Below are 115,343 nucleotides of genomic sequence, written 5' to 3' on the forward strand. Positions count from 1 at the left end.
AAGAGCTGAGCCGCTTCACCGACATTCATGACCGCACCACCGCCTTTTTATTCGCCGATGGTGCCGGCGCGGCCGTGGTCGGACCCAGCGAAATCAATGGGATCGGCCCGGTGGTCTGGGGCTCCGACGGTGGGCAATCGCAGGCGATCAGCCAGACCACCGAGTGGAGCGAGGCCGTCGCCAATGGCCAGACCCCCTACCTCGCAATGGACGGTCGCTCGGTGTTCAAGTGGGCGAGCGGATTCATCACCGACGCCACCAAGCAGGTGCTGGACGCCGCCGGGCTCACCCCCGACGATTTGGACGTGTTCATTCCGCACCAGGCCAACAACCGGATCACCGACGCCATCCTGCGGCACCTGAAGCTGCCCGAGCGCGTGGTGGTGGCTCGCACCATCAAGCAGTTCGGCAACAACTCAGCCGCTTCGGTGCCGATGGCGATGGACCAGTTGCTCACCACCGGCAAGGCGAAATCGGGGCAGACCGCCCTGCTGATCGGATTCGGCGCGGGCCTGGTATACGCCGGCCAGATCGTTACGCTGCCCTGACCCCACAGTTCTTCCGGAATTCCCCGGAAAGAGGCCCTCTACGACAAGGAGAACCCCTATGGCCACCACCGAAGAGATCCGCGCTCAGCTTGCTGAGCTCGTCAACGACGTCGCCGGTGTGCCGGTCGAGGACGTCCAGCTGGATAAGTCCTTCGTCGACGACCTCGACGTCGACTCGCTCGCAATGGTCGAGATCATCGTCGGCTGCGAGGAGAAGTTCGGCGTGACGATTCCCGACGAGGATTCCAAGAACCTCAAGACCGTGGGTGACGCGGTCGCCTACATCGAGGCGCATAGCTGAGCGACAGCTCACCGCCCACCGTGCGGGGCCCTCGTGGCCCCGCACCACACACTTCAACTCCTCGGAGGACTCATGACCGAGATTGTCATCACCGGACTCGGCGCCACCACACCGCTGGGCGGCGACCTGGCCACCACCTGGGCTAGCCTGCTGGCCGGCAAGTCGGGCGTGCGGCGGATCCCCGAGGACTGGGCCGACGAACTGCCGGTCAAGATCGCCGCGTACGTGGCCCAAGACCCGTCCGAGGTGATCGACCGGGTGAAAGCCCGGCGGCTCGACCGGTCGACCCAGCTCGCGCTAATCGCGGCACAGGAGGCCTGGCAAGACGCGGGACTCACCTGGGCCAGGGCCAACGAGGTCGACCCGTACCGGCTGATCGTGTCACTGGCCAGCGGCATCGGAGGCCTGCATTCGCTGCTGAACAACTGGGATGCGCACCGCGACAAGGGCTACCGTCGGGTCAGCCCGTTCACCATCCCGATGTTGATGGCGAATGCCCCCGCGGCCAACGTCGGCCTGGCGATCTCGGCCAAGGCCGGCGTACACACACCGGTGTCGGCCTGTGCGTCGTCGAACGAGGCAATCGCCCTGGCCATCGACCAACTGCGCCTGGGCCGGGCCGACATCGCGGTGGTCGGCGGAACCGAGGCCACGATTCACCCGCTGCCGATCGCCGCCTTCGGCCAGATGCAGGCACTGAGCCGTCGCAACGACGACCCCGAGGCCGCATCGCGACCGTGGGACAAGGGCCGCGACGGCTTCGTCATGGGCGAGGGCTCCGCGGTGATGGTGATCGAGACCCTGGAGCATGCCAAAGCCCGCGGCGCTGCCGTCTACGGCACCCTGGCCGGTGCTGGCATCACCGCCGACAGCCACGACATCGTGCAACCTGACCCGAGCGGCCAGGGCCAGTACAACGCGATGACGAAAGCCATCGCCGACGCCGGGCTGACCCCGTCCGACATCGTTCACGTCAACGCTCACGGCACCTCGACGCCGCAGGGTGACGTGACCGAGGCCGGGTCGATTCGGCACGGCTTGGGCAAGGCGGTCGACAACTGCGTGGTCACTTCAACCAAGTCGATGACCGGACACCTGTTGGGCGGCGCCGGCGCGCTGGAGACCATCGCGACCGTACTGGCGCTGCGCGAGCGCCTGGTGCCGCCGACGATCAACCTGCACGACATCGAGCCCGACCTGGGCATCGACATCGCGGCGAATGTGGCACGTCCGCTGGGTGCTGGCGACCTGGCTGCGGTGAACAACAGCTTCGGCTTCGGCGGCGCCAACGTCGCGGTCGCGGTGACCAACGCAAACGTCTCGCGCTGAAAGGTTGCGCGGGTGCGGCTGTCCATGCGGACACACTGATTTCCGCTGGTCGAGCTTGTCGAGACCCCAGATACACCGCTGTGACGCAAACAGTCGCCGCACCCCCACCCAACCCGATCCGCCCGCGGAGCCGCGGCCCGCGGAAACACTGATTTCCGCTGGTCGAGCCTGTCGAGACCCCAGATACACCGCTGTGACGCAAACAGTCGCCGCACCCCCACCCTCCCGATCCGCCCGCGGAGCCACGGCCCGTTGCCGGTAAGGGTTTTCGACAAGCCCAATCGGCGCTGGTTGCACCGCCAAGAAGATCGACTCCGCTTGTCCGGGCCTGTCGCAGTTCGAACCCGAGGGTCAGACCACCTGGTGCAGCCAGCGAACGTCCGCACCGTCGCCGGCCTGCCGGAACACCTCAAGTTCGTCATCCCAGGCGGTGCCGAGCAGGTCGTCGACCGCCTCGTTCAAGCTCCGCCCGCCGAGAGCCTCCCGCACCACTGCCGCCCGCAGCCGTTGCTCGTTGATCATCACGTCGCCGTGCAGCCCGATGGTGGCATGAAAGACCCCCAGCAGCGGTGTGTAGCTGTAGCGCACACCTTCGGAGTGCTCGGTAGCCTGCTCGGTGACCTCGAACCGCAGCCGCTGCCAGCCCTTGAGCGCGCTGGCCATCTTGGCTGACGACCCGACCGGCCCCGTCCACGCGTATTCGGTGCGGTAGCTCGCCCGCTCGGCCGGCTGCGGAGCCCACGACAGGCGCACGGGTACGCCGAAGACGCCGCCCACGGCCCATTCGACGTGCGGGCACAGCGCGGACGGCGCAGAGTGAATCTGCACCACTCCATGGGTGGTCACCATGGTGAACTCCTTCAGCCGAGTAGTTGCCTTCCCCTGCATCACTCGGCATCCGGAGTGCATCCATTGTGCCCCACCGGCCACCCCCTCACCACCCCACACCCCCGGCCCGGCCCCCGGCCCCCGGCCCCCGGCCCCCGCCACGCTGGACGACGTTGCTCAGGTTTAGCTTCGTTGCACAGGTTTGAACCTGAGCAACCAACCCGAACCTGAGCAACGTCGGCGTGAGCACCGTCGGGGTGAGCACGCGGGCACGGGGGCGGTGACAACACGGGCGCGCCGAGGTTGGATGGGTGGGTGACCGATGAGCGGGTGCTGGTGGAGCAACGGGGACGACTGCTGCTGATCGGGCTGAACCGGCCCGACAAGCGCAATGCGGCCGATCTGGCGATGCTGCATCAGCTCGCCGCTGCCTATGCCCGGCTGCACACCGACTCCGAGCTGAGGGTCGGCGTGCTGTACGCGGTGGGCGACCACTTCACCGGGGGACTCGATCTGGCCGACGTCGGGCCGGCGCTGGTGGCGGGCCGCGTCGACCTGGTTCCGGCGGGAACCATCGACCCGTGGGGGTTGCTCACCGAGCCGGTGGCCAAACCGGTGGTGATGGCCGTGCAGGGCACCTGCCTGACCCTGGGCATTGAGCTCGCCCTGGCCGCAGACGTGGTGGTCGCAGCCGACAGCAGCCGATTCGCCCAACTCGAGGTGGCCCGCGGCATCGTGGCGTTCGGCGGTGCCACCGTGCGGCTGCCCCGGCTGGGCTGGGGCGACGCCATGCGTTGGCTGCTCACCGGCGACCTTTTCGACGCGGTCGAGGCCCTTCGCATCGGGCTGGTGCAAAAGGTGGTGCCCCACGGGAAGCAGATCGACGCGGCGGTCGAGATCGCCGAACGGATCGCGGCCCAGGCCCCGCTGGCCGTTCAGGCCACGCTTGCGAATGCCCGGCTGGCCCTCACCGACCCGAGGGTCGCGGTCGAGAGGCTGCACCCACTGGTTGCCATGTTGGCCCGCACCCACGACGCCCAGCAGGCGATCAGCGGCTACCTCAGCGGCAAACCGGTCCGCTTCGAAGGCAACTGAGCGCCCGCCGACGAGGGGTTTCGACGCAACTCAACCGACCGATGATGCGTCAAGCGAAAATACTGGTTTTTCGTTCGTCGAGCCTGTCGAGACCTCAGACATAGTGCTGCGGCAACGGGTTTCGACAGGCTCAACCAACGAAGGTCGCGTTCAACGGGTTTCGACAGGCTCAACCAACGAGGGTTGCTTTGATCAGCGCGTCCTCAAGAGATTCCACAGATGGGCTGCCGAGTTGGGCGTCGTTCCAGTGCGTGCACGAGTGCCGCCGACGAGCGAAGTCGTGGCGCAGCCACGTCGAGCAACGAGAAGGCACTCAGGCGCGTGCTGGGGCGGCAACCCGTCGACTTCGCCCACCTGCGGAATCTCTCGACAGGGTCCCTCTTCCGAGGTGCAAGCGGCACGGCCGAAAGCTCTTACGGCCAGCGGGCGCCCAGGCTGATCACCGCGATCGCCGCGATCACCGCGAACCCGAGCGCCCAGCCGGCGTAGTACTCGGTGACCTCTTGCTCGACCTTCACGTACCCCACCTGCTGAGCGATGCTCTTGTAGACCTCGGTTAGCTGAGATGCCGAATCTGCAGAGAACTTCTTGCCGCCCGAAAGATCCGCCACGCGCTGAAGTTCTTCATGATTCACCGGGACAGGCTCACGGCGGCCCTGATCGACCACGTATCCGTCTTCAGTTCCGTAGGCGATCGTGTAAATGGGGTACCCGCGCTTCTTTGCCTCCTGCGCCGCAGGTGCCGAGTATCGCCGAATGTTCGTATAGCCATCGCTGAGCAAGACAATGGCGCCGGGCGCTGGATCATCGGGATGGTCTGGATCAACGGGAGCCAGTGCGAGTGCGTCGAGCGACGAATAGATGCCCTCACCAATAGATGTCGACGGTGCCACCTGCAGGTTATCGATGGCCTTCGACACCAGCCCACGGTCGGTGGTGGGCGCGACCACCACCGAGGCCGAGCCGGCGAAGGCCACCAGCGCCACGTTGAACCGGGTCGGCAGCATGCCCAGAAAGTCCTTGGCAGCAGTCTTCGCGGCATCGAGCCGGTTGGGCTTAACGTCTTCGGCGATCATCGAGCGCGACACGTCCATGGCGATCACGATGGTGGCCCGGTCCCGCGGCACGTCCACCTGGTCGGACGGCTTGGCGAACGCCATATTCAAGGCGGCCAGCGACAGCACGGCCGCCCCGACCGCGATGTGCCGCTTCCAGGCCTGCTGCTTCGGCAGCACTTTGTCGAGATTGGTGATGCCCGTGGTGCGCGTGCGGTTGCTCTTGCGAAGCAGCAGCACCACGTAGAGCAGCAGCAGCACCGGGATCAGCAGCAGCCACCACAGCCGCTGCGGCTCTATGAACGAGATCATCGCAATCATCAGGGCCACCTTGCTCCGAGCGAGACGGCCGCGAGAGCCGCGACCACGGCGAAGGCCAGGCCGTAGCCCGCCCAGGTGGCCGTGACCTCTTTGCGCACCTCTTCGTAGCCCACTTCACTACGGATGTTCTTGTACACGGAATCAAGCTGGCCGACGTTCTCGGCCGCATAGGCCTGGCCGTTGGTCATGCTGGCGATGCGCTGCAGCAACTCCTTGTCGGGCGGCACCTTCTCGCGCTTGCCGTCGAGATCGACGTAGCCGTTCTCGGAGCCGTAGGCGATGGTGTAGATCGGCACCGTCGCCTTGGCCGCCGCTGCCGCCTCTTGGGTGGGCGAACGCCCGGCAGTGTTCTGCCCGTCCGACAGCAGCACGATGGCGCCGGGTGGCGTTGAGCCGTCGGTGCCTTTGGGTGCCGACTGCAGGGTGGCCATAGCCACGTTGATGGCGTCTCCGATGGCAGTGGAGTCCTGCAGGGTGAGTGCGTCGATGGCACGGTTCACCTGGCTGCGATCGGTGGTCGGCGGCATGCGGGCGGCCGGGTTTCCCGACAAGCTGACCAGCGCCACGTTGTAGGCGACCGGCAGCGAGGCGACGAACTCCTTGGCCTCGGCCTTGGCGGCATCCAGCCGGTTGGGCTTGACGTCGGTTGCGGCCATCGATTGTGAGATGTCGATCACCAGCACGATGGTGGCCCGCTCCCGCGCTACCCGGTCGACGCCACTGGGCCGCGACCAGGCGATGGTCAGCGCCACCAGGCTGAGCAGCGACAGCGCCACGGCCAGATGCCGGCGCCACTGCGACTGCACCGGCACCACCGCGCCGAGGATCGCGGTGTTGGTGAACCGCATGCCCGACCGGTTCTTGCGCCGGGTCAGATAGATGTAGGCGGCCACCAGCAACGGGACCAGCACCAACCACCACAACCGCTCGGGGTTGAGGAACATCTGTTCCAGGTTCACTTGCTCACCCCCTGCGGCGGTTGGTGCAACATGCCCGCCACCCGCCGGTAGGCGAGCACGAACCGTGCGATGTCTTGCACCCAGTCTGTATCGGTACGCAACTGGATGTGCGCGACCCCGGCCCGGCGCAGCGCGATACGGATGCGTTCACGCTGGGCCGCTGACGCGGCGTCCATGCGTTCGCGGGCACCGGCGTCGCTGGTGTTCACGTAGCGCTGAAAGTCGGTCTCGGGGTCGCGGATCAGAATATCGCCCACGTCGGGAAACTCGATCTCGCGCTTGTCGACGACCTCGACGGCCAGCACCTGGTTGCGCACCGCCAGCCGGCGCATCGGACGCTCCCAGTCGGGTTCGACGTTCGGATCAAGTTCGGAGTCGCCTGCCGACAGGAAGTCGGACACGACAATGCGCATGCCGCGCCGCCGCTGCAGCCGGGTGAGTTGCTCGACGCCGGTGGCCAGTGAATACGGGCCGCTGCTGTGGTCGGGCACGATCGGCTCTTCGAGCATGCGTCGCAACAGCCCGTACAGGGCGGTTCGGCCCGAGCGGGCCGGCAACCGCTTGATGCGTTCCGGCCGCATGATCAGGCCACCGAACCGGTCACCCATCCGTTGCGAAAGAAAGCCGATGGTGGCGATCGCGGCGATACCCAGGTCGCGCTTGGTGACACCGCCGGTGCCCCAGTTCATCGAGGGCGTGACGTCGAGCAGCGCCCACACCTCGAGTTCGCGGTCGGCGATCGTGTCACGGACGTGTGGCGCCTGGGTGCGCGCGGTGACCGCCCAGTCGATCTTGCGCACGTCATCTTGACCCGGCACGTAGAGCCGGGCGTCGTTGGTCTCAGAGCCGGGCCCCGGCAAGAGCCCCCTGTGGTCGCCGTGCAGGAACCCCTCCAGGCGCCGCACGATGGTGAGCTCAAGCCGGCGCAGCGCTGCCTCAGGGGCCAGCTTGTGCAGCGGCAGCGTCGCGTGGGTGGGTTCGCGCAGGACGGATTCGACCGCGCCGAGGTCGTCGGCGGGTGGCTCGAACTGCGGCTGCTGGGTCACCGCGCTCAGTTGGAGTAGCTCGGGTTGTGCCGGTGCTGGGTGTGCGACTGGTCGCGCTGCTGCTGGTTCCACACCGGAGTGGGCGGCGGCACCATGGCGACGATGCGTTCCACCACCTGGCTGGGGGTGATGTTGTCGGCGACAGCGTCGAAGCCCAGCACCAGGCGGTGCGACATGACGTCCTTGGCAACGGCCTGTACGTCGGTGGGCAGCACGTAGTCGCGTCCGTGAATCAGGGCCAGCGCTCGCGAGGCGGCGACCAGGCCCAGCGTGGCGCGCGGCGAGCAGCCGATCTGGATCACCGAGGTGAGGTCGGGCATGGCGAACTCGGCCGGCGTTCGAGTGGCGAGCACCAGCCGCACGATGTACTCGGCGACGAGGTTGTGCACGAACACGTTGGACGCCTGGTCTTGCAGTTCTTTCACCCGGTCGGGGTTGAGAATGTTGGTCGGCTCGGGCGGGCTGACGCTCATTCGGCGCAGAATCTCGAACTCCTCGTTGCCTCGGGGGTACGGCACGTCGACCTTGAGCAGAAAGCGGTCGCGCTGGGCCTCGGGTAGCGGGTAGACGCCCTCGGACTCGATCGGGTTCTGGGTGGCGATCACGATGAACGGCTTCGGCACCGGGTAGGTGGTGCCACCGATCGAGACCTGGCGCTCGGCCATCAACTCGAGCATCGCCGACTGCACCTTGGCGGGTGCGCGGTTGATCTCGTCGGCCAGCACGAAATTCACGAACACGGGGCCTAGCGCAATGTCGAATTTCTCTTGCCGGGCCGAGTAGATCCGGGTGCCGACGATGTCGGACGGCACCAGGTCGGGGGTGAACTGAATGCGCGAGAAGTCGCCGCCCACGACGGTGGCGAAGCTGCGCACGGCCAGCGTCTTGGCGACGCCCGGCACACCTTCGAGCAGCACATGGCCCTTGGCCAGCAGGCCGACCATCAGTTGCTCGACCATGTGCTCCTGCCCGACGATCACCCGCTGCACCTGGGCGATCGCCTCACCCAACACGCGGGCTGCCTCGCGAGTGGCCGGATTGCCCTGCGGCTGCTGCTGGCCCGGGGCCTGGGTCGGATTGGACACGCGTGTCTCCTGCTCGCTGATTCACGATACTTGCGGGCGCAGCCCGCGACTCTGCTGGCAACCTTACCGGGCTCATCTGACGGCACTCGGCGACCCACGCGCCGGTCAACGATCCCCTTCCCGACATCGGGCAGAATGGAACCGCCCTGGAGTTCGGCCAACCGGTTTGGCTCCTGTGATGAGATGGGAGCCGATGTCAGAGCAGCAGAACCCGGCACCCGGCGACCCCAGCGCGCCGGGCGGCGGTGGCGTTCCGCTGACGCCGCTGCTGAGTGACGATCCGCCCAAGATCAGCGACTTCTGGCTTGATGCCCGGCTGGCGGCCACCCCGTCCGGGGTCGCCTACGCGGGTCACGACGACGCCAACACCCCGGTCATGCTGCTGTTGCTGTCGGAAGGGGCCTCGAACGACGCCGCCGCCCGCGACCGGCTGGCCGGGGTGGTGAACCAACTGCACATCGACACCGTGGTGGCCCGCGGCGGCCACGGCCAGGACGAGGGCCGGCTGGGCCACAAATTCCGCGATGAGAACGACGACCCGGTCGACCCCGATGACGCTCCCCTGGCCCCGTGGGTAGCTCTGGCCTATGACGGCTCGCCAGCCGCGGTCGCCGAGGCGAGTCGGATTCTCGACGAGGTCGCGCTGGCCAGGCTGCCGCTGCAGGGCACGCCGGGCGGCCCCGACTACCGTCTGCACTGGATCGACCGGGCCGGGCCGGGCGTGGCCCGGTTGTGGCCGCTGCCCTGGCCGGGTCGGCACGACCGGGCCGGCTGGGTGTCGATTCTGGCCTCGTGGCTGTTGATGCTGCTGTTGGCCGCACTCGCGGTGCTGATCGCGATCCTGATCTTTCAGCAGTCCCCGCAGCAGAGCCCGCCGCCGCCGGTGCCGCCCACCTCGTCACCGCAGTCTGGTGGCGGCTCCCCCTCACCACAGTCCGGGTCACCGTCCCCACAGTCCGGCTCGCCCTCACCGCAGTCCGGGTCACCGTCCCCACAGTCCGGCTCGCCGTCCCCACACTCGGGGTCCCCCTCACCGCAGTCCGGGTCACCGTCCCCACAATCGGGGTCCCCTTCGCCGCAGTCCGGCTCGCCGGGCGCCGGCCAGCCGACCCCCAACTCGCGGCTGTGATACCCGCCCTGATCGTCACCGATCTCGACGGCACGTTCGTGGACGGGGCCGGCGCAGTGTCGGCGGTGAACCGTTCGGCTCTGCAACTGGCGGCAGACCGAGCCGTTCCGGTGGTGGTGGCCACCGGACGTCCGTCGCGCTGGCTGGACGTGCTGCACGACCTTCCTGGCATTCACCCCGAGGTGGTGGTGAGCAACGGTGCCGGGGTGTTCGATTTGGAGCAGCGGCGGCACACGACGGTGCAGGGCCTCGACCCGCTGGTTGCGGTTGAGGTTGCCGACGACCTGCGCGCCGCAATTCCGGGCCTGCGCTTCGCCTTCGAGTGGGGCGAATACTTCGGTTGCGAGCCGGGCATCGAACAGCAAGAGGGTGAATGGCTACTCGTAGCACCCTTGCCCGAACTGGCCCGACGTACCGAGCCCGTGCTCAAGTTGCTCGGCTTTCACGACCAACTGGGCAGCGACGCACTGGCCGAACGCGGCCGCGGCGTGATCGGCGACCGGCTGACCATGACCCACTCGCACCTCGGCGACTACGGTCTGCTCGAGATCAGTGCCCCCGGGGTCACGAAGGCCACCGGGCTGGCACCCCTGTGCCACTCGCTGGGCGTCGACGCGTCACGAGTGGTCGCCTTCGGCGACATGCCGAACGACTTGCCGATGCTCGCCTGGGCCGGCCAAGGGTATGCAATCGCGCAGGGCCACCCGCTGCTGCTGCAGGCGGGGTTCGCCCCCACCGAGGGCCCCCAGCCCGAGGCCGTGGGACGCATGATCGCGCGACTGCTCGGCTGATCGTCCGCCGAGCCATGGCGCGGTGGACGATCAGGGCGAATTGCCACCCACCTGGCCACTATCTATTTGAGGTTGACAAGGGGTTTCGGCAAGGAAACCCCAGGCGTCGGCGTTGATCAGCACGTCGAGTGGGAGTACCTTTGCGGCATGCGGCGTGGGGGGCGGCTGTGGCTGCGCATACTCGGGGGCGTGATCGCCTTGGCCATGATCGCCCTGATCGGCGTCTACTGGTACCTGCGGCCGCTGCTGCGCACCGGCACCGGGTACGCCGCCCACAACGCCTGCGCGCTCGACGTGATCGCGCACCGCAGCCCGTTGACCGCCGACCTTCCACCCAACCCGCTGGTGCCCTACCTGCGGGTGGGCACCGACTCGGGCGGCTACCAGTCCACCGTGCTCGGCGTGCTGGCCGGTCAGCACGCCTGGCCGGTCGAGGGCTTCGGCTGCACGCTGGCGATCAACCGTCCGGCTCTGGGCACGGCCTCGCGCATCGAAGCCGGAAACAACCGCTTCGCCAAGCAACCCACGCCGCAGCCGAAGGCCGCCTTGTCAGCCGCGCTGGCCGGGGCGTTCGGCGACGACCTCGACCAGAGCGGACGCGACACGCTCGGCACCCGGGGCGTCGTGGTGGTCTCGCACGGCGTCATCGTCGCCGAGCGTTACGCGCCGGGCTTCACCGCGAGCACCCCGCAGCTGGGCTGGTCGATGAGCAAAAGCGCGACCAGCCTGATGCTCGGACGGCTGGTGCAGCAGGGCCTGGTGTCGCTGGACGACGACCATCTGCGTCCGGAATGGACCGACGAACGGGCGACGATCACCATCGAAGACCTGTTGCGCATGCGCAGTGGCCTGGCCTGGGACGAGACCTACGACCTGGGAACTCCGATCACCGACATGCTCTACAACCAGGCCGACATGGCCACCTTCGTGGCGGAGCAGAAGTCGGCGTACCCCGTGGGCACGGTTCAGCAGTACTCGTCGGGCTCGACCACGCTGCTGTGCGCGGTACTGAACAGCAAGGTGAACCAGGGCGCCGACCTGCCGCGGCGCCAATTGCTGGCCCCGCTGGGCCTGATCTCTGCGACCTGGGAGGCGGATGCCACGGGCACCCCGGTGTGTAGCTCGTATCTGTGGGCTACCCCTCGGGACTGGGCGGCGATCGGCCAGTTCGCACTGAACGACGGGGTGTGGAACGGCCAGCGACTGCTGCCTGAGGGCTGGATGAAGGCCACCACGACGACGCTGCCGATCGCCAACCGTGAAGACCCCAACTACGCCGCCGGGTGGTGGACGAACCTCACCCCCGAGGGGACGCTGGTGAATGCGTCGCTGCCTCGGGACGCGTACTGGGCCAGCGGTCACGACGGGCAGAAGCTGTACGTGGTGCCGTCGAAGCAGCTGGTGGTGGTGCGACTCGGCTTTTCGCCGTCGACCGACGACATTCGCACCGACGCTCTGGTTGCCGACGTGATCGCGGCGCTGGGCAAGTAGCGGCGGACGGTGGCCGTGGCTCTCGTCGCCACAGGCTCTTCACCTGCACCCCCGTCGCGCCGGGCCCCAGTGCCGTGGGTGCGCCTTGCCCTTGAGTCGATGGCCTTACACCTCTCATCTCTGTTACGGGTGACGAACGCGCGAACGTGTCGGCTGTCGGATCGATGTTCCCGGGGTTACGCTGGGCATGTCTTGGAGTCGAGGGGTTCAGATGAGCACACTCCCACGTGATCGCGTCGAGCGTCCGATGGCCGGTGTGCAGATAGTGACTGCGACCCCGCTACCAGTCGAAGGTGATGGCACCGTCCCGCGCTCATGCGGGGCGGGTTTTTTTTGCGCTCACCTCGCCACACCTGCGAAGGGAGTACCCGCATGGCCGTGCTGATTCTGAACACTGACGACACCGCGCTGCACACCGTGTCGCTGCAGCACGCCATCGGCATGCTGGTGCGCAAGGTCGCGGTGGTCGAGGCTGCTCACCCCGACCTGGTCTTCGGTTCGTTCCCGCAGCCCGAGGTGCTGCGGCTGGTGCGGTATGTGAAAACCAGCTTTCTGTACAGCCGGGTGCCCGGCTGGACCAAGCGCGGCGTGCTCAAGCGCGACCGACGGATCTGCGGCTACTGCGGCGAACGGGCGGCCACGGTCGACCACATTCTGCCGATCAGCCGGGGCGGTCGAAACACCTGGACGAACACCGTCGCCGCTTGCCACACGTGCAACGCCCGCAAGGCCAACCACACCCCGGCCGAGGCCGGCATGCCACTGCGACTCAAGCCGTTCGCGCCCAGCCGCTCGCAGTTGATGCTTCCCGATCGCGCGGTCGAAGATCGCGCCGCCTAGGGAACGCTGATCAATCGCCGGGCGAGCTTGCCGAAATCCCTAGTCAGAGCACTCCAATCGAGGTCTCGACAAGCTCGACCAGCAGGATCGCAGACCAACTCTCGCCGGTCGAGCGAGTCGAAACCTCGCACATGCGCTCCAGCAAAAGGTCTCGACAAGCTCGACCAGCAGGATCGCAGACCAGCACTCCCCTAGCTCCGGCTGAGCACGTACACCGCCGCACCGGCCCGCAGGTTCGCGGCCCGGAAGCCCTTGCCCAGCGGTTCACCGGTCATCGACAGGTTGATCCGTTGGTCGATCACCAGCCCCAGCTTGGTGAATAACTCCTCAAGGTCGACCAGGGTGGTGAACCGCAGGTTGGGGGTGTCGTACCAGCTATAGGGCAGCTCTCGCGACATCGGCATCCGTCCGCGCAGCAACATGATCCGGTGCTGCAATAGCCCGAAGTTGGGCACCGACACAATCAGCCGGCTGCTGATCCGCGCCATCTCGGTGAGCACCAGTTCGGGGTGCCGAATGGTCTGGATCGTGCGCGACAGCACCACGGTGTCGTAGGAGCCGCTAGCGAACAGCGACAGATCGGCGTCCAGGTCGAGTTCCATCACCGGAACACCCGAAAGAATCGCCGCCAGCACCTTGTCGGGGTCGATCTCGACCCCGGTGCCGGTGCAGTCGTGGGCGTTGATCAGGTGGTGCAACAGGGTGCCGTCGCCGCAACCCAGGTCGAGCACCCGTGACGAGCCGGGCACCAGATGTGCGATCAGGTTCAGGTCTGGCCGAAGTGTCATCGCAGACCTTCCTGTAGGGCCCGGGTGAACCAGGCCCGCAAGGTGTCGTGGTAACGCTCGACCGGCAGCAGAAACGAGTCGTGACCCCAACTGGAGGGGATGTTGCGAAACGTCACCGGCTGGGCGGCGTTCGACAGATGCTTCACGATGCGCCGGGAGTGCTCGGTGCTGAACCGCCAGTCGGTATCAAACGACATCACCAGAAAATTGACCGGGCACTGCGCGATCAGGTCGGTGACGCCGGCCCGGCTGAACGGGTCGAAATAGTCCATCACCCGCGAGAGGTACAGGTACGACAGGGCATCGAAACGTTCGAGGAACACCCGGCCCTGGTGGTCGAGGTAGCTCTCGACGGCGAAGTCGATGCCGAAACCGGGCTTGTCGCGTTCGGGGTGCGGAGTGCGGCCGAATTTCTCGCTGAACGCGTCCTCTGACAGATAGGTGATGTGGGCCATCATGCGCGCCGTGCGCAGCCCGAGCCGCGGCACCACTCCGCGTTCGGCGTAGCGGCCCTCGTGAAATTCGGGGTCGTCCATGATCGCCCGCCGGGCCACCGCTGAGAAAGCGATGTTCTGCGCTGTCAGCCGCGAGGACGCCGCCACGATGGCAGCGTTGGTCAACTGCTCGGGGTGGGTCAACGCCCACTGCAGCACCTGCATGCCGCCCAGCGAGCCGCCCAGAGCCGCCAGCAGCCGGTCGATGCCCAGGTGGGCGAGCAGCGCCCGGTGCACCGTCACGAAGTCGGCCATATCGAGCAGCGGAAAGCTCAGCCCGTAGGCACAACCGGTGGCCGGGTCGATACTGGCCGGGCCGGTGGTGCCCTGACAGCCGCCCAACAGGTTGGCGCTGATCACGAAGAATCGGTTCGTGTCGAGCGGTTTGCCCGGGCCGATCAGGTTGTCCCACCAGCCCGGACGTTTGGCGCCCGAGTGCAGGCCGGCGGCATGCGCGTCGCCCGTGAGGGCGTGGCAGATGAAGACCGCGTTGTCTTTGGCCGGCGTGAGGGTGCCGTAGGTCTCGTAGGCGACGTCGACCGGCCCGAGCCACTCACCGCTGGCCAGCCGCAGCGGCTCCTGCTCGGTGAACAGCCGGGCGGTCTGGGTCTGCACCTGACCGATCGAACCGGGGATCGTCATCGTGGTCAGAACTGCGCGAGCGCCTGATCCAGGTCGGCGATCAGGTCGTCCACATTCTCGATCCCCACGCTGAGGCGCACCATCTCGGGCGCCACACCGGCGGCCTCGAGCTCGCTCTCGGTGAGCTGGCTGTGTGTGGTAGTGGCGTTGTGAATCACCAGCGACTTGGCGTCGCCGATGTTGGCCAGGTGGCTGAACAGTTGCAGCGACTCGACCAACTTCGAGCCGCCGTCGCGGCCGGCCTTCAGCCCGAATGACACGATGCCGGACGCCCCGCGGGGCAGAATTCGCTGGGCGATCTCGTGCCACTGCGACGAGTCCAGGCCCGGGTAGTTCACCCAGGACACAGCCGGGTGCTGCTCGAGGTATTGCGCCACCGCCAGGGCGTTGCTGCTGTGCCGTTCCATGCGCAGGTGCAGGGTCTCAAGACCCTGCAGGAACAGCCAGGAGTTCATCGGCGTGACGGCGGCGCCGGTGTTGCGCAGCAGCACCGTGCGGGCACGAATGATGTAGGCCAGGTTGCCGGCCGCCTCGGTCCAGACCACCTCGTGGTAGGCGTGGTCGGGCTGGGTGAGGCCGGGGAACCGGTCGGCGTGTGCCGTCCAGTCGAAGTTACCGGAGTCAACGATCACTCCGCCGATCGAGGTGCCGTGGCCGCCGATGTACTTGGTGGCCGAATGCACCGCGATGTCGACGCCGTGTTCGAACACCCGACACAGGTAGGGGGTTGGCACGGTGTTGTCGACGATGAACGGCAGGCCGAGTGCGTGCGCGGCTGCCGACCAGGCATCGAGATCGACGACGTTGACCAGCGGGTTGCCCACCGTCTCGCCGAAAACCAGTTTGGTCTTGTCGTCGACGTGCCGGGCGAGTTCGTCCGGCTTCTCGGGGTCGACGAAGCGCACCTCGATGCCGAACTGCGGCAGGGTGTGGGCGAACAGCGCATAGGTGCCGCCGTACAAGGTGCTGAGCGCCACGATGTTGTCGCCGGCGTAGGTCAGGTTGAGCACGGCGTAGGTCACCGCAGCCGATCCCGAACTGGTGGCCAGGGCCCCGACGCCGCCCTCGAGGGCCGTCATCCGGGTCTCGAAGACACTCTGGGTCGGATTCATGATCCGGGTGTAGATGTTGCCCGGCACCTTGAGCGCGAACAGGTCCGCGGCGTGCTGGGTGTCGTCGAACACGTACGACGTGGTCTGGTAGATCGGCACCGCGCGGGCGTTGGTCGCCGAGTCGGCGACCTCTTGCCCCGCGTGCACGGCCAGAGTTTCGGGCTGGTAGGTCATGGAATTGCTCGCCTTCGTCGGTACCGCTGGTTCAGCCTAACCGCGGTCTCGGCGCACGGCCGCGGTTCAGTCGGTGCGTGGACGTGCGCCGCCGGCCGGGTGGGCGTGGGGCAGCCCTGGGCCACGTGGACGCGCACCGCCTGTCGGGTGGTTGTGCAGCACCCCTGGCCCAGTCGAGCCAGGCCCCGCAGGGAGGTCGCGGTGAGGTCGGCCCCACGGGAGGTCCTGGGACGCACTGATCAACGCACCCACCGCTGGTTGAGCTAGGTCGAAACCCACAATGAGAGCACCCCGTTCGGGGTCTCGACAGGCTCGAACGGCGAACAGCCAGCGCTTCCCCAGCGGTGGATCGACTTTGATCGGGTTCAGAGGGAAACGCTGTGGATGACCCGGTAGTCGGGCCCGCTGGGGTGCAGATGCGAACTCATCAGCACGAACGAGTCGACGCCGAAGCTGAGCGCGGGGAAGCTGTCCACCACCCGTAGCCAGCGGGTCAGTGGCGCCGGTCGGCGAGTGCGGGCCAGAGTCAGGTGCGGACGATACCGGGCATTGTCGGACGGCACACCGACGCGATCGGCCGCGCTGCGCACCCGGCGGGCCAGGGTCGTGAGCTCGTCAGCGCCGGTGCTGACGGCCTGGTAGAGCACACGTGCCTGGGCGGGGTTGGGGAAGCAGCCGGCGCCGTCCAGGGTGAGCGGGAAGGGCGGCCCGGCCACCCCGCTCAGTGCATGCTGCAGAGGCTCGATGCGGCCGTCCGGCACATCGCCGAAGAAGGCCAGCGTGAGGTGCCAGTGCTCCCGTCCGGCCCAGCGCAGGGCCGGGTCTGCAGCCCGACGTGGCTCGACGAAGGCCTCAAGCGCGTTGAGCGCCGTGGCGGGCGGAATGACGGCGGCGAACAGGCGCATAGACATCGGCGCCGATTCTACGGCGGGCGTTGATGCCACAATGGTGCGGTTACCCGAAAGGACCCACATTTCCATGGCAGCGATCAAGACCCGACTCAAAGCCGACCTGGTGGCCGCGCTCAAGGCCCACGACGAAGCCCGCAAGTCGACGGTGCGCATGGCACTGGCCGCCATCGCCAACGAAGAGGTGGCGGGCAAGGCGGCCCGCGAACTGAGCGACGCCGACGAGCAGCAGGTGCTGGCCCGCGAGGTGAGCAAGCGCAAGGACTCCGCCGACGCCTACACCACCGGCAACCGCCCCGAGTTGGCTCAGAAGGAGCTGGCCGAGGCCGCAATTCTGGCCGAGTACCTGCCCCAGCAATTGAGCGAGGCCGAGATCGCGGCGATCGTCGACGAAGAGGTGGCGGCCGTCACGGCAACCCTCGGCGAGAAGCCGACGATGAAACAGATGGGGCTGGTGATGAAGGCGGTCACGCCGCGCATCGCCGGCCGTGGCGACGGCAAGACCGCCGCCGGCCTGGTGCGCGCCGCCCTGGCCTGATCGCCTTCGCGCGCCGACCGGTGACCCGGGTAGCCGGTGAAGGCGGCCCGACCCGCTCACAGGGTGCGAGAAAGAGCCCGTCACCACGATGCTTCACGCGGCGGTGGCGCGCTGCTGAATCCTCCTTCGTGGGGTATCGCTTGCTCGACCGGTGGCCGTAGGGTCGGCGCATGAAGCGCCTGGTTCCGTTGCTGCTGCTGTTGAGTGCCTGCACGGTTGGGCAACCCGCTGCCTCAACACCGCCGCCGGTGCCTGAGATCTCGCTCTCGGCAGGTGCCACCGAGGCGGCGAGCCCGTCGGCCACCGACTCGCCCAGCGCCACGCCGTCCGGCACCGGCAGCACCAGCCCGAGCCCGACCCCGTCTGAGAGCGGCTCGCCTTCACCGAGCCTGACTCAGAGCGGCTCGGCGGGCAGCTTCCGGGCACCGGGCGAGGTGCTCGACCTGAACGGCGAGGTAACCATCACGGTGCTCGACAGCAAGCGCGCCACGGTGAACGGCCACCGCGGCAATCAGGTGCTGGCGATGGTCAAGACCTGCAACGTGTCTGCGGCGTCCGGCATCGAACTCACCTGGGACAACTGGGTGCTGCTCGGCCCCGACAGCGAAGAGTACCCGGCCAGCACCGTGCACGGCAGCTCCGAACCGACGCCCAGCTACCCCAACGGCGAGGGACGGCTGTACAAGCCCGGCCAGTGCGCCAAGGGCTGGATCGTGTTCGACGTTCCCAGCGGGGCCCAGCTCTCGGGAGTGCGGTACATGAACAGCCTGGGCGACTCGGCCCAGTGGCGGCTCAGTGCCAGCATCTGAAGCGCCCGCTTCGCAGCCGGCCCCTGAGTGGCGCGCGGCCGGTTGAGCTTGTCGAAACCCCTATTCAGGGCACTGTATCCGAGGTCTCGACAAGCTCGACCAACGAAACATCAGCGCTTCCATCGCGCTGCGGTGAGGGGTTTCGACAAGCTCGACCAGCGGCGGTTGGGGTGACCACCGCCCCCTGGAGCAAAGCAGGCGACAGCGATTAGCTGACCTCCTTGGCCGTGGTCAGGTAGCCGACCATGGTGTCCATCGCCTTGGCCTGTGCGGAGTAGTTCATGGCGATGTAGGGGTTTGGGTACACCTGACCGGCGACCAGCGCCGGATGCTTGGCGAAGGTGGCCTGCTTTTTCAGGTCGGCGACCTGAAAGCCTTCGTTCGACAGCAAGATGATGTCGCCGGTCATCATCTTGGCCGCGTTCTCCCAGCTGAAGATGTCCCAGTAGTAAGCGCCACCCGGATTCACCGAGGTGTAGTTGACCCCCAGGCTCTTGAACAACTGGGTCTGCGGTTCGTCGTCGGGCTTGACCAGGTAGATGCCGTCGGCGTCTGCGTACATCGCGGTGACCTCCAGGTCACTGGCCTTGGCGGTTTCACTCAGCTTGGCCGATGCGGTTTCGAACAAGGCCTTATGGGCGTCCACGGTGGCCTGGTCGGCACCCAGCGCCAGCGCCAGATTGACGCCGCTCTCGATCACCTTGATGCCCTCGCCACCGACCTTGATCGCGGCGAAGGGAGCAATAGCCTCCATCTTCTTCTGCTGTTCGACGTCCTTGAGGCCGTACAGCGGCTGGGTGCTGTCGATGGTGCCCTCACGGTCGGAGGGGTATGCACCGGTCACGATCAGGTCGGGCGCCACCTCGGCGAGCGCCTCAAGATCGATCTCGCCGTAGGAGTTGCCAAGAATCTTGATGTTCGACAGGTCGATGCCCTCGAAACGCGGGTCGCTCTTGACATCGACCCGGCCGAAGACCGCGACCGGCTGAACCCCGTAGCTGAGCAGCGTGAGCACCTGGTCGGCGAAGCCGACGACGCGTTGCGGCTTGGCCGGCAAAGTGATGGTCGCGCCGGTGTCGTCGGTGTAACTCCAGGGCCCGGCTGCCGACGGGCTGGACGCGGCTGACGTGGCTGGAGTGCCCGATTGAGCACTGCAGGCGGCCAGTGCCACCAGGCAGATCAGCGCGGCAACGAGCGCGCGAAACTTCGAGGAAAGGTGCATGAAGGTCAGGTTAGCCTAACCTAATCGGCTGCCCTGGTTTCTGATCCGTCATGGACACCGCCCGACCGAGCGGTCGTCGGCCGCAAGACCCGGGCTGCACGGTCGAGCGTTCCGAGATCCTCTGCCGCGGTGCGCCGGTGCGGGGTCGAAGGCAACGTCCGACTTTCACGGGTCGAGCCTGTCGAAACCTGGGTACATCAGACGTCGGCAAGGGGTTTCGCCACGCACAACCAGCGTTGGTCGAGCCTGTCGAGACCTCGGAACACCAGACTCCGACAAGAGTTTTCGACACGCACAACCAGCGCTGATTGCGTTGTTCGGCGATTCCTCGGCCACGCTCAACCAACAGCTCGGGCGTTGCTCAGCCCATCGTTGGGTGATGCTCCCCCGTCCGCCGGGTGATCGTCCTGACCGGGCTCCAGCGGCACCACCAGCGGACGACCCGAGGCCGGGTCGGCGATCACCAGCGCGTTCAGCCCGAACGCGGTGGCCAGCACCTCGCGGGTGATCACCTGCCACGGTTCGCCGTCGGCCAGCACCGCACCGTCGTGCAGCACCACGAGCCGATCGGAATAGCGCGCGGCCAAGCTCAGATCGTGCAGCACCATGACGATCGTGGCACCCTGGCTGGCGTTGATCCGCCGGACCAGCCGCAGCACCTCCAATTGGTGGCTGAGGTCGAGAAAGGTGGTCGGTTCGTCCAGCAGGATCAGCGGCGCGTCCTGGGCCAGCACGAGCGCGATCCAGGCCCGCTGAAGCTGGCCACCCGACAGTGCGGTGACGTCACGGTCGGCCAGTTCGGTCATACCGGTGGCCGCCAGCGCATCGTCGACCAAGCGAGCGTCATCGGGGCTCCAGGGCCGCAACAAGGTCTGGTGCGGGTGACGTCCGCGCATCACGAGGTCGCGCACCGTGGTCGCCGCCGGCGTGAGCGGCCTCTGCGGCAGTATCGCCAGTCGCCGCGCCACCGCCCGTGACGACAACTGCCGCAGCGGAGTGCCGCCCAGCCGAATCTGGCCGGCGCGGGGCGTGAGCAGCCGTCCGAACGCCTTGAGCAGGGTCGACTTGCCGCAGCCGTTGGCGCCGATCAGAGTCGTGACGGTGCCGGGGTCGATGCGCAGGTCGAGCCCAGTGAACACCGTGTGCTGGTCGTAGCCAAGGGTCACGCCCTCGGCTACGAGCGCGGGCTCGGAGGTGGTCATGCACGCTCCTTGAGGTTGGGCTGAGTGATCAGCCAGATCAGGTACGGCGCCCCGATGATCGCCGTGATCACCCCGACGGGTATCTCGGCACCGAGCAGCACCCGGGCAGCGACATCGGCCACCAACACCAGGGCCGCGCCGACCAGGGCCGACGCGATCAGCGGGGGACGCGCCGTGCGGGCCAGGCGGCGGGCCACCTGGGGGGCGACGAAGGCGACGAACTCAACCGGCCCGGCAGCTGAGACCGCGGCACTGGTGAGCACCACGGCGGCGGCGATCACCAACAGACGATGCCGCTGCACCGCGACACCCAGGCCGGTCGAGAACTCGTCGCCCAACTGCCCGATGCCCAGCGGTGCCGATTGGCTGAGCGCGAACGGCACCACGACGGCCAGCACCACCGCCATCGGCCAGACACTGGCCCACGACACACCCGAGAGGCTGCCGACCAGCCACTGGGTGGCGGCGGTCACCTGACTGAGCTGAGCCCGCACCAGCAGGTAGTTCGTCAGCCCTGCGAGAATGGCGGTGACGCCGATGCCCACCAGAATCAATCGGAAGCTGTCGACGCCCTGGCGCCACGAGAGGCCGTAGACCACGGCGGCGGCGAGCAGCCCGCCGACGGTGGCCACCACCGGAATGCCGAAACCGAGCAGGGACGCACCCACCGCGTAGCCTCCACCGCCGACCACGATGGCGATGACCGCCCCGGCCGCCGCGCCCGAGGTGACGCCGAGAATGTCGGGGGTGGCCAGCGGGTTGCGCGAGAAGGTCTGGGTGAGCGCACCGGCCAGGCCGAGGCAGAGCCCGACGCCGATGCCCGCGGCCACCCGAGGCAGCCGCAGTTCAAACACGATGAACTCGAAACTGCGGCTTCCCGCGCCGGCCAGGGTGGCCCAGACGTCGGCGACACCCATGCGCGACGAACCCGCGACGATTCCGAAGGTGAACGCGGCCAGCACCACGATCAGGCAAGCGATTGTGACCCAGAAGACGCGCGCCCGCCAGGGCAGTGCGATCACGCCGAGGTCGACGCCCTGCCGGCGGCTCACAACGCCGCCAATGTGGTGCGTCGGACGATGGCGACAAACGCAACACCGCCCAGGGTGGCCAGCACGACACCGACCGGCACCTCGGCCTGACCGCCGATCAGCCGTCCGACCACGTCGCAGGCCAGCAGGGTGACGGCGCCGATCAGGCCCGAAGCGGGCAGCAACCGGAAATGGTTACCGCCCACCAGCGTCCGGCCCAGGTGGGGTGCGGTGAGCCCGATGAAGCCGATCGGCCCGGCCAGCGCCACCGCACTGGCCGAGGTCAGCGTGATGCCGGCCAGCCCGACCAGCCGGGCCCGCCACAGCGTCTCGCCCAAGCCCTGGGCGAGTTCGGTGCCCAGGGTCAGGCTGTTCAGCGAACGGGCGTTCAGCACGGCCAGCACCAGGCCCACCGACGCCATCAGCAGGGCCGGCAGCAGGCCGTCCAGGCCGCGGCCCGACAGCGAGCCCACCACCCAGACCCGGTACGCCTCGAGCGAGCTCTGGTTGGTCAGCACCAGAAATGAGATCACAGCGCCGAGCAGGGCGCTGACTGCGGTGCCCGCGATGGCCAGCGGCACCGGATTGGCCAGGTCTCGGCTCAGCGTGCCGATCGTGAACACCAGCACGCTGGCGACCAGCGCCCCGGCCATGGCCAGCAGCAGCGACGCGGTCATCGAGTTGTGCCCCAGCAAAAACGCGCCAAGCACCACAGCCAGGCTGGCGCCCGCCGACACGCCGAACAGTCCGGGGTCGGCCAGCGGGTTGCCGGTCTGGCCCTGCATCACCACGCCCGACACCCCCAGGCAGAAGCCCACCACCAGGCCGAGCACCGTGCGCGGCACCCGTGAACCCCAGACCACCGAATCGGGATCGTTCGCCGGGTCGAGCAGGGCCTGCACCACCCGCGCCGGCGAGATCGGGTTGCTGCCCAGCGCCAGGCTGGCCAGCAGCACGACCACCAGCGCAAGACCCATCGCGGCCGTGGCGCTCAGCCGCCGGCGCCGCACGGCGGCGAACGCCCGAGAAGCCATATGGTTAGCCTAACCTAAGAAGACCCTAGTCAATGCGCCTACCGCTGGTTGAGCTTGTCGAAACCCCTAGTCAGAGCACTCCGTTTGAGGTCTCGACAAGCTCGGCCAGCGAAAAATCAGCGCTTCCCTAACCGCCTGAAGGACTCTCGTATGGCCACGTACCCCCCTCTGATGCCCAGCGAACCCCGCATGTTCACTGCCCAGGTCGTGCGCACCCAGCGGGTCTCGCCCTCGTTTCAGCGGGTCACCATTGCCTCCGGCGACCTGTGCGGCTTCGACTGGCGCGGCCTCGACCACTGGTTTCGGCTCTTCTTTCCTGTGCGGCCGGGCGGCGAACTGCGTCTGCCCGAGGTGAAGGGTCGCCAGTGGTGGCAGTCCTACCTGGACATTCCCGAGGCCGATCGCCCGCACTGCAGCAACTACACCGTTGCCGAGTATCGCTGCGCGGGCGAGGTGGCCGAGCTCGACATCGACGTGGTGCTTCACTGGCATGAGGGTGAGCTCTCAGGCGTGGCCCGCTGGGCGGTCCACGCCGAGCCGGACAGCCCTGCGGGGCTGCTCGATCAGGGCGTGCTGTTCGACCCGCCCTCCGATGCCGAGGAGTTCGTTCTGGTCAGCGACGAGAGCGGGCTTCCGGCCGTCCGCGGCATTCTGCGCGACCTGCCCAGCCATGCGGTGGGCACGGCGATCATCGAGGTGCCTGCCGCTGATGACGTGCACCCTGTGACGGCACCCACGGGCATGCGGATTCAGTGGGTAGCGCGCGGGGCGTCCGACCCGGTCGGGCACCGTGCGCTGAGCGTGCTGCGAGACTGCGCCGGCAAGCACCCCGGGGCGTACGCCTTCGTGGTCGGTGAGTCGCGCTTGGCCACACAGGGCCGACGCACGCTGCACCAGGCGGGCGTGCCGAAGAGCCGGATCACCTTCTCGGGATTCTGGCGCGCCTGAGCCCAAGCTGCCCACCATGGCCCACCCTCGGTGAGGACCCGCACGGGACCCTCAGGAGGCGCTGAGTTTTCAATGGTCGAGCCTGTCGAGACCACAGTCAGACCATCCTCACTAGGGGTTTCGACGTAGCTCAACCAACAGTGGACGCATTGAACAGCACTTCCCCGGGAAACGCTGAATCTTCAATGGTCGAGCCTGTCGAGACCACAGTCAGACCATCCTCACTAGGGGTTTCGACGTAGCTCAACCAACAGTGGACGCATTGAACAGCACTTCCCCGGGAAACGCTGAATCTTCAATGGTCGAGCCTGTCGAGACCACAGTCAGACCATCCTCACTAGGGGTTTCGACGTAGCTCAACCAACAGTGGACGCGTTGAACAGCACTTCCCTACGAGACGCTGAATCTTCGCTGGTCGAGCCTGTCGAGCCTGTCGTTGGTAGGCGCGTCCGAACAGCACCAGCGCGCTCACCGGTGCGTTGGGGTAGCTGCGCCGACGCAGGGCGTCCACCACGATTCGCCAGCCGGCGGCCACCATCGCCTGGCGCACCTGATCGGCGCTGCCGCGGAGTGCCAGGTTGACCGGCTCGCCCAGCAGGGCGGTGCGGGTGCGTCCGATGAAGTAGTCGGGCACGTGGACGCGGCTCAGAATGCGGTGCATGCGCGGCAGCACCAGGTAGGGCACCAACACCCAGATAACCACCCCGAGCAGCAACGGCCAGCCGGGCTGAATGCCGTCGCCCGGCGTCTGATAGGCCAACCACACCGAAGCCAGCCCGGCCAGCACGAAGAGCACCGTGTCGAGCATCGCGACCCAGGGCGAGCGCCGGCGAAGTTCGAGAGAGTGCACGGCGAGACCTTTCACGACCGCGTCGCTCTTGGCTATCGGGGCGCCGGACGGCTCCGACGACGGTCGGCACTCGACCAGCCGGACCGTTGCGCGGCGGGCACCTGAGTGACGACGATCGGTCCGTCGGGCAGCCGAGGCGGTGTTTTGGCGGTCTGGGCACTACCGTCGGAGCGTGACCTCCCATGACTCCCCCGGCGACGAGCCCGACTTCGCCGACCTTGGCCTCGACGACCGGCTGCTCGCCACGCTGAGCGACATCGGCTACGAGAACCCGTCCCCGATTCAGGCCGAGACCATTCCGGCGCTTTTGGCCGGACGTGACGTGGTGGGCCTGGCCCAGACCGGAACCGGCAAGACCGCGGCCTTCGCACTGCCCATTCTGCAGCGCCTCGAACCGGGGCAGAAGGCCCCGCAGGGGCTGGTGCTGGCACCCACCCGTGAGCTGGCCCTGCAGGTGTGCGAGGCGTTTCAGACCTACGCGGCCCGGCTGTCGGGCGTGCACGTGCTCCCGGTGTACGGCGGCCAGGGCTACGGAGTGCAGCTCAGCGCCCTGGCCCGCGGCGTGCAGGTCGTGGTGGGTACCCCCGGCCGCATCATGGACCACCTCGAGAAGGGCACCCTCGACCTGTCGCGGCTCCGCTTCCTGGTGCTCGACGAGGCCGACGAGATGCTGAACATGGGGTTCGCAGAAGACGTCGAGACGATCCTGGCCGACACCCCGCGCGATAAGCAGGTGGCCTTGTTCTCGGCCACCATGGCGCCGGCCATCCGCAAGCTGTCGAAGAAATACCTGTCCGACCCGGTCGAGGTGAAGGTGACGGGTCGCACCGCGACGGCGGCCAATGTGCAGCACCGGTACCTGGTGATGCCCTACCCGCAGAAGGTCGATGCTCTGACCCGCATCCTCGAAACCGAGAACTTCGAGGGCATGATCGTGTTCGTCCGCACCAAGAACGAGACCGAGACGCTGGCCGAGAAGCTGCGCGCCCGCGGCTTCTCGGCGGCGGCGATCAACGGCGACGTGGTTCAGGCCCAGCGCGAGCGCACGATCAACCAGCTCAAGTCGGGCGCGCTCGACATTCTGGTGGCCACCGACGTGGCCGCGCGCGGCCTTGACGTCGACCGGATCAGCCACGTGGTCAACTACGATCTGCCGCTGGACACCGAGTCGTACGTGCACCGGATCGGACGCACCGGTCGGGCCGGCCGCAGCGGCGAGGCGATTTCATTTGTCACCCCGCGAGAACGGCGGCTGCTTTCGGCGATCGAACGGGCCACCGGCCAGTCGCTGACCCAGACGCCCGTGCCCACCGCCGACGACGTGAACGCCACCCGGCTGAGCCGGTTCGACGACGCCATCACCCGGGCGCTGGGCTCCGACCGGCTGGATTTCTTCAAGCAGGTGGTGGCGCACTACGTCGACGAGTACGACGTGCCCGAGCTCGATGTGGCGGCTGCCTTGGCCCTGGCCGCTCAGGGCGAGGAGCCACTGCTACTCGAACCCGACCGCGAGCCACAGCCGCGCGAGGGTCGTGCGCACCGTGACGACGAGGGCGCCGAACCTGCCACGCGGCAGCAGCGCCCGCGGGGGGACGTTCCCGCGCTCGCCACGTACCGCATCGCGGTGGGCAAGCGGCATCGCATCACGCCGCGACACATCGTCGGCGCCCTGGCCAACGAGGGCGGGCTGAGGCGCGAAGACTTCGGGCACATCGACATTCGCCTCGACCACTCACTGGTCGAACTGCCGGCCCAGCTGCCGCAGCAAACGTGGGAGGCACTGAAGTCCACGCGCATCTCTGGGAAATTGATCGAACTTACCCCGGCCCGCGGCGAAACTGCCGGCCGAGGCGACAAGCGGCGCAAACCCAACGGCGGGTACGCCAAGGGTGGGCAGGGCCGGTCGCCGAGTCACCGCCCCCACTCCGAGGGCGGTTCTCACAAGGGCAAGCGGCGCAGCTACTGACTCATCGCCGGTCGAGACAAACGCTCATTCTCGGTGGTCGCGCTTGTTGAGCAGTCTGACCTGCCGCCGCGGCAAGGGTTCGAAAAGCTCAACCAGCGGTGGTTGCGTTGATCATCGCGATCGTCGAGAGAAGTCGAGCCAGCCGGCCGCCCAGCCCCGGCAGGGGTTCGACCGGCGCAACCGCGGGCATTTCTGCCGACCTGCCCAGTCTGGTGCTCAGGCCGAGTGTGAATTCTTCGCACGGTTGAGCGAGCTTACGGCGCAACGAGCGAGACCCTTGGGCACTGGTGCGAAGAATTCACACTGATGGTCAGGGATGTTTCGTGACCAACGGCGGCACCAGCAGGCCGCCGGCCGCCGGGTCACCGATCCCGAAGGCGGCGGACGCCACGGCAACGACCTCCTCGGCGGTGCCGGCGTTTGGTGACCAGGAGTCGACGAAATCGTGGGCCCAGTTCAGATCACGGTCGATGTGTGCCACTCCGTAGTAGTCGGACGCTCCCGCGAGCACTGTTCTGCCGAAGGCCTGGGCGGCGTCCTGCCGCACGGCGATGTCGTTGGGGTTCGTGATCAGCACCACCCGCTGCAGCCGGTGCCCCGCCTCGACGCTGTGGTCGAACAGCGCCTCGGACAGGTGCAGGTATGGCATCACGCCCGGTAAAGGAAAGCCAGGGTAGGCGTACGGACTGTGGCCCAGTTCGGCCTTCACTCGCGGATCCCACCACATGTAGAACCTCGGCACGATGCGCGGAAACCTGACGCACAGCCGCACCGCCGGCATCGGAAAGCCCTTGGGCGCCACCAGCGGTGCGGCCAACACAGCCCGGCTCACCTCCGGGCGGGTGGCGGCGGCCCAGGCCGCCATGGTGCCGCCCGCGCTGAGCCCGAACACCCACACCTCGTCGCCAAGACCTGCCGCGACATCGATGCAGGCGTTCACGTGCTCGACGAGTTCGCCCTGGGTGAGCCCGGCCAGTTCACGGTTGAGCAAGTCCGCCAACCCGTGCCGAGGCATCCGCGGCACCAGCACCCGGCAACCCGGCCCGCTGAGCCGCTCGGCGACCGCGGTGAACTGCGAGGGTGCGTTGGTGAAGCCGTGCCACATTACAACGGTGACCGGGGCGGCCCGGTCGGGCTCGAACAACGTGGTGCTGGTGTCGTCCGGAATATCGGCGTCCAGGGCAAGCAGGCGGTCAAGCCGGGCCATGGCGCCCGATCGGTCGGGCGCCGGGTCGCTGCTCGGACGTGGCGGGGTGGCGATGTGCAACCGGCGACGGTACCAAGGTGCTCGCGGCGGGGCCTCAACGGTCATGGTGCGGTGTCCGATCTGCTGGCCAGTGGAAATGACCCTATCGGATAGGCCGGCCCAGACAGTGGGTCGCTGCCGCAATGGTTGTGGGCTATCACTAGGCTCGTTGTCGCACTGGCTCGAGTCAGCGCACCCCGAACCGAAAGGCCCTTCTTGATGCCCGAATTCTGGTCGAATGTGGGCAGCATCTTCTGGTACACCCTCACGATCATCATCTTCGTGTCGTACCTGATGGTGCTGTTCAACATCGTGATCGACGTCTTCCGCGATCGTGAACTGAACGGTGGTGTGCGTGCGGTGTGGGTCATCGCACTGATCTTCTTTCCGGTGATCACCGCACTCATCTACCTGATCGTTCGTGGCCGCGGCATGGGCCAACGCGCGGCGGTCCAGGCCGAACGCAACAAAGCCGCCGCCGACGAATACATCCGCTCGGTGGCCGGCAGCCCGGCCGACGAGATCGCGCGGGCCAAGGCACTGCTCGACGCCGGCACGATCAGCAACGAGGAGTACAGCCGTCTGAAGGCCAAGGCCCTGGCCTGATCGCACCCCAAAAAAATGGCGCTGATTTGTCGCCGGTCGAGCCCGTCGAGAACTCAGATATGCGCAGCGGTAAGGGGTTTCGACAAGCTCAACCGGCGGTGGCGGCCCTGATCAGCACCTCCCTAACGAAGCGCTGATTTTTCGTTGGTCGAGCCCGTCGAGACCCCTTGCCGCAGCGGTGTATGCGTGAGGTCTCGACAGGCTCGACCAACGTTTCGCCAGCTCGAGGGCCAAGGGTCTCGACAGGCTCGACCAACGGGCCGTCTCGACAAGCACCACAGGGTCTCGATCTACGGCCCCGCGAACCCGTACCACCACACGGCATAGCCCGCCGAGACCAGGGCCAGCCCCAGCAGGGCCCAGCGCTGCCAGCCTGCGATGCGCACCCGTCCGAACGGCCAACTGACCACCGCAGCCAGCGGCGGCAGCACCGCCAGCGATGTCCACCACCACCAATCCCCTACCGCGGCGAGCACCAGCAGTGGCGAGAATCCGGCCAGGTAGGCCACCCAGAACCAGATGCCGAGCCCACCGATCGCACTGGCCGGCAGCAGCGCCAGCAGGTAGCCGACGGCACCCACCACGACCATCCAGCCGAAGGTGCAGGTGCCGTCGTCGCTGGGGCACAGGGCGGGCACCACCGCCGCGCCCAGTGCCAGCGCCAGGCCCGCGCCGACCACGGCAGCCAGTGCGGCGAGCATCGACCAAGCGACCCGTTCGGCCAGTTCGGCACCCAAGCCCGGCCGCGCCGCCCCCGAACGCCCAGGACGGGCCGGACGCGGGTGGGCCGCCGGCGCGGAAGGCGCACACCCTGCGGTCTTCGAACGGGCTGCGGTCTTCGAACGGGCCGCGGCCTCACGCTCGCGCCGCGTCCGCTCGGCCCGGCTCAGCCGCTTGGCCAAGTCAGGCCTTCAGCAGCGACCGCAGCACATACTGCATGATGCCACCGTTGCGGTAGTAGTCGGCCTCGCCGGGGGTGTCGATGCGCACGATGGCGTCGAACTCGATGTCGTCGGCTTTCACGTGCACCGTCTTCGGGGTGGTGCCGTCGTTGAGCTGCTCGGCGCCGGTGAAGGTGAACGTCTCTTCGCCGGTCAGCCCCAGCGAGTCGGCATTCTCACCCTCGGGGAATTGCAGTGGCAGCACGCCCATGCCGATCAGGTTCGAGCGGTGAATGCGCTCGTAGCTCTCGGCGATAACCACCTTGACGCCCAGCAACGCCGTGCCCTTGGCCGCCCAGTCACGCGACGACCCCGAGCCGTACTCCTTGCCGGCCAGCACCACCAGCGGGATTCCGGCAGCGGCGTAGCTCTGGGCGGCGTCGTACACGGTGGCGACGGGCCCACCTTCGACGGTGAAGTCGCGAGTGAAGCCGCCCTCGGTGCCGGGCGCGATCTGGTTGCGCAGGCGAATATTGGCGAACGTGCCGCGGATCATCACCTCGTGGTTGCCGCGCCGAGAACCGTAGGAGTTGAAGTCTTTGCGCTCCACCCCGTGCTCGGTCAGGTACTTGCCAGCCGGACTGTCGGCTTTGATCGCACCGGCCGGCGAGATGTGGTCGGTGGTCACCGAATCGGCCAGCTTGAGCAGCACCCGGGCGTTCGAGACGTCTGAGACCGGCTGCGGCTCGGCGGGCATGTTCTCGAAGTACGGCGGCTTGCGCACGTAGGTCGACTCGGCGTCCCACTCGAAGACCTCCCCGATCGGGGTGGGCAGCGAACGCCAGGCATCGTCACCGGCGAACACATCGGCGTAGCGGTCGGTGAACATGTCGGAACTGATCGCACTGTTGACCACCTGCTCGACCTCTTCGGTGCTCGGCCAGATGTCGCGCAGGTAGACGGGCTGCCCATCGGCACCCGCGCCCAGCGGCTCATTGAGCAGGTCGATGTCCATCCGTCCGGCCAGCGCGTAGGCCACCACCAGCGGCGGGCTGGCCAGGTAGTTCATCTTGACGTCGGGGTTGATCCGGCCCTCGAAGTTGCGGTTGCCCGACAGCACCGAAGTGACCGCCAAATCGACCGAGTTAACCGCCGCCGACACTTCGGGAATGAGCGGGCCCGAATTGCCGATGCAGGTGGTGCAGCCGTAGCCGACGAGGTCGAAGTCGAGCTTGGCCAGGTAGGTGTCAAGGCCGGAGCGAGCGTAGTAGTCGGTGACCACCTTCGACCCTGGGGCCAGCGACGTCTTGACCCACGGCTTGCGTGTGAGCCCCTTCTCGACGGCCTTCTTGGCCAGCAGCCCGGCGCCGATCATCACGCTGGGGTTGGACGTGTTGGTGCACGAGGTGATCGCGGCAATGGTAACCGCGCCAGTGGGCAGGTCGAAGTCGGCGCCATCGGCCAGCGTGACATGCACCTGCTTGCTGGCGTCGTCGGTGTAGGTGCCGATGGCCTGCCCGAACGCGTCAGCGGCCTCGGCCAGAACGATCCGGTCCTGCGGCCGCTTCGGGCCGGCGATCGACGGCACGATGGTGCCCAGGTCGAGTTCGAGGTATTCCGAATAGCGCGGCTCGGCGTCGTCGGCGTGCCACAGACCCTGACGCTTGGCGTAGGCCTCGACCAACGCGATCTGCTCCTCGGAGCGCCCGGTCAGCCGCAGGTAGTCGGTGGTCTTGGAGTCGATCGGGAAGATCGCGATGGTGGAGCCGTACTCGGGGCTCATATTGCCGATCGTGGCCCGATTGGCCAGCGGCACCTGCGAGACGCCGGGCCCGAAGAATTCCACGAATTTGCCGACCACCTTGTGCTCGCGCAGCATCTCGGTGATGGTCAGCACCAGGTCGGTGGCGGTGGCACCCTCGGGCAGCTTGCCCGACAGCTTGAAGCCGACCACCCTCGGAATCAGCATCGACACCGGCTGGCCCAGCATGGCCGCCTCGGCCTCGATGCCGCCCACGCCCCAGCCGACCACGCCCAAGCCGTTGACCATCGTGGTGTGCGAGTCGGTGCCGACGCAGGTGTCGGGGTATGCCTGCAGCACACCGTCCACGACGCGCGGGAAGATCACCCGAGCCAGGTGCTCGATGTTGACCTGGTGCACGATGCCGGTGCCCGGCGGCACCACGACGAAGTCGTCGAAAGCACCCTGGCCCCAGCGCAGGAACTGGTAGCGCTCGCGGTTGCGCTGGTACTCCAACTCGACGTTGCGAGCGAAGGCGTCAGAGGTGCCGAACAGGTCGGCGACCACCGAGTGGTCGATCACCATCTCGGCCGGCGACAGCGGGTTCACCTTGGCCGGGTCGCCGCCCAACTCGGCGATCGCCTCACGCATGGTGGCCAGGTCGACCACGCAAGGCACACCGGTGAAGTCCTGCATGATCACCCGGGCCGGGGTGAACTGAATCTCGCGATTGGGCTCGTCCGACGGCTCCCAAGCGCCGAGCGCACGAATGTCGTCGGCGGTGATGTTGGCGCCGTCCTCGGTGCGCAGCAGATTCTCCAACAGAACCTTCAGGCTGAACGGCAGCGTTGCCGAACCCTCCACCTTGTCGAGCGCGAAGATCTCGTAGGTCTCGCCGGCAACCTCGAGGGTGGTCCTGGCGTCGAAGCTGTTGATGCTCATCAAAATCCTCCTGCTGCTCGCACCGGCGAATATATCTCGATGTCGAGATAGTAACCCATAGCCTGTCTGAAACCGAAAGGGGACGCGTCCCGCTTCAGAGTGCAACTTTAGGGCGTCCGGGCACCCAGCAGAACGGGTCTCCACCGGTTCGCTGTCGGTGAGTCGTCAGCCATCGCCGAACCCGGGTGCCCACCCTGGGCGATCCCGACCGGTCAGCGGGTCAGGATCGCCACCGCCTCCAGGTGGTGGGTCATGCCGAACAGGTCGTAGCCCGTGATCGCCTCCGGCTCATAGCCCAGGGCACGGGCAACCCCCAGGTCGCGGGCCAGCGCCGCCGGGTCGCAAGCCACGTAGCCGATCGCTCGCGGTCGCAGCCGCGCCACCGCCGCCATCACGGCCTTGCCCGCCCCAGCACGCGGCGGATCGAGCACCACCAAGTCGGCCCGCTTCGGCAGCCGGCTCAAAGTGCGTTCGACATCACCGGCGAAGAAGATTGCTTCGGGGACGTTGCGCCGGGCGTGGACGATCGCCGCCTTGCTGCCCTCGATGCCCCACACCCGGCAGCCGGCGTCGACCAGGGCCCCGGCGAACACCCCGACGCCGCAGTACAGATCGAAGGCCACCTCGCCGCCAATCGCCCGCAGTCCGCGCAGCACCACGGCGCTGAGCACCTCGGGCGCCGCCAGATGCGATTGCCAGAACCCGTCCACGCCGACCGCGAAGTCACGCTGCCCCACCTGCTGGGTCACAACCTCTCCGGACGCTGCCGAACCGGCCGCGACCAGCCGTCCACCTTCGGCGCTCACGACCCCCAGATACTCAACCGGGTCGCGAAACCGCACCACATTCGCGCCCGCCTGCGCCGCAAACGCCTCACGATGGCCGAAATCAGGTGCACTTTCACGAACGTTCACCGGCATTGAGGCGTGCGCGATCCGGCAACCATCGGCGGGCAGTGGCACCACGCTGTGTGACCGATGTGCGCGCAGCCCCAGGCCACCGTCGTCGGCGCGCACAAACCGCATGCGCACCCGCGAGCCCAACACCGGCTGTACCTGCTCGACCACCCCGTTCCACTCGATGCCGGCCAAACGCTGTAGCTGCTCGGCGAGCACCCGGCGCTTCAACTCGGCCTGAAACGACGGCTCCACATGCTGAAAGTCGCAGCCACCACAGGAACCCGCCGCCGGGCAGGGTGGCTGCACCCGCTCGGGCGCCGCAGTCAGCAGCGCGATCGCGTCCGCTCGGGCGAACCGGCTGGTCACCTCGACCACCCGAACCCGGACGATCTCGCCGGGCAGCGCGTGCCGGACGAACACCACGCGGCCGTCCACCCGGGCCACGCAATGCCCACCGTGGGCGATCGGGCCAACCTCGACGGGCCCGATCAGGTCGCCGGGCCGCACCTCAGCCCGCGTCCAGGTGCTTGCCCGAGAGCACTGCGCCCGACCCACCCCGGCGCCAGGCGGCCGGGTTGCGCGCGGCCCGGGCCACCGCGTGCTTCGACGACGCCAGCAAGTACGGTACCGAGGTGACCATCACCCCGGGCATGAAATTGAGCCGGGCCTTGAGAATGAGCGCCGTCTGGTTGTGCAGCAACTGCTCCCACCAGTGGCCGACCACGTACTCGGGAATGTAGACGCACAACACGTCGCGGGGGCTGTCGGAGCGCAGGCCCTTGACGTAGTCCAGAATCGGCCCGCCCACCTCACGGTAGGGGGAGGCGATCACCCGCAGCGGTACGCCGAGATCTTCGGCGTACCAATCGCTGAGTAGCTTCGTGGTCTCGTCGGGGTCGACCGAGACGGTGACCGCCTCGACCGAACTGGGCCGGGACGCCTTGGCGAAGTTCACCGCGCGCACCGTCGGCTTGTTGATGCCGAGCACCACGATGACCGCGCGCACCCGGCTGGGCAGCAGATTGCGCTCGCCGGGCTCGACGGCGATCTCTGCATCCACCTTGCGGTAGTGGGTGTGGATGCCGCGCATCAGCACGAACAGGGTCGCCATGGCCAAGATTGCGATCCACGCCCCGAGCAGAAATTTGACGGCCAGCACGATGCACAGCACGGTGCCGGTGCAGGTCAGCCCAATCGCGTTGACCACACGCGAGCGCTGCATGCGGCGCCGCTGCAGCGGGTCGGTCTCGGTCTTCAGGTGGCGCGTCCAATGCCGCAACATGCCGGCCTGACTCACCGTGAACGACACGAATACGCCCACCACATACAGGTTGATCAGTGCGGTGACCGACGCATTGAACGCCAGCACCAGCCCGATCGCCGCCGCCGCCAGCAGCAGAATGCCGTTGCTGTAGGCGAGCCGGTCACCCCGGGTGTAGAGGGCCTTGGGCAGAAACCCGTCGCGGGCCAGAATCGAACCCAGCACCGGAAAGCCGTTGAACGCGGTGTTCGCCGCCAGGAACAAGATGACGAGGGTGACGATCATCACGAAGTAGAAGCCCGGCGCGAAGTTGTCGAACACCGTCGCTGCCAACTGACCCATCGCGGTGCCGACATCGCGCTCGACGATGGCGCCGTTCTCCAGAAAGTGGCTGTGCCCGTCGGGATCGACCAGCTTCAGCCCGGTCAGGTTAGCCAGCAGAATGACGCCGCCCAGCATCGAGATGGCTATGCCGGCGAGCAGAGTGAGGGTCATCGCCGCGTTGTGACTCTTGGGCGCCTTGAACGCCGGAACGCCGTTGCTGATCGCTTCGATGCCGGTCAGTGCCGCGCAACCGGACGAAAACGCCCGGGCCAGCAACGCCACCATCGCAAAGCCGGCGAACGGGTCGTACAGCGCCGACCCGACCACCTCCAGCGATTTCGTGGGAGCCTCAAGATGGTCGCCGGAACCGAAGATGCGAATCAGGCCCCAGCCCGTCATGCCGAGCACGGCGATCATGAAGCCGTAGGTGGGCACCGCGAACACGGTGCCCGATTCACGCACCCCGCGCAGGTTCATGGTCATCAGCAGTGCGATCAGAGCGGCGGCCACTTGCCCTTCGTGGCCCTGAATCCAGGGCAACATCGACTCGGCGTTCTGCACACCCGAGGACGTCGACACCGCCACGGTCAGCACATAGTCGACCAGCAGAGCACTGGCCACGGTAAGCCCGGCGTTGGGGCCGAAGTTGACCGTCGCGACCTCGTAGTCGCCTCCGCCGGACGGGTAGGCGTGCACATTCTGCCGATACGACAGCACCACGATGAACATCACGAACGCGACCGCCACCGCGATCGGCCACGAGTAGCTGAACCCCACGAGGCCCGCCATCGAGAGGGTGAGCAGAATCTCGTCCGGGGCGTAGGCGACCGAACTCAGCGCATCCGATGCGAAGATCGGCAGGGCGATGCGCTTGGGAAGCAGGGTCTCGCCCAATTGCGCGCTGGCCAGCTTGCGTCCCACCACCAGCCGCTTGACCGCATCAGTGATGCTCACGTCCGATGACTATAAGCCGCCACACCGTGCGGTGCACCTTGTGGCCACCCGGCGACGTGCGAGGCGGCGCACCTTGTGGCCACCCGGCGACGTGCGAGGCGGCGCACCTTGTGGCCACCCGTCGGAGTGCGAGGCGGCGCTCCCTATACTGAGGCCGCGGCCAATAGGTGGGTCCACAAGGCGGGAGGCTGCGCGTGCACATTGTGATCATGGGCTGCGGACGAGTGGGTAGCTCGTTGGCTCGCAGCCTGGAGCGGCGCGGTCATTCGGTGGCAGTGATCGACTCCATGCAAGACTCGTTCCGCCGACTCGGGCCGAACTTCCAGGGCAAGACGGTCAAGGGCATGGGCTTCGACCGGGCCGTGCTGATCAAGGCCGGCATCGAGCGCGCGGATGGCTTCGCCGCGGTCTCCAGCGGCGACAACTCCAACATTCTGGCGGCCCGCGTGGTGCGCGAGACATTCGGGGTGCACAACGTGGTCGCCCGCATCTACGACGAGGGCCGCGCCGAGGTGTACGAGCGACTGGGCATACCGTCGGTGGCGACGGTGCGCTGGGCCTCCGATCAGGTGCTGCGGCGGCTGCTGCCCGAAGGCGCCGAGCCGCAGTGGCGTGATCCGTCCGGAACGGTTCGGTTGTCAGAACTCCAAGTGCACCCGGGTTGGGTGGGCACCACGATCGGCGAGATGCAGCGCGCGGCCCACAGCCCGATCCCGTTTCTGATCCGGTTCGGCGTCGGGCAGGTGCCGACCGAGTCGACGATCTACCAGGACGGCGACCTGCTGTACGTCGCCGTGCACAAAGACCGTGAGGCCGCCGTCGAGCAACTCTTCGTAGCGCCCCCGGCGAAGCACTGAAAGGGCCGAAGATGCGTGTCGTGATCGCCGGAGCCGGCAATGTCGGACGTTCCATCGCCCGCGAGTTGATCGCCAACGGGCACCAGGTGCTGCTGGTCGACAAGCAGCCGGAGGCGATCAAGACCGCCAGCGTGCCCGAGGCTGAATGGCTGCTGGCCGACGCCTGCGAGTTGGCCTCGCTCGAGGAGGCCGAACTCGAGACCTGCGATGTGGCGATTGCCGCCACCGGCGACGACAAGACGAATCTGGTGCACTCACTGCTGGCCAAGACCGAGTTCGGCGTGCCGCGCACCGTGGCGCGGGTGAACCACCCGGCCAACGAATGGATGTTCGACGACCTGTGGGGCGTCGACGTGGCGGTGTCGACCCCGCGGCTGATGTGCGCCCTGGTCGAAGAGGCCGTCACGGTGGGCGATCTGGTGCGGCTGCTCAGCTTCCGCGGGGGGCACGCCAACCTGGTCGAGATGACGCTGCCCGAATCGAGCCCGCGGGTCGGGGTGCGGGTGGCCGAACTGGCCCTGCCTGGTGACGCCGTGCTGGTGGCGATCATTCGCGACGGCACGGCACGCGCACCTGAGCGCGACGGCGCGGTCGAGGCGTCCGATGAGCTGCTGTTCGTTGTCGACCCCGCCTACGAGGCCGACCTGGCGCACTACCTGAGCCCCCGTGATCGCTCAGCGGTGATCATCGACGCGTAGCCGGTCGACGCGAACAACTACCGCTGCTGAATCTTCGTCGAAACCCCTTGTCACAACGACATCCGAGGTCTCGACACGCTCGACCAGCTCCTCAGTCCGCTTTCGTGCCCAGGAGTTCGTAGAACGGGTTGTAAATGCGGCGCTGGCCATCGACCCATGACACCCGTCCGGTGACCTTCAGTTCGCGGCCGGCCACCATGCCCGGAATCTCGCGCCGGCCCATCCAGATCAACGTGATCGTTCCCGAGCCGTCGCTGAACTCGGCCTCGAGCCAGGGCGTTCCACTGCGGGGGCGCAGCGTGAGCACCGCGATACGCCCCCGCAAGGTGGCCCGCTGCCGGTCGCTCACCTCGGCGATCGGCGTGCAGCCCGACTGTTGCACGCTGCGCACCGACTCTTCGGAGTCGAGCTCTTCGGTGGACCGGCTCAGCCAGTCCAGCGCGCGGCGAAACGGGTTGTGGGGCGGCATGGCTCAGCCCTGCGGCACCGTCGGCATGGTCATGGCGATCACTTCGCCCGGAACGCGGGGCGCGTCGCCGCGCCGCACCACGACGTTGCGGAAGAACTCCACGAACGGCGCCGCGGTACCTTCCTCGTCCTCGGTCAGCCCCGCCTCGCCCAGCAGCGTGCCGCGTAGCAGCCAGCGCGGGCCCTCGGCGAACCAGGTGCGGCTCACCTGAAACAACTGTTCGCCGGACGGCCCCTCGGCCGGCAGCACCCGGCGCAACTCGGGCCCGAACGGGCCGTCGGCGGTCGACGAACTGCCACCCGCCTGCTCGGCCTCTTCGGTCAGGTCTTCGCGTAGTTCATCGGCCAGGCCACCGTTGGTCGGTGCCGCCAGCAGGGCCAATTCGAGCCCCGACTGCTCCCAGAACGCGAGCGCGGCCATCACCTGATCGCTGCCCTCGTTCACCTGCAACTGCAAGCCCATGCCCTCCCACGGGGTGAGGATCAGCGAGCCGAGATCGAGCCGCTGCACCTCGTCGGCGGTCAGGTCGACCTCGTCGTAGTCGAAGGGGCCGTCGGCCCGCCAATCGATCTCTTCGGCTTCCTCGTCTTCGTCGGACTCGTCATCGTCGGGCTCGTCAGGGTCGGCCTCGTCGTCGTCAGTTTCGGCGAGTTCGGCGGGCACCTCGACGGCGTCGGCGTCGTCCACCACGTCGGCGGTGTGGTCTTCGTCTACCGCATCGGCTTCATCGAGCTCGGCGGTCGCCTCGTTGAGGTCGTCCTCGGGCTCGTTCACCGGGTCGGCCTTACGTTTGCGTCCAAAGATCACGCCTGCTCCTTCGTTGATTCGATGGCGTCCAGCCACCCCTTGATTCCTCCGGTCGAGCCGTGACCGCCTGCCCCACGTTCACTCGACGGTAGCTCGCCGACCTCCACGAACCGGGCCCGGGCAACGCGCTGCACCACCAGTTGCGCGACCAGGTCACCACGACGCAAGGCCACGGTGTGTTGAGTGTCGGTGTTCAGCAGGCACACCTTGATCTCGCCGCGATAGCCCGAGTCGACCGTGCCCGGTGCGTTCACGATGGTGAGGCCGTGCCGAGCGGCCAGCCCCGAGCGCGGGTGCACCAGCCCGACCCAGCCAGACGGCAGGGCCAGCGCCACCCCGGTGCCGACCAGCACTCGTTGGCCCGGAGGGATCTCGACATCGGTGGTAGTGGCCAGGTCTGCCCCGGCGTCCCCGTCGCGTGCGTAGCGCGGCAGGGGCATGCCGGGGTCGAGTCGCAGCAGCGCTACGTCGACGATCTCAGAGCCGCTCACGCGCCGGAGTCTAGTGCCGTCTGCTCGGCCTGCTCACCGGCGCCCGAGGGCCGGTTGCGCTCGATCGCACGCACCAGTTCGTCCGGGTCTCGGGTCGAGACAAGCCAGCACAGATGCGGGTCGGCGCGATCGGCGACCCCGATCACCACCACGCCGCTGACGTAGGGCCGCAGGGCGAGATGGACGTCCTCGCGAGCCAACACCCGGCGTCGCTGCTGCTGGTCGACGGCGGCGGCCTGCCCGACGTAGGCCCAGTCCAGCCGGCTCGCACCCACCCGCACGCCGCCCGCGTCCACGGTGATGGTGAGCGATCCCCAGGCCAGCAGCGTCCAGGCGATCAGCACGGTGGCGGTGCCGGTACTGGCCACAAACACCGCATCGCCCAGCATGAACGAGACCGCGGTGACGAAGCTGAGCCCGAAGAACAGCGCGATCGCCCAGTACGAGAAGGGCACCCGCAGCCGTTCGGTGTAGAAGGTCGGCTCAAGGCTACTGGTCACCCCTAGACCCTACTCCACAGGGCACGCTGACCATCATTGGCCAAGTTCGTTGAAGCCTCGAAATATGTCGCTCTGGCAAGGTGTTTCGACGTAGACTCGATATCACGTCCACTGGTTCTACCCGGGAGTTCGCCGATGAACATGTCGCAGAAGCTGCTCTGGAACATCTACGCCGGCGCCGTGGGTGCGCTCACGATCGTCGTTACGCAGAAGGCAGTTCGCGGGGCCTGGAAGGTCGCGACCGGCGACGAGCCGCCCGACCCCAATGACCCCGCCACCCCGCTCAGTGAGGCACTGATCTGGGCGTTGGCCGGCGGCATCGGCATCGGCATCTCGCAATTGCTGGTGAACCGCTTCGCCGCGACTCGGTGGGAGAAGGCGATGGGCACACCCGCACCGGCCAGGTCGTCGGTCCACTTCCGCCTGTAGTCACCGCCTGGCCCGCTGCCCGTGAGTCGGTGTCGTCGGGCGGACGAACCCGGGGAGTTCTGCGCTGCGCTACCCACCGCCGGTTGAGCCTGTCGAAACCGCTCGCCACAACCACACCACCCAGGTCTCGACAAGCTCGACCAACAAAAAGCAGCGGCACCCACCGCCGGCTGAGCCTGTCGAAACCGCTCGCCACAACCACACCACCCAGGTCTCGACAAGCTCGACCAACGAAAACAGCGCTGCCCCAGGGTGCGATCTGGTTGGGGTCTCGGCCCGCTCAGCCGACGGTCAGTCGGCGCAGTCCACGCAGTACACGTGCCCGTTGCGGGTCGTTGCGATCTGGCTGCGGTGTTTCACCAGGAAGCAGGAGTAGCAGGTGAACTCGTCGGCCTGGCGCGGCAGCACCCGCACCGTGAGTTCTTCGTGCGACAGATCCGCCCCCGGCAGTTCGAACGACTCGGCAGCCTCGACCTCGTCCTCGTCGACCTTGCCGGAGTTCTTGTCGTTGCGGCGGGTCTTGAGCTCCTCAATGCTGTCTTCGCTCTCTTCGTCGGTCTTGCGCGGAGCGTCGTAGTCGGTTGCCATCTTTCGTAAACTCCATCCTCAGCGCGGCCCCATGGGGTCTGAACGCTCGGCTTACCTCGGTGATCTCAAATGTGTCGGACGCATACATATCACAGGTGCCCTAATCAGGCCGAGCCGGCGACGGGTATCTCAACCACAGGACGCCCCGCCCGTATTCCCTGCCGGGCTGCCGGGCGTCCGACCCGGTAGGTTACGCCCTAGCACGAACACAGGAGAGCGATCGAGCGATGCGCACCGCCCGGCCCGTGGGGCTCAGCCCCGACGGCAGGAACCTGATCGTCGTCGTCGAGGGCGGCGAGCAATTGGCAATCCCCGCCGACGATCGGCTGCGGGCGGCACTGCGTAACGACCGAGCACGCATGGGACAACTGGAGATCGAGATGGAAAGTGCACTGCGGCCGCGTGACATCCAGGCCCGGATCAGGGCCGGGGAGTCACTCGAGGCGGTAGCGCAGGCGGCCGGTGTTCCCATGGAGCAGATCGAGCCGTTCGCGGCACCGGTGATCGCCGAGCGGGAGCACATCGCCGGGCTGGCGCAGACCAACCCGGTGCGCCGGGCCGGCGACGCGGTGGCGCACCGCAGCCTGCGCGCGGTGGTCGCCGACCGGTTGCTGTCGCGCGGCATCGACATCGACTCAGTCGACTGGGACGCCTGGCGCAGCGCCGAGCGGCGCTGGACCGTCCGGCTCAGCTACGAGTCGGGTTCGGCTCACCGCAACGCCGAGTTCAGCTACGACCAGACCGGGCGGTTCTCGGTGGCCGCCAACGAGGACGCCCGCTGGCTGACCGGTGAGCATTCCACTTCGCACGGCCCGCAGCCCGGGCGCAAGCGGCGCGACGACCACGGCGACGAGCACACGCCCAATCTGAACGACGAACTCGCCATCGTGCGGGCGATTCAGCCGCAGTTCGCGGTGACCCCCGACATCGAAGACGACGACCTGGATGCGTCCACCGACTCCCCCGACTCCCCCGACAATGCCGACTCCCCCGACAACGAGGACGCCTACGCCGAGGGCGACCTGGCCGAGGTCGACGGCGTGTACGACATCATTCCCGGCGATCGCTCCAATATGGACGTGCTGTACGACATGCTGTCGAGCTTCGACGAGGACTCGGTGCAGATCTATGCCGGCCTGGTGCGCCCCGCGCCCGACCAGGACCCGACGCCGGTGGTCGACCCCCGCCCCGAGCCGATGCCCGCAGAGACCGGCGAGGTGATCGAGTTCGAGACAACCGACGACACCGATCCTGCCCAGCCCCCCGCCGGGGTCGAGTCAGCAGCCGCGAGCGCCGAGGACGGTGAGGCAGCCATCTTCATCGAGGCATCGATCGTCCACTCGGTGGTCGTCACTGAGCCGGTTCTCGACGAGCCGGAGCAGGCACAGGACCATGCCGAGAGCGCCGAGGACGGTGAGGCAGCCATCTTCGCCGAGGCATCGATCGTCCACTCGATGGTCGTCACTGAGCCGGTTCTCGACGAGCCGGAGCAGGCACAGGACGATGTGGCTGGCGAGCCCACGTTGGCAGCCGAAGCCGAGGACGAACCAGAACTCGTGGCGGAACCCGCGCCCGTCACCGAACCCGAAGTCGTCACCGGGGCTGGCCAGGGCGCCGCCGAGAGCGAATCCGCTCCCGTCGACGAGGTGCCGGCGCATCGGCCGGTGGCGCGTCCGACCGGCCGCAAGCGCACGCCGGCCTCAGCCCCGGTCACCGAACCGGAGCAGCCGAGCCTGGTCGACGAGGCCGCCAACGAGCCGTCTCGTCCGATCAAGCGCAAACGCGCCTCGGTGCCGAGCTGGGACGAGATCATGTTCGGCGCGCCGGCACCGAAACCGAAGGGCTGATCGACGACGACCGGCCGGCAGCGGGCTACCGGTCGAACGGGAGCGGCTCCGGGTTCAGCGTGATGCGCGCCACGGCGGCGGTCATCCGACGCCGATGGTGGCGCCGGCACAGCACCTCGTAGGCCACCTCGCTCTGCTCGGCCACCACGTCGCCGACCACCACTTGGCTGCCCTCGGTGACCATCAACCCGTCCACGGTGCGCGCGTTGTGGGTGGCCGGCTCGCCGCACCAGCAGCGCGGACGCACCTGCAGCAACTCCATCCGGTCGCACAACTCGACCAGCCGCCTGGTGCCGGGGAACAGCTCGGTGCGAAAGTCGCTGAGAATCCCGAAGCAGTACACGTCGAGTTGCAGGTCATCAACGATTCGGGCGAGTTGGTCGATGTGGCTGGGGGTGTAGAACTGGGCTTCGTCGCAGATCAGGTAGTCGAGCCGTTGCCCGTGGGTGAGCTCGTGAATCGCGTAGGCCCAGAAGTCGAAGTCGTCGCCCACCTCGATGGCCGGCTGCTCCAGCCCGATCCGCGACGAGATGACCGCCGCTCCCGCGCGGTCGTTGCGGCTGAACAGCCGCCCCAAACGTCCGGCCTGCGCCTCGGTGAAGTCGGTCTGCAGCGCCAGCGTGGACTTGCCGCAGTTCATCGGCCCGGTGAAGAAGATCAGTTGCGCCACGGTTCAGCCGATCAGTAGTGGAACGGTCAGCTCGGCCGCCGTCAGCGACCCGTGCATGCCGACCAGGCCGAACTCGTTGGGCTGGGTGGTGGTCATCAGCGCACCGTCGTCGGCCATGGCCACCAAGACGTCGCCGAACCGGTCGGCGAGCTTGGGCTGCACCGGCCCGAACCAGGCTGCCGCGAACGCCTCGTCACGGCTCATAACACACGCTCGGTCACCCAGGTGCTCGGCCCAGCGCGCCCGCACAGCGGCCTCGGTGCCGGGCCGCACGTACAACTGCCGCAGCCGGCCCTCGCCCCCGATCAGCCGCACGTCGGCAACCAGCTCGGGGTAACGCTCGATCGTCAGGCGGGACGCCTCGGGCACGTCGACCATGCCGTGGTCACCGGTGACAATCAGCCGGACGTCCTCAGGCAGGGCCGCACGCAGCGCCGACGCCAGCGCGTCGACGCGGGTCAGTTCGGCCGTCCATTCGGGCGAGGCGGTGCCGCATTTGTGACCGGCGTGGTCGAGTTCACGGTTGTAGACGTAGACCAGGCTCTGCTGTGCGGCCGTCGCGGCCCGTACCGCGTACTCGACCCGCCCGGCAGCCGTGGAGTCTTCGGCGAATCCGAAGAAGTGCGCGCCGCGCAACGCACAGGTGGTGAGCCCGGTGTTCCGAAACCGGGCCGGCGTCACGGTGGCGCAGTAAACGCCCAGTTTGGTGAGCCGTTCGAACATGGTGAGTTGCGGCTGCACGTCCAGGCCGTCCAGGCCGCCCTGCCACAGCAGCGCGTTCAGCAGGTGGTCACCGAACCGAAACGTGTAGCCGGCGATGCCGTGCTGGCCAGGGGTCAGCCCGGTGCCCAGGCTCGTGATCGAGGTGGCGGTGGTGCTGGGCACACCCGAGGTGATCGGACGACCCGTCGCTCGCAGTTCGCACAAGAACGGTGCTTGCGCCTCACGGCCTTCGAGCAGGTGCCAGCCCAAGCCGTCCACCAACAGCACCACGAACCGCTCGGCCTCCGGCAGGTGCAGCACGTTGGGCCGGCCGGGCAGGCCGAGCACGGCGCTCATGCTGGGCAGCAGGTCGGCCAGGGTCGAGGTGCCGTAGGCCGGAACCTGCGGGTGGGTCACCGGCCACCGCCGCTGGCCAACTGCAAGGCGGTCGCGAACGACACCAGCCGGGCCACGTTGTCTGCCCCGTCGGCAGCCTGGCTCATTCGCACGGTCAGGTCGTCGGCGGCGATGGTGCCCGAGTAGCCATGGTCGGCGTCACACGCGGGGTCGCCGCAGTGCGCCGGTTCGAGCTCGATCCGGGTGGCGGTGCCCCAGCCCACGCTGAGCCAGGTTTCGGTGGTGGCCGAACGGCGGCTGCCGTGCTGTTCGGGGTGGGTGACCACTCGGGTGAGCGCCACCGAGGTGATGCGATTCAACCCCACCGACTCGGTGGTCGACATCGCCTGACCCGCCTCGCCGGGGGTGTCCGACTCATCGGTATGCCCCACGATCAGCCGGGTGGGCGTGAGCACCAGCACCGAGAGATGGCGCTGAATCTCGTCGCGGGCGAAAGTTGCTTCGTGATGGACGACGTGGTGCAACACGGGCTCGCCGGAGGCGGCAAGGGCGATCGTCTCGGCGATCAGATCGGGAAAGTAGCCGCACGCGTCGATGTCTCGGCGCAGCCCGGCCGGCAGAGCGGGCGAGTTCACCCGGTCATCTTGTCACGCAGCCCGAGAGCCCCCAAGTCGGCCCCCGCTGTTGCGCAGCGAACCGCGGGGGGTGCTGAAGCTGCACCCGGCGCGGGTCGTCCGCCCGGCCGGTGGTGCCGACCGCTACGGTGTGGCGGGTGAGCACCAAGCCGTTCATCGCCGCACGGGTCGAGGAGTTTCTCGACCGGCGGCTCGAAGCCCTCTTCCGGGCGCTGGGCTGGCGCGAGCAGGTGATCGGCTACGCCGGGTACGGGTCGTCCGAATTCGTCCGCGTGCTGGCGCGAGTGGTGCTGGTGCCGCAGTGGTCGCGCAGCCAACTCGGCCGCGCCACCAAAGAATTCGTGAAGCGGCGCGGCTGGCGCAGTTTCATCACCGCGCCGTGCGTCCGGGCATCGGTCACGTTCACCCTCGGCGAGCGGAGGGTCACCGTGCTGTCCGATCGCGGCGGCTACCTCGATCACCGGATCACCCCGCACGACTTCGAGCCCGGTTGGCACTCCATCACCGCCCAGACCGCGCAGTCGCGGCCGTCGGAGTGCCCGGTGCTGATCGTCGGCGACGACACGACCTTCGGGCTGGTCAGCGACATCGACGACACGATTCTCACCACCTGGCTGCCCCGGCCGATGATCGCGGCCTGGAACAGCTTCGTGCGCGACGAGTCGAACCGACAGTCAATACCGGGCATGGCACGGTTCTACCAGCGCTTTCTCGACACCCACCCCGGCGCCGTCATGGTGTACCTGTCGACTGGCGCCTGGAACACGTTCCATTTTCTCACCCGGTTCATCGACGAGCACCACTACCCCAGGGGTCCGCTGCTGCTCACCGACTGGGGGCCGACCAACACCGGCTGGTTCCGCTCGGGCATGGAACACAAGCGCACCAACCTGTTGCGGCTCGCCGCAGACTTTCCCCGGGTGCGGTGGCTGCTGGTCGGCGACGACGGCCAGCACGACCCCGAGATCTACGCCGAGTTCACCCGCAGCCACCCCACCCACGTGGCGGCGGTCGCGATCAGGCAGCTCTCCCCCACCGAACAAGTGCTCGCCCATGGCACCAACATGCCGCTCGACGAGCCCGATGAAAGCACCAAGACCGACGACACCTGGGTCGAGGCGCCCGATGGCAGAGGGCTGGCCGCACAGCTACGGCCACTGCTGGACGAGCGCCCCTGAGAAGGCGCCGACGAACCCAACCGCCGCTGATTGAGCTGCGTCGAAAGCCCTAGCCACCTTGCCTATTTCGGGTTTCGACAAGCGCTACCGGTGATAGTCGGCGTTACCCTGGTACTGCCAGGGAACGCCACTGGGCAGCGTGTCAGGTGGGCCAGCGTCGTCGGCTCGGGCAGAATCGGGGCGTAGCACTGGCGAACGAAGGAGTGGCAAGCGGTGGTGGCTCGTCCCCCGTCCGATGACGATCTGATCGAACGCATCGTCGACATCGACATCTCCGACGAGATGGAGACCAGCTATCTCGAATACGCCTATTCGGTGATCTACAGCCGGGCGTTGCCCGATGCCCGCGATGGCCTGAAGCCCGTGCAGCGCCGCATTCTCTACACGATGGACGACATGGGCATTCGCCCCGATCGTCCGCATGTGAAGTCGGCGCGGGTGGTCGGCCAGGTAATGGGCCTGCTGCACCCGCACGGCGACGCGGCCATCTACGACGCGCTGGTCCGGCTGGCCCAGCCCTGGGCACAGCGGCTGCCGGTGGTCGACGGCCACGGCAACTTCGGCTCGCTGGACGCCGGACCCGCGGCGATGCGCTACACCGAGTGCCGGATGGCGCCTGCGGCGAGCGCCATGACCGCCGGCCTGGGCGAAGACACCGTCGACTTCAAGCCCAACTACGACGGCAAAGAGACCGAACCGGTCGTGCTTCCCGCCGCGTTCCCGAACCTGCTGGTCAACGGCACCACCGGCATCGCGGTGGGCATGGCCACCAATATTCCGCCGCACAACCTGATCGAGTGCGTCCAGGCGCTCAAGCACCTGATCGCCCACCCCGACGCCGACGCCGACGCCGAGCAATTGATGCGCTTCGTGCCCGGCCCCGACCTGCCCACCGGCGGCAAGATCGTCGGCCTGGACGGCGTCCGCGACGCCTACCAGACCGGACGCGGCAGCTTCCGCATCCGCGCCACCGCCCGCGTCGAGCAGGTGCACGCCCGGCGCAAGGGCATTGTCGTCACCGAGTTGCCCTACATGGTCGGCCCCGAGAAGGTGATCGAGCAGATCAAGACGGCCGTCCAGTCGAAGAAGCTGACCGGGATCGCCGACGTCAAGGACCTCACCGACCTGGCCAACGGCACCCGGCTGGTGATCGAGATCAAGAACGGGTTCAACCCCGACGCCGTGCTGGAACAGCTGTACAAGCTGACCCGGCTCGAGGATTCGTTCGGCATCAACGCCGTCGCCCTGGTCGAGGGCCAGCCACGCACCCTCGGGCTGCGCGAAATGCTGACGGTCTACCTCGACCACAAGCTCGAGGTCACGCTGCGCCGCACGAAATACCGGCTCGGCAAGGCGTCCGACCGGCTGCACCTGGTCGAGGGCCTGCTGATCGCGATCCTCGACATCGACGACGTGATCGCGATCATTCGCGGCAGCGACGACGCGGGTGTCGCGAAGACCAAGCTGATCGAGGCGTTCGAGCTCACCGACGTGCAGGCCACCTACATTCTCGACATGCAACTGCGCCGGCTCACCCGGTTCAGCCGCATCGAGCTCGAGAAGGAGCGCGACGAGCTGCAGGCCACGATCGCTGACCTGCAGGGCATCATCGACGACCCCGCACGGCTGCGTCAGGTGGTGAGCGCCGAGCTCGACGAGGTGGCCCGCACCCACGGCACGCCACGACGAACCGTGCTGCTGGCCTCCGGGGGCGGGCCGGTCGCGTCGGCCAAGACGCCCAGCACCCCGCTCGAGATCGCGGACGACCCGTGCCGGGTGCTGCTCTCCTCGGCCGGCCTGCTGGCCCGCACCGACCACGACGACCTTCTTCCCACCGGCGGCGGCCGAGCCGCCCACGACGTGATCGTGAGCACCTGCGCGTCCACCGCGCGTGGTGAATTCGGCCTGATCACCAGCCTCGGCCGGATGATCAGGGGACAGACCATCGACCTGCCGTCGGTACCGGCCACAGCACAGGCGCCCAACTTGGCCGGCGGATCACCCTCGGGCGAGCTGTTCGCGCTCCAGCCGGGTGAACGGGTGCTGGCGCTGACCAGCCTGACCGCGAGCACCTACGGCTGGGTGCTGGGCACCGAACGGGGCGTGGTGAAGCGGGTCAACCCCGACATCATCGGCAAGGACTCCTGGGAGATCGTCCGGCTCGACGAGGGCGATCGTGTGGTGGGTGCGGCCGAGCTCAGCGACGATCAGCTTGAGCTGGTCTTCGTCAGCTCCGACGCGCAACTGCTGCACTTTCCGGCCGCATCGGTGCGCCCGCAGGGCCGCTCGGGTGGCGGCATGGCCGGCATCAAGCTGGCCCCCAAGGCATCGGTGGTGTTCTTCGGGGTCAGCGGGCTGGCCGACTCGGTGGTGGTGTCGGTCGCCGGGTCGTCCACGGCCCTGCCGGGCACGGACGCCGGCTCGGTGAAGGTCACGCCGTTCGACGAGTACCCGGCCAAGGGCCGCGGCACCGGCGGAGTACGTTGCCAGCGGTTCTTGAGAGGCGAAGACGTGCTGCAGTTGGCCTGGGTTGGTGCCACCCCGGTGGTCGCCGCAGCGGCCAGCGGCTCACCGATCGACCTGCCGGCGGCCGACCCTCGCCGGGACGCGTCCGGCACCCCGGCTGGCCAACCGATCGCGGCTATCTCCACCCGCCGTCACGCGGGCTGAGAGCCACCATCGGTCGATCCTGTCGACACGCTGATCATCGTTGGTCGAGCCTGTCGAGACCTCGATCCCCTCGAGACCTCGGACCTGCCACCTCGACCAAAGATTTCACCAGGATCAACCAACGGCACCTGTGATCGGCCCGCCCGATCCCGGCGGACTCTTGGTCCCGGCCGCAACCGGTCAGCAGACTTGGCTGAGCAGCCCGGTATCGACGTCGTAGAGAAAGCCACCCACCTCGGCTCGACCGGCGATCAGCGGATGACCGGTCAGCCGGGCCACGTCGGCGCGCAACTGCGCCTCCTGGTCGGGGTTAGCGCCGATCAGCAGTTCAGACACGTCGCGTCCACTCTCGCTCGCCACGCGTTTGCGCAACACCTCGTCGTCACCGGAGGCCATCGCGCACTTGGTGTGCTCGATCACCAGAATGCGCCGCACTCGCAGCAGGTTCACGCCCAACACGCAGCCGTTGACCGCGTCAGGCGTGACGTGCCCGCCCGGGGTGCGCAAGATCTTGGCCTCGCCCAGCATCAGCCCGAGCATCTCCAGCGGCTGGAGTCGCGAGTCCATGCAGGTGACCACGGCGACGCCCGCATGCGCATAGCCGTCGAAGTTGCGGGGAGCCGAGGTCGCGTAGCGCCGGTTCGCCTGGAGCAGATCGTCGAACATGGCTACAGCCTATGCAGCGACACGTCTCAGCGACCACATGGCGTCGAGGGTGCTCGTGAGCGACCGCCTCAACATTCGGCGCTCGGCGCTCGGCGCTCGGCGCAATTCTCTGCACATTCGGCGCCTCTGTCGTCGTTAGGAATGTGCTGATCAATCCGACCGCCGTTAGTTGCGCTTGTCGACCCCCCTAGCGAGAGCACTCTGTCCGAGGTCTCGACAAGCTCGACCAGCGGTAGGCGCATTGATCATGCGTTTCCCTGCATGAGAGCCAATCCGAAGCCCCACCGGGTCTCGACACGCTCGACCCGTGCTGGTTCAGGCGTCGATGCGCTCGGCGTCCAGGGCGTACGCACCGGCCACGATGAACTCCTTGCGCGGCGCCACCTCATTGCCCATCAGCTTCTCGAAGGTCGCCGTTGCCAGTTCGAGCGACTCGCCCTCGTCTACCGTGATGCGCCGCAGGGTGCGCTGCCGCGGGTCCATGGTGGTCTCTTTCAACTGGTCGGCGTCCATCTCGCCCAGGCCCTTGTAGCGCTGGGGCTCTTTGAACCCGACGCCACGCTTGGTGAGTTCGGCGAGCTTTCGCTGGTACTCGGCCTCACTGTAGGTGTACAGGTACTTGTCTTGGCCCTTGCGCGGGTTGCTCAACTCGAAGCGATGCAGCGGCGGCACCGCGGTGAACACCCGTCCGGCCTCGACCAGCGGCCGCATGTACTTGAAGAACAGAGTGGCCAGCAGGGTGCGAATGTGCGCACCGTCAGAGTCGGCGTCGGCCATGAAAATCACCTTGCCGTAGCGGGCCTGCTCGAGCTCGAAGGTGCGCCCCGAACCGGCCCCCACCACCTGGATGATCGAGGCGCACTCGGCGTTCTTCAGCATGTCGCCGACGCTCGCCCGCTGCACGTTGAGGATCTTGCCGCGAATCGGCAGCAGGGCCTGAAACTCCGAGTTGCGGGCCAGTTTGGCAGTGCCCATCGCCGAGTCACCCTCGACGATGAACAGTTCGCTGCGCTCGTTGTCGCTGCTCCGGCAGTCGGCCAACTTGGCCGGCAGCGAACTCGACTCGAGCGCGTTCTTGCGGCGTTGGTTTTCTTTGTGCGCCCGGGCGGCCACCCGGGTACGCGAGGCCGAGACCACCTTTTCCATCACCGCGCGGGCCTGCGGACGCTGGGCAGCCCGGGTCGAGGTGAGAAAGTCGGCCAACTCACGCTCGACCACCTTGGCCACCAGCCGGGTAACCGGTGGGGTGCCCAGCACCTCTTTGGTCTGGCCCTCGAACTGCGGCTCGGCCAGCCGCACGGTCACCACCGCCGTCATGCCCTCGAGAATGTCGTCTTTGATCACCTCGTCGCCGGCCTTGAGCAGCCGGGTGCCCTCCAGCGCTTTGGCGAACGCGCGCACCATGCCCCTCTCGAAGCCCTGCACGTGGGTGCCACCCTTAGGTGTGGCGATGATGTTGACGAACGACTGCACCGTGCTGTCGTAGCCGCCGCCCCAGCGCAGCGCGATGTCGACCTCGAGGGCGCGATCGACGTCGGTTGGCGTCATGGCACCGTCGTCGTCGAGCATAGGCACCGTTTCGGTGAAGGTGTCGGTGCCCTGCAGCCGCAGCACGTCGGTGACAGCGCTTCCGGTGGCCAAGAAGTCGCAAAACTCCGAGATGCCGCCGTCGTGCCGAAAGACCTCGCGCACCGGCTCGGACGCCCGCGTGTCGGTGATCGCCAATTCAAGGCCGGGCACCAGAAAGCTGGTCTGCCTGGCGCGGGCCACCAACGACGACCACGACAGTTGCGCGTGGGGAAGGAAAATCTGCCGGTCTGGCCAGTACCGCACGCGGGTGCCGGTGCGGCCCCGTGCCACCCGGCCGACCTTGGTGAGTTGACCGCCGGGCGTGAACGCGGCGTCCGGGCCATCGCCGGCGAAGCTGCCTGGTACTCCGCGCCGAAACGACATGGCCCAGGTGGCGCCGTTGCGGTCGACTTCGACGTCGAGCCGTGCCGACAGCGCGTTGACCACCGAGGCGCCCACGCCGTGCAGACCACCGGTGGCGTTGTACGAGCCGGCCCCGAATTTGCCGCCGGCGTGCAGCTTGGTAAACACCACCTCGACCCCCGACAGGCCGGTGCGGGGCTCAATGTCGACCGGGATGCCGCGCGCCACGTCTTTGACCTCGATGCTGCCGTCGGCATTCAACGCCACGGCGATGGAGTCGCCGAAGCCGCCCAGCGCCTCGTCGACTGCATTGTCGATGATCTCCCACAAGCAGTGCATCAGTCCGCGGGTGTCGGTGGAGCCGATGTACATGGCCGGGCGCTTGCGCACCGCTTCGAGCCCTTCGAGCACGAGCAGGTGGCGGGCCTCGTAGTCGCGCCCCTCGGCGGAAGGCTTGCCTTTGATGGTCACCCGATGAGGCTAGCGTCACCCTCCGACAGGTTCGTGCATCTCGGGCCGCTGTGCCGACGCGTCCGGCAGCGTCCGTCGCGGGGTCGTAACGCGGTTGCAATACGCCACGCGCGCCGGGCATTGCCTCACCGGCCAGACTGGGGTGCGGGGGTAGTCTCGCGGCACGGAACAATCTGGCCCCGCAGAGAGTTGACATTGGTAGACTCAAGTAACGACAGGGAGGAAACTCGAATGACTACGACAGCGGTGGGGGAACTGACCACGGCAGATCGCTGCGATCGTTGCGGCGCGCAGGCGTACCTTCGGGTGACCCTGCAGGCCGGCGAGCTCCTCTTTTGTGCGCACCACGCCAAGGCACACTCGAACCGCATCAAGCAGGTCGCGCTGACCATTCACGACGAGACCGACAAGCTGCACTGAACGCACAACCGAACGCCCCGGACGCATCGTCCGGGGCGTTCGTCGTTGATCGGGCGGTGGTCACTGCACGGGCGCGGCGCCGAGCGACCCGCGAATGCTGACGATGCGGGCCTGATCGTCGAACTCGACGGCCAGCACGTCGGGCCCCAGGTGCACCGTTAGCTGCCGTCCGTCGCCGACCACCCGCAGGTTGTGTACCGAGGCGTAAGTCAGCAGCTGCGAGCGGGCATGACCGGGCAGCAGGTCGACCGCCGCCATGATGCGGCGCGGAAAGGTCACCGCCTCAGCGGCTGGGCGGGGCACGGCCGGGTCGACAATGCCGAAGTAGGCCAGCCCGGTGCCGTAGTCGGCGGAGTAGAACGCGGTCGCACCAACCTGCGGAGCCGCCAGTAGCGCAATGCTGGCCCCGGCGCCCAGACCGGTGTCGAGCACCTCGGCGAGGCTGAACTGCGGCCTGCCCAGCTCCCAGATACCCCAGGACTCGGCGATCTCGGCCACCCTGCGCACCGGGGCGATCGCCGGCACCTGTGCCGAGAATCCGCCGTTCGCCCACGACCAGAGCCAGGTGTTGCTGGCCTTCGACACGGTGCCCAGCAGCACCACCTGCAGCGGACGTCCGGCGATGGTGAGCGTGCCCTTGTCGATGTCGGCCTGGTAGGAGCCGTTGAGGTCGACCACCGCAGCCAGGGCTTCCTGCGCCTCCATCGCAACCGCCAGGTGAGCCGCCACGGCCATGTTCAGTCGCTCATGGTTCTGTTCGGCCATGAGGCATACAGTAGTGCGCCGCCGCGGGGCGACGACCGGCTCGGGCAGTACTACCCATGGCTGGGCTGAAGGTGTCAGGGTGGGGCGGTGAGCATCATCGAAGCGGTCGAGGGCGACATCACCACCCAGCGCACCGATGCCATCGTGAACGCCGCGAACGCAAGCCTCTTCGGTGGCGGCGGCGTCGACGGCGCCATTCACGCCGCGGCCGGTGCTGGGCTGCTCGAAGCGTGCCGGCAGGTGCGGCACAGAAGCTGGCCGGCCGGTCTGCCGGTCGGCGAGGCAGTCGCCACCGAGGGTTTCGATCTGCCCGCTCGATGGGTGATCCACACCGTCGGGCCAAATGCGCACCGCGGTCAGACTGATCCGGCGCTGCTGGCCTCGTGCTTCACCCGCAGCCTCGACGTGGCCGCTGAACTGAGCGCCCAGAGCGTCGCCTTCCCGGCCGTCAGCGCCGGCGCCTACGGCTGGGCGGCCGACGATGTGGCACGCATCGCCGTGCAAGCGGTGCGCGAGCACCCCAAGCCCGGCATCGAACTGGTGCGCCTCGTACTGTTCGGGCCACGCCTGTACCAGACGTTCAGCGCTGCCCTCAGCGGCTGAGGCGCAGCTCACCCGCCCAGCATGGAAATACCACCTACCGCGCCGTTCGGGCCGGGCCACGATTCACCCGCCCGATGCGAGCGCGCGGAAACCGGCTCTTCTCCCCCGCAGGGACGACGGCTCAGTCGAGGTAGTCGCGCAGAACCTGCGAGCGCGACGGGTGCCGCAGCTTGCTCATCGTCTTGGACTCGATCTGGCGGATCCGCTCGCGGGTGACGCCGTAGACCTTGCCGATCTCGTCCAGGGTCTTGGGCTGGCCGTCGGTGAGGCCGAATCGCATCGACACCACGCCCGCCTCTCGCTCGCTCAGGGTGTCGAGCACGTCGTGCAGTTGCTCCTGCAGCAGGGTGAAGTTCACCGCTTCGGCAGGTACCACAGCCTCGGAGTCCTCGATCAGGTCACCGAACTCAGAGTCGCCGTCCTCGCCGAGCGGGGTGTGCAGCGAGATCGGCTCGCGGCCGTACTTCTGCACCTCGACGACCTTCTCCGGCGTCATGTCGAGTTCTTTGGCGAGCTCTTCCGGGGTGGGTTCGCGGCCCAGATCCTGCAGCATCTGGCGCTGCACGCGGGCGAGCTTGTTGATCACTTCGACCATGTGCACCGGGATGCGGATGGTGCGGGCCTGGTCGGCCATGGCGCGGGTGATCGCCTGCTTGATCCACCAGGTGGCATACGTGGAGAATTTGTAGCCCTTGGTGTAGTCGAACTTCTCGACCGCACGGATCAGGCCCAGGTTGCCCTCCTGGATCAGGTCGAGGAAAAGCATGCCGCGGCCGGTGTAACGCTTGGCCAGCGACACCACCAGGCGCAGGTTGGCCTCAAGCAGGTGGTTCTTGGCGCGGCGGCCGTCTTCGGCGATCCACCGGTAGTCGTCGAGATCGTCGGCGGGGATCGCCCGCCCGCTGTTGCTGGACTCCTCGGCGAATAGGCCCGCCTCGATGCGCTTGGCGAGGGTTACCTCCTGCTCGGCGTTCAGCAGCGCAACCTTGCCGATCTGCTTGAGGTAGTCCTTCACCGGGTCGGCGGTGGCGCCGGCGACGAGCACCTGCTGTTCGGGCTCGTCGGCATCGTCGGCATCGCTGACGATGAAGCCCTCGTCTTCGGCGAGTTCCTTCACGGTCTCGGCCTCTTTGGCCTCTTCGAAGCTGGAGTCGTCGACGTCATCGAGCGAACGCCGCTTGCCGCCCACGGTGAGCACCACGTCGTTACCCTCTCGGGCGAATTTCACATCGACCGCTTCGGGGCTGAGCACCGCCTCTTCGACGGTGGGCTCGCCTTCGACGTCATCGGGAGCGACCGCGTCGTTGACCGCGTCGTCGGCCCCGGCAGCGGACTTGACGGCGACGGCCGCCGGTTTGCGGCTGCGGCGGACGGCGGGCTCCTTCGCTGCGCTGCTGGTGCGCCGACGGCTGGGGGCCGCGGGCTCGTCCGATACGATTTCAGCCTTGGTAGCTGCGCTGGAGCGTGGTGACACAAGTAGCCTCTCGGATTCTTGGTTTTGGGCGCACATCATTCGGGTGTTGTCAATGGCTGGCGCCGGGTTCATTCTGTCACGGGCGTCGGGACAATCCAAACGGACGCCCCCGCGAGGAGTACCAGCGAGGCGCGCAGTAGGGTCTGCGGCATGTCGCAACCGCCTCGCGCCCCGGCCCGCCCGAGCGTCCGCACCCATCACGGCGACGCCGTCGTCGACGACTTCGCCTGGATGAGCAACAAGGGCGCCGCCGATTTTCTAGCCTATCTGGCCGCCGAGAACGCCTACACCGTCGACCAAACCAGCCACCTGGCCGGCCTGCGCGAGGAGCTCTATGGGGACGTTCTGGCCCGCACCAAGCAGACCGACCTGACGGTGCCCGAGCTGGTGCGGCACTCCGACGGCTCGCGCTGGTGGTACTACAGCCGCACCGTCGAGGGGCTCGACTACCCGATTCACTGCCGGCTGGCCGGTACCGACCCCGACGACATTCCCGATGTCACCCGTTCTCCCGAGGGCGAGCAGGTGGTGCTCGACGAGAACCTGCTGGCGCATGGCCAGGCCTACTTCGCCCTCGGCCTGTGCGACGTGTCACCGAACGGCCGCCGGCTGGCGTTCAGCGAAGATCTCACCGGTGACGAGCGCTACCGGCTGCGGGTGATCGAGTTGGCCGACCGCAGCGAGGTGCCGGTGCTGCCGGTCGAGGTGGCCGGCGGTGGGTGCTGGGCCGGTGACGACCGGCTGGTCTACCTCACCGTCGACGAGGCCTGGCGGCCCGACCAGGTGTGGCTGCATACCCTTGGCTCGCAGGCCCCCGACCGGCTGCTGCTGCACGAGCCGGACGAACGGTTCTGGCTGGGCGTCGACGAGTCGCGCGACCGCACCAAGGTGATCCTCGCCAGCGAGAGCAAGCAGACCTGCGAGTACTGGCTGCTCGATGCAGACGACCCGCACGCCGAAGCCCGCGTGGTGGCGCCTCGACAGGAGGGCCTCGAATACGGCGTCGAGGTAGGCACCGACGCCCTGTACATCGTTCACAACGCCGGCGCTCCCGAGTTCGCGCTGGCCAGCGCCCCCTTCGACGCCGCGGGGCCCGGCGACTGGACGCCGCTGGTGCCGCAGCGCACGGGCGTCCGGCTGCTCGGGGTGAGCGCGTACGCCGACTACCTGGTGCTCAGTTCGCGCTCCGAGGCGCTGCCGCTGCTCGAGGTGCTCACCCGGGCCCCGGACGGCGGGTGGGGCGAGCCCCGTCCGATCGCCTTCGACGAGCCGCTGTACAGCGCTGCCGCGCTCTCGTGCGACGACCCGCAGACCGACCGGATTCGACTGGTTCACGAGTCGCTGGTGACGCCGCGGCGACTCGAGCAGTACCGCCTCGACACCGGGGAGCGCCGGGTGCTCAAAGCCACCGAGGTGCTCGACCACCCCACGCACGGCCCGTTCGACCCTGCCGCATACGTGCAGCGCCGTGAGTGGGTCGAGGCGGCAGACGGCACCCGCGTGCCGATGTCGATCGTGCACCGGGCCGACCTGGCCCGCGACGCAACGGCACCGGCGGTGCTCTACGGCTACGGCGCGTACGAGACCGCACTGCTGCCGTGGTTCTCGATCCCCCGGCTCAGCCTGCTCGATCGCGGTTTCGTCTGGGCTGTCGCCCACGTGCGGGGTGGTGGCGAACTGGGCCGCGCCTGGTACCAGCAGGGCAGGCTGCTGGCCAAGCCGAACAGCTTCAGCGATTTCGTGGCCTGTGCCCGGCACCTGACGCAGACCGGCTGGACCTCGGCCGACCGGCTGTGCGCCCAGGGTGGATCAGCCGGCGGGCTGACCGTCGGTGCGGCGCTCAACCTGGCCCCGGACGCGTTTCGCGCCGTGCACGCCGACGTGCCGTTCGTGGACGCCCTCACCACCATGCTGAACCCGGAGCTGCCGCTGACGGTCACCGAGTGGGAGGAGTGGGGCGACCCGCTGCACGATCCGGAGGTGTACGCCTGCATGAAGAGCTACACGCCGTACGAGAACGTCCGGCCCGTCCACTACCCCGCGATTCTGGCCACCACAAGCCTGAACGACACCCGCGTCGAGGTCACCGAGCCGGCCAAGTGGGTGGCCCAACTGCGCCGCATCGTGCCCCCCGACCCGAGCCGCCCGATCTTGCTGCGCACCGAGATGATGGCCGGCCACGGCGGCGTCTCGGGTCGCTACCAGGCCTGGCGCGACCTGGCCTTCGAGCTGGCCTGGATCATCGATCAGGTGGCCCCGCAGGCCTGATACCCCCCGCGGTCGCCGTCGCTGTACGACTGTGGTCTTGGTTTGGGCATCGGGTGTGCTTTCAGGGTTCATTGAGGGCGAACACGCGAAGATCTGAGGCGTGCGTTGCGTTGTACTGATGACGAAGCGAAAGGAAGCACATGATCTCGACCGCGCACCGAATTCGGAGCACCGACGGAATCGACGGCAAGGACGCCGTAGGCCTCTACCTGGACGGAATCGCCAAGACCGCACTGCTGACCGCCGAAGAGGAGGTCATTCTCGCCAAGCGAATCGAAGCCGGCCTGTTCGCGAAGGCGCTGCTCAACGGCACCGTCGATGACGAAGTGACGCATCGCGTCGGCTGCACCACCGACGAACTGGAGCGCATCGCCGCCGAGGGCGACGCCGCCCTGCAGCGCTTCATCACCGCCAACCTGCGCCTCGTGGTGTCGGTGGCCCGCAAGTACGGCCGGGCCCAGATGCCGTTGCTCGACCTCGTGCAGGAGGGCAACACCGGGCTGATCCGCGCCGTGGAGAAGTTCGACTACAGCAAGGGCTTCAAGTTCAGCACCTACGCCACCTGGTGGGTGCGCCAGTCGATCTCGCGCGGCATCGCCCAGCAGGGACGCATCGTCCGGCTGCCGGTGCATGTGGCCGAGCAGGTCAATCAGGTTTCGGCCGCCCGGCGCACACTGGAGCGGCGCCTGGGTCGCGAACCCGAGCTGGTCGAGATCGCCGACGAACTGGGCCTCACCGAAGAGCAGGTCGTCGACCTGCTGCGGCTGGCCCGCGACCACGTCAGCCTCGACGCCCCGATCGAAGAGGACGGCGACACCGCGCTGGGCGACCTGCTCGCTCGCGAGATGTCACCCGGGCCCGACGAGATGGTGCTCGACGCCGAAGACCGCGCCCGCCTTGACGACATGTTGTCGTCGCTGGACGAGCGGTCGGCCGATGTCGTCCGCCGCCGCTACGGTCTGATGGACGGCCGCCAGGCCAAGCTCGCCGACATCGCCGCGGTCTGGGGCATCACCGCCGAACGGGTGCGGCAGATCGAACGGCACGCCATCGCCAAGCTGCGCAGCGCCCACGAACTGGCTGCCTGACCCCCTTTGGAAGCGGCCCGCCCCATCACCCCGGGGCGGGCCGCTCCTGTGGATGCACTCATAGCATTTGCTATAGCCGGCCTCATGTCAGTCGGCTTGTCTGAGATCGCCCGCCGCACCGACGACGCCGTAGCTCGCGCTCGTGCGGAACTGGTTCACGCCGTACGAGAAGCTGCCTCCAGTGGCATGACACAGGCGCAGATCGCGACGGCGATCGGGCGCAGCCAGCCCGAGGTGTCCTGGCTGCTGCACTTCCACGGCACCTCCCGCTCGCCCGGCGACTCCGCGCGCACCTCTACGAGATCCGGACGCTAGTCGCTGAGGCAGGTGGCAACAACCCACGGGTATTCGGCTCGGTTGCCACCGGCCGAGACGGTGACAACTCCGACATCGATCTGCTGTTCACCATGACGACGCCGCTCAGCCTGATGCAACTGGGTGCCCTGGAGAGCCGGATCAGCCAACTGCTAGGCGTGGAGGTCGACGTGGTTTCCGAAGGCTCGCTGCGTCCCGAGTTCCGCGACCGCATCCTTGCGGAGGCAGTCGACCTATGAGTCGACCAACTGAGGGGATCCTGAGCGATGCCCTCACGCACCTCCAGACGATGCAGGCGTATGGCGGGCGCGATCTCGATGACCAGCTCGTCATCGATGCGATTTGCATGCGTCTGTCCGCGGGCATTGAAACCCTGGCGACCCTTGATGCCGAGTTGCGTGAATCCCTATTCGGCAACAACTGGCCACTGATGTGGGGCAGGTGTAACCGGATCGCGCGCGGCTACTTGCTCGTCGATTCAGCCATCGTCTACCAGACCCTGAAATACGACATCCCAACAATCGTCGCGCCAATGCGGAGCACGTGAAGCTGGTCCGCATCAGGTGCACAATGCAGGTCTGCACAATCGTGTCCGGCCACACCCTGTTCACCGCGTCGGGCAGACCAGTCAGGCCATCGCGAACCATCATGAGCACGTCTTCGACGCCGCGGTTCTTGATCTCGGTGAGCACTTGCAACCAGTACTTCGCACCCTCACCGCCATCGCCGGCCCACAACCCGAGGATGTCCCGGTTCCCCTCGATCGTGCCGGTCAGGCGTCCAGGAAGCGGATCAGGCCCTCTTGGGCGCAGGACGCGGCGAGGGTGCCGTCCTGGCCGAACAGCCGGCCCTGGGAGAAGCCCAGGCCCCCGGATGCCGAGGGCGACGACTGGTCGTAGAGCAGCCATTCGTCGGCGCGCACCGGGCGATGGAACCACATGGCGTGATCGATCGAGGCGGCCTGCAGGCGCGGCGACAGGAACTCCACCGGGTGCGCCAGCACGCTGACCGACAGCAGCGAGATGTCCGACAGGTAGGCCAACACCATCTGATGCACCCGCGGATCGTCCGGCAGCTTCGACTCAGCCTTGATCCACAGCATCAGCCGCGCCGCGCCTCTCTGGGCCGCGTCACCCGGCTCGGTGATGTAGCGGGCGTCCAGGGCGCCCCATTCCGCCTCCCAGAAGGCGGCCCGCCGGGCCGACCGCTCCCCCAGCACCTGCGCCGCCGGACGGCACCGCTCCGGGGGCGGCACGTCGGCGGGTATCGCGTCGGCGTGGTCGAGGCCCTCTTCGTGAACGTGAAACGAGCAAACCATCGAGAAGATCGGACGGCCGTCCTGTCGGGCCACCACCCGGCGCTGGCTGAACGTGCGTCCGTCCCGGGTGGGCTCGACCAGGTAGAGAATCGGCGTGGCCGGTGATCCGGGGCGCAGAAAGTAGGCGTTCAGCGAGTGCGCCGTTCGTTCAGCCGGCATGGTGCGGTACGCGGCGGCGAGCGCCTGGGCGAGCACCTGGCCGCCGAACGACCGCTGCAGCGACGTCACGGGCTGCGGCCCCCGAAACAGGTCGGTGTCGAGTTGCTCCAACTCGAGCAGCCCGAGCAGTTCGCCGGTGGTGCGCGGCATCGCGGGTCAGGCCCGTCCGTCGCCCGAGTCGTCCTGTTCGGCGAGGAACTGCTCCACCGCGGCACCGATCTCGTCGGCGGTGGGCACCACCGCACGGCCGGACTCGGCGAGTTGGTCGTACTGCTCTTCGAGGGCGGCCAGCACCGCCGGAAACTCGGAGTCCTCCTGCACCTCGGCCTGAATAGTGACCAGTTGCTGCTCGGCCTCGCTGTCGAGCGAGCCCAACGGAATGTTCAGCCCGGCGGCCTGGTTCATCCGGCGTAGCACGGCTGCGGTGGCCTGCGGAAACGTGGACTGCGCCAGGTAGTGCGGCACGTGCGCGACGAAGCCGATGCCCGTGATGCCGGCATGCCCGCCGCGGTATTCGAGGGCCGCCGAGAAGCTGCCCGGAATCTGAAGGCGGTCGATCCACAGCGGATTGCCGGTGGCCCGCTCCGGGTCGGTGGAATGCGAGGTGACCAGGGTCGGCCTGGTGTGCGGCACCGCCATCGGCACCCCACTGGCGGTGAGCAGCAGGGCCGAATCGAGGCGCTCGGCGATGCCCAGCACGGCCTGGGTCAGGCGTTGCCACTGGGTGTCGGGTTCGGGGCCGGTGAGCACCAGGAACGGACGGCCCTCGGCGTCGGTCGCCTTGTACAGCAGCAGCGAGAAGTCACTCATCGACACCCACTTGTTGGTGTCGAACACCATCTGCGGGCGGCGGCTGCGGTAGTCGTGCAATTGGTCGTGATCGAACTCGGCCAGCACCTCGTGATCGCAGTGCGCCAGGATGTGCGCCGACAGCCCCCGGTTGACCCCGGCCGCGTCGACGTACCCCTCGAAGAGGTGGATCAGCACCGGACGCTTGCCCTCCAGGCTCGACCACACCTCCGGGTTGAATGTGTAGAGCAACCGTGGATCGATCACGTGGGCAACCCTACCGCCCCAGCCTGACAACGCCCGGAGCACTTCGCCGAGGGCGGACGCCGCCGTTTCAGGGGACGGTTCTCGCTGGTTCAGAGGACGGTTCCGTTTGGTTCAGGGGACGGTTCTCGCTGGTTCAGGGGACAAGCACTTCAAGAGAAAGCTTCATCGGGGCCGCCGCTGGTCCTATCGAAACCCCCGCCAGGTTGAGCACTGATCTTCACAGCCTGCCGAGGCCTTAACCTGCGCCCGATATTCCAGTTCGTTCAAAGAGGAGTCCGCCTGGTTGCACGAACCTCAGCTACGCAGCCTTGAGAGTTTCGACAAGCTCAACCACCGAGAACCATCGATCAAAGATTTCCGAAGAACCGTCCCCTGAACCAAACGGAACCGTCCCCTGAACCAAGGAGAACCGTCCCCTGAACCAGCGAGAATCGTCCCCTGAACCGTTGCCGATGCGGTGATCGGCGATTCTGTCAGCGGGGCGGTTCCACCGCCGCCATGGCCGCGCGTACTCGCTTGGCCGAGATCGGTGCTGCCGTGCCCAGCGATTGCGCGAACAGGCTGACCCGCAGTTCTTCGAGCCGCCACCCAACGTCGGCGACGTCCGGCGGCAGCGATCCGGCCGGATAGCGAGCGCACAGGGCCCCGTACTCGTCTTCGAGGCCCTCGACGATCTCGGCGTTCACCCGGTCTCGCGCCGGGTTGGCCGAAGCCGCGGCCAGCCGCTGCTCGATCGCCTGCAGGTAGCGCGGCAGCCGCTGCCAGTGCGGGTCGGGGGTGCCGGCCACGAAGCCGCGATAGATCAGCCCAGCCAGTTGCTCGGTTACGTCCGCCCGCACCGCGGGGGCCGCTGCCGGCAGCGCCAGCCGCACCTGTGCGAACCGCTGCAGCACCTCGCCGGCGATGTTCACCACGGCCAGCATCGCATCGGCCGCGCCGGCGCGCACCCGGTCGCGCAGTGCCGCGAACCACGCCTCGTCGCGAACCAGCCAGGGGTCGCCAGCAGCCAGAATCAGGGTCTCGATCGCCTTCAGCCGGGCGTCGGCCAGCAGGGCCGGAACGCTCGGGTACGGCGAGCCGGCCAGTGCCAGCTTGGTCGGGTTGCCCAGCCGCGACACCACCCAGTTGGTGGGGTCCGGGCTGCTCAGGGCGACCAGCCGGCGCAGCCCGAGCAGGTGCGAGCGCCGGCCCTCCGACGGCGTCGCGAACACCGTCACTGCGACCCGGTCGATGTGGTCGGACAAGGCCGGATACCCCACCACGGCACCTTCGACCCGTTCGGCGACAGAGCCGAACTGCCAGCTCGTCGCCCCAGCGTGGGTGTGCTCGGACGCCTCGACGTTCAACTCTGCGCGCACCTTCGAGCCGAGTTGCTGCGCCAGTTCTGGCAGGTTCTTGCCGGTGGCCACCTCGGCGCCCTCGCGGGTGACCACGAAGCGCACCCGCAGGTGCTCGGGCACCGCTTCAAATTGCCAGGCATCCGCGGGCACCTGCACACCGAGCAGTTGCCGGATCGCCCGAGCGAGCCCGTCGGTCAGCGACTCCCCCGCCACCCGGTGCTGCTCCAGCCAGGCCACCGCGCGGCGGGCCGTGTCGGGTGCCGGCACCAGCTTGGCCCGCCACTGCTTGGGCAGCCCCCGCACCAGCGCGGTGACCAGTTCTTGGCGCAACCCCGGAACCTGCCAGCCGAAATCGTCGGCCACCACCTGGTTGAGCTGAGCCAGCTCGATGGACACCGTCACGCCGTCGTGACCTGAGCCCGGGTCGAACACGTAGCTGACCGGCAGGTCGAGGTCGCCGGTGCTCCAGTGGTCGGGAAAGTCGGACGCGTCGACGGCGTCGGCCCGCGGCAACAGCACGTCGGTGGGCAGGTCGAGCAGGCGCTCCTGGTGACGCCTGGCGTCGCGCCACCAGCGGTCGAAGTGGCCGACCGACACCACCTCGGCCGGAATCCGGGCATCGTAGAAGGCGTAGAGAGCGGCATCGTCGGCCAGCAGGTCGTGCCGGCGAGTGCGCTCGGCCAGCTCTTCGGCCTGCTGCCGCGCCGCCTCGTTGCGGGCCCAGAAGTGATGCCGGGTGTGCCACTGCCCCTCGACCAGCGCCGACTGGATGAACAGCCGGCGCGACTCGGCGGGGTCGATCCGTCCGTACGACACGGTGCGTCCGGCCACGATCGGCACCCCGAACAGGGTCACCCGCTCGGTGGCCACCGCCTGCCCGCTGCGTGCCGACCAGCGTGGCTCGGAATACGTCCGGTTCACCAGATGCGCCCCGACCTCTTCGACCCAGGCCTCGTCGATCGGCGCCACCGTGCGCGCCCACAGCCGGGTGGTCTCGACCAGTTCGACCGCCATCACCAGCGGTGGGTTGACCCGCGCCGCCGCCGATCCCGGGCTGATCGCGAACCGGCTGCCGCGCGCCCCCAGATACTCGCGGGGCCCGCGCCGACGCTCCCCCGGCCGGGCGGACGTCCGCTCGTCGAGCAGCCCGACATGCGACAACAGCCCCGACAGCACCGCCAGATGCACCCGGTCGGCGCCGGCCGGCTCACTGTTGCGGTTCATCCCCAGGTCGCGGCAGACGGTCTTGAGCTGCTCGTTCAGGTCCTCCCACTCGCGCACCCGCAAAAAATTCAGGTACTCGTCGCGGCACATCCGGCGAAAGGCGTTGCCGGAGCGCTCCTTGCGGGCCTGCCGCAGGTAGCTCCACAGCCGCAGCAGCGCCGCGATGTCGGACGGGTCGCGGCTGCCCGAGCCCTGCTCGGGCGCCGGGTCGTCGCTGAAGAACCGGCGGTGCAGCGCGTCGGCCTGGTGCTGAAACTCCGCCGGACGCTCGCGGACGTCCTGCACGGTCAGGCCGGCCACCACGGCCTGGGTCTCGCGCAGGCAGCCCTGCCGCTCGGCCTCGACCAGCATCCGGCCCAGCCGTGGGTCGACCGGGAGCCGGGCCAGTTTGTGCCCGATGGGGGTGAGCCGGACGCTGCCAGCACTGCCGCGGCGCCCGCGGCCCCGGCGCCCGGACGGCGCAGCGTCGCTCGAGCGCGTCGACCCGGATTCACCGCCGGTCGAGCCCGTCGAGACCCCCGTCGCAGCACTGGCCGAGCCCGTCGCGACAGTGGAGTGGCCAAGGGCGCGAGAGGTCTCGACACGCTCGCCCACCGAGGAGGAAGGCCCGACCGACGAAGCGGGCCCGCTGTTCCCGCGGGACGGCTCGATCGCCCCCAGTTCGGTGAGCAGCCGCAGCCCGTCGCTGATCTGGGCCCGGTCGGGCGGCTCCACGAACCCGAAGCGCTCGATGTCGCCCAGCCGGGCCTGCGCCATCTGCAGGATCACCGCGGCCAGGTTGGTGCGCAGGATCTCGGGTTCGGTGAACTGCGGGCGGGCCTCGAAGTCCTCCTCGCTGTACAGCCGGATGCAGACACCGGGCGCGACGCGTCCGCAGCGTCCGGCGCGCTGGTTGGCCGAGGCCTGCGAGACCGCCTCGATCGGCAGCCGCTGCACCTTGGTGCGCGCCGAATACCGCGAGATGCGGGCGAAGCCGGGGTCGACCACCGACCGGATGCCGGGCACGGTGAGCGAGGTCTCGGCCACGTTGGTGGCCAGCACCACCCGCAGGCCGGCATGCCGGGCGAACACCCGGTGCTGCTCGTGCGCCGACAGCCGCGCGTACAACGGCAGGATCTCGACCGGGCGCGGGGTGAGCGAGCGCCAGTCGAGGGCCCCGAGGGCGTCCGCGGCATCGCGAATGTCACGTTCGCCCGAGCAGAAGACCAGAATGTCGCCGTCGGGCCCGTCCAGCATCAGTTCGGTGACGGCGTCGCAGATGCCGTCGATCAGGTCGCGGTCGATGCCCTGTTCGATCACCGGACGCCAGCGCACCTCGACCGGGTAGGTACGGCCCGACACCTCGATGATCGGCGCCTTGTCGAAGTGTTCGCTGAACCGGGCGGTGTCGATGGTGGCCGAGGTGACGATCAGCTTCAGGTCGGGCCGTCGTGGCAGCAACTGCTTGAGGTAACCGAGCAGGAAGTCGATGTTGAGGCTGCGCTCATGAGCCTCGTCGATGATCAGCGTGTCGTAGCGGCGCAGGTCACGGTCGTGGGCGATCTCGGCGAGCAGAATGCCGTCGGTCATCACCTTGACCCTGGTCTGCCGTGACGTCTTCGCCGTGAACCGCACCTGGTAGCCCACCACCTCGCCCAGTGGCGTGCCGAGTTCTTCGGCGATGCGCTCGGCCAGGCTGCGGGCGGCGATCCGCCGTGGCTGGGTGTGGCCGACGCGCCGGCGTCCGGCGGCGAGGCAGAGCTTGGGCAACTGGGTGGTCTTGCCCGACCCGGTTTCGCCGGCCACGATCAGCACCTGATGGTTGCCGAGCGCGGCCACGATGTCGTCGGCCCACTCGGCGATCGGCAGCGCCGGGTCGACCGTGAGCCTCAGTGCGGGTTCGGACACGACCGATCAGCTTACGTCACGAGCCGGACGCTCACCGGTCAGCGCTTGACCAGTACCACCGGGCAGCCGGCGTAGGTCAACATGCCCCGCGCCACGCTGCCCACCGAGTAGGTCGGGAAGCGGACGGCCGCCTCGAGCACCAGCACCGACACCTGCTCGCTGAACGCGGCGAGCTCATCGATCGGCGAGCCGTAGCGCACCTCGGCCTCGATGGCCGGCGTCGCCGGGTGCCGTGCCGCCACCTCACCGACCAGATCGGCCTGGGCAGTGACCGTCTGTTCGAGGGCCGCGTCAATCTGTTGCTGGCTGACGGCGGAGCGGAAGATCCGGCTCTGTGGCGCCCGGCATACCGTCATTACCCGTACCGGCCGTCCGGCGAACAGCGGATTCGACAGCGCCCAGTCGAGAGCCGCGACCCCTGAACCGCCGGCGTCGAGAGCCACCCCGATCGGCCCCGTGGGCTGGGTGGCGGTGTCTGAGACCACGACCAGGGGGCAGTGCACCGAGCCGGCCAGCCCCACCGTGGTCGAGCCCGAGAATTGCCTGCTGACCCCGCTGTTGGCCCGCCGTCCGACCACCACCATGGAACAGTTCTGGCTGAGCTGGGTGAGCACCCCGATCGGGGTGCCCACGGCCACCTTGGTTTGAATGCGCTTCTTGGCCACCCCCAGCGAGTGCGCCACAGCGGCCGCCTCGATCAGCAGCCGGCGAGCCCTGCTCTGTACCGCAGCGGCGTCGAACACCACCCCCCAGGCGGTGTTCACCACCGTGTCGTCGGCGACGAACACCAACTGCAGCAATGTCTTCGTGGCGGCGGCGACCCGGGCTGCGTATTCGAGTGCTTGCACGGCGTCGTCGGACGCGTCGTAGCCCAACAGGATCGGCGGTGGGCCGAGGTATGGCTTGGGCATCGTGACGCTGCTCCTACTCGGTGGGTTGAATCAATCGGCGGCAATCGATCGTCCGGCGTAGTGGTCGGCGGCGATACCGATCACGAGCGGACGATCGCCGGGCGCCCACGGGTCGGGCATATCGGCCGGCAGGGTGGCCACCGCCGCCCCGGACGTGCCGTGCACCAGAATGCTCCAGCCCGTCGAAGTCTCGTCGTCGAGGTCGTCCACCTGGAACGACACCTCAAGCGGCCGCACCAGTTCGGCCAGCGGCGAGCCGTTCATGGTGCGAAACACGATGGTGTCGCCGACCATGCCGTAGCTCACCGGCAGGATCTGAACCCCCGCGGCTGAGTTCCAGCCGACCCGTCCGAACCTGCGAGTGGCCAGCAGCAGCCGGCATTCCGCCTCATCGAGTCTGGTCAGGTGCCCGTACTGCGCCATGAGGTGACCTTACTGGTATTTCGCGCCGGCCCCCCAGAGCTTCCAGCCCCGCACCGCGGCATGTCTTCCGCGTCGGTCGGGGACGTCCGCTCGACCGCCTCAGCCGTCGCTGGCGAAGGTGGTGCGTCCGCGCAATTTGGAGGCCAGGTGCTCGTCGATCTCGTCGGCCACCACCGATACCGCCCGCAGGGCCTGGTGCAGGTGAGCGGGCACGAACGGCTGAGCAAAAATCGACAGCGACACGAACACCCGGTCTTTGATCAGCATGAACCGGACGAACCGGGCCTCGGTGTTGAGGTCGCTGAGCACTTCCATCGCGCGGCTACGTCCCTCGACATCGTGCACGACCGCCGAGAACACCAGCACCTCTTGGGCATCGGTGGTGGCCCGCACGAACACCATGGTCGAACCCACCCGCAAAGCGAAGTCGCCATCGGCGTCCTGCAGTGGCTGATGGCCCAGCAACTCGGTCAGCTCGGCCTCGATCAGCCGGTCGAGTTCGGGCTTGCCGCTGACCAGTTGGGCGATCAGCTCGTCCGGCGCGAAGGTAGTGGACGGCGCCTCGCGGGCGCCCGGCGGGGTGAGGATCTCGGCTAGCTGGTCGGGGGCCAGAAAGGCGGGGTGTGGCACCAGATAGACCTCACGCAGCACCCGGGTGGCGCTGGCGGCCAGCTCGGACGCCCGTTCTTGGTCGCCCGCACGCCAGTAGTTCTCGGTGGGGTACCCGGAGTCGACGTTGGGCGGGTTCCAGCCGAATTGCTCCAGCGCCTCCAACTGATGAGACGCCAACTGGAACTCTTCGCTGAGCGCGGCGTTGCCGGCGGCCTCGGCGATGAGCTCGAGGCCCCGCCGGCACCTGAACAGCACAAAGGGCGAGGTGCCCTCCTGCTCGGTGGCCAGTGAGCCGATCCGAAGGGTGGCGCCCGGGTCCATATGCGAGATCACGTCGGCCAGGCGGGCCGAGAACTCCGACCACGCCTCGGCCGTGCTTCTGTCCAGGTCGAAGGCATGCACCTCGCTGGCGTTGTTCGGGTCGTCCACACCTCCAACCTAGCCCGACGCCACCCACGAGGGAACCGCAGCGGCCGACGCGTGTCGACACCGTCGCCCTGATCGGACGCCGGTGGGGAGTGATCGCGGACGGTGTCAGTTCGGTCGCAACCATGAGACAGCGGGGACGGCGCCGCAGCGCCGATTCAGGCCAGCAGGGCGGCGATCAGCGTGATGCTGGGCACCGACAGCATCGTCGAGAGGAAGATCGAGTCGCGGGCCAATAGGACGGCCACCTCGTAGCGCGACGCGATCACGTAGATGTTCTGGGCGGCGGGCAGGGCTGCGATCACCGTAACGGCGAGCAGTTCATGCCCAGTCAGGCCGAAGAGGAAGGTGCCCAGCGCCCAGGCAGCCAGCGGCATCAGTACCACCTTGACGGACTGAATCAGCCACACGTGCGGGACGTGCGCACCGCCGCGGCTCAACGGGTCGAGCCGCATCGAGACGCCGAAGGCGAGCAGCATCGCCGGCACCGCGACCGCTCCCACCATCTCCATCGGAGTCATCAGCAAGGGTGGCAGCTCGATGCCCGCCAGGTTCACCGCCACAGCGGCCAGCACCGCCGTGGTGATCGGGTTGCGCAGCGGCAGGGTGAGATAGCTGTGCCAGGCGAGTGGTTCGCCACTGCGGCGGGCGCTGCGGGTGTCGAGCAGTGCCAGGGCCAGCGGCTGCAGCAGACCCACCTGCACCAGCATGATCGGCGCCATCCAGGTCATGTCGCCCATGATCGCCGCGGCGATCGGCAGCCCCAGGTTGCCCGCGTTGGTGTAGCAGGAGCACAGCGTGCCGATCACCGTGCGGGCGTCGAACGGCCCCAGTGCGGCGCGGGCCACCGCCAGGTAGGCGACCGCAGCGAGCACGATGGCCAGCAACGACACGGTCAGCGTGTGCGAGAAGAGGTGGGTCAGATCAGCCTGCGAGACCAGCGAGAAGATGAGCGCCGGCGAGGCCACCAGAAACGCGAGCCGGCTGAGCAGTGCCCGGTGCAACTCGCCCAGCACCTTGAAGTGGGCCAGCAGCGCGCCGGTCGCCACGATCGCGCCGATCGTGAAGAAGCCAGCCAGAGCGCCCTGCACCGTCGCAACCCTAATGTCGTGACGCCGGGGCGGGTCGCCGGTGCCAACCGCCGGTCGAGCCTGTCGAGACCACAGCTGAACCCTTGCGCTGGTTGAGCGTGTCGAAACCCCTCGTGAAGGCACGCTATCCGAGGTCTCGACAAGCTGTGAGAGACCAACGAGAGACCGACCCTTCCTCAGTTCGGCGCGTCCCGTAGCCCCACGCCCCGCATCGTGACGCTCGCCCTCTTTGTGCCGCTCAGCCCGTGGGCGAGCAGTCCGGGCCGATGATCGCGATCTGCTCGCCCGTCTGCGGGCGCCCCGACGAGCACACGACTCAGTGCGGCTCATCGGCGTCACCGGGCGCAACTCGCGCGCGGGCCAGCGGCGTCCGAACGGCACCGACCGCTGCGACGGCCGTCGCAGGGCGCGTACGATGACCGCCGATGACCCAGCGCAACCATCTGATCGACCTGGCCCGCGCCCTGTCAGTGCTCGTGGTGGTCACCTTTCATTGCCTGCTCTACCAGGTGGTCGTGGTGGACGGGCGTCCGCAGGTGGTGCCCTGGGCACCCCAGCCGCATGCCGCGTGGTGGACCGCGAGCTGGCTGGTGATGATCATTCCGTTGTTCTTCATCGCCGGCGGCTTCGCACACGCCCTGGTGGTCGACAAGCAACGCGCGCAGGGCCGCGGCTACACCTACTACCTGGCCTCGCGCGCCCATCGGCTGGTCGGGCCGCTGCTGATCTTCGTCGGGTTCTGCACCGCACTCACCACCGCGGCAGCGTGGCTCGGACCCACTGGGCCCGCCGTCGCACTGAGCGTGCAGTTCGCCCAATTGCTGTGGTTCATCGCGGTCTACCTGGTGATCGTCGGGGTGGCACCGTTCATGGTGACCCTGCACGACCGGACGCCCTGGCTGCCGGTGGTGGTCCTGGGTGTTCTCGCGATCGCCGTTGACGTCTGGTCGTTCGCGGCGGGGGACTTCCAGGTTCGCTACGCCAACCTGCTCACCGTGTGGCCGCTGTGCCATCAATTCGGCATCGCCTACCACCGCGGGTGGTTCCGCACCGGCGCGGCCTGGGTGCCGTCGCTCGTGATCGGCCTGGCCGCAACCACCATCGCAGTGCTGATCTTCGGCTTCGGCTACCCCGGATCGTCCATCGGGTTGGGTGACATTCCGATCGCCAACGTGCTGCCGCCGACGGTCGCGATGGCGGTGCTCGGCGCGGCGCAGGTGTCGGTGCTGGGCCTGCTGCAGCGGGCCGGGGTCGCGGCGACGCTGAGCCGACGCAACGAGCGTGCCCTGGCGCTGGCCAATGCCCTGGCGGTCACCACCTATCTGTGGCACATACCCTGCATCGTCATCGCCGGCGGGCTGCTGGTCGGGCTGTCGCTGCTGGTGCCGCCGGCCGTCGGGGTGCTGCTGGCGCAGCCCACGATGGTGATCGTCACCTATGCCGTGATCGCTCTGGTCGTGCCGAGAATCGGACGGCTGGAGTACGCGCTGATCCCCCGGTTGGGCGAGACCCCCGCACGCGGCGTGCTGCCGGCCTATCTGTTGCTGATGCTCGGCACGGCCCTGGTGTGGCACTACGGCACCGTGCTGCACCCGGCGCAGCCGGCGTCCGCCGCCGGCCTAGCGCTGCTGGCCGGTGGCATGGCGTGGCTGGCCCGGGCGGCCAGCGCGCCGCCTCGAATAGACTGACGCCCCCGACGAGCGAAGGCGGTGAGCGTTGGATCCGACCCAATGGGGCGCACCGTTCCCGGTCGCGGTGAGCGCACTGTTCTGCATCGTGCTGCTGCGCTCGAACGCCACCTATTGGGTGGGACGGCTGGTGGCCAACGGCGCGCACCGCACCCGCGCGGCGCAGTGGATGGACTCCCCCCGCTACCGGCAGGCGGTGCAGAAGATCAACCGCTGGGGCGCTCCAGCGGTCAGTGCCTCGTTTCTGACCGTCGGTGTACAGACGGTGATCAACCTGGCCGCCGGCGCCGTCCGAATGCCGCTGACCCGCTACATTCCGGCGACGATCGTCGGCTCGATCGCCTGGGCATTTCTCTACGGCACGGTCGGGTTCGTCGGCTTCGAAGCGTTCTCGCTGCTGTGGGAACACTCCCCCACCGTGGCGTGGGGTGCCGGCCTGGTGGCGCTGGCCGGCCTGACCTGGTTCATCGTCCGGCAGGTGCGGCAGGGCCGCGCGGAGACCGGCCCCGAGCCGACCGCACCCGCCGAAGACCGACCCCCCGTCGGTTGAGCACCGTTGGTTGAGCTTGTCGAAACCCTTGTCGACCCTGAATCGTTCGAGACCTCGACACGCTCGACCGACAGTGGACGAGTTTCCTCGGCCTGATCGTGACGGACCCCCGGCGCGAGCCAATCAACTCGCTTAGGGTTGCTCTTGTGGCTGGTCGAGCGTCCGCTGGGTGGATCCCCAACCAGCACGGCGCATGGGCGATGCTGGCGGTACCGATCGCGGCGGGTCTGGCCCTTCGTCCAGCCGGCTCGGCCTATGCCCCGTTCCTGGCTGCCTTCTGCGTGCTCGGCTACTTCGCCTTCCACGCCACCTCGCAATGGTTGAAGAGCGCTCCCGTGCGGCGAGCCCGCTATCGGCCGGCGATGCTGGCCTACACAGCCCTCGCGCTCGGCGTCGGCCTGATCGCCCTGGCGCTCGGCGGCTGGACGCTACTGCACTGGCTGCCGCCCGTGGTGGCCCTGTTGGCTCCCGCGCTGTGGCTGGCCCAGCACCGCAATGAGCGCGCCCTGGTCGGCGGCGCGCTAACCACCGCGGCGGCTTGCCTGAGCACCGTCGTCCTCGCCTACCGATCACCGGCGGCAATCGTCGCGGACTGGCCAGCGGCACACACCGCCCTGCTGCTCGCCGTGACCCTGTTCGGCTACTTCTTCGGCACGGTGCTGCACGTTAAGAGCCTGATCCGCGAGCGCGGCAACCCTCGCATCGAGCGCGCCTCCGTCATCTGGCACCTCGGCTGGACGGCGGCCAGTGTTCCGCTGTGGGGCTGGTTCCCGGGGCTGATCTGGGCCGCGGTCTTCGCCGCGACGACGATCCGCACCGTGGCATTGGCACGGCTCGCCCGATCCGGCCCCGTTCGTCCGCTCACCATCGGCCTCATCGAAGTCGCGCTGAGCGCACTGGTGCTGGCCGGCGTCCTGTTCACCATCGGCACAACGGGGCCAGCCTGACCGGTTCACCCGGCGATGGACACCAACCGGCCGAGGGTCGGTGTGCACCCTGCCAGCAACCCTGACGCTGGCGCCGTCCTCTCGCGCTGGCTTCACGACACGCGCTGACGCCTGGATTGACACATTCCCCTACATACTCGGTATATGGTCATCGACCAGGAGATATACCGAGTATGTAGGAGTCGCTGATGTCTGTACGACTGGGGCTGCTGGCCTTGCTGGCGGAAGGCCCGCGCTATGGCGCTGAACTCAAGGCGGGTTTCGAGCAGCGCACCGGCGGCACCTGGCCGGTAAATGTCGGGCAGGTGTACACCACCCTGGACCGGCTGGAGCGCGACGGCCTGGTCACCGCCGGCGAGAGCGACGCCGAGGGCCGCATCCGATACTCGCTGACCACGGCGGGCCAGAACGCGGTGACCCAGTGGTGGCGGACGCCGGTCGACCGGCAGGCAACCCCGCGCGACGAACTGGTGATCAAGCTCGCCATCGCCATCACCTCGCCCGGCGTGGACTCCGCCGCCGTCGCGCAGGCGCAGCGGTCGGCCACCATGCACCGGTTGCAGCAGGCGACCCGGTTGAAACAGTCCATCGATCCGGCAGCCGACCTGGCCTGGTTGATGGTGGTCGAGCACCAGTTGTTCGCCGCCGAGGCCGAGATCCGCTGGCTCGACCAGGTGGAGGCGAGCGTCGCCCGGTTCGGTGCAGTCATGCCCGTCACCACGGTGGACGCCGCTGACGACGAGACCGTCGAGGCTCGGCGATGACCGCGCCCGCCCTGCGACTCACCGACATCGTCCGCACCCACGGCAGCGGCGAGACCCTGGTGCACGCCCTGCAGGGGGTGTCCATGGAGGTGTGGCCCGGCGAACTGGTTGCAGTGATGGGGCCGTCCGGGAGCGGCAAATCGACCCTGCTAAACCTGGCCGGGGCGCTGGACCAGCCGACCAGCGGCCAGGTCAGCATCGACGGCGTCGCCCTCATCGGGCTGAGGCCCGAACAGTTGGCGCAACTGCGGCGCCGTCGGGTCGGGGTGGTCTTCCAGAGCTACAACCTGATTCCCGCCCTCACCGCCGCCGAGAACATCGCCCTCCCCCTCGAACTGGACGGCCAACCCGCCCTGGCGGCCCGGCAGGAGGCCCGTGCCGTCCTCAAAGACCTCGGCCTGGGCGGGCTGGCCGACCGGTTTCCCGACCAGCTCTCCGGCGGTCAGCAGCAGCGGGTCGCGATCGCCCGCGCCCTGGTCGGCGAGCGTCGGCTGGTGCTGGCCGACGAGCCCACTGGCGCGCTCGACTCGGTGACCGGCGAAGAGGTGCTGGCGGTGCTGCGGGCCCGCTGCGATGGCGGCGCGGCCGGGCTGCTGGTCACCCACGAGCCGCGGCATGCGGCCTGGGCCGACCGGGTGATCTACCTACGCGACGGCGTCGTGGTGGACGGCACTGCGGTCCGCGCCGAGCGGGTGCCGGCGTGAGTACCGCCGTCGCAGCCCGGACGGCGTCCAGCGTCCCGCTCGGACCGGCCCAACCCCGAGCCCGCTCCTGGTGGACCGGATGGCGGCTGGCGCTGCGGATGGCCCGCCGCGACGTCCGGCGCGATCGGGGGCGGAGCTGGTTCGTCTGGCTGATGATCGCCGTCCCGGTGGCATTGCTGGCGACCGCGCAGGTGCTGGTCGCCTCGTTCGACCTCTCGCCGATCGAGCGGGCCAGGCTGGCGACCGGCGGGAATCAAGCCGTCATCAACTGGTGGGGGCATCCGTTCGAGCCCTCGTTGAACAGCTACGGAGACGTGGTTCCCGAGGACGAACCCGCGTCGGCCGAGGCACCAGCACTGCCCGGATGGGGAACGTCGCTGGCCTCCCGCCAGGCCGCGGTCGCGCGATTCCTCAACCGGCCGGTCAGCGCGATCACCTCGAGCAGTCCCACCTTCGGCGTCGCCGAAGTCGGGCTGGTCATGGTCGGCGCCGATCCGCGCAGCCCTGCGATGGCCGACGTGATCCGTCTGACCGAAGGACGGCTGCCGGCCTCGCCCAGCGAGGTCCTGGTTACCGCGCACGGCGTCCGGTCCGGCGTCCCGACCAGCGGAGACATTCGGCTCACCCTCGGCGATACCGCGGCCGGCTACACAGTCGTCGGACGCGCCGACCTGCAACTGCTCGGCAGCTACGACCTGCTCGGTTACCCCCAACAGGCGAGCGAGGAACTGGGATTCCTGGTGCCCGGCGACCGGCCCGTGACCTGGGAGGACGCGACCCGGCTGGCCGACCACGGCTTCACCACCACCAGCGTGGAGATCGTGGCGCACCCGCCGCTGGCGCTGCCGTCGTCCGGACTCGGTTTCGGAGTCGGCGACGTCGCTCTGGTCGTCGGCCTGGTGGAGGTCGCGCTGCTGGTCGGACCGGCGTTCGCAATCGGCGCCGCGCGCCAACGGCGCAGCCTGGCGCTGGCCGCCCTCAACGGTGCCGATCCGCGGCAGCTGCGCCGGGTCGCGCTCGGGCAGGCTCTGCTGCTCGGTTCGACGGCCACCATCACCGGCACCCTGGTCGGCACGGGGGCGGGCATCGCACTGTGGCCGGTGTGGGCGTCGGATCCAGCCGAAACGCACGGTCCGCTGGACGTGCCCGTGGTGGCTTTGGCGCTGTTGCTCGCACTGGGGACGCTGACCGCGCTCGGCTCGGCGCTGGTGACCGCCCGCGGCCTGGGCCGGCTGTCGCTGGTCTCAGCCCTGAGCGGCACCACTCGTTCGACTCCGCCCGGACGCGGCGCGCCGGTGGTCGGCGTCCTGCTGCTCGCCGCCGGCGTGGCCGCCACCTGGTGGTCGATCACGCTGCCCCGCGACGGGAATTCGATGATTCCCTGGGTCGCTCTCACCGCGGGGCTGGCCGCGCTGGCCGGCCTCTTGCTCAGCACACCGGCGCTGCTGCGAATACTGGCCCGGCTGGGTGCTGGCGCCCCGGTCGCGGTGCGAATGGCGCTGCGCGACCTGGCCCGGCACCGCGGCCGCGCCACCGCGATCGTCGCGTCGGTGGCCGGTGGCGTCCTTATCCTCACCACCGTATGGACGGCGATGGGCAGCGTGCACGCCGATCAGACGCGGCGTTACATCCCGGTCACCCGCACCGGCCAAGCCGTCATCTACGGCGGGGAGAGCGAAGCGGGCCGGGCCGGGATCGCGGCCATCGTCCGTTCCGTCGACCCGCGGCTGGGCATCACACCGGTGGCGGGCGCCGCCATGCCCAAGCCCGGTGACGACGAGGGGGAAACGCTCAGCATCGCCGGGTTGCGGAAGGGTTGCACGGCCGCCGACCTGTTCGACAGTCAGGGTCGGGCGGCACCGCGCTGCCGCTCGGTGTTCGCGTACCCCGGCTCCGGCATCCTGGTCGGCAGCACCGCCGATCTGGTGCGGCTGTTCGGGTTGGACGCCGCGCAGGCCGACGCATTGACGCACGGCAGGCTGCTGGTGAACACCGAGCCGGTGCCGGGATTCGAGGGCACCTCGGTCAACGAGTTGGACCGGGGACGGCTGCACGTCGCCTATGTCGACTACGTGGTCGGAGCCAAGCAGCGAACCGAATGGCTCCCAGCCCTCGCGATCAGCACCAAGGTGATCAGCCGCGGGGCACCCCCGGCGCGCTACTCGGTGCTGGTGAGCACCTCCACCGCCGCCGCCCTCGGCTGGTCAGTGGAGTCCTGGCAGCTACTGGTGGACGACCCGGACGGCCCGATCACCCCCGAGACGGAGGCTGCGTTGCGCGAGGCGCTGGCCGCTCCGGGCATCCATGTTGAGGTCGAGGGCGGCTTCGTGCCGGAGCCGCAGCCGGTGATGTGGCTGATCGCCGGCACCCTCGCCCTGCTGGCAGTGATCGGCGCGGCGATGTCGACGATCCTGGCCGCGGCCGATCTACGCCCGTTCCTGGCCACCTTCACCGCGGTCGGCGCGCCGCCCACCCTGACCCGCCGGCTGGCGATGGCACAGGCCGCCGTGCTGGGACTGCTGGCGTCCGGTCTCGGGTCGTTGCTCGGCATGGCGCTCGGGGCGCCACTGGCGGTGATCTCCACCAGTTGGGACGGCGCGGAGCCTGTGGTGGTGCTGCCCTGGCTGGCCACTGGGCTGTTCACGATCGCCGTCCCGTTGATCGCCGGGGCTGTGGCAGCGCTGGCGACCTCCAAGCAGGCGTCGGCCACCGCACGCTTCGCTGACTACTAGGCAACCCGCTCCTCGAGCCACCACCGTTGGTCGAGCTTGTCGAGACCCCGCATCTGGTTTCGACAAGCTCAACCGGCGAAGGGCTACAGCGCGCCGATAGCCTCAGCGAGCAGCCGTCCGGGATCGCCCAGCCGGTGCTGGCGGTCGCGGACGACGGGGCGTCCGTCAATGATCACGTCGGTGACGTCGGCGGCGGCGGCGCACATCACGATCTGGGCCGGTTCGGCGCCGGCCGTCCGGACGCTGGCCAGGTCGATTGCGGCCAGGTCGGCGCGGGCGCCGGGCTCGATCCGGCCGGCGTCGGCCCAGCCGAGGGCGTGGTGGCCGGCCTCAGTTGCGAAGCGGAGCAGGTCGTCGGGGGCAAAGGTGCCGCGACGTCCGGAGGCGAGGCGTTCGTGCTGTTCCAGGCGGCGGGCCTCGCCGAGCAGGTCGATCTCGACGTGCTGGTCGCTGCCCAGACAGAGTGGGCTGCCGGCGCGTTGCAGCGCGGGGAACGGGCCGATGCCGTCGGCCAGGTCGGATTCGGTGATCGGGCAGGCGCAGATCGCCGTCCTCGACGAACCCAGCAGGTCGATGTCCCGCTCGCTCAGGTGAATCGCGTGGACGGCGGTGGTGTGCGGTCCGAGGGCGTCGGCGGAGGCGAGCAGTTCGGTCGGCGTGTGGCCGTAGTGGCCGATGGTGGCCTCGTTCTCGGCCGGCTGCTCGGAGAGGTGGACGTGCAGCGGCAGCGCGTTTCGCCCTGCCGCGGCAGCGACCACCGGCAACTGATCGCGGGGAATGGCACGGACCGAATGGATCGCGGCACCCAGCCGGGCATGGCCATCCAGCGGCGTCGCTCCGCCGGGAGCCATCCGTTCCACGCGGGTCTGCCAGGCCGTCGCCGTTCCGTCACCGAAGCGAATCTGCGGCCCGTCCAGCGCGAGATGACCCTCAGAGTTCAGCCCGCCGGCCAGGTAGCAGGTGTCGAGCAGGGTGACCCTGATGCCTGCTGCGGCGGCCGCCTCGACCAGGGCCAGACCCATGGCGTTCGGTTCGGCGTAGGGCTGGCCGTCGGGCTGGTGGTGAAGGTAGTGGAACTCCCCCACGCAGCTGATGCCGGCGGCGGCCATCTCGGCGTAGACGGCGGTGGCGAGCTGCCGGTAGCTGTCGGGGGTAAGCCGTCCGGCGATGGCGTACATGCGTTCCCGCCAGGTCCAGAAGGTGCCGCCGTCGCCGTGGGTGCGGCGGCGCAGCGCACGGTGGAAGGCGTGCGAGTGGGCATTGGCCAGGCCGGGCAGCACCAGGCCGCGAAGCACGATCGCGTCGGGTGGCGCGATCCGGACATTCGGGACGACCTCGGCGAAGCGACCGTCACGCTCCTCGACGAGAACCGCGTTGACCACGCCGTCCCGAAGCCACGCATGCTCGAGCCAGTAGCGCGTCATGCTGACTCCCCGGGCCTTGCCTGGCGACCGACGCGACCGGCCACGAGGGAGGGCCGGATGAGTCGGACGGGAAGTTCAGTGGGCATCCTGATCATGCAGGCTCTCCTGCCAGGTCTTCGACCACCCGTGCCAGTGCGTCCACGCCGGCGTGGCAGTCGTCGGTCTCGGCGTGCTCGTCGGGCGAGTGCGAGATGCCGGTGGGATTCCGGACGAAGAGCATTCCGGTCCGGACGCCGGCGGTGGCGAGGATGCCGGCGTCGTGGCCGGCACCGGTGGCCAGCACGGGCGCCCCGTCGAGCAGTTCGGAGAGTCGGCGAACCAGCGGGGCGTCGAAGTCCGTGGCGTCGGTCCAAGACTCTTCGATGGCGGTCCGGCCGACCGTGCTGGCGAGATGGCTGACCGTGTTCCGGACGGCGCGCGCGTCGGCACCGCGGGCGTCCAGCCAGGTCTGCACCAGCGACGGGATCGCGTTGACCCCGTTGGGCAGCACCCGGAGCTTTCCGACCGTGGCGACGCAGCCGTGGCTCTGCGCGGAGGCCCGAGCCTGCTGGATCACCTCGGCGGCGATCAGCATCGGGTCGTCGCGGTCCTCCAGCCGGGTGGTGCCGGCATGATCGGCCCGTCCCTCGAGGTCGAAGCGCCAGCGGCCGTGCGGCCAGATCGACGAGCCGACCGCAACCGCTCCCTCGGCGGGATGGCCGGGGTCGCCGAGCGCACGACCCTGTTCGACGTGTAGTTCGAGGAAGGTGCCGATCCGGCGCAGGGTCTCCTCGTCACGGCCGACTACTGCAGGGTCGTGCCCACCGGCACGCATCGCGTCCGCCATGGTGGTGCCGTCGGCGTCGGTCAGGGCCAGGCCACGCTCGGACGTCATCGCCCCGGTGAGCAGCCGCGAGCCGGCGCAGGCGATCCCGAACCGGGCGCCCTCCTCGTCTCCGAAGCACGCGATGCCCAGCGGACGGTCAGGCTGGAAGCCCGCGGCGTCGAGTTGATCGAAGGCGGCGAACGACGACACCACGCCCAACGGACCGTCGAAGGCCCCGCCATCGGGAACCGAATCGAGGTGGGAGCCGAGCACCAGTCCGGGCGTACCCGCGGCTGCCGCGGCGTCCGGATCTCCCCGCCACGCCCACAGATTGCCCACCCGGTCGGTGACCACGTCGAGCCCCCGCCGGGCGGCCTCGGCGACGAACCACTCCCGCAGCGTGCCGTCCTCACTCGTCCAGGCGAACCGCCGGTAACCGCCGGTCGCGGCATGCCGTCCGACCGGCGCCAACTCGGCCCACATCCTGTCGAACGATACGTGCCCCGGATCGACGGGGCGGGGTGCGGTCGGCAACGCGGTCACAGCTCCTCCAGAGAGACGAAAATCCTCATCCCATGTCACACCGCTGACCCGGAACCCGCGAGACCACATCGGCGCTCGTCTTGAATCCGAGACGCGCTGAACCGGGCGTTGTCGGCTTTGCCCGCACTCGCGGGTTGAACTTGCCGAGGCTCGCCGCTCGGGCTAGCCGACAACTGGCGGACGGAGCTTGCCGAAGCTCGCCGCTCGGGCTAGCCGACACTCGCGGGTGGAACTTGCCGAAACCCCCTTGCCAACAACGAGTTGGGTCTCGACAAGCTCGACCAACCTGGGCCGCACTCGCTCAGCCCTGAAACAGCGGGGCGGGGTGAGGGAACCATCCCTCACCCCGCCCCGCCAGACTTCAGCTGCAGCCGCTGGTGCTGCCGCAGCCCTCGCAGATGTAGCAGCTGCCGCTGCGCCGCATCTTGGTGCCGCAGGTGAGGCATAGCGGCGCGTCGATCGCCATGCCGGAGATCTTCTCCAGCACCTCGGCAGTCGAATGCGGCCGGGCCTCGACCAGTGCCGGCTGGATCGGCCCCTCTTCGTGCACCCGGACGTCGTCGCCGGCGTCGTTCTTCAGCGCCTCGGACTCGATCAGGTTCGCCTCGTCCTCCTCGGAGATGTACGAGCCGGTCTCGACGTAGCGGGCCCGCTCGGCCGAGGTGTAGATGCCCAGCTCGGCGCGCTCGTCGAAGGACAGGTAGTCGAGCGCCAGCCGCCGGAAGATGTAGTCGATGATCGACTGTGCCATCCGGATGTCGGCGTCGTCGGTCATGCCGGCCGGCTCGAACTTCATGTTGGTGAACTTCTGCACGTAGCTCTCCAACGGGACGCCGTACTGCAGCGCGATCGAGATCGCGATCGAGAAGGCGTCCATCACGCCGGCCAGGGTCGAGCCCTGCTTGCCGAGCTTCAGGAAGACCTCGCCGAGGCGTCCGTCGTCGTAGGCACCGGCGGTCATGTAGCCCTCGGCGCCGCCCACTGCGAACGAGGTCGTCCGGCTGGCCCGCGACTTGGGCAGGCGCTGCCGGCGGGGCCGGTACTCGACCCGCACCTCAGGCTTCGGCGCGGCCTCTACTGCGGCCGGCTCTTCCTTCTTCTTGGCGTCGGACAGCGGCTGGCCGACCTTGCAGTTGTCGCGGTAGACGGCGAGCGCCTTCAGACCGAGCTTCCAGCCCTGCAGGTAGACCTCGGCGATCTCTTCGACGGTGGCCGTCTCGGGCAGGTTGACCGTCTTGGAGATGGCGCCGGACAGGAACGGCTGGGCCGCCGCCATCATCCGGACGTGGCCCATCGGCTTGATCGCCCGCTCACCCATCGCGGTGTCGAAGACCTCGTAGTGCTCAGTCTTCAGGCCCGGCGCATTCACCACGTGGCCGTGCTCGGCGATGTACTCGACGATCGCCTCGCTGGTCTCTTCGGTGTAGCCGAGCCCCTTCAGTGCCCGCGGAATGGTCTGGTTGACGATCTGCATCGAGCCGCCGCCGACCAACTTCTTGAACTTGACCAGCGAGAAGTCGGGCTCGATGCCGGTGGTGTCGCAGTCCATCATGAAGCCGATGGTCCCGGTGGGCGCCAGCACCGAAGCCTGCGCGTTACGGAAGCCGTTGCCGGCACCCAGCGCGACCACCGAAGCCCACTCACGGGTAGCGGCCTCATGCACGGAGCTGTCGAGCTCGGTGAGGGTGCGCACCTCGTCGTTGGCCGCCTGGTGCTTGCGCATCACCTTCTGGTGGGCGCTGGCGTTGCGGGCATAACCGTTGTAGGGCCCGACGATGCCGGCCAGTTCGGCCGAGCGACGGTAGCTGGTGGCGGTCATCAGCGAGGTGATGCCGGCGGCCAGGGCACGTCCGCCCGCGGAGTCGTAGCCGCGCCCGACCGCCATCAGCAGGGCGCCCAGGTTGGCGTACCCGATGCCCAACTGGCGGTAGTCGCGGGTGGTCTGCCCGATCGACTCGGTCGGAAAGTCAGCGAAGCAAATGCTGATGTCCATGGCGGTGATTACCAGTTCGACCGCCTTGACGAAATTGGGCACGTCGAAGCTGTCGTCGTCGCGCAGGAACTTCAGCAGGTTGAGGCTGGCCAGGTTGCAGGAGCTGTTGTCGAGGCTCATGTACTCCGAGCACGGGTTGGACGCCGTGATGCGTCCGGTCTCGGGATTGGTGTGCCAGGCGTTGATGGTGTCGTCGTACTGAATGCCGGGATCGGCGCACTCCCAGGCGGCCTTGGCCATCTTGTCGAACAGCGACCGGGCGTCGACCGTCTCGATCACCTCGCCGGTCTTGCGGGCGCGCAGCCCGAACTCGCCGCCCGCCTCGACTGCCCCCATGAACTCGTCGGTCACCCGAACCGAGTTGTTGGCGTTCTGGTACTGCACGCTGACGATGTCACGGCCGCCCAGGTCCATGTCGAAACCGGCGTCGCGCAGGGCGCGGATCTTGTCTTCTTCGCGGGCCTTGGTCTCGATGAACTCCTCGATGTCGGGGTGGTCGACGTCGAGCACCACCATCTTGGCCGCGCGCCGGGTGGCGCCGCCGGACTTGATCGTTCCGGCCGAGGCGTCGGCACCCCGCATGAAGCTGACCGGGCCTGAGGCGGTGCCGCCTGAGGACAACAGTTCTTTGCTGGAGCGAATGCGCGACAGGTTAAGCCCGGCTCCCGAACCGCCCTTGAAGATGAAGCCCTCTTCTTTGTACCAATTCAGGATCGAGTCCATCGAGTCGTCGACACTCAGAATGAAGCAGGCACTGACCTGCTGCGGGCTCTTGGTGCCGACGTTGAACCACACCGGCGAGTTGAAGCTGAAGTACTGGTGCAGCAGCATCCAGGCGAGTTCGTGTTCGAAGATCTCGGCGTCGGCCTCGGTGGCGAAATAGCCGTTCGCCTCGCCGGCACGGCGGTAGGTGGTGACTACCCGATCGATCAACTGACGCAGGCTGGTCTCGCGAGCGGGAGTGTTCACCGCGCCGCGGAAGTATTTGGTGGTGACGATCGTGGACGCGTTGACGCTCCAGAAGTCGGGAAACTCGGCACCGCGCTGCTCGAAGACCGTCTCACCGGTCTTCCAGTTTGTCTGCACGACATCGCGGTTCTCCCACGTGACCTGGTCGTAGGGGTGGACTCCCTCGGTGGTGAACACGCGCCCGACTGTCAGGCCGGAGGGCTTGCTGGAGCGCCGACCCGAGGCCCGTGCAGTTTCGGTCATTATGGTGCCTTTCCTTCAGGTGGTGTGGCCGCGCTCAGCGCGCGGGGAGCAGTTGTTTGCGGAGGTTTTCGATCTCGGCCTCGAAGTCGTCGACCGATGAGTAGTGCTTGTACACCGACGCGAAGCGCAGGTACGCCACCGCGTCGAGCGTGCTGAGCGGGCCCAGAATCGCGAGCCCGACCTCGTCGGCGGGAATCGCGGCTTGGCCGCTGGCGCGCAGGCACTCCTCGACCTGCTGGCCGAGCCGGGCCAGGTCGGCCTCCGAAACCGGTCGGCCCTTGCACGCCTTGCGCACCCCACTGACCACCTTCTCGCGCGAGAAGGGCTCGGCGACGCCGGAGCGTTTCACCACCACGAGTTGCATCTGCTCCAACGTGGTGAAGCGCCGTTCACACGAGGGACACTGGCGACGCCGGCGGATCGCAGCACCGTCGTCGGCGACCCGGGAGTCGAGCACCCGCGAGTCGGTGTGACGGCAGTACGGGCAGTACATGCGGCGAACCCCTCTGCATCGATGGTGGCGCCCCTGTGGAACACCATGTGCACTGGCTGTGGACATCACTGTGGAAAGAACCACAATCTGTGGATGAACCACAAGGCTGTAACTACTACATCTAGAGAATATGCCTCCAGTGAGCACGATGCAACAGCGCTCAGCGACGATGCGCCGAGCGATTGATCGACGACACTCCGGCAGAGAGCGGGCCCGCGAGGCCGGTGCACAAGACAGCAACCACGCCACCGCCGGCGGCTCGCCAGGAACTCACTCAGCCCCGGGCGACGCCTATTGCTGAGCCCTGCCCGGCATCGACCGGGCTGTTCGAGACCGACAGGAACGCGCCGACGGCCGTGATCGTTGCGGCGGCCACCGTCGTCAGGAACAGGGCCATCACCACGACCAGGCCACGCCGGGTCAGTTGCAGACCACGGCCAGCCACCGGGGCCGCGCTGCGCACCACCCGCACCAGCGGCGCGGCAGTGCCCATGGCCGGCCGACCTCCCGGCGCCCCCGGATGCAGGGGGCGAGCGACCGGTCCCCGCGTCTGCGGAACATGCCGCCAGCGTGGACGAGTGGTCGCCGGAGCAGTCATCGCCTCATCACCACGAATCGCCTCAACCAGCATCGCGCTCATCTCGCACTCCCTTTCTCGAACATATGTTCGATCCCCATTCTTACCCTGCAATCGCACGGCGCGCAAGCTCTATTCGTACAGACGTACCCAGCGTGTCGCGACCTGGTTCCAGTTGACCAGGGGGGTCTGACAGTTTCTGAAAGCTGGCACGACACACACCCGTAGGCATCCAGCCGCGGCTCGTTGCCTCCCCGCCTGCGCTCGCGGGCGTTGCGCCGGGGCCGTCGATTCAGCGGTCGCCGAACCCCCGTGCGCACTCCCCGGTGGAGCACCCAACCAACGCTGGCCCACCAGGCGCCGCCGGAACCGAGCGGCTGGGTCGAGGCCGAGGAGAAGTACCGTGCGAAACCAGCGCCCACCGGCCAGAACCAGCGGCGCCTGGAAGTGAGGTCACCGACAACACCGCCCCCGGAGAATCGCCATCAACGCGACCATCGCTGGCCGGGCTGGTCGAAAGCTCGTAGCCGAGAGTCAGTTCCCAGGTCTGGCCGCGCTCGACGAGCCAGATTCGACGCTCCCTCGCACACACTCCTCGCGACACGCTCGAACGCATGTTTGAATCTTGTTGTTCGATTCTCTACTGTTCCTTTCATGGCTGGCAGAAATCCTTTCGACAAGACGCCCCGGCGCGGGCGTCCGCCCAAGCAGCCCCCAAAGATGAGCGTGGGCCGCCCGAGCAATGCCGAGGTCGCCCAACAACTGGAGATGGCCAAGATCGCCCAGTTGCCGGACGGTCCGGCCGACACCGAGGGGCTGACCCCGCGGCAGCGTCGCATTCTCGAGTTGATTCACCTGGCGGTGAGCACGCGTGGCTACCCGCCGACGATTCGCGAGATCGGTGAGGCGGCCGGCCTGGCGTCGCCGTCCAGCGTGTCGCACCAATTGCGCGCGCTCGAGGCCAAGGGGTATCTGCGGCGTGACCCGCACCGTCCACGCGCCATGGAGGTGCGTCTGCCCGGGTCGGTGGCCAAGGCCACCGAATCCGCCGCCGAGCCGTCGCAGCAGCCCGATCAGGAGTTCGTCGACATCACCGGCATCAACGACGCGCTGCCCGAGGCGGTCAACGTGCCCGTGGTCGGACGCATCGCCGCCGGCGGCCCGATCTTGGCCGAGGAGCGGGTGGAGGACGTGTTTCCGCTGCCCAAGCAGCTAGTCGGTGAGGGCACTCTGTTCTTGCTCGAGGTCAAGGGCGACTCAATGATCGAGGCGGCCATCTGCGACGGTGACTTCGTGGTGGTACGGCAGCAGCCCACCGCCAACAACGGCGACATCGTGGCGGCATTGCTCGAAGACGAGGCCACAGTGAAGACGTTCAAGCGCACCGACGGACAGGTCTGGCTGTTGCCCCACAACTCGGCCTACCAGCCGATCGACGGCAATCAGGCGTCCATTCTGGGCAAGGTCGTCGCCGTGCTGCGCCGGGTGTAGTCGCCACACGCGCCGCCGCGTTCAGATCTGGTCACCTCGGGAGCTTGCCGCACACGTGGCCGCCCAACACTGCGTCGGCGCCCGGAGCCTATCGGTCTGGTGATACTGCTCGGGAGAACAGATGCCCTCTCGAGCAACACTCGACCTTTCACCACCGAACTCTCAACCAAACTGTGACAAGCACAAATCGTGTTGCAGACTGCCTGTACCCCCCAGTGCGGCCGAAATCCGCCGGTCTGCCGGACCGCGTGCACGAAAGCGCCGTCGATCAGATGAGTCTCAGGAGTTCGCATGACAAGCGTGCACCCGCGGGCGGTCGTGGTGCTGCTGGCACTGGCCACCATGATGTTCGGCACGTCCGCACTCGTGGTACCCGCGCCCACCCGCGCCGCGGACGGCGTGTCGATGAGCCAGTTGAAGGCCCAAGCCATCTACTACCTGGCCAAGGATCAGACGGCCCTGCGCAAGCTGATGGTCGGCACTATCACAGCGCGATCCGCCCGCGACGGACGGCTGTGGTCAGGCCTTCTGAATACCTGGGCCACGATCAACAAGTCCATGACGATGAACACTTCGGTTCCGGCCGGCCTGCCCAAGACCGGTCACGTCTTCGTCGTACTGGGTTCGGCGCTGACCAGCCGCGGCACGGTGGGCACCAAATTCAAGCGCCGGCTGGCCCTGGCTGTGAAGGCATCCAAAACCTACCCCACGGCCACCGTGTTGATCAGCGGCGGAGCCGCCCGCAACGGTGTTACCGAGGCGAAGGCCGGCTATCGCTGGCTGCGCGCCAAGGGAATCGCCGCCAAGCGACTGATCACCGAGACCCGGTCGTTCAGCAGCCTCGGTAATGCCACGCACACCATGGCACTGCTGGCCCGCGCCCCCGCCTACACCAGCTACAGCCTGATCTCGGACTCCTCCCATTTGCGCATCGCCTCGGTGCTGTTCGAGGCGGCCACGGTGCTGGTGCAGGAGAAGTCCGGACGATCGTGGTCGATCAAGCGCCACGCCAACCTGGCTTACCCCAACCTCAAGGGCGCCGGACGGGGTCCGTTGCGCAGCAGTTCGGTCGCCGCCGCCGCCACCGGTGTCGCATCGATCTTTTCTGTAACCTCGGCCTATCGCGCACTGCTCGCCAAGGCCCCGAGCCTGCCGAAACTGACCGGACTACGGGTGACGGCACCGAACACGCGCACCTACTAGGTGGGCGAACGGCTGAGCACTACCGGCTTGGTGGTGCGGGCGGACTACACCAAGGGCCGCTACACCACCGTGGTCACCGGCCGCGCTGCACTCAGTGGCTTTTCTACTCGCACCATCGGCACACGCACCGTCACCGTGCGGTTCAGCGACGGTAGCGCCAGCCGGACCAGCCGGTTCGGCTACCGGGTCGTGAAGGCGGCCACGACCACGCGGCTCACCCTCTCGACCACCACGGTCAAGCGGGCCCGCACCAAGGTGGCGGTGACGGCAACCCTGAGCCGTGCTGTGACTGCACGGAAGCCTTCCGGCCGGGTGCGGTTCTACCGCGACGGCGTGGCCGTCGGCACGGTTGTGCTGAAGAACGGCACCGCCCGGCTGCGCTACCCCGTGTTCCGCACCGCCGGACGGCATACCATCACGGTGCGCTATTTCGGCACCTCATCGCTGGCCGCCTCGCGCGCCACAACCATCATCACCGTGCGCTAGGGAACGGCTGATCTCTCGCTGGTCGAGCTTGTCGAGACCTCATACGGAGAGCTCTGACTAGGGGTTTCGACAGGCTCAACCAACGAAACCAGCCATTCACGAGCAGAACACTGACCTCTCGCCGGTCGAGCTCGTCGAGACCTCATACGAAGAGCTCTGACTAGAGGTTTCGACACGCTCAACCAACGAAACCAGCCATTCACGAGCAGAACACTGACCTCCCGCTGGTCGAGCTCGTCGAGACCCCCGACCCACCGCTGCGGCCATGGATTTCGACACCCTCAACCAACGGTGGGCGCATTGATCAGCACGTCCCCAGTCACGAGACCTCCCCTTCGCCCAGCCGGCGTAGGGCGCCGATCGCCGCCTCGCGATCGGTGGTGGGCCAGAAGTCGGGCATGGAGGCCCGCAGAAAGCTGCCGTAGCGGGCGGTCACCAGGCGCGGGTCAAGCACCGCAACGACGCCCCGATCGGTGACTCGACGGATCAGCCGGCCCGACCCCTGTGCCAGCAGCAGCGCCGCGTGGGTAGCCGCCACCGCCATGAAGCCGTTTCCGCCCCGTTCGGCCACCGACCGCTGCCGGGCCTGCAGCAGCGGCTCGTCGGGCCGCGGGAAAGGGATCTTGTCGATGATCACCAGCCGGCAGGTATCGCCCGGCACGTCGACGCCCTGCCACAGCGACAGGGTGCCGAACAGGCTGGTGGCGGGCTCGGCCACGAATCTCCTGGTCAGTTCGCCCAACTGGGCGTCGCCTTGGCACAGGATGGTGAGATCGGGCAGTTCTCGGCGGCAGTGCACGGCGGCGGCCTCGGCGGCCCGCTGCGAGGCGAACAGCCCCAGGGTTCGTCCACCGGCGGCCCACAGCAGTTCCGCGACCTCGGCGAGGGTGTCGGGGCCAATGCCGTCACGACCCGGCGGCGGCAGCGACCGAGCCACGTAGAGAATGCCCTGGCGCCGGTAGTCGAAGGGTGAGCCCACGTCGATGCCGCGCCACCGTGCCGGCTCGGGATCGGCGTCGCCGTCGCGCTGGGACGGTTCATTGAGACCGACAGAGGCCGCGACGGCGTCGAAGCTGCCCCCCACGGTGAGGGTGGCAGAGGTGAGCACCACCGGACGCTTGGCGAAGATGCCGTCCCGCATCAGCGGGGCCACCGACAGTGGCGACTGGTTCACCTGGCGTCCGAACCGTTCGCGTTCCGACACCCAGACCACGTCGTGCGGGGCCATCGCCGCGAGTTGGCCGGCGATGTCGAAGATCTCCTTGGCCGCGGCGGCCGCCTGCTTGCGGTCGTTGTCGGACTCGTCACCGGCCAGCGCCGACACCACCCGGCGGACGATGTCGCGCACCAGTCGCAGCACCACGCCCAGGGCGCTGTCGGGGTCTTCGACCCGGTCGAGCGGAGCGTCGTCGAGGGCCGTCTTGAGCGCGTCGGCCGAGTCGAGGAACTCCAGCCCCAACTCGTCCTCCAGCCAGGGCAGGCAGCGCTTGGCGACCCGCTCGACCGTTTGGGGGCTGAGCTCGTGGGAGGCTGCACCGGTGACCCGGCTAACCAGCTCGTGGGCCTCGTCGATGATCACCGCGTCATGCTCGGGCAGCGCGGTGCCGCCATGCATGGCGTCGATGGCCAGCAGGGCGTGATTGGTGACCACCAGTTGGGCCGCCCGGGCGCGGTCACGGGAACGCTCCACGAAACACTCGCCGCCGTACGGGCATCGTTGTGCACCGAGGCATTCGCGCACCGGGATCGACACCTGGGTCCACGACTGGTTGCCGTGGCTCGGAGCGTCGTCGCGGTCGGCGAGGCCCTTGCTGCGGGCCTGGCCCTCGATCCACTCGCGCAGGGCTACCACCTCGGCACCCACCTTCGAGGCAGCGTCTGCTGCTCCGACGGTGAGCGCCTCGGCCAGCTCGGCCCCACCGATCAGTGACTCCTGCTCGAGACCCAGCCCGTCGCGCACGCGGTACAGGCACGCGTAGTTCGTGCGGCCCTTGAGCACGGCGTGGCTGACCGAGGTGCCGGTCACCTGTTCACAGGCAGCCAGGGCGGTGGGAATGTCTTTGCGGGCCAGTTGCGATTGCAGCGCCAACGTGGCCGTGGCCACCACGACGCGGTCGCCGGGTGCCTGCACGAGGTGGGCCAGTGCTGGCGCCAGGTAGCCCAGCGACTTGCCGGTGCCGGTGCCGGCCTGCACGAGCAGGTGATCACCCCCGGCCAACGACTCGGCCACCGCAGCGGCCATCTGATGCTGACCCGGGCGCTGCGCCCCGTCAATGCCCTGGACGGCCGCGGCAAGAATCGCTTCGGTCAGGTCGATCTCGGGCACCGCTTCAACCTACCGCCCAACCCCGACAGCATCGGGCCAGCCCCGCCGCCCCACGGCCTCGGACGTTGCCCGTCGCCGACGAGCCGGGCTGGGGTCGCCGATCCGGCATTGGGCCGGCGCCGACCGGGGCTGTCACATTCATGCATAGAGGTTCCGCCGGTAGCGCTGATCAATGCGCCTACCGCTGGTTGAGCTACGTCGAAACCCCTAGCGAGAGCACTCCGTTCGAGGTCTCGACACGCTCGACCAACGAAAAATCAGCGCTTCCTCAACGTGGGGAAGAGCTGATGTCCTTCGCGGCTATGGGCGGACGCCGTACCACCGGGAAGCGGCGGGCGAAGCCCTGTCGCGGTGGTCAGCGTCGATACGGCTCGAGTTCACCGGCCAGTCCCTGGTTCACCCGGGCGGTCAGTGCGGTGCCCTCGCCGGTGTGCTCAAGGCTGACGATCTCGCCACTGGTGTGAACCTTGTTCACCAGGTCGCCGCGTTCATAGGGCAACAGCACTCGCACCTCGACGGCCGGACGGGGCAGGCGTTGTTCGATGCGCTGCTTCAACTCGTCGATGCCGGCGCCGGTACGGGCCGACACGAACAGGGCGTCGGGGTACTGCGAGCGCAGCACCATGAGCGCGTGCGGCTGGGCCAAGTCGATCTTGTTGATCACCAGTTGTTCGGCGATGTGGGCCGCGCCGATCTCGGCGAGCACTGTGTGCACCGCCTTGATCTGGCCCTGCGGGTCGGCGTCGGAGCCGTCCACGATGTGCAGCAGCAGGTCGGCCAGCACCGACTCTTCCAGGGTCGAGCGGAACGCCTCGACCAGGTCGTGCGGCAGGTGCCGCACAAAACCCACCGTGTCGGTGAGCGTGTAGACCCGGCCGTCGGCGCTCTCGGAGCGCCGGGTGGTGGGGTCGAGGGTGGCGAACAGGGCGTTCTCGACCAGCACGCCGGCCCCGGTGAGCCGGTTCAGCAGAGACGACTTGCCGGCGTTGGTATAGCCCACGATGGCCACCGACGGCACCTCGTTGCGTTGCCGCTCCTGACGCTTGGTGGCACGCACCGCGTCCATCTCACGAAGGCGTTTGCGCAGCACCGAGATCCGGGTGCGAATGCGCCGACGGTCGGTCTCGATCTTGGTTTCACCGGGGCCGCGCCCACCGATCCCGGCGCCGCCGGCCGCCCGTCCACCGGCCTGGCGCGACAGGTTGCCGCCCCAGCCGCGCAAACGTTGCCGCAGGTACTGCAACTGGGCAAGTTCTACCTGCGCCTTGCCCTCGGCACTCTTGGCGTGTTGGGCGAAGATGTCGAGAATCAGCGCGGTGCGGTCGATCACCTTGACCCCGACCCGGTCCTCCAGGTTGCGCAGTTGCGCGGGCTCGAGTTCGCCGTCGCAGATCACCGTGTCGGCGCCGGTGGCGATCACCACCTCGCGCAGTTCGTCGACCTTGCCGCGGCCGATGAAGGTGGCCGGGTCGGGATGGCTGCGGCGTTGCACAAGGGCCTCCAGCACCTGTGACCCCGCTGTCTCGGCGAGCAGCCTCAGTTCGGCCACCGCGTTGTCGACGTCGGCCTGGGTGCCAGAGGTCCAGACGCTGACCAGAACCACCCGTTCGAGCTGCAGTTCGCGGTACTCAACCTCGGTGATGTCGGCCAACTGGGTCGACATGCCGGCGACCCGGCGCAGCGAGAGCCGCTCGGCCAGCTCGAGTTGATCGCCGTCGTAGTTCTGGGCCTCAGGGTCTTCGGTGTCGTCGTAGGGCAGGTCGGTCACAGCTTCACCTTGCCACGCGCCACGATCACGGCGGGCCCGGTGAGGTATGCCTGATGGGGGGTCAGGTCGACCCACAACGAGCCGCCGGGCGGATCGACGCGCCAGCGGCCCTCGCACTCCCCCACCGACGCCGCCGCGGCGAGCGCCGTCGCCACTGTGCCGGTTCCGCACGAGAAGGTCTCGCCCACACCCCGTTCCCAAACCCGCATGCGCACGTGGTGTGGCCCGACGGGCTCGATGAACTCGACGTTCGCCCGGTTGGGGTAGACCTCGTGCGGGTAGCCGGGTTCGTGATCCAGGTCGATGCCGTCGAGCTCACCGGGTGCCAGCACGACCGCCGCATGCGGGTTGCCCACGTCGACGACAGCAGCCGCGAAGGCCCGCCCGCCGGCGGTCACCCGCACCTGCGCCTCGGCGATCGTCGGCCGACCCATGCTGATCCTGATCTCGCCGTCGGGCAGAAACTCCCCATGCAGCAGTCCGGCCCTGGTCGCGATGTCGACCGGCTGGCCGTCGATCAGGTGCTCCTCGAGCAGATGCCGCAAGAACACCCGCAGCCCGTTGCCGCACATTTCGGCGATCGAGGCGTCGGCGTTGCGGTAGTCCATGAACCAGGTGTCTCCGTACCGCTCATACCCGGGCACATGCCGGGCTCGGACGGCCCGCAGCGTGCCGTCGCCGCCGATGCCGGCCCGGCGGTCGCAGAGGTAGCGCAACTGGTCATCGGTGAGCTGCAGCCGACCTTCGGGGTCGCTGAAGCACACGAAGTCGTTGAGCGTTCCGTGGCCCTTGGCGAAGGCGAGCATCTGGAGAATTCCACCGCAGCCGGCGGCGCGGGTCAAACCGGTGCCGATGAATGGCTCGCCGCAGGTCAGCGGATCTGCTCCCCCAACCCGCATATCGCAGCCGCAAGAACCTTCTTGATCGGCGCTCGCCTGGCGCTGCACGACGGCGGTTCGCCACGGCAAGGCGGTCTCGGGCGAGAAGGCCAACGACGGCCGTGGCAGGTCACCGCGGGCGACCGGGACAGTCGGCCGGGCTGCCCCAGCTCGATGGTGCTGGCGCCGCCGCACTCGTCGAACTCAGAGCCCGGCAGCACGCCACCCCGGTCACCCCGTCGAATAGTGCTCCAGATCGGGTGCTGAGGGTGGCACTCGACTCAGCACACCATGGTGGGCTGCCCACCGAACAACAGCCGACTGTCACAGCGCGGCGACGATGCGCTCCGCCAGCCCGTCCTGCAGCGCGGGCAGCCACTCGACGCGCGGGTCACGCCGAAACCAGCCCAGTTGTTTGCGGGCGAACCGGCGGGTGCCGGAGATCGTCTGCTCCTTGGCCTGTTGTTCAGTCAGCGTTCCGTCGAGATGCGCCAGCAACTGCCGGTAGCCCAGTGCGCGCGACGCGGTGCGACCCTCCCGCAGCCCCCGGGCCGTCAACGTGCGCACCTCGGACAGCAGCCCGTCGGCCCACATGCGATCGACCCGGGCGTCGATGCGTTCGTCGAGCAGCTCCCGTGGCAGTTCCAGGCCCCACTGCCGTACCTCGTCGACGGCGTAGCTCCACTCGGGCAGGCTGGCCCGCCAGGTGCCGGTCAATTCCAGCACCTCGAGGGCTCGGACGATCCGCCGTCCGTTGCCCGGCAGAATCTCGGCCGCCGCCTCAGGAGCCAGCCGGATCAGCCGGCTATGCAGTTCTGTCGGCCCCACCTCGCTCAGCTCGGTCTCAAGCCGCGCCCGCACCACCGGGTCGGTGCCGGGAAAGTCGAACCGGTCGAGGATGGCATGCACGTACAGCGCCGACCCGCCCACCAGAATCGGAGTCACCCCGCGGTTGCGGCAGTCGGCGATGGCATCGCGGGCGAGTCGCTGAAAGTCGGCCACGCTCGCGGTGTCGGTGATCTCGAGCACGTCGATCAGATGGTGGGTGATGCCACCCCGCTCGGCGAGCGTTGGCTTGGCGGTGCCGATGTCCATGCCCCGGTAGACCAGCATCGAATCGGCATTGACGATCTCGGCGGGCCGTCCGGAGGCCTGCAGCAACTGGGCCACGCGCACCGCCAGGGCGGTCTTTCCGCTGGCCGTGGGGCCGTTGAGCACCAGCACCGGAGTCGCCACCCAGTCATTGTGCCCCAGTGCGTCCAACCCCTTGGCTCTGAGCCCCCGAGAGAGTAAGAATGGTCCCTAGCCGGGCACGCACCGGACGTCCGAGAGAAAGGGGCCGAATGGACATCGTCGACACGATCAAGGGCGCGATTTCCGGCCACGAAGATCAGATCGAGAGCGCCATCGAGCAAGGTGGTGACCTCATCGACTCGAAGACGGACGGAAAGTACGCGAGCCAAGTCGATCAGGCACAGGACTTTCTGAAGGAGCAGCTCCGCGCCCAGTCGGGCCAGGACGATCCGCAGAGCTGATCGATCGATCGTCGAACGACACAGCTATCTAACCGATGGGGCCGGACTCGTGGAGTGCGGCCCCATCCGCACGTCCGGAGGGGCTGCACCGCACGGCCGTCACCGTCCACTCGAAGCCACTGCCCTCGCCGCACCCAACAACGCCGATTTTCGTTGGTCAAGCCTGTCGAGACCTCGAATGTGCGGCTCTGGCAGGGGGTTTCGACAGGCTCGAGCAGTGCTGAGCAGCGCAACCCTCGCTCGTCGAGCTGGTCGAAACTCCTAGTGAGGGCACACCAACCGAGGTCTCGACAGGCTCGACCAACGAAGAGTCAGTGCTTCCCTGGCTGGTGGAACAGCGGTATACAACGGTTGTCATTCCACAAAGTTGTCGCATTCATGACGGGAACTGGCCCACCCAGCCTTGCACCGTGCGGGGTGCCCGCGCGGCGAGTACCGGATCAGTTCCGTTCGCCAGCACTCGGTGCAGGGCCCTGGGGCCAACCACGCTCAGGCACGATGGGGCTGGATCCGTCCATCGGCTGGGTGACTCCGAGGGCATCAGCTGGCAACTGCATTGATGCCGCGCCCTGCTGGCCCGGGTAGGACGGCTGGCCCGGGTAGGGCGACTGCCCCGGGTACGGCGACTGCCCCGGGTAGGACGGCTGCCCCGGGTCGTGGGGTTGTCCGCTCATGCCTGACAGTGGGCCGGCGACTGGGTACTGCGGCCCATGGGAGGGGCGTCCCTTGCCTGGGTATCCACTCCCGGCGAACGCACCGGCGGCCCGACCGATCGCCAGCAGCAACAGCACCACGGCCGCCAAGTGCACGACTCCGCCCACCAGTGCGACGACCTGATAGCTCAACGCCAAGGGCCTCAACTGCGCAGCGACCATCGAGCTCACCACAGACCAAAGCTGGCCGAGGGCCAGCAACCCAACGCCGCCCCACATCAACCTGCCCGCCGGGGGCGGCACCCGCCCCTGAACCGTCGCGGCGACACCCACGATCACCGCAATCACCACTACGACGTACAGCCAGCCCGCCATAACCACCATGTTCGGCCCTTCTCGATCGGGCACCGACCCTAGCAACCGACGGGGGCGCCATGGGTGCGTCGCGGTCGTTCAGGTACTGCCAGGCGCGCCGACCCGGTCAGACAGCCGGGGTTGCCAGGCGTGTGGGCAGGCCCAGCCCCACCATCCGTTTTTGGGGGGTGTTGCGGGCGTCCCAGGCATCGCCGCCACGGGTGCGGCGCAGATTCGCCAGCCCCCCGTCTGCCACGAGATGGTGCGGCGCGGCATAGCTGATCGTGGCGGTGCCCAGATCGCCCGGGCGGGGCCGCTCGGCGCCGTCCGGAACAGTCACGTGCACCAGCCGGTTATCGCGGGCCCGTCCTGACACTCGCGCTGTGGCGGCGTCCTTGCGGCCCTCGCCGGCGGCGAACATCACCTCGACCTCATGGCCGATCAGCTTCTGGTTTTCTTGCCAGGCCAGGTCGCCGACCAGGTCGACCAGCCGCTCGTAGCGCTGCTGCACAACCTGCTTGGGCACCTGGTCGGGCATCGTCGCCGCTGGCGTGCCGGGGCGAATCGAGTACTGAAAAGTGAAGGCCGCCGCGAACCGAGACTCCTCGGCCACGCGCAGGGTCTCTTCGAAGTCGGCCTCGGTTTCGCCGGGAAAGCCCACGATGATGTCGGTGGTGATGGCGGCGTGCGGCATGGCGGCCCGCACGCGCTCGATAATGCCCAGATAGCGCTCCGAGCGATACGACCGACGCATGGCTCGCAACACTTTGTCAGAGCCAGATTGCAGGGGCATGTGCAGGCTGGGCATCACGTTGGGAGTCTCGGCCATAGCCTCGATCACGTCGTCGGTGAACGCAGCGGGGTGCGGCGAGGTGAACCGGACGCGTTCCAGCCCGTCAATGGTGCCGCAGGCCCGCAGCAGCTTGCCGAACGCCAGCCGGTCGCCGAACTCGACACCGTAGGAGTTCACGTTCTGACCAAGCAGGGTGATCTCTTGCACCCCGTCGTCGACCAGGGCACGAATCTCGGCCAGGATGTCGCCGGGCCGACGGTCGGTCTCTTTGCCGCGCAACTGCGGCACGATGCAGAAAGTGCAGGTGTTGTTGCAGCCCACGCTGATCGACACCCAGGCCGAGTATGGCGACTCGCGGCGTGCCGGCAGGGTGGACGGGAACGCCTCGAGCGCTTCGACGATCTCGACCTGTGCCTCTTGCTCGACCCGGGCCCGTTCGAGCAGGATCGGCAGCTTGCCGATGTTGTGGGTGCCGAACACCACGTCGACCCACGGCGCTCGGTTGGTGATCGTGTCGCGATCCTTTTGCGCCATGCAGCCGCCGACCGCGATCTGCATACCGGGGTGCGCGGCCTTCACCGGCGCCAGGTGGCCCAGGTTGCCGTACAGCCGGTTGTCGGCGTTCTCGCGCACCGCGCAGGTGTTGAACACCACCAGGTCGGCGGGCTCACCGTCGGCTTGCGGTGCGTAACCGGCGTTCTCGAGCAACCCGGCGATCCGTTCGGAGTCGTGGTTGTTCATCTGGCACCCGTAGGTGATCACCTGATAGGTGCGGGGCTGCGTGTCGCTGGTCATCTCGACGGGCAAGCTTACCGGCTCGGCCCGGGTAAGCCGCGACACGGCCGGCTCGCCCCGGAGCGCCCTGCAGCCAGACATCGCTGGTCGAGCGTGTCGAGACCTCAGAAATCACGCCGCGGCAACGGGTTTCGACACGCTCAACCAGCGATGAGCGCATTGATCAACACACCCCCACAGCCACGCCCATCAATCCCTGATCAAGCAGGCCGAAACCTCAGAAGTCATGCCGCGGCAACGGGTTTCGACACGCTCAACCAGCGATGAGCGGATTGGTCAGCACTACCGACGAGCCCGGCAGCGGTTCGCAGCCTCAGTGCGCGGTCTCGGTGACCCGTGATTCGCGCACCACGGTGACCTTGATCGTGCCCGGGTAGGTGAGTTCGTCCTCGACCTGCTTGGCAATCTCTTTGGCTATCACGTGGGTCTCGGCGTCGTCCACCGTTTCGGGCTGCACCATGACCCTGATCTCACGTCCGGCCTGCATGGCGAACACCTTGTCGACGCCCTTGTGCGCCCGGGCGATCTCTTCGAGCCGCTGCAGCCTTTTCACGTACACCTCAAGGCTTTCGCGACGCGCCCCCGGGCGTCCGCCGCTGATCGCGTCGGCCGCCTGGGTGAGCACCGCGATCACCGTCTTGGGCTCAACCTCGTTGTGGTGGGCCTCGATGGCGTTGACGATGTCGGGATGCTCGCCGAACCGGCGCGCCAGGTCGGCACCAACCTTCGCATGCGACCCCTCCACCTCGTGGGTGAGGGCCTTGCCGATGTCGTGCAAGAAGGCGGCGCGCCGGGCCATCGCCGGGTCGAGTTGCAGTTCGGACGCCATCAGCCCGGCCAGGTGCGCGCACTCGACCAGGTGTTTGAGCACATTCTGGCCGTAGCTGGTGCGGTACTGCAGGGCACCGATGGTGGGCAGCAGGCCGGGGTCGAGGTCGGTGAGCCCCACCTCGGTGACCGCGTCTTCGGCGGCACGCAGGCAGATCTCGTCGATGCGGCGCTTGCTGCGCTCATACACCTCTTCGATGCGTGCGGGATGGATTCGTCCGTCGGCGACCAACTCGGTGAGGGTGAGCCGGGCGACCTCGCGCCGCACCGGGTCGAACGACGAAAGCAGCACGCTCTCGGGGGTGTCGTCGATCATCACGTTGACGCCCGTGGTCTGCTCGAAGGCCCTGATGTTGCGGCCCTCGCGACCGATGATGCGGCCCTTCATCTCGTCGCTGGGCAGCGGTACGGTGGTGACCACCGATTCGGTCGTCTGCTCGGTAGCGAGCCGCTGGATTGCCCCGACGATGATCTGTCGAGCCTTCTGCTCGCCGTCGCGCCGTGCCTCGGACTCGATCTCGCGACTCAGTTGCACGGCGTGCAGCCGAGCCTCGTGCTCCACCTGGGCCAGCAAGTCGGCCTTCGCCTCTTCAGAGGTCATGCCGGCGATCCGCGCAAGCTGGTCGCGCTGGTTCGCCTCTGCCTCGTCGAGTGCTGAGCGGCGGGCTTCAAGATCGGCCAGGGTGACCTCCAGGTCGCCGAACCGCTCGTCGAGCTTGCGCTGCAACCCGGCGTGCTGATCTTCGCGCCCAGCGACTCGGCGTTCCCGGCGCTCGACCTCTCCCAAAAGCTTGTCGACCCGCTCCCGCTCAAGCCGGACGGCACCGTCGGCCTCGCTGCGTACGCGCTCGGCGTCGGCCCGAATGCGTTCGGCCTCGGCACGGGCCGTGGCGATGATCTCGTCACCCTCGGCCTTGCGCGCGATCGGATCGACCCGAGCCACCAACGACTGCAGCCGCGAGCGTTCCTGCTTCTCTTGCTCGACCACACGCCTGGCGGCCTGCTTTTGCGCCTGCTGCTGGTTGCGCAGGATCGACACCACGACGATGGTCAGGCCGATCAGCACGACAGCGAGCACCGCGACGATCACAAGCAGTTGTTGCGTGGGATCCATCGGATACCTCCTGTCGTCACGAACACAGGGGTACGCCTAACGTGCCTATCAAACATGACAATCAGGCGATGCCCGAACCGCGGTACGTTCATCGCCGTCCCGCTCCGCCGCGGGGGTGGACGGAACATCCATTACCAGTGGGGCTCTTACCCCGTTGAGAGAGTCGATCGCATGGGTTGATGAGTCGTTGACACACCTGAAGGTGAGGTTAGGCCTACCTGCCCCCACTATCAAGCTCGACACCTTGTGAGAGCCGTATCTGGCAACCATCTCGCTTGCCCGCGCCGGCATGGCGTGCCCAGCCGGGTGATCGATCGCGGTCACTTGGCTGCCGGCGCGTCAGGCTGCACCGGCGTTCGGGTTCAAGCGCCGAAGGCATCGGTCTGGTCGTCGAACTGACGCGGCAGGTCGCCCAGCACTGTCGAGATGACCCCCGGACTGAACCCCCGCCGCGCCAACTGGCCGGCCAAGCGGCGGTAACGCACGTCGTACGGCAGACGCTGCAACGCCCGTACCCGCTTCGCCACCAGAGCCGTGGCCGCCTCGAGGTCTGCATCGCTGTCGACCGACGCCGCTGCCTGCTCGACGATCTGCACGTCGACCCCTTTGGTGCGCAACTCCTGCCGGAGCACCCGGCTGGATCGCTGCCGCCGCTGCTGGGTCTCGAACCAGACCTCCGCGAAGCGCTGGTCGTTGATCAGGCCCACCTCGGTGAGCCGATCCAGCACCTCGGTCACCGCAGCGGGCGGCACCTGTTTCTTGGCCAGCGCCTGCTGCAACTCGTGCCGGGTGCGATCACGGACGCTGAGCAGCCGCAACGCGATCTCGCGCGCGACGGTGACGGGGTCGGCATCCGGGCCGTCGGCTGACCCCGCCATCTCGGCACGCTGCCACCGGCTCAGAACGCGACCTCACCAGTGACCGGGTCAATACCGGCCGGCACATCGCCGACCGCACCGATGCCCAGATGCTTGAGAATGCGCGATTCGAGTTCGGCGGCCACGTCGGGGTTCTTCTTGAGGTAGTTGCGGGCGTTCTCTTTGCCCTGCCCCAACTGGTCGGCCTCATAGGTGAACCAGGCGCCCGCCTTGCGGACCAGACCGGTTTCGACACCGAGGTCGATCAGGCTGCCTTCGCGGCTGATGCCCTGGCCATACAGAATGTCGAACTCGGCCTGCTTGAAGGGCGGGGCCACCTTGTTCTTGACCACTTTGACCCGAGTGCGGTTACCGACCATGTCGGAGCCGTCCTTGAGCGTTTCGATGCGCCGCACGTCGAGACGCACCGACGAGTAGAACTTGAGCGCACGCCCACCGGTGGTGGTCTCGGGCGAGCCGAACATGACACCGATCTTTTCGCGCAACTGATTGATAAAGATGGCGGTAGTGCCCGCGCCGGCCAGCGCACCGGTCATCTTGCGCAGCGCCTGGCTCATCAGCCGGGCCTGCAGGCCGACGTGACTGTCGCCCATCTCACCCTCGATCTCGGCGCGGGGGGTGAGCGCGGCGACGGAGTCGATCACGATCAGCGATAGCGCACCGGAGCGCACCAGCATGTCGGCGATCTCGAGCGCCTGTTCACCGTTGTCGGGCTGGCTGACCAGCAGCGCATCGGTGTCGACCCCCAACCGAGCCGCGTAATCGGGGTCGAGAGCGTGTTCGGCGTCGATGAAGGCGCAGATGCCGCCAGCCGCCTGAGCGTTGGCGATGACGTGCAGTGCCACCGTGGTCTTGCCGCTCGACTCCGGGCCGTATATCTCGACCACGCGTCCGCGGGGCAAGCCGCCGATGCCGAGGGCAACGTCGAGGGCGATGGAGCCGGTGGGAATCACCTCCATCGGCTGCCGGACGTCTTCGCCGAGCCGCATGACGGACCCCTTGCCGTGCTGCTTCTCGATCTGGGCGAGGGCCGCCTCGAGCGCCTTCTCGCGATCTGCAATCGCCATGTGTCTGGTCCTTCCTGATGCGGCCAGTGCCTGTTCGTTGACTGTGCCTTCACCCTACGAACGGCCACTGACAGAAATGTCAGACCGGTTCGGGGGCTGTGGGTAACGTCACGGGACTACGTTCGTCTGTGCATAACCGACACTACCGAACAACTGTTCGAAAGTTGCCCGACACGCCGTAGCTCGACCGACCAAGCACAGCCGTCCCGACCAAGCACAGCCGTCCGATCACCCCACCCACCGCGTCGTCAGCGAGGGATCCAACACGCTCCCCCGCCGATCGAAAGGAAACGCTCATCAACGCAACCCTCGCTGAGCGTATAAAGCCGTCTCAAGCACGATGCCTGAGGTCTGGACACGCTCGACCAACGAAAATCAGCGTTTCCCTACCGATCGGCGGCCGGCAACTCCAGGTTCTGCCACACCGCGTGCCAGATCTGCTTACACGGCACCCCCGCAGCCAACGCTTCGCGCACCGTGCGACTGCCCAGTTGGCCGATCACATGCCCCTCGGCCCAGACCAGGGCCTGCACTCGCCCGAAATGTCGGGTGAGCCGAGCCCAGAGTTCGGCCTCGCGCACCTCAGGCGGCCACGCGACCGGCGCGCATGCCCAAGTGAGCAACGACATCGCGATCATCGAATTTGTCGCTGACCCGGCGCAGGACGAACGACAACGGCACCCCGAGAGCGCCACAGATGGCGTGCAGCAACTCGCTGGATGGCTCCTTCTGCCCGCGCTCAATCTCGGACAGGTAACCGAGGCTGACCCGGGCCGCCGACGACACCTCGCGCAGTGTGCGGCTGTCTTCGGTGCGCAACTCGCGCAGCGATTCGCCTAGCAGTTCACGCATCAGCAGCGGCCGGCCGGCCTCGGCAGCGATCATGCCCACGACTTTACCCAATCAGTGTTGGTCCAACGATAATCTTGCTCAACGCGCCGCGCGGGCATTCTGTTCCCCTTAGGTCGGATCGAGCAGCCTGAGCAGCATACGCAGGGCGGCGGCCACCGTCTGCTCACGAATCTGCAGCCGATCGCCGTCGAACTCGTAGCGCAGCGCCACCGGCGAGGCTTCGATCGACCCGATCGTTGGGCCCACTACCGCCACCCACACCACGCCCGGCGCGTGCCCCTCCTGGGGGTCTGGGCCGGCGACTCCGGAGGTGGCCAGCGCATAGTCCGCGCCGGTCAGTTCTTGCACGCCCACCACCATCTCGATGGCGGTCTGTTGCGAGATCACGCCGTGCGAGGTGAGCACCGAACGGCTCACCCCGCCGATCCGCGCCTTCTGCTCGGTGGCGTACACCACCACCCCGCCCAGGTAGTACCGCGAGGCCCCTGGCACCGCGGTGATCGTTGCCCCCAGTAGCCCGCCGGTGAGCGATTCCGACGTGGCCAGCGTGAGCTGTCGCTGGGCGAGGGTCTCGCCGACGAGCTGGGCCAACCCGCGTTCGGTCACGGCTTCTCCTGTGCGGTTCGGCCGGTATGGCGCAACACCAGGGCCTCGCGAATGTAGGGCACCGCGGTCACCAGGGTGAGCAGCACCGCGGCCGCCATCACGACCCAGGCGATCCACTGGAGCCACCCCGGCATCAGGGGCAGCCCGGGCAGGAACAACAACAACGCGACGCTCTGCAGCACGGTCTTCAGCTTGCCGCCGGCATTGGCCGCCATCACGCCGTATTTGAGCATGGCGAGCCGCATCCAGGTGATGCCCCACTCGCGGGCCAGCACCAGCACCGTGATCCACCATGGCAGTTCACCGACGATGCTGAGGCCGATGAAGGCCATTCCGGTGAGCGCCTTGTCGGCGATCGAGTCCCAGAGTTTGCCGAAGTCGGTGATCAAGTTGTACCTGCGGGCGATCCGGCCGTCGAGCGCGTCGGTGGCGATGGCCAGGCCGAACACCACCGTCGAACCCAGCCGCCAGCCCAGGTCGTCCGGATGACTCAGCAGCATCCAGGCGAACACCGGCACCAGCACGATGCGCAGCACCGTGAGTGCGTTGGCCGGGTTCAGCCGGCTGGGTTGGTCGGTCATGGGGCCTCGGTCGCGATCAGGTCGATTCCGTCGGCCTCGACGACCACGGCGGACACCAGGCTACCCACCGACGCTGTGGACGAGCTGACCCGGGTACAGCCGTCCACCTCCGGCCCCTGGTGCTCGGCCCGGCCCGTGCCGTCCGGCTCTTCGACCAGTACCCGGACGCTCTGACCCACCCGTTCGGCGGCGCGCTGGTCGCACAATTCTTGCGCAAGTTCGGCCATGGTTTCGAGCCGCTCGGCGATCACCTCCTCGCCCAGCTTGCCGTCGAGCCGCTCCGCTTCGGTGCCCTGTTCGTCGGAGTAGCCGAAGACGCCGAGGGCGTCGAGCCGAGCCTCGGCGGCGAACTGCATGAGGGTGGCAAAGTCGGACTCGGTCTCACCCGGAAAGCCGACGATGACGTTGCTCCGCACCCCGGCCAGCGGAGCCGCGGCCCGCACCCGTTCGAGCAGCGCCAGAAACGAGTCCGGATCTCCGAAGCGGCGCATCCGGCGCAGCACCCCGGGGGCGGCGTGTTGAAACGACAGGTCGAAGTAGGGCACCACCTTGTCGACGGCCAGCATGCCCTCGATCATGCCCGGCCGCAGCTCGGCCGGCTGCAGGTACGACACCCGCAACCACTCGATGCCCTCGACCTTGGCAAGTTCGGCCAGCAGATGCTGTAGGGCATGCGGACCCAGCTTCAGGTCCTTACCGTAGGAGGAGGTGTTCTCGCTGACCAGGAACAGCTCCTTCACGCCCTGCTCGGCCAGCCAGCGCGCCTCGGCCACCAGTTCGTCGATCGGCCGTGACAGGTAGCTGCCCCGAAACGACGGAATGGCGCAGAACGTGCACCGCCGGTCGCAGCCCGAGGCCACCTTGAGCGCGGCCATCGGGCCACCATGAGTGCGCCGGCGCAGCACCCGCGGGCCGCTGGCGGGTGCATGCCCGGGCAGCACCACACCATCGGCGGCGGCGGCCGGACGCTCCGCGGGTGCCAGCGGCAGCAAGTGCCGGCGGTCGCGGGGGCGGTGGGCCTCGACGTGCCCGCCGTCGATGATCCAGCGCAACCGCTCGGCGATGTCGGGGTAAGCGTCGAAGCCGAGCACCGCATCGGCCTCGGGCAGGGCGTCGGCGAGTTCGCGTCCGTAGCGCTCGGCCATGCAGCCCACTGCCACGACAGCCTTGGCGGCGCCGGTCTGCTTCAGGTCGGAGGCCGCCAGCAGGGTGTCGACTGAGTCTTTCTTGGCGGCGTCGATGAACCCACAGGTGTTCACCACGATCGCTGCCGCGGCCTGCGGGTCGTCGGTCAGTTCGAAACCGCCAAGCTCGAGCCGGGCCAGCAGTTCTTCTGAATCGACGTCGTTGCGCGCGCAACCCAGTGACACCAGATGGACGCGCTCAGCCACCGCAGCAATGTATCTCAGCCGCCGCCCGTCGGGCGCGTCGAAACGCCTGGCTGCGATTGCGCCTCAGCCTTCGCGCAGGTTGACCAGCACCTCGTCCAGATCGTCGGTCTTGACCAGCACCTCGCGCGGCTTCGAACCCTCCGAGGGGCCGACCACTCCCCTGGTCTCGAGAATGTCCATCAGCCGTCCGGCCTTGGCGAAGCCGACCCGCAGCTTGCGCTGCAGCATCGAGGTCGACCCCAGTTGCAGGTTCACCACCAAGGTGGCCGCCTCGAGCACCAGTTCGAGGTCGTCGCCGATGTCTTCGGCCACCTTCGTCGACGCCTCGGCGGGCGCGGCGACGTCGTCGCGGTACTGCGGCTGCGAGCTGTTGGGTGACGTGACCCACCACCTGCCGGATCTCGGCCTCGGTCACCCAGGCGCCCTGCACCCGGATCGCCTTCGAAGCCCCCATCGGCAGGAACAGCCCGTCGCCCTGGCCGACCAGCTTCTCGGCACCGGGAGAGTCGAGGATCACCCGCGAGTCGGTCATCGACGACGTGGCGAACGCCAGCCGGGAGGGCACATTGGCCTTGATCAGGCCGGTGACCACGTCGGTGGACGGCCGCTGCGTGGCCAGCACCAGGTGAATGCCGGCGGCTCGGGCCAACTGGGTGATCCGGACGATCGAGTCCTCCACGTCGCGCGGCGCCACCATCATCAGGTCGGCCAGCTCGTCGACGACCACCAGCAGGTACGGGTAAGGCTCCAGCACCCGCTCAGAACCCGGCGGCAGCTTCACCGCACCCGCGTTGACCGCCTTGTTGAAGTCGTCGACATGCCTGAAGCCGAACGCGGCCAGGTCGTCGTAGCGGGTGTCCATCTCGCGGCACACCCACTGCAGCGCTTCGGCGGCCTTCTTGGGGCTGGTGATGATCGGCGTGACCAGGTGCGGAATGCCCTCGTAATGGGTCAGCTCCACCCGCTTGGGGTCGACCAGCAGCAACTGCACCTCATCGGGGGTGGCCCGCATCATCACCGAGGTGATCAGCGAGTTGATGAAGCTCGACTTGCCCGACCCGGTGGCGCCGGCCACCAGCAGGTGCGGCATCTTGGCCATATTGGCCACCACGTAACCGCCCTCGACGTCTTTGCCCAGGCCGACGGTCATCGGGTGGTGGTCGTTGCGCGCGACCGGGCTGCGCAGCACGTCACCGAGCGAGACGATCTCTTTGTCGGCGTTGGGAATCTCGATGCCGATGGCCGACTTGCCCGGAATCGGCGACAGAATGCGCACGTCGGCCGAGGCCACCGCATAGGCGATGTTCTTGGCCAGCGCGGTGACCTTCTCGACCTTCACGCCGGGGCCGAGTTCGACCTCGTAGCGGGTGACCGTCGGGCCGCGCATGTAGCCGGTGACATGGGCGTCGATCTCGAACTGCCGCAGCACCTCGGTGAGCCGGCCCACCACGGCGTCGGACGCCTGAGTGCGCGCCTTGGGCACCGACCCGGGCTTAAGCACCGCCGGTTCGGGCAGCAGGTACTGCACGTCGCCGGTGAGCTGCAGTTGCTCGGCGCGGGCGGGAGCGTGGCTGTGTTCAGGGGCCAGCAGTTCGGCCTGCTCGACTGCCGGCGGATCGGCCGGCGGCGGATCGACCGCCGGCGCCCTGCCCGCGGTGACCGGCCGAGCCTGCTGCGGCTCGGGTTCAGGCTCTTCGTCGGCCCAGTGGTCGATCTCGGCCGGCCCGACGTCGCCGACGATCGGGGTGTCGTAGGCCTCGTCGACGCCGTAGCGCAAGGCGGGCACCTCGGGCTCGGGACGGGTGGGCAGCTTGGCCTTGAACTCGGCGAACCGGGTGGCCAGTTCATGCAGCGGAATGCCGATGATCACCAGCACGCCGAACAGCAGCAGCAGAGTCAGCAGCGGCACCGCCACCCACACGCTGACCAGGTCAGCCACAATCGTGGACGCGATAAAGCCCAGTGCCCCGCCCGCCTCGCGCACCGCTTCGGAGTCGGGAAAGCGCGGCATGCCCTTCGAAATGTGGATCAGGCCCAGCAGGCCCAGCAGCGCGGAACTCCAGCCGACCACCTGCCGTCCGGCCGGGCCGTTGTGCTGGGGGTGCCGCAGGGTGCGCCAGGCCATCGCCAGGGCGAGCAACGGCAGGGCGACACTGAGCGTGCCGAAGACGGTGCTGACCCCGACGTGAATCCACCGGCCCACCGCACCGGGAATGCCGAACCAGAACTCGGCGGCGATCAGCACCGCCAGCCCGATCAGGGCCAGCCCGGCGCCGTCGCGCCGCAGTGCCGGGTCGAGGTCGCGTGCGCTGTGCCCGATGCCGCGCACCACCGCGCCGACGCCCCGGGCGATGCCGTTCCAGACGGCGGCGATGCCGCGACCGATCGCCGGCAGCAGGCCCGACGACTTCTTCTTCGCCGGGGCACGCCGCGAGGAGTTGCGGGCAGATGAGTTCTTGCTTCCGGACGACCGCGGTGCGGAACTGCGCGTAGCGCCGTTACGAGACCGCGGTGGGGAAGACGCGCGGGTCGCCATGAGCGTCACCTTATGACATCGCTGTGACATGACACAGCGTCCACGCCGTCGGCGCCACGTGGACCCACCGTCATCGCAACGAGGATCGCGATCGGGCATCTCGTTTCGCGCCGGATTCCGATCGCTGCCTTCTGCTTCTGTTCCGGACTTCGTCACTGGGTCGTGCGGCGCGCATGACCGGCGCAGCCCCACAAGTGCTGATCAATGCGCCCACCGGTGGTTGAGCTTGTCGAAATCCGTAGTGAGGGCGCTCGGTTTGAAGTCTCGACAAGCTCGACCAGCGAAAAATCGGCGTTTCCGTAGCACGAGCGAAACTGCCTGCGTCGACTACTTGCCGACGCTGACCAGATCACGAGGTTTCGCGTCGGACTTCTCCGTGCTCAACCTCATCACCGAGCCATGTGCCGCCGCCGCTCGACCCGGCTGACGGCCGCTTCAGAAGTGTCGCCAGCCGACGGCGTCGCCGTCCCAGGCTGCGCCGTCCACCGTGACCGCGGGTTCGCCGTGCGACACGCTGCCGATCACCCGCCAGCCGTCCGGCACATCGGACGCCGCGAAGGTGGCCAGCAGCGCGTGGTCGTCGCCACCGGTGAGAATGAAGGTGAGCGGATCGCTGCCCCCGACAGCCGCGGCCACCACGCTTTGCGGTTCGGCGACATCGAGTGTCGAGGTGTCCACATCGATCGCGACGCCCGATGCCCGGGCGAGGTGACCCAGGTCGGCCAGCAGCCCGTCGGAGCAGTCGATCATCGCCGACGCCCCGGCCTGCTGCGCCACGACGCCCTGACCGTAGGGCGGCTCGGGCACACGATGGGCGACCACGACGGCCCGCGGCGACCGGAAGCCACGGTTCAGCACCGTCAGGCCGGCCGCGGCCCAGCCCAGCCGGCCACAGACGGCCAGCACGTCACCGGCACGCGCCCCGGCACGGGTGACCGGCGAACGTCCCTGCAGGTCGCCGAACACAGTCGCTGTCGCGGTGATGTCGCGACCCCGGCTGAGGTCGCCGCCCAGCAGCAGCACCCCGGCGTTGGCGCACTCCTCACGCACACCGAAGGAGAACTCGCTGACCCAGGCCGCCTCCAGCTCGGACGGCACGGTGAGAGCCATCACCAAGCCGACCGGACGAGCACCCATCGCCTCCACGTCGGCGACCGCGGAGGCGACCGCCTTGCGTCCGACATCGTTGGGGCCCGACCAGTTACGCCGAAAGTGCACGTTCTCGACCATGGTGTCGGTCGAGACGGCCACGTCGCCGTCGACGGAGAACACCGCACAGTCGTCGCCCGGGCCAACCCTGACCGCGGCCGAGGTGGGCAGCCCGGCTGTGATCGCGCCGATCACTTCGAACTCGCCAGTCTCGCCCACCGAACGTCCAGCCATGAGGTTGAGACTAGGGCCTGCGCGATGGAAGCATCCCAAGGTGCCACCGATCTCACGCAGCCAGGCTCTTGGCGCCGCCGTTGCCGCCTACCTCTTGTGGGGGTTTCTGCCTCCGTTTCTGGCCGCCCTGAAGCCGGCCGGGCCACTGGAAGTTCTGGCCCACCGCATCGTCTGGTCGTTCGTGCTGGTGCTGCTGGTGCTGGTCGCCTTGCGCAGCCCCTGGGAGTGGCTGCGCACCAGCGTGTTCACCCGTCGGGCTCTGCCCACCCTGCTGGTCGCGGCCGTCATGATCGGCACCAACTGGCTGGTCTACATCTGGGCGGTGAACAACCACCACGTGGTCGAGGCGTCGCTGGGCTACTTCATCAACCCGTTGGTCAACGTGCTGTTCGGGGTGTTGCTCTTCGGTGAGCGGCTCGGGCTGGGAGCACGGATCGGCGGCACGATCGTGCTGCTCGCAGTGATCGTGATCTCGGCCGGCAACTGGGACGGGCTGTGGGTCTCGCTCACCCTGGCCGGCAGCTTCGGCCTGTACGGCGTGGTGAAGAAGCGCTCCACCCTGACCGCCCTGCAGGGCCTGTTGATCGAATCGGCGCTGCTCACCCCGCTGGCCCTGCCGTACCTGCTGTGGCTGGGGCCGCAGGGCCAGTTCGGCCACGACACCGCGCTGAGCGTCATGCTGGTGTCCGCCGGCGCGGTGACCGCGATTCCGTTGTGGTTCTTCGCCGTCGCCGCACCCCGGCTGCCGTTCGGGGTGTTGGGCGTGCTGCAGTACCTGGCCCCCACGATTCAGTTCCTGCTCGGCATCACGCTGTTCGGCGAGCAGGTCTCGGTGTCGTACTGGGTGGGCCTGTTCGGGGTGTGGGTCGGCTCGGCGATCTACCTCACCATGACGATTCGCGACCGTGAGGCGCCGGCCGTCGACGAGCCCTGCTGAAGCGTCACAGCCACCCGTTGCGCCGGGCCACGCGGGCAGCCTCGACCTTGTTGCGGGTGCCGGTCTTGCCGATCGCCGCCGACAGGTAGTTGCGCACGGTGCTGGCCGACAGGTGCAACCTCGCCGCGATGTCGGCGATGGTCGAGCCGTCCTCGGCCACTCCCAGCACCTGCGCCTCGCGCTCGGTGAGCGGGCTGGACGCCTCGCGCAACGCGTGCCTGGCAAGTTCAAGGTCTACGGCCGTGCCACCGGCCACGACCCGCCTGATCGCCTCAGCCAGCGACTCCACCGGGCCGTCCTTGACCAGAAAGCCGCGAGCACCCGCCGCCATGGCACGTTGCACATAGGCTGTGTACCGACCTGAACCGTACAAATGTCACGCCGGCGCAGCCGTCCGGGCATCGGGGCAGCGCAACGCAGCGCGGGCACGGTGTGGCGTGTCGCCGTTCAGCGCAGGCCGACCGGACGCTCCAGGGCTTGATCGATCAGGTCGCTGATCAGCTCGGTGTAGCCGACGCCCGAAACCGCCCACAATGACGGGAACATCGAGATGTGGGTGAAACCCGGCATGGTGTTGATCTCGTTGACCAGCACCCGACCGTCGGCGGTGACGAACAGGTCGACCCGGGCCAGCCCTTCGGCGCCCATCGCCTCGAAGGTGCGGGCAGCCACGTCGGCGGATCGTTGGCGCAGTTCCTCGTCCATCTGGGTAGGCACCAGCAGTGCCGCGTCGTCGTCCGAGACGTACTTGGCCTCGAAGTCGTAGAACGCACCCGCCTGGCGCATCACGATCTCGCCGGGCAGTGAAACCCGGGGCGGGCCGCCGCGTCCCCCGAGCACGGCGAACTCCACCTCGCGGGCGTTCGCCACGCCCTCTTCAATGACCAGCTTCGGGTCGAACTTCTGCGCCAGCAGCACCGCGGGCTCAAGGTCGTCGACACGGTCGACCTTGGTGATGCCGACGCTCGAACCGCCGCGCGCGGGCTTGACGAAGACCGGGAAGCCGAGCCCGGCGATCCGAGCCAGCGACTGCTCGCGCTGCTGTGACCACTGCCGTGCCGTCACCGTGACGAACCGGCAGCCGGGCAGGCCCGAGGCCGCGAGGTGGCGTTTCATCAGGTCTTTGTCCATGCCGTTGGCGCTGGCCGCGACGCCCGAGCCGACGTAGCGCAGGCCGAGCATCTCGAACAGCCCTTGCACCGTGCCGTCCTCGCCGAACGGACCGTGCAGCAGGGCGAACGCCACGTCGAAGTCGTGGACGTCAGTGAGCCGGTCGCCCTCGATGGTGGCCACCCGAGCCCCGCCGGCCTGACCCGGCAGCAGCACCGCCGTGGGCCGCGATTCGCTCAGCCGCGGCAGCGTGCCGCCCTGCTTGCGCAGATCGCGCAATTCGTCGGCTGCCACCTGCACCCAGCGCCCTGACGGCGTGATGCCGATGCCGATCACCTCGAACCGCTGGGCGTCGATCGCCCGGCTGACCCCGCCTGCGGTCATGCACGAGACGTCGTGCTCCGAACTGGCACCCCCGAAAACGATGCCCACCCGGATTCGCTGCGCCATCAGTCCTCCTGTTGATCGGTGCAGCAACCACCCTAGTAGTGTGTCGTGTCTAAATATTTGGGTATAGGTGTCGGAGTTTGATGCGGGCGTCGTTTGTCGTGAACTGCCAGTCGACTTGCCGTTGGTCGTCGTTGGTCGCTTTCTGCCAGGCGGCGAGTTCGGCGTTGAGGACGTCGAGGTCGTCGATGCGGCGGGTGAGGCATTGCCGGCTGAGGGCGGACAGCTCGATCTCGGCGATGTTGAGCCAGGAGCCGTGCTTGGGTGTGTAGTGGATCTCGAGCCGTTCGGCGAGAGCGCGGGCCTTCGCGGGCTCGAACGCCTCGTAGAGCGAGCCGAGGGTATGGGTGTTGAGGTTGTCCATGACGAGGACGACGCGTTTGGCGTCGGGGTAGTCCATGGTCAGTAGCCGGTCCACGCCCGCGGCCCAGTCGATCCGGGTCCGCCGCGGCTTCGCGTCGACGTGGCGGTGTCCGGCGAGCGGCTCGACCCAGACGAAGATCGAGCAGGTGCCGTGACGGACGTACTCCGAGTCCTCTTTGAGATCGTGGCCGGGGCGCGCCGGGATCGGGTCACGAGCGTGGCCGAGCAGCTGGTACGGCTTCTCGTCCATGCACACCACCGGCACTGCCGGGTCGAAGGGCCGGTGGTAGACCTCCAGAACATCCTCCATCCGCGCCACGAACTCGGCGTTGGCTTTCGGCGGGATCGTCCAGCACTTCTTTAAGTGAGGACGAAGCCCCCCTTTTTCAGGGCCCGCCCAATCGTGGAGTGATCCAGAGGCGGCAGCCCGTCGGTAAGGGCCACGTGTTTCTCCAGCAGCCGCAACGACCACCGGTCGAACCCCTCCGGCGGTCTCGTGCACGCCAGCGCGATCACCCGCGCCTCGACATCCCCGGTCACCTTCGGTGGCACCGGCGGCGTGACCCGTTTGCGACGGCGAATCACCTCATCGGCATCCCCACCGGACTCGACGAACCGCTTCGCGATCAAATACACCGTCTGCTCGGACACCCCGACACGCTCCGCGACAACCCGCCGACCCGGCACGACCCTCGCGTTCTCATCCAGCTCAAGCAGAACCCTCGCCCGCGCAATCATCCGCGCCGGATGCGTCCCCCGCGACACGACCCTCGTCAACTTCACACGATCCTCAGCCGTCAACGCGACGACATGATCCTTCAGCCTGGGCACGATACGACTCCTCCCGATCAAGCATCAATCAGGACAAGCCAATCCCACCCATTACCAAACCATTAGGAGCGACACTCCACTAGTGCGCTCACTTCTGCAGACCCGACAACCCGGGTCGAGCCCGGCGAGGACCTGCGAGATTTCGAGCTCGATCACCGCTGGGTGAGCTTGTCGAGACACCTCGCCGGGACGCCACAGAGAGGGCTCGACAAGCGGCGGGCTGGGGCCTTCTCAGCCCGGATCGGCGCTCAGACCTCGCCGGCCCAGTCACGGGGCAGGCGGCGTCCGGCCCGCAGGTCGTAACGATCGGCCGGGGGCGCCTCGCCGCGCAGTTCACCCACCAGAGCCGTGACAGCGTCCATGATTCGCAGGCTGGCCTCTGCCGCGGCACTCGGCGAGTCGCGTGCCTCACGCAGGTCGGTGAGGTCGACCGGGTCGCCCACCAGCACCTGCATGGTGCGCCGAGGCAGCAGTCGCGGAAAGACCAGGTGACGCCCCGGCATCACCTCCTGCGCACCCCACTGACCGATCGGCAACACCTGGCAGCCGGTCTCGAGCGCGAGTCGTCCGGCACCCAGCCGGCCGGTCATCGGCCAGCCGTCGGGGTCACGGGTAATGGTGCCCTCGGGGTAGATCACGACGCACTCGCCACGGGCCAACGCGGAGGCCGCCGCTTTGAGCGACTCCAGCGCGCGGGCTGTGCGGCGTTCGACCGGGATCTGACCCAGCGAACGGGCCAGCCACCCGACCACCGGCACCCGCCAGAGCTCGCTCTTGGCCAGCGCGCGCGGCCAGCGACCGTGCCAGACCAGAAAGTGGGCCAGCACCACCGGGTCGAAATTCGAGATGTGGTTGGCCACCACGATCACCCCGCCGGTGCGTGGCACCTTGTCACCACCGCGCCAATCCTGCCTGGTGAACAGCCGCAGAATCGGGGCGATCGTGCTCGCCAGGGCACGGAACAGGGGTTCGGCGGGCGAACGGTTCACCGTCGCCAGCGACAGTGCTGCGCGTGACATGGGGCTCCTACCGGGGTCGACTCAGGCTACTGGCGCAATCTCGGTCGGTAGCGGGAGCGCCCCACGACGTGTCCAAACTGCAACAAATCGGCCGTGAGTGCGGCCCGGTGGCCAGGTCTCGCAACAAGAGACCGCCCGTCGCCGCACAACCCGCTCGTCCACGTCGGTCGAGGCTTTGCCGACGACTTTCGTTGGTCGAGCCTGTCGAGACCCGCTGCCGCAGCGGCACACCTGAGATCTCGACAAGCTCAAGGTCTCGACATGCTCGACCAACGAAAAGCCGGTACTTCGCTACGGAGAGCGTGGTTCTCTGGTCGAGATGGTCACGGGCCCTGAACATGTACCGCCGGCAAGGGTTTCGGACACGCTCAACCGACGGCGGGCGCGTTGATCAGCGGCCCTCCAGAAGGTGACTCTGAGCCGGCAATCCCGCGAGCAGGGACTTCGACGAACTCAACCGGCGGTGCGCACCGGCAGGGTGCGCGGCAGCCAGCCGGGGCGCCGGGCCTCGTAGGCACTGATCAGGTCTTCGTGCTTCAGGGTGAGGCCGATGTCGTCGAGGCCTTCGAGCAGGCGATGCCGGGTGTAGTCGTCGATGGTGAAGTCGTAGACCTGATCGCCGGCGGTGACGGTCTTGTCGACCAGGCTGACGGTGACCTCGGCCCCCGGCTCGGCCTCGGCGAACTGCCAGAGCTTCTCGACCACGTCCTGCGGCACCGTGGCGATGACCAAGCCGGCCTTGCCCGAGTTGGAGCGAAAGATGTCGCCGAAGCGAGACCCGACGATCACCTTGAAGCCGTAGTTCTGCAGTGCCCACACCGCATGCTCGCGGGACGACCCGGTGCCGAAATCGGGGCCTGGCACCAGAATCGAGCCGGGTGCGTAGGCGGGGTTGTTCAGCACGAAGGTAGGGTCGTTGCGCCAAGCGGCGAACAGGCCGTCCTCGAAGCCGGTGCGCGTGACCCGCTTGAGGTAGACGGCGGGAATGATCTGGTCGGTGTCGACGTTGCCGCGGCGCAGCGGCACCACGATGCCGGTGTGCGAATCGAATTTGTCCATCGGATGCTCCTCAGACGGTGACGGGTGCGGACAGGTCGGAGGGCGAACTCAGCGTGCCCCGCACCGCGGTGGCCGCGGCCACCGGCGGTGAGACCAGGTGGGTGCGTCCGCCCTTGCCCTGACGCCCCTCGAAGTTGCGGTTGGACGTCGACGCCGACCGCTCCCCCGGCGCGAGCTGGTCGGGGTTCATGCCCAGGCACATCGAACAGCCGGCCTCGCGCCACTCGGCGCCGGCGTCTTTGAAGATCTGGTCGAGACCCTCGGCCATCGCCTGCAGCCGCACCCGGGCCGAGCCTGGAACCACCAGCATGCGCACCCCGTCGGCGACCCGGCGTCCCTTGATCACCGAGGCGGCCAGGCGCAGGTCTTCAATGCGTCCGTTGGTGCAGGAGCCGAGAAAGACGGTGTCGACGCGGATGTCGCGCATCGGAGTGCCAGCCTGCAGCGCCATGTACTCCAGGGCGCGCTGGGCGGCCGACCGCTCGACCGGGTCGGTGAAGTCGTCCGGCGAAGGCACCGCGGCACCCAGCGGAACACCCTGGCCGGGGTTGGTCCCCCAAGTGACGAACGGGGTGAGCTGGTCGGCGTCCATGTCGACCTCGACGTCGAACACGGCGTCGTCGTCGGTGTAGAGGGTGCGCCAGTAGGCCACAGCGGCGTCCCAGTCGTCGCCCTCCGGGGCATGCGGACGCCCCTTGAGGTAGGCAAAGGTGGTTTCATCGGGAGCCACCATGCCGGCCTTGGCACCCCACTCGATCGACATATTGCAGATGGTCATGCGGCCCTCCATGCTCATCTCACGCATGACGTTGCCGCGGTACTCGACCACGTAACCCTGGCCGCCGCCGGTGCCCACCTTGGCGATCAGGGCGAGCACGACGTCCTTGGGCGTGACCCCCTCACGCAGGGTGCCGTTGACGTTGACGGCCATGGTCTTGGGACGGGCCTGCGGCAGGGTCTGGGTGGCCAGCACATGTTCGACCTCGGAGGTGCCGATGCCGAACGCCAGCGCCCCGAAGGCGCCGTGCGTGGAGGTGTGGGAGTCGCCGCAGACCACGGTCAGGCCAGGCTGGGTGAGGCCGAGCTGCGGGCCGATGATGTGCACGACACCCTGGTCTTTGTCGCCCAACGAATGCCGGCGAATGCCAAACTCGTCGGCATTCTTGCGCAGGGTGTCGACCTGTAGCTTGCTGACCGGATCGGCGATCGGCGCAAGAATGTTCAGGGTCGGGGTGTTGTGGTCTTCGGTGGCCATGGTCAGGTTGGTACGACGCACGGTGCGTCCGGCCAGCCGCAGCCCGTCGAACGCCTGCGGCGAGGTGACCTCGTGCACCAGGTGCAGGTCGATGTAGAGCAGGTCCGGCTCGCCGGGTGCACTGCGCACCATGTGACTCTCCCAGACTTTGTCGCTGAGGGTCTTCCCCATCGTTGGCTCCTTCGACTACACCTGATTCGACCTCTTCGGCACGATACGCCGACGCGGCTTGCATATCAAAGTCCGAGACGGCAGTATCAACTTATGGACAACTCGAGCGGTGTTGGCGTACTGGACAAGGCAGCCCTGGTGCTGACCGCCCTCGAACAGGGGCCGACCACGCTGGCCGGACTGGTGACCGCGACGGGGCTCGCCCGCCCCACGGCACACCGCTTGGCTGTCGCTCTCGAACATCATCGTCTGGTCAGCCGCGACCTGCAAGGGCGTTTCGTGCTCGGCCCGCGGTTGACCGAACTCGCCTCCGCCGCGGGCGAGGATCGGCTGCTGGCCACCGCCGGCCCGGTGCTGGCCCGGTTGCGTGACATCACCGGCGAGTCGGCGCAACTGTTCCGGCGCCAGGGCGACATGCGTGTGTGCGCCGCGGCCGCTGAACGTCCGGCCGGTCTGCGCGACACCATTCCGGTAGGTTCGCAATTGACCATGTCGGCTGGTTCGGCCGCACAGGTGCTGCTCGCCTGGGAAGACCCGGAACGCATTCAGCGCGGGTTGTTGTCGTCGTCGTTCTCGGCGGTGGCACTGGCCACTGTGCGGCGCCGCGGGTGGGCCCAGTCGGTCGCCGAACGTGAGGCCGGTGTGGCGTCGGTCTCGGCACCCGTCCGCTCCCCCTCGGGCAAGGTGATCGCGGCTGTGAGCGTCTCGGGCCCGATTGAGCGGCTGTCGCGCCAGCCCGGCCGGCTGCACGCCCCCGCCGTCATGGCGGCAGCGGAACGACTGAGCGACGTACTACGCCGCAGCGGCGCCGAGGGCTGACCTTCAAGGGACGGTTCCCGCTGGTTCAGGGGACGGTTCCCAACGGTTCAGGGGACGGTTCCCGCTGGTTCAAGGGACGGTTCCCAACGGTTCAGGGGACGGTTCCCGCTGGCTCAAGGGACGGTTCCCAACGGTTCAGGGGACGGTTCTCAACGGTTGAGCGCTCCCACTCGTCCAAGCCCGCCAACCAATTCCGTGATGGCTTCCCCAGCGGACGGAACGACTTATCCACAGATTTCGGCCCCGAATACCCCCTAGTCCCGAACACAGCAGCCGTAGCGGTTAGCGTTCTGGTTCTCGTGAACCAAGGGAGGCGCCATGCCACGACAGGCACGCCAGTTGGCCGATTCGGGCATCTACCACGTCATGCTTCGCGGCGTGAATCGTGACGTCATCTTTCTCGAGCACGACGACTACGAAGGGTTTCTGAACGCCCTCGCCGACACCCGCGCGGCGTCCGGATGCAAAGTCCTGGCCTATTGCCTGATGCCCAATCACGTCCATCTGGTGCTCCGGCCGGCAGTCGAATCCCTGAGCGAGGTGATGAAGCGCCTCGGCGTGCGCTACGCGGGGCGATTCAATCGCAAGTACGGACGCACCGGGCACGTCTTTCAGGATCGCTTCCGGAGCCTGCCTGTCGAAGAC

104 protein-coding genes and 2 pseudogenes (2 of these 106 cut by a window edge) are annotated in these 115,343 nt (G+C 68.1%); 39 read left to right on the forward strand and 67 right to left on the reverse strand.

Annotated elements, in window-relative coordinates; all coding sequences use genetic code 11:
• From QM721_RS07950 to QM721_RS07960, 3 genes are all read left to right on the forward strand, one after another.
• Positions 1 to 548, forward strand: partial view of a beta-ketoacyl-ACP synthase III gene (locus tag QM721_RS07950; protein ID WP_415120716.1) — the 3' portion only. It extends 448 nt beyond the left edge of the window; only the last 548 of its 996 coding nucleotides appear in the window; its start codon lies beyond the left edge, outside the window; it ends in the stop codon at positions 546 to 548.
• 58 nt (positions 549 to 606) lie between these two features.
• Positions 607 to 849 (forward strand): acyl carrier protein, encoded by a 243-nt coding sequence (locus QM721_RS07955; protein WP_264700703.1) that lies wholly within the window; start codon positions 607 to 609, stop codon positions 847 to 849.
• Between the two features lie 72 nt (positions 850 to 921).
• Entirely contained in the window at positions 922 to 2,178 is a 1,257-nt protein-coding gene (locus tag QM721_RS07960) for a beta-ketoacyl-[acyl-carrier-protein] synthase family protein (RefSeq protein WP_415120718.1), read from the forward strand.
• A 351-nt stretch (positions 2,179 to 2,529) separates the two neighbouring features.
• Here QM721_RS07960 and QM721_RS07965 read toward each other — a convergent pair whose 3' ends face one another.
• Positions 2,530 to 3,024, reverse strand: coding sequence for a DUF3145 domain-containing protein (locus QM721_RS07965; protein WP_415121047.1), 495 nt, complete (start codon positions 3,022 to 3,024; stop codon positions 2,530 to 2,532).
• Positions 3,025 to 3,321: 297 nt separating this feature from the next.
• Between QM721_RS07965 and QM721_RS07970 the strand changes: the two genes are divergently transcribed.
• Complete coding sequence (locus QM721_RS07970) at positions 3,322 to 4,101, forward strand: crotonase/enoyl-CoA hydratase family protein (protein ID WP_415120720.1); 780 nt, start codon at positions 3,322 to 3,324, stop codon at positions 4,099 to 4,101.
• Between the two features lie 413 nt (positions 4,102 to 4,514).
• On the opposite strand, the gene QM721_RS07975 is transcribed toward QM721_RS07970, so the two are convergent.
• The 4 genes from QM721_RS07975 to QM721_RS07990 all read right to left on the reverse strand — a co-directional run bounded on the left by QM721_RS07975 (position 4,515) and on the right by QM721_RS07990 (position 8,567).
• Entirely contained in the window at positions 4,515 to 5,477 is a 963-nt protein-coding gene (locus QM721_RS07975; protein WP_415120722.1) for a VWA domain-containing protein, read from the reverse strand.
• Positions 5,477 to 6,421: a VWA domain-containing protein gene (locus QM721_RS07980; protein ID WP_415121049.1), complete on the reverse strand. Its 945-nt coding sequence runs from the start codon at positions 6,419 to 6,421 to the stop codon at positions 5,477 to 5,479. Before QM721_RS07980 ends, QM721_RS07975 begins: the two co-directional genes overlap by 1 nt.
• An 11-nt stretch (positions 6,422 to 6,432) precedes the next feature.
• On the reverse strand, positions 6,433 to 7,422 hold the full coding sequence (locus QM721_RS07985) for a DUF58 domain-containing protein (protein ID WP_415121051.1): 990 nt from the start codon (positions 7,420 to 7,422) through the stop codon (positions 6,433 to 6,435).
• Positions 7,423 to 7,487: 65 nt separating this feature from the next.
• A complete protein-coding gene (locus tag QM721_RS07990; RefSeq protein WP_415120724.1) occupies positions 7,488 to 8,567 on the reverse strand; it encodes an AAA family ATPase in 1,080 nt (359 codons plus the stop codon).
• Between the two features lie 376 nt (positions 8,568 to 8,943).
• Between QM721_RS07990 and QM721_RS07995 the strand changes: the two genes are divergently transcribed.
• From QM721_RS07995 to QM721_RS08010, 4 genes are all read left to right on the forward strand, one after another.
• Positions 8,944 to 9,696, forward strand: a complete 753-nt coding sequence (locus tag QM721_RS07995) for a hypothetical protein (RefSeq protein WP_415121053.1) — start codon at positions 8,944 to 8,946, stop codon at positions 9,694 to 9,696.
• Entirely contained in the window at positions 9,693 to 10,487 is a 795-nt protein-coding gene (locus QM721_RS08000) for an HAD family hydrolase (RefSeq protein WP_415120726.1), read from the forward strand. Before QM721_RS07995 ends, QM721_RS08000 begins: the two co-directional genes overlap by 4 nt.
• 147 nt (positions 10,488 to 10,634) lie before the next feature.
• Positions 10,635 to 11,978, forward strand: coding sequence for a serine hydrolase domain-containing protein (locus QM721_RS08005; protein ID WP_415120728.1), 1,344 nt, complete (start codon positions 10,635 to 10,637; stop codon positions 11,976 to 11,978).
• A gap of 372 nt (positions 11,979 to 12,350) precedes the next feature.
• The gene (locus QM721_RS08010) at positions 12,351 to 12,818 is read left to right on the forward strand and encodes an HNH endonuclease (protein WP_415120730.1); all 468 of its coding nucleotides are present in this window, start codon (positions 12,351 to 12,353) and stop codon (positions 12,816 to 12,818) included.
• Positions 12,819 to 13,009: 191 nt separating this feature from the next.
• On the opposite strand, the gene metW is transcribed toward QM721_RS08010, so the two are convergent.
• The 4 genes from metW to thpR all read right to left on the reverse strand — a co-directional run bounded on the left by metW (position 13,010) and on the right by thpR (position 16,939).
• The gene (metW, locus tag QM721_RS08015) at positions 13,010 to 13,606 is read right to left on the reverse strand and encodes a methionine biosynthesis protein MetW (RefSeq protein WP_415120732.1); all 597 of its coding nucleotides are present in this window, start codon (positions 13,604 to 13,606) and stop codon (positions 13,010 to 13,012) included.
• The gene (gene metX / locus QM721_RS08020) at positions 13,603 to 14,742 is read right to left on the reverse strand and encodes a homoserine O-acetyltransferase MetX (RefSeq protein WP_415120734.1); all 1,140 of its coding nucleotides are present in this window, start codon (positions 14,740 to 14,742) and stop codon (positions 13,603 to 13,605) included. The genes metW and metX overlap by 4 nt, the downstream gene beginning before the upstream one ends.
• 5 nt (positions 14,743 to 14,747) lie before the next feature.
• Positions 14,748 to 16,028: an O-acetylhomoserine aminocarboxypropyltransferase/cysteine synthase family protein gene (locus QM721_RS08025; protein WP_415120736.1), complete on the reverse strand. Its 1,281-nt coding sequence runs from the start codon at positions 16,026 to 16,028 to the stop codon at positions 14,748 to 14,750.
• A gap of 365 nt (positions 16,029 to 16,393) precedes the next feature.
• Entirely contained in the window at positions 16,394 to 16,939 is a 546-nt protein-coding gene (thpR, locus tag QM721_RS08030; RefSeq protein ID WP_415120738.1) for an RNA 2',3'-cyclic phosphodiesterase, read from the reverse strand.
• Between the two features lie 67 nt (positions 16,940 to 17,006).
• On the opposite strand from thpR, the gene QM721_RS08035 reads away from it, so the two are divergent.
• Both QM721_RS08035 and QM721_RS08040 read left to right on the forward strand, forming a co-directional pair.
• Positions 17,007 to 17,474 carry a GatB/YqeY domain-containing protein gene (locus tag QM721_RS08035; RefSeq protein WP_415120740.1) on the forward strand — a complete coding sequence of 156 codons (468 nt, stop codon included), beginning with the start codon at positions 17,007 to 17,009 and terminating at the stop codon, positions 17,472 to 17,474.
• A gap of 170 nt (positions 17,475 to 17,644) precedes the next feature.
• The gene (locus QM721_RS08040; protein ID WP_415120742.1) at positions 17,645 to 18,283 is read left to right on the forward strand and encodes a hypothetical protein; all 639 of its coding nucleotides are present in this window, start codon (positions 17,645 to 17,647) and stop codon (positions 18,281 to 18,283) included.
• A 208-nt stretch (positions 18,284 to 18,491) separates the two neighbouring features.
• Here QM721_RS08040 and QM721_RS08045 read toward each other — a convergent pair whose 3' ends face one another.
• The 4 genes from QM721_RS08045 to QM721_RS08060 all read right to left on the reverse strand — a co-directional run bounded on the left by QM721_RS08045 (position 18,492) and on the right by QM721_RS08060 (position 22,772).
• Complete coding sequence (locus QM721_RS08045) at positions 18,492 to 19,505, reverse strand: ABC transporter substrate-binding protein (RefSeq protein WP_415120744.1); 1,014 nt, start codon at positions 19,503 to 19,505, stop codon at positions 18,492 to 18,494.
• Between the two features lie 338 nt (positions 19,506 to 19,843).
• On the reverse strand, positions 19,844 to 20,707 hold the full coding sequence (locus QM721_RS08050; protein WP_415120746.1) for an ABC transporter ATP-binding protein: 864 nt from the start codon (positions 20,705 to 20,707) through the stop codon (positions 19,844 to 19,846).
• Positions 20,704 to 21,759, reverse strand: a complete 1,056-nt coding sequence (locus QM721_RS08055; protein WP_415120748.1) for a FecCD family ABC transporter permease — start codon at positions 21,757 to 21,759, stop codon at positions 20,704 to 20,706. The genes QM721_RS08050 and QM721_RS08055 overlap by 4 nt, the downstream gene beginning before the upstream one ends.
• Positions 21,756 to 22,772: a FecCD family ABC transporter permease gene (locus tag QM721_RS08060; RefSeq protein WP_415120750.1), complete on the reverse strand. Its 1,017-nt coding sequence runs from the start codon at positions 22,770 to 22,772 to the stop codon at positions 21,756 to 21,758. The genes QM721_RS08055 and QM721_RS08060 overlap by 4 nt, the downstream gene beginning before the upstream one ends.
• Positions 22,773 to 22,943: 171 nt before the next feature.
• Here QM721_RS08060 and QM721_RS08065 point away from each other — a divergent pair, with 171 nt between their 5' ends.
• Positions 22,944 to 23,720 carry a siderophore-interacting protein gene (locus tag QM721_RS08065; protein ID WP_415120752.1) on the forward strand — a complete coding sequence of 259 codons (777 nt, stop codon included), beginning with the start codon at positions 22,944 to 22,946 and terminating at the stop codon, positions 23,718 to 23,720.
• Positions 23,721 to 24,057: 337 nt separating this feature from the next.
• Here the strand turns inward: QM721_RS08065 and QM721_RS08070 are convergent, their stop codons facing one another.
• Positions 24,058 to 24,570 carry an LssY C-terminal domain-containing protein gene (locus tag QM721_RS08070; protein ID WP_415120754.1) on the reverse strand — a complete coding sequence of 171 codons (513 nt, stop codon included), beginning with the start codon at positions 24,568 to 24,570 and terminating at the stop codon, positions 24,058 to 24,060.
• A 172-nt stretch (positions 24,571 to 24,742) separates the two neighbouring features.
• Between QM721_RS08070 and QM721_RS08075 the strand changes: the two genes are divergently transcribed.
• Positions 24,743 to 26,536, forward strand: a complete 1,794-nt coding sequence (locus QM721_RS08075) for a DEAD/DEAH box helicase (protein WP_415120756.1) — start codon at positions 24,743 to 24,745, stop codon at positions 26,534 to 26,536.
• 310 nt (positions 26,537 to 26,846) lie between these two features.
• Here the strand turns inward: QM721_RS08075 and QM721_RS08080 are convergent, their stop codons facing one another.
• Positions 26,847 to 27,803: an alpha/beta hydrolase gene (locus tag QM721_RS08080; RefSeq protein ID WP_415120758.1), complete on the reverse strand. Its 957-nt coding sequence runs from the start codon at positions 27,801 to 27,803 to the stop codon at positions 26,847 to 26,849.
• Positions 27,804 to 28,001: 198 nt separating this feature from the next.
• Here QM721_RS08080 and QM721_RS08085 point away from each other — a divergent pair, with 198 nt between their 5' ends.
• Positions 28,002 to 28,388, forward strand: coding sequence for a PLDc N-terminal domain-containing protein (locus tag QM721_RS08085; RefSeq protein ID WP_415120760.1), 387 nt, complete (start codon positions 28,002 to 28,004; stop codon positions 28,386 to 28,388).
• Positions 28,389 to 28,678: 290 nt separating this feature from the next.
• On the opposite strand, the gene QM721_RS08090 is transcribed toward QM721_RS08085, so the two are convergent.
• From QM721_RS08090 to QM721_RS08105, 4 genes are all read right to left on the reverse strand, one after another.
• A complete protein-coding gene (locus QM721_RS08090) occupies positions 28,679 to 29,290 on the reverse strand; it encodes a hypothetical protein (RefSeq protein WP_415120762.1) in 612 nt (203 codons plus the stop codon).
• A gap of 1 nt (position 29,291) precedes the next feature.
• Positions 29,292 to 31,952: an aconitate hydratase AcnA gene (gene acnA, locus QM721_RS08095; protein WP_415120764.1), complete on the reverse strand. Its 2,661-nt coding sequence runs from the start codon at positions 31,950 to 31,952 to the stop codon at positions 29,292 to 29,294.
• Positions 31,953 to 32,164: 212 nt separating this feature from the next.
• Positions 32,165 to 33,358, reverse strand: a complete 1,194-nt coding sequence (locus tag QM721_RS08100; RefSeq protein ID WP_415120766.1) for a class I SAM-dependent RNA methyltransferase — start codon at positions 33,356 to 33,358, stop codon at positions 32,165 to 32,167.
• 1 nt (position 33,359) lies between these two features.
• Complete coding sequence (locus QM721_RS08105; RefSeq protein WP_415120768.1) at positions 33,360 to 35,390, reverse strand: APC family permease; 2,031 nt, start codon at positions 35,388 to 35,390, stop codon at positions 33,360 to 33,362.
• A gap of 209 nt (positions 35,391 to 35,599) precedes the next feature.
• Between QM721_RS08105 and QM721_RS08110 the strand changes: the two genes are divergently transcribed.
• On the forward strand, positions 35,600 to 36,247 hold the full coding sequence (locus QM721_RS08110; RefSeq protein WP_415121055.1) for a potassium channel family protein: 648 nt from the start codon (positions 35,600 to 35,602) through the stop codon (positions 36,245 to 36,247).
• Between the two features lie 11 nt (positions 36,248 to 36,258).
• Positions 36,259 to 36,945: a potassium channel family protein gene (locus QM721_RS08115; protein WP_415120770.1), complete on the forward strand. Its 687-nt coding sequence runs from the start codon at positions 36,259 to 36,261 to the stop codon at positions 36,943 to 36,945.
• A gap of 91 nt (positions 36,946 to 37,036) precedes the next feature.
• Here the strand turns inward: QM721_RS08115 and QM721_RS08120 are convergent, their stop codons facing one another.
• From QM721_RS08120 to QM721_RS08135, 4 genes are read right to left on the reverse strand one after another with little or no spacing between them, the layout of a single operon-like run.
• A complete protein-coding gene (locus tag QM721_RS08120) occupies positions 37,037 to 37,414 on the reverse strand; it encodes an OB-fold nucleic acid binding domain-containing protein (protein ID WP_415120772.1) in 378 nt (125 codons plus the stop codon).
• Positions 37,415 to 37,417: 3 nt separating this feature from the next.
• Positions 37,418 to 38,221, reverse strand: coding sequence for a DUF3710 domain-containing protein (locus tag QM721_RS08125; protein ID WP_415120774.1), 804 nt, complete (start codon positions 38,219 to 38,221; stop codon positions 37,418 to 37,420).
• Positions 38,218 to 38,712: a dUTP diphosphatase gene (gene dut, locus QM721_RS08130; RefSeq protein WP_415120776.1), complete on the reverse strand. Its 495-nt coding sequence runs from the start codon at positions 38,710 to 38,712 to the stop codon at positions 38,218 to 38,220. The genes QM721_RS08125 and dut overlap by 4 nt, the downstream gene beginning before the upstream one ends.
• Positions 38,709 to 39,212, reverse strand: a complete 504-nt coding sequence (locus tag QM721_RS08135) for a DUF3093 domain-containing protein (RefSeq protein WP_415120778.1) — start codon at positions 39,210 to 39,212, stop codon at positions 38,709 to 38,711. The genes dut and QM721_RS08135 overlap by 4 nt, the downstream gene beginning before the upstream one ends.
• 135 nt (positions 39,213 to 39,347) lie before the next feature.
• On the opposite strand from QM721_RS08135, the gene QM721_RS08140 reads away from it, so the two are divergent.
• Positions 39,348 to 39,641 carry a DUF4235 domain-containing protein gene (locus tag QM721_RS08140; RefSeq protein ID WP_415120780.1) on the forward strand — a complete coding sequence of 98 codons (294 nt, stop codon included), beginning with the start codon at positions 39,348 to 39,350 and terminating at the stop codon, positions 39,639 to 39,641.
• Between the two features lie 291 nt (positions 39,642 to 39,932).
• Here QM721_RS08140 and QM721_RS08145 read toward each other — a convergent pair whose 3' ends face one another.
• A complete protein-coding gene (locus tag QM721_RS08145; RefSeq protein WP_415120782.1) occupies positions 39,933 to 40,229 on the reverse strand; it encodes a DUF4193 domain-containing protein in 297 nt (98 codons plus the stop codon).
• A gap of 227 nt (positions 40,230 to 40,456) precedes the next feature.
• Here QM721_RS08145 and sepH point away from each other — a divergent pair, with 227 nt between their 5' ends.
• On the forward strand, positions 40,457 to 42,076 hold the full coding sequence (sepH, locus tag QM721_RS08150; protein WP_415120784.1) for a septation protein SepH: 1,620 nt from the start codon (positions 40,457 to 40,459) through the stop codon (positions 42,074 to 42,076).
• A 25-nt stretch (positions 42,077 to 42,101) separates the two neighbouring features.
• Here sepH and QM721_RS08155 read toward each other — a convergent pair whose 3' ends face one another.
• From QM721_RS08155 to QM721_RS08165, 3 genes are read right to left on the reverse strand one after another with little or no spacing between them, the layout of a single operon-like run.
• Positions 42,102 to 42,746 carry a thymidine kinase gene (locus tag QM721_RS08155; protein WP_415120786.1) on the reverse strand — a complete coding sequence of 215 codons (645 nt, stop codon included), beginning with the start codon at positions 42,744 to 42,746 and terminating at the stop codon, positions 42,102 to 42,104.
• Between the two features lie 3 nt (positions 42,747 to 42,749).
• On the reverse strand, positions 42,750 to 43,865 hold the full coding sequence (locus tag QM721_RS08160) for an alkaline phosphatase family protein (RefSeq protein ID WP_415120788.1): 1,116 nt from the start codon (positions 43,863 to 43,865) through the stop codon (positions 42,750 to 42,752).
• Positions 43,862 to 44,440 (reverse strand): DUF5998 family protein, encoded by a 579-nt coding sequence (locus tag QM721_RS08165; RefSeq protein ID WP_415120790.1) that lies wholly within the window; start codon positions 44,438 to 44,440, stop codon positions 43,862 to 43,864. The genes QM721_RS08160 and QM721_RS08165 overlap by 4 nt, the downstream gene beginning before the upstream one ends.
• Positions 44,441 to 44,577: 137 nt before the next feature.
• Between QM721_RS08165 and QM721_RS08170 the strand changes: the two genes are divergently transcribed.
• Positions 44,578 to 45,618, forward strand: coding sequence for an App1 family protein (locus tag QM721_RS08170; protein ID WP_415120792.1), 1,041 nt, complete (start codon positions 44,578 to 44,580; stop codon positions 45,616 to 45,618).
• Between the two features lie 216 nt (positions 45,619 to 45,834).
• A complete protein-coding gene (locus QM721_RS08175) occupies positions 45,835 to 48,288 on the forward strand; it encodes a DNA gyrase/topoisomerase IV subunit A (RefSeq protein WP_415121057.1) in 2,454 nt (817 codons plus the stop codon).
• A gap of 180 nt (positions 48,289 to 48,468) precedes the next feature.
• Here QM721_RS08175 and QM721_RS08180 read toward each other — a convergent pair whose 3' ends face one another.
• Positions 48,469 to 48,954 carry a beta-class carbonic anhydrase gene (locus QM721_RS08180; RefSeq protein WP_415120794.1) on the reverse strand — a complete coding sequence of 162 codons (486 nt, stop codon included), beginning with the start codon at positions 48,952 to 48,954 and terminating at the stop codon, positions 48,469 to 48,471.
• A gap of 315 nt (positions 48,955 to 49,269) precedes the next feature.
• The gene (locus QM721_RS08185; protein ID WP_415120796.1) at positions 49,270 to 51,357 is read right to left on the reverse strand and encodes a DNA gyrase/topoisomerase IV subunit B; all 2,088 of its coding nucleotides are present in this window, start codon (positions 51,355 to 51,357) and stop codon (positions 49,270 to 49,272) included.
• 231 nt (positions 51,358 to 51,588) lie between these two features.
• Between QM721_RS08185 and QM721_RS08190 the strand changes: the two genes are divergently transcribed.
• A complete protein-coding gene (locus QM721_RS08190) occupies positions 51,589 to 51,777 on the forward strand; it encodes a hypothetical protein (RefSeq protein WP_415120798.1) in 189 nt (62 codons plus the stop codon).
• A gap of 60 nt (positions 51,778 to 51,837) precedes the next feature.
• On the opposite strand, the gene QM721_RS08195 is transcribed toward QM721_RS08190, so the two are convergent.
• A complete protein-coding gene (locus QM721_RS08195) occupies positions 51,838 to 52,542 on the reverse strand; it encodes a DUF6882 domain-containing protein (protein WP_415120800.1) in 705 nt (234 codons plus the stop codon).
• 87 nt (positions 52,543 to 52,629) lie between these two features.
• Between QM721_RS08195 and QM721_RS08200 the strand changes: the two genes are divergently transcribed.
• Positions 52,630 to 53,145, forward strand: a complete 516-nt coding sequence (locus tag QM721_RS08200; protein ID WP_415120802.1) for an O-acetyl-ADP-ribose deacetylase — start codon at positions 52,630 to 52,632, stop codon at positions 53,143 to 53,145.
• 121 nt (positions 53,146 to 53,266) lie between these two features.
• Here QM721_RS08200 and QM721_RS08205 read toward each other — a convergent pair whose 3' ends face one another.
• On the reverse strand, positions 53,267 to 54,817 hold the full coding sequence (locus tag QM721_RS08205; protein ID WP_415120804.1) for an RNA polymerase sigma factor: 1,551 nt from the start codon (positions 54,815 to 54,817) through the stop codon (positions 53,267 to 53,269).
• Between QM721_RS08205 and QM721_RS08210 the strand changes: the two genes are divergently transcribed.
• From QM721_RS08210 to QM721_RS08230, 5 genes are all read left to right on the forward strand, one after another.
• On the forward strand, positions 54,770 to 56,887 hold the full coding sequence (locus tag QM721_RS08210; protein ID WP_415120806.1) for a S9 family peptidase: 2,118 nt from the start codon (positions 54,770 to 54,772) through the stop codon (positions 56,885 to 56,887). The two genes, QM721_RS08205 and QM721_RS08210, sit on opposite strands and share 48 nt — an antisense overlap.
• 143 nt (positions 56,888 to 57,030) lie before the next feature.
• Positions 57,031 to 57,975, forward strand: a complete 945-nt coding sequence (locus tag QM721_RS08215) for an RNA polymerase sigma factor RpoD/SigA (protein ID WP_415121059.1) — start codon at positions 57,031 to 57,033, stop codon at positions 57,973 to 57,975.
• 186 nt (positions 57,976 to 58,161) lie between these two features.
• On the forward strand, positions 58,162 to 58,290 hold the full coding sequence (locus tag QM721_RS08220) for a hypothetical protein (RefSeq protein WP_415120808.1): 129 nt from the start codon (positions 58,162 to 58,164) through the stop codon (positions 58,288 to 58,290).
• A gap of 83 nt (positions 58,291 to 58,373) precedes the next feature.
• Complete coding sequence (locus QM721_RS08225; protein ID WP_415121061.1) at positions 58,374 to 58,529, forward strand: nucleotidyltransferase family protein; 156 nt, start codon at positions 58,374 to 58,376, stop codon at positions 58,527 to 58,529.
• The gene (locus tag QM721_RS08230; protein ID WP_415120810.1) at positions 58,526 to 58,837 is read left to right on the forward strand and encodes a HepT-like ribonuclease domain-containing protein; all 312 of its coding nucleotides are present in this window, start codon (positions 58,526 to 58,528) and stop codon (positions 58,835 to 58,837) included. The genes QM721_RS08225 and QM721_RS08230 overlap by 4 nt, the downstream gene beginning before the upstream one ends.
• Here QM721_RS08230 and QM721_RS08235 read toward each other — a convergent pair.
• From QM721_RS08235 to QM721_RS08270, 8 genes and pseudogenes are all read right to left on the reverse strand, one after another.
• Positions 58,836 to 59,054: pseudogene (locus QM721_RS08235) on the reverse strand (transposase); the annotation flags it as partial. The gene QM721_RS08230 and the pseudogene QM721_RS08235 overlap by 2 nt on opposite strands.
• Before the next feature lie 8 nt (positions 59,055 to 59,062).
• Entirely contained in the window at positions 59,063 to 59,917 is an 855-nt protein-coding gene (locus QM721_RS08240; protein WP_415120812.1) for an acyl-CoA thioesterase, read from the reverse strand.
• A gap of 6 nt (positions 59,918 to 59,923) precedes the next feature.
• Positions 59,924 to 60,823: a PAC2 family protein gene (locus QM721_RS08245; protein WP_415120814.1), complete on the reverse strand. Its 900-nt coding sequence runs from the start codon at positions 60,821 to 60,823 to the stop codon at positions 59,924 to 59,926.
• A gap of 473 nt (positions 60,824 to 61,296) precedes the next feature.
• A complete protein-coding gene (hrpA, locus tag QM721_RS08250; RefSeq protein WP_415120816.1) occupies positions 61,297 to 65,274 on the reverse strand; it encodes an ATP-dependent RNA helicase HrpA in 3,978 nt (1,325 codons plus the stop codon).
• Between the two features lie 38 nt (positions 65,275 to 65,312).
• Positions 65,313 to 66,185: a universal stress protein gene (locus QM721_RS08255; protein WP_415120818.1), complete on the reverse strand. Its 873-nt coding sequence runs from the start codon at positions 66,183 to 66,185 to the stop codon at positions 65,313 to 65,315.
• 30 nt (positions 66,186 to 66,215) lie between these two features.
• Complete coding sequence (locus tag QM721_RS08260; protein WP_415120820.1) at positions 66,216 to 66,608, reverse strand: pyridoxamine 5'-phosphate oxidase family protein; 393 nt, start codon at positions 66,606 to 66,608, stop codon at positions 66,216 to 66,218.
• A gap of 99 nt (positions 66,609 to 66,707) precedes the next feature.
• Complete coding sequence (locus QM721_RS08265; RefSeq protein WP_415120822.1) at positions 66,708 to 67,649, reverse strand: T3SS (YopN, CesT) and YbjN peptide-binding chaperone 1; 942 nt, start codon at positions 67,647 to 67,649, stop codon at positions 66,708 to 66,710.
• Between the two features lie 155 nt (positions 67,650 to 67,804).
• Entirely contained in the window at positions 67,805 to 68,737 is a 933-nt protein-coding gene (locus tag QM721_RS08270) for an AEC family transporter (RefSeq protein WP_415120824.1), read from the reverse strand.
• A 425-nt stretch (positions 68,738 to 69,162) separates the two neighbouring features.
• Between QM721_RS08270 and QM721_RS08275 the strand changes: the two genes are divergently transcribed.
• The 6 genes from QM721_RS08275 to QM721_RS08300 all read left to right on the forward strand — a co-directional run bounded on the left by QM721_RS08275 (position 69,163) and on the right by QM721_RS08300 (position 76,122).
• On the forward strand, positions 69,163 to 70,425 hold the full coding sequence (locus tag QM721_RS08275) for an acyltransferase family protein (protein WP_415120826.1): 1,263 nt from the start codon (positions 69,163 to 69,165) through the stop codon (positions 70,423 to 70,425).
• Positions 70,426 to 70,453: 28 nt separating this feature from the next.
• Complete coding sequence (locus QM721_RS08280) at positions 70,454 to 70,975, forward strand: DedA family protein (protein ID WP_415120828.1); 522 nt, start codon at positions 70,454 to 70,456, stop codon at positions 70,973 to 70,975.
• 146 nt (positions 70,976 to 71,121) lie between these two features.
• A complete protein-coding gene (locus QM721_RS08285; protein WP_415120830.1) occupies positions 71,122 to 71,922 on the forward strand; it encodes a YwiC-like family protein in 801 nt (266 codons plus the stop codon).
• A gap of 188 nt (positions 71,923 to 72,110) precedes the next feature.
• Positions 72,111 to 72,686 (forward strand): PadR family transcriptional regulator, encoded by a 576-nt coding sequence (locus tag QM721_RS08290; RefSeq protein WP_415120832.1) that lies wholly within the window; start codon positions 72,111 to 72,113, stop codon positions 72,684 to 72,686.
• Positions 72,683 to 73,390, forward strand: coding sequence for an ABC transporter ATP-binding protein (locus QM721_RS08295; protein WP_415120834.1), 708 nt, complete (start codon positions 72,683 to 72,685; stop codon positions 73,388 to 73,390). The genes QM721_RS08290 and QM721_RS08295 overlap by 4 nt, the downstream gene beginning before the upstream one ends.
• A complete protein-coding gene (locus tag QM721_RS08300) occupies positions 73,387 to 76,122 on the forward strand; it encodes an FtsX-like permease family protein (RefSeq protein ID WP_415120836.1) in 2,736 nt (911 codons plus the stop codon). Before QM721_RS08295 ends, QM721_RS08300 begins: the two co-directional genes overlap by 4 nt.
• A gap of 83 nt (positions 76,123 to 76,205) precedes the next feature.
• Here QM721_RS08300 and QM721_RS08305 read toward each other — a convergent pair whose 3' ends face one another.
• The 5 genes from QM721_RS08305 to QM721_RS08325 form a co-directional block, all read right to left on the reverse strand.
• Positions 76,206 to 77,546, reverse strand: coding sequence for a formimidoylglutamate deiminase (locus QM721_RS08305; protein ID WP_415120838.1), 1,341 nt, complete (start codon positions 77,544 to 77,546; stop codon positions 76,206 to 76,208).
• Between the two features lie 91 nt (positions 77,547 to 77,637).
• Complete coding sequence (locus QM721_RS08310) at positions 77,638 to 78,894, reverse strand: allantoate amidohydrolase (RefSeq protein ID WP_415120840.1); 1,257 nt, start codon at positions 78,892 to 78,894, stop codon at positions 77,638 to 77,640.
• A gap of 361 nt (positions 78,895 to 79,255) precedes the next feature.
• Complete coding sequence (locus QM721_RS08315; protein ID WP_415120842.1) at positions 79,256 to 82,099, reverse strand: vitamin B12-dependent ribonucleotide reductase; 2,844 nt, start codon at positions 82,097 to 82,099, stop codon at positions 79,256 to 79,258.
• 34 nt (positions 82,100 to 82,133) lie between these two features.
• Positions 82,134 to 82,592, reverse strand: a complete 459-nt coding sequence (nrdR, locus tag QM721_RS08320; protein WP_415120844.1) for a transcriptional regulator NrdR — start codon at positions 82,590 to 82,592, stop codon at positions 82,134 to 82,136.
• Positions 82,593 to 82,866: 274 nt separating this feature from the next.
• Entirely contained in the window at positions 82,867 to 83,085 is a 219-nt protein-coding gene (locus QM721_RS08325) for a hypothetical protein (protein ID WP_415120846.1), read from the reverse strand.
• Between the two features lie 804 nt (positions 83,086 to 83,889).
• Here QM721_RS08325 and lexA point away from each other — a divergent pair.
• From lexA to QM721_RS08340, 3 genes are all read left to right on the forward strand, one after another.
• A complete protein-coding gene (gene lexA, locus QM721_RS08330; RefSeq protein WP_415120848.1) occupies positions 83,890 to 84,660 on the forward strand; it encodes a transcriptional repressor LexA in 771 nt (256 codons plus the stop codon).
• 291 nt (positions 84,661 to 84,951) lie between these two features.
• Complete coding sequence (locus QM721_RS08335) at positions 84,952 to 85,863, forward strand: YdcF family protein (RefSeq protein ID WP_415120850.1); 912 nt, start codon at positions 84,952 to 84,954, stop codon at positions 85,861 to 85,863.
• On the forward strand, positions 85,864 to 86,349 hold the full coding sequence (locus QM721_RS08340) for an Ig-like domain-containing protein (protein ID WP_415120852.1): 486 nt from the start codon (positions 85,864 to 85,866) through the stop codon (positions 86,347 to 86,349).
• 319 nt (positions 86,350 to 86,668) lie between these two features.
• Here the strand turns inward: QM721_RS08340 and QM721_RS08345 are convergent, their stop codons facing one another.
• The 4 genes from QM721_RS08345 to miaA all read right to left on the reverse strand — a co-directional run bounded on the left by QM721_RS08345 (position 86,669) and on the right by miaA (position 92,575).
• The gene (locus QM721_RS08345) at positions 86,669 to 88,591 is read right to left on the reverse strand and encodes an ATP-dependent DNA helicase (protein WP_415121063.1); all 1,923 of its coding nucleotides are present in this window, start codon (positions 88,589 to 88,591) and stop codon (positions 86,669 to 86,671) included.
• Positions 88,592 to 89,030: 439 nt separating this feature from the next.
• Positions 89,031 to 90,443, reverse strand: a complete 1,413-nt coding sequence (gene hflX, locus QM721_RS08350; protein ID WP_415120854.1) for a GTPase HflX — start codon at positions 90,441 to 90,443, stop codon at positions 89,031 to 89,033.
• Complete coding sequence (gene dapF, locus QM721_RS08355) at positions 90,440 to 91,249, reverse strand: diaminopimelate epimerase (RefSeq protein ID WP_415120856.1); 810 nt, start codon at positions 91,247 to 91,249, stop codon at positions 90,440 to 90,442. The genes hflX and dapF overlap by 4 nt, the downstream gene beginning before the upstream one ends.
• 396 nt (positions 91,250 to 91,645) lie before the next feature.
• Positions 91,646 to 92,575, reverse strand: a complete 930-nt coding sequence (gene miaA, locus QM721_RS08360) for a tRNA (adenosine(37)-N6)-dimethylallyltransferase MiaA (protein ID WP_415121065.1) — start codon at positions 92,573 to 92,575, stop codon at positions 91,646 to 91,648.
• 89 nt (positions 92,576 to 92,664) lie between these two features.
• Here miaA and QM721_RS08365 point away from each other — a divergent pair, with 89 nt between their 5' ends.
• Positions 92,665 to 92,856, forward strand: coding sequence for an antitoxin (locus QM721_RS08365; protein WP_415120858.1), 192 nt, complete (start codon positions 92,665 to 92,667; stop codon positions 92,854 to 92,856).
• 440 nt (positions 92,857 to 93,296) lie between these two features.
• On the opposite strand, the gene QM721_RS08370 is transcribed toward QM721_RS08365, so the two are convergent.
• The 12 genes and pseudogenes from QM721_RS08370 to QM721_RS08425 all read right to left on the reverse strand — a co-directional run bounded on the left by QM721_RS08370 (position 93,297) and on the right by QM721_RS08425 (position 106,687).
• Entirely contained in the window at positions 93,297 to 93,893 is a 597-nt protein-coding gene (locus tag QM721_RS08370; protein ID WP_415120860.1) for a hypothetical protein, read from the reverse strand.
• Positions 93,894 to 93,990: 97 nt separating this feature from the next.
• Entirely contained in the window at positions 93,991 to 95,451 is a 1,461-nt protein-coding gene (gene miaB, locus QM721_RS08375) for a tRNA (N6-isopentenyl adenosine(37)-C2)-methylthiotransferase MiaB (RefSeq protein ID WP_415120862.1), read from the reverse strand.
• 313 nt (positions 95,452 to 95,764) lie between these two features.
• Positions 95,765 to 97,393 carry a ribonuclease Y gene (rny, locus tag QM721_RS08380; RefSeq protein WP_415120865.1) on the reverse strand — a complete coding sequence of 543 codons (1,629 nt, stop codon included), beginning with the start codon at positions 97,391 to 97,393 and terminating at the stop codon, positions 95,765 to 95,767.
• 362 nt (positions 97,394 to 97,755) lie between these two features.
• A complete protein-coding gene (locus QM721_RS08385; RefSeq protein WP_415120867.1) occupies positions 97,756 to 98,271 on the reverse strand; it encodes a regulatory protein RecX in 516 nt (171 codons plus the stop codon).
• A gap of 20 nt (positions 98,272 to 98,291) precedes the next feature.
• On the reverse strand, positions 98,292 to 99,338 hold the full coding sequence (gene recA, locus QM721_RS08390; RefSeq protein WP_415120869.1) for a recombinase RecA: 1,047 nt from the start codon (positions 99,336 to 99,338) through the stop codon (positions 98,292 to 98,294).
• Between the two features lie 386 nt (positions 99,339 to 99,724).
• Positions 99,725 to 99,967: a DUF3046 domain-containing protein gene (locus QM721_RS08395; protein ID WP_415120871.1), complete on the reverse strand. Its 243-nt coding sequence runs from the start codon at positions 99,965 to 99,967 to the stop codon at positions 99,725 to 99,727.
• Positions 99,921 to 100,223, reverse strand: coding sequence for a helix-turn-helix domain-containing protein (locus QM721_RS08400; protein ID WP_415120873.1), 303 nt, complete (start codon positions 100,221 to 100,223; stop codon positions 99,921 to 99,923). Before QM721_RS08400 ends, QM721_RS08395 begins: the two co-directional genes overlap by 47 nt.
• Before the next feature lie 75 nt (positions 100,224 to 100,298).
• Positions 100,299 to 100,796 (reverse strand): CinA family protein, encoded by a 498-nt coding sequence (locus QM721_RS08405; protein WP_415120875.1) that lies wholly within the window; start codon positions 100,794 to 100,796, stop codon positions 100,299 to 100,301.
• Positions 100,793 to 101,377, reverse strand: coding sequence for a CDP-diacylglycerol--glycerol-3-phosphate 3-phosphatidyltransferase (gene pgsA, locus QM721_RS08410; RefSeq protein WP_415120877.1), 585 nt, complete (start codon positions 101,375 to 101,377; stop codon positions 100,793 to 100,795). Before pgsA ends, QM721_RS08405 begins: the two co-directional genes overlap by 4 nt.
• Complete coding sequence (gene rimO, locus QM721_RS08415) at positions 101,374 to 102,768, reverse strand: 30S ribosomal protein S12 methylthiotransferase RimO (protein WP_415120879.1); 1,395 nt, start codon at positions 102,766 to 102,768, stop codon at positions 101,374 to 101,376. The genes pgsA and rimO overlap by 4 nt, the downstream gene beginning before the upstream one ends.
• A 63-nt stretch (positions 102,769 to 102,831) precedes the next feature.
• A pseudogene (locus QM721_RS08420) lies at positions 102,832 to 105,304 on the reverse strand (DNA translocase FtsK).
• Positions 105,305 to 105,739: 435 nt separating this feature from the next.
• The gene (locus QM721_RS08425) at positions 105,740 to 106,687 is read right to left on the reverse strand and encodes a thiamine-phosphate kinase (RefSeq protein WP_415120881.1); all 948 of its coding nucleotides are present in this window, start codon (positions 106,685 to 106,687) and stop codon (positions 105,740 to 105,742) included.
• A 40-nt stretch (positions 106,688 to 106,727) separates the two neighbouring features.
• Here QM721_RS08425 and rarD point away from each other — a divergent pair, with 40 nt between their 5' ends.
• A complete protein-coding gene (gene rarD / locus QM721_RS08430; protein ID WP_415120883.1) occupies positions 106,728 to 107,624 on the forward strand; it encodes an EamA family transporter RarD in 897 nt (298 codons plus the stop codon).
• A 4-nt stretch (positions 107,625 to 107,628) separates the two neighbouring features.
• Here the strand turns inward: rarD and QM721_RS08435 are convergent, their stop codons facing one another.
• The 7 genes from QM721_RS08435 to leuC all read right to left on the reverse strand — a co-directional run bounded on the left by QM721_RS08435 (position 107,629) and on the right by leuC (position 113,879).
• Entirely contained in the window at positions 107,629 to 107,967 is a 339-nt protein-coding gene (locus tag QM721_RS08435) for a response regulator transcription factor (RefSeq protein ID WP_415120885.1), read from the reverse strand.
• A 104-nt stretch (positions 107,968 to 108,071) separates the two neighbouring features.
• Complete coding sequence (locus QM721_RS08440) at positions 108,072 to 109,184, reverse strand: D-alanine--D-alanine ligase family protein (protein WP_415120887.1); 1,113 nt, start codon at positions 109,182 to 109,184, stop codon at positions 108,072 to 108,074.
• Positions 109,185 to 109,233: 49 nt separating this feature from the next.
• Positions 109,234 to 110,016, reverse strand: coding sequence for an IS630 family transposase (locus QM721_RS08445; protein WP_415118598.1), 783 nt, complete (start codon positions 110,014 to 110,016; stop codon positions 109,234 to 109,236).
• Complete coding sequence (locus tag QM721_RS08450) at positions 109,905 to 110,195, reverse strand: helix-turn-helix domain-containing protein (RefSeq protein WP_415117914.1); 291 nt, start codon at positions 110,193 to 110,195, stop codon at positions 109,905 to 109,907. The genes QM721_RS08445 and QM721_RS08450 overlap by 112 nt, the downstream gene beginning before the upstream one ends.
• A 428-nt stretch (positions 110,196 to 110,623) precedes the next feature.
• Positions 110,624 to 111,379, reverse strand: coding sequence for a lysophospholipid acyltransferase family protein (locus QM721_RS08455; protein WP_415121067.1), 756 nt, complete (start codon positions 111,377 to 111,379; stop codon positions 110,624 to 110,626).
• Between the two features lie 468 nt (positions 111,380 to 111,847).
• Positions 111,848 to 112,453: a 3-isopropylmalate dehydratase small subunit gene (gene leuD, locus QM721_RS08460; protein WP_415120889.1), complete on the reverse strand. Its 606-nt coding sequence runs from the start codon at positions 112,451 to 112,453 to the stop codon at positions 111,848 to 111,850.
• Positions 112,454 to 112,463: 10 nt separating this feature from the next.
• Positions 112,464 to 113,879, reverse strand: coding sequence for a 3-isopropylmalate dehydratase large subunit (leuC, locus tag QM721_RS08465; protein WP_415120891.1), 1,416 nt, complete (start codon positions 113,877 to 113,879; stop codon positions 112,464 to 112,466).
• Between the two features lie 93 nt (positions 113,880 to 113,972).
• Between leuC and QM721_RS08470 the strand changes: the two genes are divergently transcribed.
• Both QM721_RS08470 and QM721_RS08475 read left to right on the forward strand, forming a co-directional pair.
• Entirely contained in the window at positions 113,973 to 114,698 is a 726-nt protein-coding gene (locus QM721_RS08470) for an IclR family transcriptional regulator (RefSeq protein WP_105185593.1), read from the forward strand.
• Positions 114,699 to 115,016: 318 nt separating this feature from the next.
• On the forward strand, positions 115,017 to 115,343 hold the 5' portion of the coding sequence (locus QM721_RS08475; RefSeq protein WP_415120893.1) for a transposase. Its footprint extends 144 nt past the window's final position; the window shows 327 of its 471 coding nt (coding positions 1-327); its start codon is at positions 115,017 to 115,019; the stop codon falls past the right edge of the window.

Source organism: Micropruina sp., assembly GCF_047602085.1.
GTDB lineage: Bacteria > Actinomycetota > Actinomycetes > Propionibacteriales > Propionibacteriaceae > Micropruina.

Excerpts from the sequence above, each read along its gene's own strand:
- QM721_RS07955 (WP_264700703.1), top strand. The coding sequence starts at position 607 with ATGGCCACCACCGAAGAGATCCGCGCTCAGCTTGCTGAGCTCGTCAAC.
- QM721_RS07960 (WP_415120718.1), top strand. The coding sequence starts at position 922 with ATGACCGAGATTGTCATCACCGGACTCGGCGCCACCACACCGCTGGGC.
- QM721_RS07975 (WP_415120722.1), bottom strand. The coding sequence starts at position 5,477 with ATGATTGCGATGATCTCGTTCATAGAGCCGCAGCGGCTGTGGTGGCTG.
- QM721_RS07980 (WP_415121049.1), bottom strand. The coding sequence starts at position 6,421 with ATGTTCCTCAACCCCGAGCGGTTGTGGTGGTTGGTGCTGGTCCCGTTG.
- QM721_RS07995 (WP_415121053.1), top strand. The coding sequence starts at position 8,944 with ATGCTGCTGTTGCTGTCGGAAGGGGCCTCGAACGACGCCGCCGCCCGC.
- QM721_RS08005 (WP_415120728.1), top strand. The coding sequence starts at position 10,635 with ATGCGGCGTGGGGGGCGGCTGTGGCTGCGCATACTCGGGGGCGTGATC.
- QM721_RS08010 (WP_415120730.1), top strand. The coding sequence starts at position 12,351 with ATGGCCGTGCTGATTCTGAACACTGACGACACCGCGCTGCACACCGTG.
- metW (WP_415120732.1), bottom strand. The coding sequence starts at position 13,606 with ATGACACTTCGGCCAGACCTGAACCTGATCGCACATCTGGTGCCCGGC.
- metX (WP_415120734.1), bottom strand. The coding sequence starts at position 14,742 with ATGACGATCCCCGGTTCGATCGGTCAGGTGCAGACCCAGACCGCCCGG.
- QM721_RS08025 (WP_415120736.1), bottom strand. The coding sequence starts at position 16,028 with ATGACCTACCAGCCCGAAACTCTGGCCGTGCACGCGGGGCAAGAGGTC.
- thpR (WP_415120738.1), bottom strand. The coding sequence starts at position 16,939 with ATGTCTATGCGCCTGTTCGCCGCCGTCATTCCGCCCGCCACGGCGCTC.
- QM721_RS08035 (WP_415120740.1), top strand. The coding sequence starts at position 17,007 with ATGGCAGCGATCAAGACCCGACTCAAAGCCGACCTGGTGGCCGCGCTC.
- QM721_RS08040 (WP_415120742.1), top strand. The coding sequence starts at position 17,645 with ATGAAGCGCCTGGTTCCGTTGCTGCTGCTGTTGAGTGCCTGCACGGTT.
- QM721_RS08045 (WP_415120744.1), bottom strand. The coding sequence starts at position 19,505 with ATGCACCTTTCCTCGAAGTTTCGCGCGCTCGTTGCCGCGCTGATCTGC.
- QM721_RS08050 (WP_415120746.1), bottom strand. The coding sequence starts at position 20,707 with ATGACCACCTCCGAGCCCGCGCTCGTAGCCGAGGGCGTGACCCTTGGC.
- QM721_RS08060 (WP_415120750.1), bottom strand. The coding sequence starts at position 22,772 with ATGGCTTCTCGGGCGTTCGCCGCCGTGCGGCGCCGGCGGCTGAGCGCC.
- QM721_RS08065 (WP_415120752.1), top strand. The coding sequence starts at position 22,944 with ATGCCCAGCGAACCCCGCATGTTCACTGCCCAGGTCGTGCGCACCCAG.
- QM721_RS08085 (WP_415120760.1), top strand. The coding sequence starts at position 28,002 with ATGCCCGAATTCTGGTCGAATGTGGGCAGCATCTTCTGGTACACCCTC.
- acnA (WP_415120764.1), bottom strand. The coding sequence starts at position 31,952 with ATGAGCATCAACAGCTTCGACGCCAGGACCACCCTCGAGGTTGCCGGC.
- QM721_RS08110 (WP_415121055.1), top strand. The coding sequence starts at position 35,600 with ATGGGCTGCGGACGAGTGGGTAGCTCGTTGGCTCGCAGCCTGGAGCGG.
- QM721_RS08115 (WP_415120770.1), top strand. The coding sequence starts at position 36,259 with ATGCGTGTCGTGATCGCCGGAGCCGGCAATGTCGGACGTTCCATCGCC.
- QM721_RS08120 (WP_415120772.1), bottom strand. The coding sequence starts at position 37,414 with ATGCCGCCCCACAACCCGTTTCGCCGCGCGCTGGACTGGCTGAGCCGG.
- QM721_RS08140 (WP_415120780.1), top strand. The coding sequence starts at position 39,348 with ATGAACATGTCGCAGAAGCTGCTCTGGAACATCTACGCCGGCGCCGTG.
- QM721_RS08145 (WP_415120782.1), bottom strand. The coding sequence starts at position 40,229 with ATGGCAACCGACTACGACGCTCCGCGCAAGACCGACGAAGAGAGCGAA.
- sepH (WP_415120784.1), top strand. The coding sequence starts at position 40,457 with ATGCGCACCGCCCGGCCCGTGGGGCTCAGCCCCGACGGCAGGAACCTG.
- QM721_RS08180 (WP_415120794.1), bottom strand. The coding sequence starts at position 48,954 with ATGTTCGACGATCTGCTCCAGGCGAACCGGCGCTACGCGACCTCGGCT.
- QM721_RS08190 (WP_415120798.1), top strand. The coding sequence starts at position 51,589 with ATGACTACGACAGCGGTGGGGGAACTGACCACGGCAGATCGCTGCGAT.
- QM721_RS08195 (WP_415120800.1), bottom strand. The coding sequence starts at position 52,542 with ATGGCCGAACAGAACCATGAGCGACTGAACATGGCCGTGGCGGCTCAC.
- QM721_RS08210 (WP_415120806.1), top strand. The coding sequence starts at position 54,770 with ATGTCGCAACCGCCTCGCGCCCCGGCCCGCCCGAGCGTCCGCACCCAT.
- QM721_RS08205 (WP_415120804.1), bottom strand. The coding sequence starts at position 54,817 with ATGGGTGCGGACGCTCGGGCGGGCCGGGGCGCGAGGCGGTTGCGACAT.
- QM721_RS08220 (WP_415120808.1), top strand. The coding sequence starts at position 58,162 with ATGACACAGGCGCAGATCGCGACGGCGATCGGGCGCAGCCAGCCCGAG.
- QM721_RS08230 (WP_415120810.1), top strand. The coding sequence starts at position 58,526 with ATGAGTCGACCAACTGAGGGGATCCTGAGCGATGCCCTCACGCACCTC.
- QM721_RS08240 (WP_415120812.1), bottom strand. The coding sequence starts at position 59,917 with ATGCCGCGCACCACCGGCGAACTGCTCGGGCTGCTCGAGTTGGAGCAA.
- QM721_RS08255 (WP_415120818.1), bottom strand. The coding sequence starts at position 66,185 with ATGCCCAAGCCATACCTCGGCCCACCGCCGATCCTGTTGGGCTACGAC.
- QM721_RS08260 (WP_415120820.1), bottom strand. The coding sequence starts at position 66,608 with ATGGCGCAGTACGGGCACCTGACCAGACTCGATGAGGCGGAATGCCGG.
- QM721_RS08275 (WP_415120826.1), top strand. The coding sequence starts at position 69,163 with ATGACCCAGCGCAACCATCTGATCGACCTGGCCCGCGCCCTGTCAGTG.
- QM721_RS08290 (WP_415120832.1), top strand. The coding sequence starts at position 72,111 with ATGTCTGTACGACTGGGGCTGCTGGCCTTGCTGGCGGAAGGCCCGCGC.
- QM721_RS08295 (WP_415120834.1), top strand. The coding sequence starts at position 72,683 with ATGACCGCGCCCGCCCTGCGACTCACCGACATCGTCCGCACCCACGGC.
- QM721_RS08305 (WP_415120838.1), bottom strand. The coding sequence starts at position 77,546 with ATGACGCGCTACTGGCTCGAGCATGCGTGGCTTCGGGACGGCGTGGTC.
- QM721_RS08315 (WP_415120842.1), bottom strand. The coding sequence starts at position 82,099 with ATGACCGAAACTGCACGGGCCTCGGGTCGGCGCTCCAGCAAGCCCTCC.
- nrdR (WP_415120844.1), bottom strand. The coding sequence starts at position 82,592 with ATGTACTGCCCGTACTGCCGTCACACCGACTCGCGGGTGCTCGACTCC.
- QM721_RS08325 (WP_415120846.1), bottom strand. The coding sequence starts at position 83,085 with ATGGGCACTGCCGCGCCGCTGGTGCGGGTGGTGCGCAGCGCGGCCCCG.
- lexA (WP_415120848.1), top strand. The coding sequence starts at position 83,890 with ATGAGCGTGGGCCGCCCGAGCAATGCCGAGGTCGCCCAACAACTGGAG.
- QM721_RS08335 (WP_415120850.1), top strand. The coding sequence starts at position 84,952 with ATGACAAGCGTGCACCCGCGGGCGGTCGTGGTGCTGCTGGCACTGGCC.
- QM721_RS08345 (WP_415121063.1), bottom strand. The coding sequence starts at position 88,591 with ATGGCCGCTGCGGTGGCCGAGTCGTTGGCCGGGGGTGATCACCTGCTC.
- dapF (WP_415120856.1), bottom strand. The coding sequence starts at position 91,249 with ATGCTCGCCTTCGCCAAGGGCCACGGAACGCTCAACGACTTCGTGTGC.
- QM721_RS08365 (WP_415120858.1), top strand. The coding sequence starts at position 92,665 with ATGGACATCGTCGACACGATCAAGGGCGCGATTTCCGGCCACGAAGAT.
- QM721_RS08370 (WP_415120860.1), bottom strand. The coding sequence starts at position 93,893 with ATGGTGGTTATGGCGGGCTGGCTGTACGTCGTAGTGGTGATTGCGGTG.
- miaB (WP_415120862.1), bottom strand. The coding sequence starts at position 95,451 with ATGACCAGCGACACGCAGCCCCGCACCTATCAGGTGATCACCTACGGG.
- rny (WP_415120865.1), bottom strand. The coding sequence starts at position 97,393 with ATGGATCCCACGCAACAACTGCTTGTGATCGTCGCGGTGCTCGCTGTC.
- QM721_RS08385 (WP_415120867.1), bottom strand. The coding sequence starts at position 98,271 with ATGGCGGGGTCAGCCGACGGCCCGGATGCCGACCCCGTCACCGTCGCG.
- recA (WP_415120869.1), bottom strand. The coding sequence starts at position 99,338 with ATGGCGATTGCAGATCGCGAGAAGGCGCTCGAGGCGGCCCTCGCCCAG.
- QM721_RS08395 (WP_415120871.1), bottom strand. The coding sequence starts at position 99,967 with ATGTCGTTGCTCACTTGGGCATGCGCGCCGGTCGCGTGGCCGCCTGAG.
- QM721_RS08400 (WP_415120873.1), bottom strand. The coding sequence starts at position 100,223 with ATGATCGCTGCCGAGGCCGGCCGGCCGCTGCTGATGCGTGAACTGCTA.
- pgsA (WP_415120877.1), bottom strand. The coding sequence starts at position 101,377 with ATGACCGACCAACCCAGCCGGCTGAACCCGGCCAACGCACTCACGGTG.
- QM721_RS08425 (WP_415120881.1), bottom strand. The coding sequence starts at position 106,687 with ATGGCTGGACGTTCGGTGGGCGAGACTGGCGAGTTCGAAGTGATCGGC.
- QM721_RS08440 (WP_415120887.1), bottom strand. The coding sequence starts at position 109,184 with ATGGCGCAGCGAATCCGGGTGGGCATCGTTTTCGGGGGTGCCAGTTCG.
- leuD (WP_415120889.1), bottom strand. The coding sequence starts at position 112,453 with ATGGACAAATTCGATTCGCACACCGGCATCGTGGTGCCGCTGCGCCGC.
- leuC (WP_415120891.1), bottom strand. The coding sequence starts at position 113,879 with ATGGGGAAGACCCTCAGCGACAAAGTCTGGGAGAGTCACATGGTGCGC.
- QM721_RS08470 (WP_105185593.1), top strand. The coding sequence starts at position 113,973 with ATGGACAACTCGAGCGGTGTTGGCGTACTGGACAAGGCAGCCCTGGTG.